At 52.0% G+C, this 115,343-nt stretch carries 100 protein-coding genes, 1 tRNA gene and 1 pseudogene (1 of these 102 only partly in view); 63 read left to right on the plus strand and 39 right to left on the minus strand.

Translation table 11 applies throughout. The features are described from left to right. Window positions 1–306 carry the 3' portion of a carboxymuconolactone decarboxylase family protein gene (locus tag EYC98_RS08660; protein ID WP_279244951.1) on the plus strand. Its footprint begins 210 nt before the window's first position, so only the last 306 of its 516 coding nucleotides appear in the window; the start codon falls outside the window, past its left edge; it ends in the stop codon at window positions 304–306. Between the two features lie 129 nt (window positions 307–435). Then, window positions 436–1,860: an ATP-dependent RNA helicase DbpA gene (gene dbpA / locus EYC98_RS08665; protein ID WP_279244952.1), complete on the plus strand. Its 1,425-nt coding sequence runs from the start codon at window positions 436–438 to the stop codon at window positions 1,858–1,860. Window positions 1,861–1,902: 42 nt separating this feature from the next. Here the strand turns inward: dbpA and EYC98_RS08670 are convergent, their stop codons facing one another. After that, window positions 1,903–2,667, minus strand: coding sequence for an SDR family oxidoreductase (locus tag EYC98_RS08670; protein ID WP_279244953.1), 765 nt, complete (start codon window positions 2,665–2,667; stop codon window positions 1,903–1,905). Window positions 2,668–2,801: 134 nt separating this feature from the next. Continuing rightward, window positions 2,802–3,569, minus strand: a complete 768-nt coding sequence (locus EYC98_RS08675; protein ID WP_279244954.1) for an SDR family NAD(P)-dependent oxidoreductase — start codon at window positions 3,567–3,569, stop codon at window positions 2,802–2,804. 130 nt (window positions 3,570–3,699) lie between these two features. Between EYC98_RS08675 and EYC98_RS08680 the strand changes: the two genes are divergently transcribed. Together EYC98_RS08680 and EYC98_RS08685 are read left to right on the plus strand one after the other, a co-directional pair. Further along, a complete protein-coding gene (locus tag EYC98_RS08680; protein ID WP_279244955.1) occupies window positions 3,700–5,094 on the plus strand; it encodes an aromatic ring-hydroxylating oxygenase subunit alpha in 1,395 nt (464 codons plus the stop codon). A 164-nt stretch (window positions 5,095–5,258) separates the two neighbouring features. After that, entirely contained in the window at window positions 5,259–6,281 is a 1,023-nt protein-coding gene (locus tag EYC98_RS08685; RefSeq protein ID WP_279244956.1) for a transglutaminase-like domain-containing protein, read from the plus strand. Between the two features lie 30 nt (window positions 6,282–6,311). Here EYC98_RS08685 and EYC98_RS08690 read toward each other — a convergent pair whose 3' ends face one another. After that, complete coding sequence (locus EYC98_RS08690; protein WP_279244957.1) at window positions 6,312–6,782, minus strand: nuclear transport factor 2 family protein; 471 nt, start codon at window positions 6,780–6,782, stop codon at window positions 6,312–6,314. A 204-nt stretch (window positions 6,783–6,986) separates the two neighbouring features. Between EYC98_RS08690 and EYC98_RS08695 the strand changes: the two genes are divergently transcribed. The 5 genes from EYC98_RS08695 to EYC98_RS08715 all read left to right on the plus strand — a co-directional run bounded on the left by EYC98_RS08695 (window position 6,987) and on the right by EYC98_RS08715 (window position 11,168). Next, a tRNA-Arg gene (locus EYC98_RS08695) sits at window positions 6,987–7,063 on the plus strand. Between the two features lie 571 nt (window positions 7,064–7,634). Beyond that, the gene (locus EYC98_RS08700; RefSeq protein ID WP_279244958.1) at window positions 7,635–8,891 is read left to right on the plus strand and encodes a methyltransferase domain-containing protein; all 1,257 of its coding nucleotides are present in this window, start codon (window positions 7,635–7,637) and stop codon (window positions 8,889–8,891) included. A gap of 20 nt (window positions 8,892–8,911) precedes the next feature. Further along, window positions 8,912–9,949, plus strand: coding sequence for an NAD-dependent epimerase/dehydratase family protein (locus EYC98_RS08705; RefSeq protein ID WP_279244959.1), 1,038 nt, complete (start codon window positions 8,912–8,914; stop codon window positions 9,947–9,949). Then, window positions 9,946–10,530, plus strand: coding sequence for a dTDP-4-dehydrorhamnose 3,5-epimerase (rfbC, locus tag EYC98_RS08710; RefSeq protein WP_279244960.1), 585 nt, complete (start codon window positions 9,946–9,948; stop codon window positions 10,528–10,530). The genes EYC98_RS08705 and rfbC overlap by 4 nt, the downstream gene beginning before the upstream one ends. After that, window positions 10,527–11,168, plus strand: a complete 642-nt coding sequence (locus EYC98_RS08715) for a PIG-L deacetylase family protein (protein ID WP_279244961.1) — start codon at window positions 10,527–10,529, stop codon at window positions 11,166–11,168. The genes rfbC and EYC98_RS08715 overlap by 4 nt, the downstream gene beginning before the upstream one ends. A 21-nt stretch (window positions 11,169–11,189) precedes the next feature. Here the strand turns inward: EYC98_RS08715 and EYC98_RS08720 are convergent, their stop codons facing one another. The 4 genes from EYC98_RS08720 to EYC98_RS08735 all read right to left on the minus strand — a co-directional run bounded on the left by EYC98_RS08720 (window position 11,190) and on the right by EYC98_RS08735 (window position 16,118). Beyond that, a complete protein-coding gene (locus EYC98_RS08720; protein WP_279244962.1) occupies window positions 11,190–11,966 on the minus strand; it encodes a sugar phosphate nucleotidyltransferase in 777 nt (258 codons plus the stop codon). Between the two features lie 856 nt (window positions 11,967–12,822). Beyond that, a complete protein-coding gene (locus EYC98_RS08725; protein ID WP_279244963.1) occupies window positions 12,823–13,785 on the minus strand; it encodes a glycosyltransferase family 2 protein in 963 nt (320 codons plus the stop codon). Window positions 13,786–14,066: 281 nt separating this feature from the next. After that, on the minus strand, window positions 14,067–14,774 hold the full coding sequence (locus tag EYC98_RS08730) for a class I SAM-dependent methyltransferase (protein ID WP_279244964.1): 708 nt from the start codon (window positions 14,772–14,774) through the stop codon (window positions 14,067–14,069). Window positions 14,775–15,113: 339 nt separating this feature from the next. Continuing rightward, window positions 15,114–16,118: a phosphotransferase gene (locus EYC98_RS08735; RefSeq protein ID WP_279244965.1), complete on the minus strand. Its 1,005-nt coding sequence runs from the start codon at window positions 16,116–16,118 to the stop codon at window positions 15,114–15,116. 306 nt (window positions 16,119–16,424) lie between these two features. Between EYC98_RS08735 and EYC98_RS08740 the strand changes: the two genes are divergently transcribed. Then, on the plus strand, window positions 16,425–17,339 hold the full coding sequence (locus EYC98_RS08740; RefSeq protein ID WP_279244966.1) for an aminotransferase class IV: 915 nt from the start codon (window positions 16,425–16,427) through the stop codon (window positions 17,337–17,339). A gap of 17 nt (window positions 17,340–17,356) precedes the next feature. Here EYC98_RS08740 and EYC98_RS08745 read toward each other — a convergent pair whose 3' ends face one another. Then, entirely contained in the window at window positions 17,357–18,550 is a 1,194-nt protein-coding gene (locus EYC98_RS08745) for a class I SAM-dependent methyltransferase (protein ID WP_279244967.1), read from the minus strand. A 1,137-nt stretch (window positions 18,551–19,687) separates the two neighbouring features. Then, window positions 19,688–20,710, minus strand: a complete 1,023-nt coding sequence (locus EYC98_RS08750; RefSeq protein ID WP_279244968.1) for a glycosyltransferase family 2 protein — start codon at window positions 20,708–20,710, stop codon at window positions 19,688–19,690. Between the two features lie 530 nt (window positions 20,711–21,240). Here EYC98_RS08750 and EYC98_RS08755 point away from each other — a divergent pair. Both EYC98_RS08755 and EYC98_RS08760 read left to right on the plus strand, forming a co-directional pair. Beyond that, window positions 21,241–21,429: a DDE-type integrase/transposase/recombinase gene (locus tag EYC98_RS08755; protein WP_279246056.1), complete on the plus strand. Its 189-nt coding sequence runs from the start codon at window positions 21,241–21,243 to the stop codon at window positions 21,427–21,429. Window positions 21,430–21,985: 556 nt separating this feature from the next. After that, a complete protein-coding gene (locus EYC98_RS08760) occupies window positions 21,986–22,795 on the plus strand; it encodes a phytanoyl-CoA dioxygenase family protein (RefSeq protein ID WP_279244969.1) in 810 nt (269 codons plus the stop codon). Between the two features lie 35 nt (window positions 22,796–22,830). Here EYC98_RS08760 and EYC98_RS08765 read toward each other — a convergent pair whose 3' ends face one another. Beyond that, window positions 22,831–24,150, minus strand: a complete 1,320-nt coding sequence (locus EYC98_RS08765; RefSeq protein WP_279244970.1) for a DUF4910 domain-containing protein — start codon at window positions 24,148–24,150, stop codon at window positions 22,831–22,833. A 245-nt stretch (window positions 24,151–24,395) separates the two neighbouring features. Here EYC98_RS08765 and EYC98_RS08770 point away from each other — a divergent pair, with 245 nt between their 5' ends. From EYC98_RS08770 to EYC98_RS08805, 8 genes are all read left to right on the plus strand, one after another. Next, entirely contained in the window at window positions 24,396–25,646 is a 1,251-nt protein-coding gene (locus EYC98_RS08770) for an ATP-binding protein (protein ID WP_279244971.1), read from the plus strand. Further along, entirely contained in the window at window positions 25,643–26,797 is a 1,155-nt protein-coding gene (locus EYC98_RS08775; RefSeq protein WP_279244972.1) for a GNAT family N-acetyltransferase, read from the plus strand. The genes EYC98_RS08770 and EYC98_RS08775 overlap by 4 nt, the downstream gene beginning before the upstream one ends. Window positions 26,798–27,119: 322 nt before the next feature. After that, entirely contained in the window at window positions 27,120–27,512 is a 393-nt protein-coding gene (locus EYC98_RS08780; RefSeq protein ID WP_279244973.1) for a hypothetical protein, read from the plus strand. 180 nt (window positions 27,513–27,692) lie between these two features. Next, a complete protein-coding gene (locus tag EYC98_RS08785) occupies window positions 27,693–27,983 on the plus strand; it encodes an HPr-rel-A system PqqD family peptide chaperone (protein WP_279244974.1) in 291 nt (96 codons plus the stop codon). Window positions 27,984–27,988: 5 nt separating this feature from the next. Beyond that, the gene (locus tag EYC98_RS08790) at window positions 27,989–28,909 is read left to right on the plus strand and encodes an HprK-related kinase A (RefSeq protein ID WP_279244975.1); all 921 of its coding nucleotides are present in this window, start codon (window positions 27,989–27,991) and stop codon (window positions 28,907–28,909) included. Beyond that, the gene (locus tag EYC98_RS08795) at window positions 28,906–30,021 is read left to right on the plus strand and encodes a nucleotidyltransferase domain-containing protein (protein WP_279244976.1); all 1,116 of its coding nucleotides are present in this window, start codon (window positions 28,906–28,908) and stop codon (window positions 30,019–30,021) included. Before EYC98_RS08790 ends, EYC98_RS08795 begins: the two co-directional genes overlap by 4 nt. A 113-nt stretch (window positions 30,022–30,134) precedes the next feature. Then, the gene (locus EYC98_RS08800; protein WP_279244977.1) at window positions 30,135–30,503 is read left to right on the plus strand and encodes a hypothetical protein; all 369 of its coding nucleotides are present in this window, start codon (window positions 30,135–30,137) and stop codon (window positions 30,501–30,503) included. Between the two features lie 69 nt (window positions 30,504–30,572). Next, window positions 30,573–31,436, plus strand: coding sequence for a TauD/TfdA dioxygenase family protein (locus EYC98_RS08805; protein ID WP_279244978.1), 864 nt, complete (start codon window positions 30,573–30,575; stop codon window positions 31,434–31,436). 8 nt (window positions 31,437–31,444) lie between these two features. Here the strand turns inward: EYC98_RS08805 and EYC98_RS08810 are convergent, their stop codons facing one another. After that, window positions 31,445–32,668 carry an MFS transporter gene (locus EYC98_RS08810; RefSeq protein WP_279244979.1) on the minus strand — a complete coding sequence of 408 codons (1,224 nt, stop codon included), beginning with the start codon at window positions 32,666–32,668 and terminating at the stop codon, window positions 31,445–31,447. A gap of 297 nt (window positions 32,669–32,965) precedes the next feature. Here EYC98_RS08810 and EYC98_RS08815 point away from each other — a divergent pair, with 297 nt between their 5' ends. Continuing rightward, entirely contained in the window at window positions 32,966–33,793 is an 828-nt protein-coding gene (locus EYC98_RS08815) for a glucosaminidase domain-containing protein (protein WP_279244980.1), read from the plus strand. A gap of 66 nt (window positions 33,794–33,859) precedes the next feature. Here the strand turns inward: EYC98_RS08815 and EYC98_RS08820 are convergent, their stop codons facing one another. The 7 genes and pseudogenes from EYC98_RS08820 to EYC98_RS08850 form a co-directional block, all read right to left on the minus strand. Further along, complete coding sequence (locus EYC98_RS08820) at window positions 33,860–34,405, minus strand: mechanosensitive ion channel family protein (protein WP_279244981.1); 546 nt, start codon at window positions 34,403–34,405, stop codon at window positions 33,860–33,862. 46 nt (window positions 34,406–34,451) lie between these two features. Beyond that, window positions 34,452–35,570 (minus strand): mechanosensitive ion channel family protein, encoded by a 1,119-nt coding sequence (locus EYC98_RS08825; RefSeq protein WP_279244982.1) that lies wholly within the window; start codon window positions 35,568–35,570, stop codon window positions 34,452–34,454. A 53-nt stretch (window positions 35,571–35,623) separates the two neighbouring features. Beyond that, on the minus strand, window positions 35,624–36,694 hold the full coding sequence (locus tag EYC98_RS08830) for a succinylglutamate desuccinylase/aspartoacylase family protein (protein ID WP_279244983.1): 1,071 nt from the start codon (window positions 36,692–36,694) through the stop codon (window positions 35,624–35,626). A gap of 11 nt (window positions 36,695–36,705) precedes the next feature. Further along, window positions 36,706–37,227, minus strand: coding sequence for an ATP-dependent zinc protease family protein (locus EYC98_RS08835; protein ID WP_279244984.1), 522 nt, complete (start codon window positions 37,225–37,227; stop codon window positions 36,706–36,708). Next, entirely contained in the window at window positions 37,220–37,543 is a 324-nt protein-coding gene (locus EYC98_RS08840; protein WP_279246057.1) for a cation:proton antiporter regulatory subunit, read from the minus strand. Before EYC98_RS08840 ends, EYC98_RS08835 begins: the two co-directional genes overlap by 8 nt. Window positions 37,544–37,552: 9 nt before the next feature. Beyond that, a pseudogene (locus EYC98_RS08845) lies at window positions 37,553–38,410 on the minus strand (ATP-grasp domain-containing protein); the annotation flags it as partial. A gap of 122 nt (window positions 38,411–38,532) precedes the next feature. Beyond that, window positions 38,533–39,501 carry a magnesium transporter CorA family protein gene (locus EYC98_RS08850; RefSeq protein ID WP_279244985.1) on the minus strand — a complete coding sequence of 323 codons (969 nt, stop codon included), beginning with the start codon at window positions 39,499–39,501 and terminating at the stop codon, window positions 38,533–38,535. A gap of 112 nt (window positions 39,502–39,613) precedes the next feature. Between EYC98_RS08850 and EYC98_RS08855 the strand changes: the two genes are divergently transcribed. Then, complete coding sequence (locus tag EYC98_RS08855) at window positions 39,614–40,465, plus strand: mechanosensitive ion channel family protein (RefSeq protein WP_279244986.1); 852 nt, start codon at window positions 39,614–39,616, stop codon at window positions 40,463–40,465. Window positions 40,466–40,510: 45 nt separating this feature from the next. On the opposite strand, the gene EYC98_RS08860 is transcribed toward EYC98_RS08855, so the two are convergent. Further along, window positions 40,511–41,983, minus strand: a complete 1,473-nt coding sequence (locus tag EYC98_RS08860) for a hypothetical protein (RefSeq protein WP_279244987.1) — start codon at window positions 41,981–41,983, stop codon at window positions 40,511–40,513. 290 nt (window positions 41,984–42,273) lie between these two features. Between EYC98_RS08860 and EYC98_RS08865 the strand changes: the two genes are divergently transcribed. Continuing rightward, entirely contained in the window at window positions 42,274–43,260 is a 987-nt protein-coding gene (locus EYC98_RS08865) for a class I SAM-dependent methyltransferase (protein WP_279244988.1), read from the plus strand. A gap of 85 nt (window positions 43,261–43,345) precedes the next feature. On the opposite strand, the gene EYC98_RS08870 is transcribed toward EYC98_RS08865, so the two are convergent. Further along, entirely contained in the window at window positions 43,346–44,881 is a 1,536-nt protein-coding gene (locus EYC98_RS08870) for a tetratricopeptide repeat-containing sulfotransferase family protein (RefSeq protein ID WP_279244989.1), read from the minus strand. A gap of 132 nt (window positions 44,882–45,013) precedes the next feature. On the opposite strand from EYC98_RS08870, the gene EYC98_RS08875 reads away from it, so the two are divergent. Further along, window positions 45,014–46,588, plus strand: coding sequence for a tetratricopeptide repeat-containing sulfotransferase family protein (locus EYC98_RS08875; protein ID WP_279244990.1), 1,575 nt, complete (start codon window positions 45,014–45,016; stop codon window positions 46,586–46,588). A gap of 156 nt (window positions 46,589–46,744) precedes the next feature. On the opposite strand, the gene EYC98_RS08880 is transcribed toward EYC98_RS08875, so the two are convergent. Together EYC98_RS08880 and EYC98_RS08885 are read right to left on the minus strand one after the other, a co-directional pair. Further along, a complete protein-coding gene (locus EYC98_RS08880) occupies window positions 46,745–48,364 on the minus strand; it encodes a tetratricopeptide repeat-containing sulfotransferase family protein (RefSeq protein WP_279244991.1) in 1,620 nt (539 codons plus the stop codon). 167 nt (window positions 48,365–48,531) lie between these two features. After that, on the minus strand, window positions 48,532–49,095 hold the full coding sequence (locus EYC98_RS08885; RefSeq protein WP_279244992.1) for a VPLPA-CTERM sorting domain-containing protein: 564 nt from the start codon (window positions 49,093–49,095) through the stop codon (window positions 48,532–48,534). A 509-nt stretch (window positions 49,096–49,604) separates the two neighbouring features. Between EYC98_RS08885 and EYC98_RS08890 the strand changes: the two genes are divergently transcribed. The 24 genes from EYC98_RS08890 (at window position 49,605) to EYC98_RS09005 (ending at window position 79,802) form a co-directional block, all read left to right on the plus strand. Then, a complete protein-coding gene (locus EYC98_RS08890; protein ID WP_279244993.1) occupies window positions 49,605–50,057 on the plus strand; it encodes an FKBP-type peptidyl-prolyl cis-trans isomerase in 453 nt (150 codons plus the stop codon). Window positions 50,058–50,231: 174 nt separating this feature from the next. Further along, entirely contained in the window at window positions 50,232–50,789 is a 558-nt protein-coding gene (locus tag EYC98_RS08895; protein ID WP_279244994.1) for a polysaccharide biosynthesis/export family protein, read from the plus strand. A 55-nt stretch (window positions 50,790–50,844) separates the two neighbouring features. Continuing rightward, entirely contained in the window at window positions 50,845–52,143 is a 1,299-nt protein-coding gene (locus EYC98_RS08900) for a hypothetical protein (RefSeq protein WP_279244995.1), read from the plus strand. Between the two features lie 60 nt (window positions 52,144–52,203). Continuing rightward, window positions 52,204–53,988, plus strand: coding sequence for a GumC family protein (locus tag EYC98_RS08905; protein ID WP_279244996.1), 1,785 nt, complete (start codon window positions 52,204–52,206; stop codon window positions 53,986–53,988). A gap of 18 nt (window positions 53,989–54,006) precedes the next feature. Beyond that, complete coding sequence (locus EYC98_RS08910; protein ID WP_279244997.1) at window positions 54,007–54,816, plus strand: CpsD/CapB family tyrosine-protein kinase; 810 nt, start codon at window positions 54,007–54,009, stop codon at window positions 54,814–54,816. 21 nt (window positions 54,817–54,837) lie between these two features. Continuing rightward, window positions 54,838–55,767, plus strand: coding sequence for an ExeA family protein (locus EYC98_RS08915; RefSeq protein ID WP_279244998.1), 930 nt, complete (start codon window positions 54,838–54,840; stop codon window positions 55,765–55,767). Between the two features lie 127 nt (window positions 55,768–55,894). Further along, window positions 55,895–57,850, plus strand: coding sequence for a heparinase II/III family protein (locus EYC98_RS08920; protein ID WP_279244999.1), 1,956 nt, complete (start codon window positions 55,895–55,897; stop codon window positions 57,848–57,850). Window positions 57,851–57,902: 52 nt separating this feature from the next. Beyond that, window positions 57,903–59,228, plus strand: coding sequence for a nucleotide sugar dehydrogenase (locus EYC98_RS08925; RefSeq protein ID WP_279245000.1), 1,326 nt, complete (start codon window positions 57,903–57,905; stop codon window positions 59,226–59,228). Next, window positions 59,209–60,414, plus strand: a complete 1,206-nt coding sequence (locus EYC98_RS08930) for a glycosyltransferase family 4 protein (RefSeq protein ID WP_279245001.1) — start codon at window positions 59,209–59,211, stop codon at window positions 60,412–60,414. The genes EYC98_RS08925 and EYC98_RS08930 overlap by 20 nt, the downstream gene beginning before the upstream one ends. Before the next feature lie 88 nt (window positions 60,415–60,502). Beyond that, window positions 60,503–61,360, plus strand: a complete 858-nt coding sequence (locus tag EYC98_RS08935) for a sulfotransferase family protein (protein ID WP_279245002.1) — start codon at window positions 60,503–60,505, stop codon at window positions 61,358–61,360. Beyond that, window positions 61,350–62,864, plus strand: a complete 1,515-nt coding sequence (locus tag EYC98_RS08940) for a hypothetical protein (protein WP_279245003.1) — start codon at window positions 61,350–61,352, stop codon at window positions 62,862–62,864. Before EYC98_RS08935 ends, EYC98_RS08940 begins: the two co-directional genes overlap by 11 nt. Window positions 62,865–62,974: 110 nt before the next feature. Then, window positions 62,975–64,333 carry an oligosaccharide flippase family protein gene (locus EYC98_RS08945; RefSeq protein WP_279245004.1) on the plus strand — a complete coding sequence of 453 codons (1,359 nt, stop codon included), beginning with the start codon at window positions 62,975–62,977 and terminating at the stop codon, window positions 64,331–64,333. A 20-nt stretch (window positions 64,334–64,353) separates the two neighbouring features. Beyond that, complete coding sequence (locus EYC98_RS08950) at window positions 64,354–65,118, plus strand: sulfotransferase family protein (RefSeq protein WP_279245005.1); 765 nt, start codon at window positions 64,354–64,356, stop codon at window positions 65,116–65,118. Between the two features lie 28 nt (window positions 65,119–65,146). Continuing rightward, a complete protein-coding gene (locus EYC98_RS08955) occupies window positions 65,147–66,442 on the plus strand; it encodes an O-antigen ligase family protein (protein ID WP_279245006.1) in 1,296 nt (431 codons plus the stop codon). A 3-nt stretch (window positions 66,443–66,445) separates the two neighbouring features. After that, window positions 66,446–67,366 (plus strand): sulfotransferase family protein, encoded by a 921-nt coding sequence (locus EYC98_RS08960; RefSeq protein ID WP_279245007.1) that lies wholly within the window; start codon window positions 66,446–66,448, stop codon window positions 67,364–67,366. A gap of 7 nt (window positions 67,367–67,373) precedes the next feature. Continuing rightward, window positions 67,374–68,624, plus strand: coding sequence for a glycosyltransferase (locus EYC98_RS08965; RefSeq protein WP_279245008.1), 1,251 nt, complete (start codon window positions 67,374–67,376; stop codon window positions 68,622–68,624). Continuing rightward, window positions 68,624–69,616, plus strand: a complete 993-nt coding sequence (locus tag EYC98_RS08970) for a sulfotransferase family protein (protein ID WP_279245009.1) — start codon at window positions 68,624–68,626, stop codon at window positions 69,614–69,616. The genes EYC98_RS08965 and EYC98_RS08970 overlap by 1 nt, the downstream gene beginning before the upstream one ends. Before the next feature lie 159 nt (window positions 69,617–69,775). Beyond that, entirely contained in the window at window positions 69,776–70,777 is a 1,002-nt protein-coding gene (locus EYC98_RS08975) for a glycosyltransferase family 4 protein (RefSeq protein ID WP_279245010.1), read from the plus strand. Between the two features lie 363 nt (window positions 70,778–71,140). Beyond that, the gene (gene gmd / locus EYC98_RS08980; RefSeq protein ID WP_279245011.1) at window positions 71,141–72,271 is read left to right on the plus strand and encodes a GDP-mannose 4,6-dehydratase; all 1,131 of its coding nucleotides are present in this window, start codon (window positions 71,141–71,143) and stop codon (window positions 72,269–72,271) included. A gap of 5 nt (window positions 72,272–72,276) precedes the next feature. Then, window positions 72,277–73,245 carry a GDP-L-fucose synthase gene (gene fcl, locus EYC98_RS08985; RefSeq protein ID WP_420887172.1) on the plus strand — a complete coding sequence of 323 codons (969 nt, stop codon included), beginning with the start codon at window positions 72,277–72,279 and terminating at the stop codon, window positions 73,243–73,245. 298 nt (window positions 73,246–73,543) lie between these two features. Next, entirely contained in the window at window positions 73,544–75,133 is a 1,590-nt protein-coding gene (gene xrtD / locus EYC98_RS08990) for a VPLPA-CTERM-specific exosortase XrtD (RefSeq protein ID WP_279245012.1), read from the plus strand. Between the two features lie 71 nt (window positions 75,134–75,204). Continuing rightward, entirely contained in the window at window positions 75,205–76,749 is a 1,545-nt protein-coding gene (locus tag EYC98_RS08995) for an MraY family glycosyltransferase (protein WP_279246059.1), read from the plus strand. Between the two features lie 26 nt (window positions 76,750–76,775). Further along, window positions 76,776–79,166, plus strand: a complete 2,391-nt coding sequence (locus EYC98_RS09000) for a tetratricopeptide repeat protein (RefSeq protein ID WP_279245013.1) — start codon at window positions 76,776–76,778, stop codon at window positions 79,164–79,166. Window positions 79,167–79,205: 39 nt separating this feature from the next. Beyond that, on the plus strand, window positions 79,206–79,802 hold the full coding sequence (locus tag EYC98_RS09005; RefSeq protein WP_279245014.1) for a tetratricopeptide repeat protein: 597 nt from the start codon (window positions 79,206–79,208) through the stop codon (window positions 79,800–79,802). Window positions 79,803–79,845: 43 nt separating this feature from the next. Here EYC98_RS09005 and EYC98_RS09010 read toward each other — a convergent pair whose 3' ends face one another. Beyond that, a complete protein-coding gene (locus tag EYC98_RS09010) occupies window positions 79,846–81,117 on the minus strand; it encodes a cytochrome P450 (protein ID WP_279245015.1) in 1,272 nt (423 codons plus the stop codon). A 172-nt stretch (window positions 81,118–81,289) separates the two neighbouring features. Here EYC98_RS09010 and hspQ point away from each other — a divergent pair, with 172 nt between their 5' ends. Continuing rightward, window positions 81,290–81,619 (plus strand): heat shock protein HspQ, encoded by a 330-nt coding sequence (gene hspQ / locus EYC98_RS09015; RefSeq protein ID WP_279245016.1) that lies wholly within the window; start codon window positions 81,290–81,292, stop codon window positions 81,617–81,619. 38 nt (window positions 81,620–81,657) lie between these two features. On the opposite strand, the gene EYC98_RS09020 is transcribed toward hspQ, so the two are convergent. Both EYC98_RS09020 and EYC98_RS09025 read right to left on the minus strand, forming a co-directional pair. Further along, window positions 81,658–82,518 (minus strand): LLM class F420-dependent oxidoreductase, encoded by an 861-nt coding sequence (locus EYC98_RS09020; RefSeq protein WP_279245017.1) that lies wholly within the window; start codon window positions 82,516–82,518, stop codon window positions 81,658–81,660. 135 nt (window positions 82,519–82,653) lie between these two features. Beyond that, window positions 82,654–83,307: an LON peptidase substrate-binding domain-containing protein gene (locus EYC98_RS09025; RefSeq protein ID WP_279245018.1), complete on the minus strand. Its 654-nt coding sequence runs from the start codon at window positions 83,305–83,307 to the stop codon at window positions 82,654–82,656. Between the two features lie 181 nt (window positions 83,308–83,488). On the opposite strand from EYC98_RS09025, the gene EYC98_RS09030 reads away from it, so the two are divergent. From EYC98_RS09030 to EYC98_RS09055, 6 genes are all read left to right on the plus strand, one after another. After that, window positions 83,489–84,757 (plus strand): sulfotransferase family protein, encoded by a 1,269-nt coding sequence (locus tag EYC98_RS09030; RefSeq protein ID WP_279245019.1) that lies wholly within the window; start codon window positions 83,489–83,491, stop codon window positions 84,755–84,757. Between the two features lie 40 nt (window positions 84,758–84,797). Further along, window positions 84,798–85,667 (plus strand): 3-keto-disaccharide hydrolase, encoded by an 870-nt coding sequence (locus tag EYC98_RS09035; RefSeq protein WP_279245020.1) that lies wholly within the window; start codon window positions 84,798–84,800, stop codon window positions 85,665–85,667. Window positions 85,668–85,805: 138 nt separating this feature from the next. Next, window positions 85,806–86,780 carry a secretion protein HlyD gene (hlyD, locus tag EYC98_RS09040; RefSeq protein ID WP_279245021.1) on the plus strand — a complete coding sequence of 325 codons (975 nt, stop codon included), beginning with the start codon at window positions 85,806–85,808 and terminating at the stop codon, window positions 86,778–86,780. 18 nt (window positions 86,781–86,798) lie between these two features. Continuing rightward, window positions 86,799–88,532: an ATP-binding cassette domain-containing protein gene (locus EYC98_RS09045; RefSeq protein ID WP_279245022.1), complete on the plus strand. Its 1,734-nt coding sequence runs from the start codon at window positions 86,799–86,801 to the stop codon at window positions 88,530–88,532. After that, window positions 88,529–89,638: an ABC transporter permease gene (locus EYC98_RS09050; RefSeq protein WP_279245023.1), complete on the plus strand. Its 1,110-nt coding sequence runs from the start codon at window positions 88,529–88,531 to the stop codon at window positions 89,636–89,638. The genes EYC98_RS09045 and EYC98_RS09050 overlap by 4 nt, the downstream gene beginning before the upstream one ends. After that, window positions 89,638–90,747, plus strand: a complete 1,110-nt coding sequence (locus tag EYC98_RS09055; protein ID WP_279245024.1) for an ABC transporter permease — start codon at window positions 89,638–89,640, stop codon at window positions 90,745–90,747. The genes EYC98_RS09050 and EYC98_RS09055 overlap by 1 nt, the downstream gene beginning before the upstream one ends. Here the strand turns inward: EYC98_RS09055 and EYC98_RS09060 are convergent. Continuing rightward, window positions 90,740–91,939: a glutathione S-transferase C-terminal domain-containing protein gene (locus EYC98_RS09060; protein ID WP_279245025.1), complete on the minus strand. Its 1,200-nt coding sequence runs from the start codon at window positions 91,937–91,939 to the stop codon at window positions 90,740–90,742. The two genes, EYC98_RS09055 and EYC98_RS09060, sit on opposite strands and share 8 nt — an antisense overlap. A gap of 92 nt (window positions 91,940–92,031) precedes the next feature. Continuing rightward, window positions 92,032–92,442: a fumarylacetoacetate hydrolase family protein gene (locus EYC98_RS09065; protein WP_279245026.1), complete on the minus strand. Its 411-nt coding sequence runs from the start codon at window positions 92,440–92,442 to the stop codon at window positions 92,032–92,034. 144 nt (window positions 92,443–92,586) lie between these two features. On the opposite strand from EYC98_RS09065, the gene EYC98_RS09070 reads away from it, so the two are divergent. The 5 genes from EYC98_RS09070 (at window position 92,587) to EYC98_RS09090 (ending at window position 96,997) form a co-directional block, all read left to right on the plus strand. Further along, window positions 92,587–93,021 (plus strand): hypothetical protein, encoded by a 435-nt coding sequence (locus EYC98_RS09070; protein WP_279245027.1) that lies wholly within the window; start codon window positions 92,587–92,589, stop codon window positions 93,019–93,021. Between the two features lie 101 nt (window positions 93,022–93,122). Continuing rightward, entirely contained in the window at window positions 93,123–94,004 is an 882-nt protein-coding gene (locus tag EYC98_RS09075) for an FAD binding domain-containing protein (RefSeq protein WP_279245028.1), read from the plus strand. A 1-nt stretch (window position 94,005) separates the two neighbouring features. Next, entirely contained in the window at window positions 94,006–94,485 is a 480-nt protein-coding gene (locus EYC98_RS09080; protein ID WP_279245029.1) for a (2Fe-2S)-binding protein, read from the plus strand. Then, complete coding sequence (locus EYC98_RS09085) at window positions 94,482–96,734, plus strand: xanthine dehydrogenase family protein molybdopterin-binding subunit (RefSeq protein ID WP_279245030.1); 2,253 nt, start codon at window positions 94,482–94,484, stop codon at window positions 96,732–96,734. Before EYC98_RS09080 ends, EYC98_RS09085 begins: the two co-directional genes overlap by 4 nt. A gap of 2 nt (window positions 96,735–96,736) precedes the next feature. Beyond that, window positions 96,737–96,997: a hypothetical protein gene (locus tag EYC98_RS09090; RefSeq protein ID WP_279245031.1), complete on the plus strand. Its 261-nt coding sequence runs from the start codon at window positions 96,737–96,739 to the stop codon at window positions 96,995–96,997. Between the two features lie 6 nt (window positions 96,998–97,003). Here the strand turns inward: EYC98_RS09090 and EYC98_RS09095 are convergent, their stop codons facing one another. Next, the gene (locus EYC98_RS09095; RefSeq protein ID WP_279245032.1) at window positions 97,004–98,740 is read right to left on the minus strand and encodes an isocitrate/isopropylmalate family dehydrogenase; all 1,737 of its coding nucleotides are present in this window, start codon (window positions 98,738–98,740) and stop codon (window positions 97,004–97,006) included. A 72-nt stretch (window positions 98,741–98,812) separates the two neighbouring features. After that, window positions 98,813–99,883 carry an SMP-30/gluconolactonase/LRE family protein gene (locus tag EYC98_RS09100; protein WP_279245033.1) on the minus strand — a complete coding sequence of 357 codons (1,071 nt, stop codon included), beginning with the start codon at window positions 99,881–99,883 and terminating at the stop codon, window positions 98,813–98,815. Window positions 99,884–100,056: 173 nt separating this feature from the next. Between EYC98_RS09100 and EYC98_RS09105 the strand changes: the two genes are divergently transcribed. Further along, window positions 100,057–101,331, plus strand: coding sequence for an MFS transporter (locus tag EYC98_RS09105; RefSeq protein WP_279245034.1), 1,275 nt, complete (start codon window positions 100,057–100,059; stop codon window positions 101,329–101,331). Here the strand turns inward: EYC98_RS09105 and EYC98_RS09110 are convergent. The 4 genes from EYC98_RS09110 to EYC98_RS09125 form a co-directional block, all read right to left on the minus strand. Further along, the gene (locus EYC98_RS09110; protein ID WP_279245035.1) at window positions 101,319–101,942 is read right to left on the minus strand and encodes a paraquat-inducible protein A; all 624 of its coding nucleotides are present in this window, start codon (window positions 101,940–101,942) and stop codon (window positions 101,319–101,321) included. The genes EYC98_RS09105 and EYC98_RS09110 overlap by 13 nt on opposite strands. Window positions 101,943–101,958: 16 nt before the next feature. Beyond that, on the minus strand, window positions 101,959–102,735 hold the full coding sequence (locus EYC98_RS09115) for an SDR family NAD(P)-dependent oxidoreductase (RefSeq protein WP_279245036.1): 777 nt from the start codon (window positions 102,733–102,735) through the stop codon (window positions 101,959–101,961). Between the two features lie 147 nt (window positions 102,736–102,882). Continuing rightward, complete coding sequence (locus tag EYC98_RS09120; RefSeq protein ID WP_279245037.1) at window positions 102,883–104,157, minus strand: O-acetylhomoserine aminocarboxypropyltransferase/cysteine synthase family protein; 1,275 nt, start codon at window positions 104,155–104,157, stop codon at window positions 102,883–102,885. A gap of 15 nt (window positions 104,158–104,172) precedes the next feature. After that, window positions 104,173–105,036: an LLM class F420-dependent oxidoreductase gene (locus EYC98_RS09125; RefSeq protein ID WP_279245038.1), complete on the minus strand. Its 864-nt coding sequence runs from the start codon at window positions 105,034–105,036 to the stop codon at window positions 104,173–104,175. A gap of 81 nt (window positions 105,037–105,117) precedes the next feature. Here EYC98_RS09125 and EYC98_RS09130 point away from each other — a divergent pair, with 81 nt between their 5' ends. Further along, entirely contained in the window at window positions 105,118–105,840 is a 723-nt protein-coding gene (locus tag EYC98_RS09130; protein ID WP_279245039.1) for a dienelactone hydrolase family protein, read from the plus strand. A gap of 20 nt (window positions 105,841–105,860) precedes the next feature. Here the strand turns inward: EYC98_RS09130 and EYC98_RS09135 are convergent, their stop codons facing one another. The 5 genes from EYC98_RS09135 to EYC98_RS09155 form a co-directional block, all read right to left on the minus strand. Beyond that, the gene (locus EYC98_RS09135; RefSeq protein ID WP_279245040.1) at window positions 105,861–106,730 is read right to left on the minus strand and encodes an SDR family NAD(P)-dependent oxidoreductase; all 870 of its coding nucleotides are present in this window, start codon (window positions 106,728–106,730) and stop codon (window positions 105,861–105,863) included. After that, window positions 106,717–107,427 carry a LutC/YkgG family protein gene (locus EYC98_RS09140; RefSeq protein WP_279245041.1) on the minus strand — a complete coding sequence of 237 codons (711 nt, stop codon included), beginning with the start codon at window positions 107,425–107,427 and terminating at the stop codon, window positions 106,717–106,719. Before EYC98_RS09140 ends, EYC98_RS09135 begins: the two co-directional genes overlap by 14 nt. Beyond that, complete coding sequence (locus tag EYC98_RS09145; RefSeq protein WP_279245042.1) at window positions 107,420–108,850, minus strand: LutB/LldF family L-lactate oxidation iron-sulfur protein; 1,431 nt, start codon at window positions 108,848–108,850, stop codon at window positions 107,420–107,422. The genes EYC98_RS09140 and EYC98_RS09145 overlap by 8 nt, the downstream gene beginning before the upstream one ends. Then, window positions 108,847–109,626 (minus strand): (Fe-S)-binding protein, encoded by a 780-nt coding sequence (locus EYC98_RS09150; RefSeq protein WP_279245043.1) that lies wholly within the window; start codon window positions 109,624–109,626, stop codon window positions 108,847–108,849. Before EYC98_RS09150 ends, EYC98_RS09145 begins: the two co-directional genes overlap by 4 nt. A gap of 65 nt (window positions 109,627–109,691) precedes the next feature. Then, window positions 109,692–111,476: a hypothetical protein gene (locus tag EYC98_RS09155; protein ID WP_279245044.1), complete on the minus strand. Its 1,785-nt coding sequence runs from the start codon at window positions 111,474–111,476 to the stop codon at window positions 109,692–109,694. 71 nt (window positions 111,477–111,547) lie between these two features. Here EYC98_RS09155 and EYC98_RS09160 point away from each other — a divergent pair, with 71 nt between their 5' ends. Further along, on the plus strand, window positions 111,548–111,817 hold the full coding sequence (locus EYC98_RS09160) for a hypothetical protein (protein ID WP_279245045.1): 270 nt from the start codon (window positions 111,548–111,550) through the stop codon (window positions 111,815–111,817). A gap of 550 nt (window positions 111,818–112,367) precedes the next feature. On the opposite strand, the gene prsT is transcribed toward EYC98_RS09160, so the two are convergent. Continuing rightward, a complete protein-coding gene (gene prsT, locus EYC98_RS09165; RefSeq protein ID WP_279245046.1) occupies window positions 112,368–115,211 on the minus strand; it encodes an XrtA/PEP-CTERM system TPR-repeat protein PrsT in 2,844 nt (947 codons plus the stop codon). Window positions 115,212–115,343 lie beyond the last annotated feature (132 nt).

Below are 115,343 nucleotides of genomic sequence, written 5' to 3' on the forward strand. Positions count from 1 at the left end.
CGCTATGACATTGCCATCGAGGCAGGCCTGGATGAGAGTAAGGTGGCCATGATCGAAGACGGCTTCATTGACAGTGCACTCAGCGATCGCGAGAAGTTGATTCTGGAATTTACGGACCAGTATCTTGGCAATCCTGCGGCTATTGGTACTGATCTGCAGCAGCGTCTGCTGGCGGAATTTACCACGGCGGAGTTGGTGCACTTATCCATGGCCATTAGCCACTTTCACGGATTTTCGCGCTGTGCAGTGTCCCTGGGCGGCATGCCCGATGATATGCCACGTATGGAAGTCTCATTGCCCGACTGACGCCAGGCGTCCCTGGGCAGTGCAATCAGTCATAGCCAGCCGTCTTTGGCTGCTGTATAACGACGCCATTCAGACCCGCGACCCGGCACGCCTGCCCGGAAACGTCGGGCTGCGGGAACCCGGGTACTTATGTCTAAGCAAGAGCAAGAATCATCAACATCAGAGCAATCAACGGCGAAGGCGAGTGACTTTGCCAGCTTGCCGCTGGACCCTGAACAGCTGCGTAATCTAGCTGATCTAGGCTACTTGCACATGACGCCGATTCAAACCCAGGCCTTACCGCCAGCCCTGGCTGGTAAGGATCTGCTGGCGCAGGCTGCAACCGGCAGTGGTAAAACGGCTGCCTTTGCGTTGCCGCTATTGAGCAGACTTAATCCGCGTGATTTTTCTACTCAGGGCTTGGTGATTTGCCCAACACGCGAACTGGCCACGCAAGTGGCGGCCGAGATTAGGCGCTTGGCGCGCTATCGTCAGAATATCAAGGTCGTGGTTTTGTGCGGTGGTCAGGGCATTGGTCCGCAGATAGGGTCGCTGCAACACGGCGCGCATGTTGTAGTGGGTACGCCGGGTCGCTTACTCGATCATCTGCGTAAGGAGACGTTGACCCTGCCACGGTTGCGCACACTTGTGTTAGACGAAGCCGACCGCATGTTAGAGATGGGGTTTGCCGAGGATGTTGCGACGATTGTGGCGGCAACTCCCACAGACCGGCAAACCCTGCTGTTCTCGGCCACTTACCCCGATAACATTCAGCAGTTGGGTTCGCAGCTGCAGCGGGATCCACAGCGCGTTACGGTGCAATCTGAGGAACCGCCCTCTACCATTGACGAAGCGCTGTATATTTGCAGCCCGGCGCAGAAGAGCGAAGTGCTGCTGCGTCTTTTACGCCACTATGCCGTGCCCACGGCTGTGGTTTTTTGTAATACCAAAGACACCGTGCGCCAGGTTACCGCCGAACTGCGCTCGGCGGGACATGCGGTAGAGGCTCTGCATGGCGATATGGAGCAGCGCGACCGTGATCAGGTTCTAATGCAGTTCCGGCAGCAGAGTATTCGTCTTTTGGTAGCCACCGATGTGGCGGCCCGGGGCCTGGATATAGATGACTTGCCGGCGGTGATTAATTACGACCTGCCGCGCAATACAGAGGTCTATGTTCATCGCATCGGCCGTACCGGGCGTGCGGGCAAGAAGGGGCTGGCGCTGACAGTGTTCAGCGACCGTGAACGTTTTCAGTTGGATCGCTTGAGCGAATACCTGGGCCGGCCGTTGGAGTTTAGTTCGGTGGCCGACCTGTCTGGTGCCGAACAAGCGATTCAGGCGCCAGACTATATAACCCTGTGTATAGCCGGTGGGCGTCGCGACAAAATGCGGCCGGGCGACATATTGGGCGCGCTCACCGGGGAGGCCGGTATACCCGGCACCGCAGTGGGAAAAATTGATGTGCTGACCATGAGTGCTTATGTGGCCGTAGAGCGCCGTTTGGCTGATACGGCGTTACAGCAATTGCGTAACGGCCGTATCAAAGGGCGTAAGTTCAAGGTGCGCAAGCTCTGAGACAGCTGCAGCTATTAGGCCGCAGGAGCAGTTTTCCTGAGCCTAGATGTGGTCTGTGCGTGAATGTGAGTCGAAGCCGCCGTCAATGAACAGCAGTGACCCGCAGACATAAGAAGCCTGTGGTCCTAGCAGGAACAGAATGCACTCGGCGATTTCCTGCGGTTTGCCCATGCGCTTTAGCGGTGTCGCATCCAATAGACTCTCAATCACTGGCGCCATAACGGGGTCCTCCAATAACGGTGCTGTCATCGGTGTTTCTACGGGGCCTGGCGCGACCGCATTCATGCGAATGCCCATTTGCGCGTATGCCATACAGTGCCGGCGCATCCAGTAATTGAGCGCGCGTTTGCCGACCATATAATGCATGCCGTCGTCTTCTTCCTTGGCGATGCGCAGTGCTTCTTCTTCGTTGCTTTCGAGCAGCGCATGAAGCAGATTTTCTTCGCCACTGGACATGGGCCCGGAGTTTGAGCACAACAACACGACGCTGCCTTTTTTCAACGCCAGCAGGTCTTTAAGACCTTCCAGAAATTCTACGGTGCCATAAAAGTTGACGGCAGTGATCAGCGTGCCAGGAGGGCCACCCCCGGGTACGCCTGCCAGTGGCACGAGCCCATCAAGACCGTCGGGGGCCATTTCACGCACGCCAGCTACTGCAGCTTGGCGACCTTCAGGGGTAGAGAGATCAGCAATAATATCGGCATCTTTGATGTCGACGTTAATGATGCGGTGACCCTGGTCAGCCAGCGCTTTAGCCAGTGCCGCGCCGATGCCTGAGGCACCACCAGTGAGTGCATAAGTGCGCATATTCGAACTCCCAACTTTTAGTGGCTGGCATTGGAGCATAGCCGCCTTGATCACACCAGCCCCTGTCTTGGCTGACGTCGCAATGGCCTAATATACTAGTCCATACTGCGGCGCCGGGCGTATCGGTGGCAGGTTTAGTGCATTGCCTTGCCGCCATCAAGCGGGAACACACAACCGGTGCAGTAACGGCTGGCATCGCTGGCGAGAAACTGCATCATATCGGCGACCTCATCAAGGCTGGCATAGCGACCCATGGGGATAGTCTCGCTGATGAGTTTTTCGTACTCGTCGGGTGTCATCCCAAAGTCCGCACCGATAGCGTCGGTCATGCTGCTCTTGACGGGTCCCGGTGCAATCAGATTCACTCGCACGGCGTCATCAGCGCCTTCCAGGGCGGTGCTGCGCATGAGGCCGGTGAGGGCGTGCTTGCTGGTTACGTAGCCCGACAGGTTGGCCAGGCCAAACAGCCCCGCGCCAGAAGAGGTTATGATCACTGAGCCGCCTTCCGGGTTGGCTTTAAGTATGGCCATGGTGTGTTTGAGTGTGATGAAGGTGCCCGTGACATTGATACGCATGATGTCTTCGAAATCGGCGGTAGCGTAGTCCTCGACGGCCGCTATGGGCCCGGAAATTCCGGCGTTGCTTAAGACAATGTCCAGCCTCTTACAGGTCTGCAGCACAAACGCCACGCAGGCACGCATTTGCTCATCGTTACTAATATCGGCGGCGTAATAATGGCAGTTTTCAGAGCCGATACTCGCGGCGGCCTGCTGCAGTCGCTCTTCGTTACGACCCACCAGTACGACGCTGGCGCCTTGCTCTATAAAGCGCTGCGCGGTGGTTCTGCCGATATCGCCGGCGCCTCCGGTAATCAGTGCTACTTTTCCTGCCAGTTGAGTCATCGATGATTTCCTTGTTTATGTCTTGTGGCATGCTACGCGCGGGGCTAATATTAAACAAGTTGGACTGTTTTTTTGACTTGTCATGCAACGCGCCCAATCCGTTTAGAGGTTGGCGCTAAGGGTAATTACTATGGGCGACTACAAGACTAAACTTCCGCGCGATCCCGAGCAGCCTCGCTCGCACGGTATTTCCTATCAAGAGATGCTGGACGAGGAGGTGGTGCCGGTTCCGGATGCGCTGCGCTCTAACACCAACACGTTTTTGGGGTCTGCTGACCTGCCGGTGGAACGCTATATCAGTCAGGAATTTCACGACCTGGAAGTGAATAAAATGTGGAACCGCACCTGGCAAATGGTGTGCCGCGAGACCGAAATACCCAACGTGGGTGATCATGTTGTCTATGATATTGCCACCTGGTCTATCTTTGTGACCCGCACCGAGACGGGCGAGGTAAAGGGCTACCATAACTCCTGCCTGCACCGTGGTCGTCAGCTGAAGGATGAAAATGGCCAGAGCGACGATATTCGCTGCCCGTTTCATGGCTTTAGTTGGAATTTAGACGGCAGTTTCAAAGGCTCGCCTTGCCCTTGGGATTTTGAGCATCTGTCCAAGGAAGACCTGCAACTGCCTGAAGTGCGTGTCGACTTTTGGGCCGGGTGGGTATTCATTAATATGGACGCGGATGCGCCTTCGCTGGAAGAGTACATGGGCCCTGAAATGCGCAGCCACTTTGAGCGCTGGAGTTTGGAAAACACTTTCAAGGCCTTGCACGTTAGCCGCATTATTGGCTGCAACTGGAAGGTCGGTTTTGAGGCCTTTATTGAGTCATGGCACTCGCTGGATACGCATCCGCAAATTGTGCCGTATACCGCTGATTCTAACTCGCAATATGACATTTATGGCGAGAACACCAGCCGTACCATTACCGCCATGGGGGTGCCTAGCCCACACACGCGTAATGTCACGGAACAGGAAGTGATGGATGCGCTGGCGGCGACTTCAGGACGCATGGCAGCGGATGAGCCTGTTCATCAGGTACCTGATGGTATGAGTGCTCGCGAGTTTATGGCAGAGATTAACTACAAAGAGTTCAGCGCGTTGGCCGGGGTAGATCTGTCTGAGTTCGCCACTCGTAGTGAGGTGCTGGATGCTATTTTGTATTCGGTCTTTCCTAACTTTGCGCCTTGGGCGGGCTTTAACCCGAATATCGTCTATCGCTTTCGACCCAATGGCGATGACCCGAATACCGCACTGATGGAAGTGATGCTGCTGATGCGCTTTCCCGAAGGTACCGAGCGTCCCGCCGACGTGCCTTGCATAGAGCTGCGTCCTGAGCAGCCATGGACAGATTGCGAAGAGCTGGGTGCTCTGGGTGATGTGTTTGAGCAGGATATGAAAAACGTTCCCTTCGTGCAAAAGGGTATGCGGCAGTCGAAGAAGGGCGCGGTTAGTCTGGGTAACTATCAGGAAGTGCGCATTCGCCACTTGCACCAGACTATCGACAAGTACGTCTACGGAGACTAATCACTGCGTCTTTATCACCGCGGGCACCTGTGCCCGCGGGCTATCTGCAAACCACGCTAAACCACTCCAAACCAAATTTATAAAAATTCTTTGCCCGTGTAGCTGGTTAGCGAGTGCTGATCTCGCTAGAATGCGGACGGAATTTTTTCAAGGGAACTGAACCAATGCTTCGACCGCTGACCGTTATCGCTGCTACTTTGCTGCTGGCTATGACTGCGACACTCAATGCTCAGGCCGCTGAGGCCGTGCGAACTTTTAGCTTTGATTACAGCGCCTCGATTGCGCTACCAGACGTGGGCACAGGTGCTGTGCATGTTTTTATTCCGTTGGCTGCGGCAACCGATCAGCAGCAGGTGGTTGCCGAGACTATTATCGCTTCGATTCCCGGTCAGGTCGAAGTAGAGGATGCCTATGGTAATCGCTACTGGCACGGCAGTTTGGAGCAGTCCGACGGTCGCCCGGTAGAAGTGACAGTTAGCACCACGGTGGAGCGCCGCGGTTCACGTCTGGCGGTACCCGACGGTGTGACGCCGGCACTGGACGCGGCAGGGCGGGAAGAGTTTGCCAAGTTCCTGGAAAGTAATGCCAGAGTGCTGGTGGGTGATCCTATTTTGCAGCCGATACTGGCGGAGGTGCGTGAGGCGGCCGGCAGTGACGACCCGGCAGTCCTGGGTCGTGCTATATACGACTGGGTAGTTGACAACGTTGAGTACAAAAAAGTGGGCATCGGCTGGGGCAATGGCGATACCTACTGGGCCTGCAACGAGCGTTACGGTAACTGCACCGATTTTCACGCGCTGTTTATTTCGCTGGCGCGCAGCGAAAGCATTCCCGCGCGCTTTGAAATTGGTTTTCCGGTGCCTACTGATCGCAGCGAGGGGACGATAGGGGGCTACCATTGCTGGGTGCAGTATTACCTGCCCGGTATAGGATGGTTTCCGATTGATGCCAGCGAGGCCTTCAAGGACCCCAGCAAGCGCGAGTTTTACTACGGTAGCCACCCGACCGATCGCATTCATTTTTCCACCGGACGTGACCTGCAGCTAGGTGCTGGCCACCGCGGAGCACCGCTAAACTACTTTATCTATCCCCACGTTGAGATAGATGGGAAGCCTTGGCAGGGCGCCATTGAGCGCAGCTTCAGCTATCGAGAACTAGGCCAAGGCGCGCTTGCAGACGCACGTTGAGGCTGGGGCCGGCGCACATGCGCCGGTGGCTTAGCTCTTTTGCTTGGCTTTTTCCGCCATGGCAGCCTTACTTTCTTCATAGGCCTGCAGCATAGTACCGAAATTGGTCGGGTTGTAGGCGTCTTCTTCATAAGAGAATAGACCGTTCCCGGCATAATGCAGAATGGTGATATTGGGCGCTTCGTGTATCTTGCGGTCGCCCAGATCCTGCATGCGGTTCATTACCTCGCAGAACACCCAGCCCTTGGCCGTATCGATGCTGTACCAGCTGATGGGGAAACCCGTCATTTCCGGTCCGGGGTAGGCGTTCATGGTGTCTGTAATCCACTGGAAAATACGCTCACGCCCCCAAAATTTACCGTGTAAATGCTCGTTGTAGGTCGCATCTTCAGTAAAGCAGTCTGCCCAGTCGCGCCAGTCCTTGGTTTGAGCGCCCTTGAGCGCGGCGACCTGGTACTTTTCAAATGCAGCTTCTATTTCTTTTCGTTTAAAGCCTGCCATTAGTCCTGTCCTCCTGCGGAATTGAAGGTCCATACTACTCCGGGTAGAGTAGCGAGTTAAGCGCTTGAATTGTGCCTTGGCCGATGAACTGCCGCCCGGTTCGCATAGTCGTACAAAGCCTTGACTATCAATAGCTTGGACACTATAGTACCGCCCCTTCGCGATGTACGGTTTATGCTATACTGCGCGGAGAGAAAAGTTTTAGCGCCCGTAGCTCAGCTGGATAGAGTACCTGGCTACGAACCAGGCGGTCGCACGTTCGAATCGTGCCGGGCGCACCAAATAAACAAAAAAGCCTCACCCTTTGGGTGGGGCTTTTTTGTTTAAGGGGTGTTCCCCGCCGAGAGAACGTGCCCGTTCGACTGCATGCGACCACAGGAGCATTCAGCACGCCCGCAGCGCAAGCGAGGACGCCCGTAGGGTCACAACGCCCCTGAGGGCGTTGTGATGTATCGTGCCGGGCGCACCAAATAAACAAAAAAGCCTCACCCTTTGGGTGGGGCTTTTTTGTTTAAGGGGTGTTCCCCGCCGAAAGAACGTACCCGTTCGACTGCATGCGACCACAGGAGCATTCAGCACGCCCGCAGCGCAAGCGAGGACGCCCGTAGGGTCACAACGCCCCTGAGGGCGTTGTGATGTATCGTGCCGGGCGCACCAAATAAACAAAAAAGCCTCACCCTTTGGGTGGGGCTTTTTTGTTTAAGGGGTGTTCCCCGCCGAAAGAACGTACCCGTTCGACTGCATGCGGCATAACGTCTCCCCATGCGGCACATCGTGGTTGGTATAGAAGAATAGGGTTGCCCATCGTCTGGGTTTTTGGCTCAATGGTTCAAACTCCAAGAAAGCGTTCAGATGGAAACCATCAATACACCGGTTGCGGCAGAGACCTCATGCCGATCTTGCTCGGCCCCGCTCAGCCGCAGTTTTGTCGACTTGGGTATGTCGCCTCTGTGCGAGTCTTTTATCGGTCCCGATCAGCTCGACAGCGCCGAAGCTTTCTTTCCGCTGCACGCGCTTATTTGCGATAGTTGTTTGCTCGTGCAGCTAAAAGAGTATGTCGCGCCGCAGAATATTTTCAGCGAATACGCCTACTTTTCTTCTTACTCTGATAGCTGGGTAGAGCATGCGCGGCGCTACTGCAATGCTATGATCGAACGATTTCAGCTGGGAGCAGATTCTCTGGTGATGGAGATCGCTAGCAATGACGGCTATCTGCTGCAGCATTTTGTCGCAGCAGGAGTGCCTTGTCTGGGCATTGAACCAGCGAAGAATGTAGCCGCTGTCGCGGTTGCAGCCGGCATACCAACACAGGTCGATTTTTTTGGTTCAGCGTTGGCAGTGCAACTCGCGCAAACGCCAGGCCAACCAGATATCATTGTTGGTAATAACGTGCTGGCGCACGTGCCGCAACTCAACGACTTTGTTCTGGGTATGAAGACGCTGCTAGCGCCGACAGGTGTTATCACGCTGGAATTTCCGCACCTGCTGCAGCTGATGCAGCACAACCAGTTCGATACAATTTATCACGAGCATTTCTCCTATCTGTCTCTGCAGGTGGTAGAGCAGTGTTTTAGCCGGCACGCTTTAACGGTTTTTGATGTGGAAGAACTGACTACGCATGGAGGCTCTTTGCGTGTTTACGTGCGTCATGCGCAGCACGACGCGCTGGCAGTTACTGCAGCAGTCAGTGCGCTGCGCGAGCGTGAACAACAGTTGGGTCTGGGCAGTCTGGCGGCTTATCAGGACTTTGCGCAGCAGGTGATCGAAACCAAGCACAAGTTACTGTCTTTCCTTATTCAGGCGAAGGCCGATGGCAAATCTGTTGTTGGTTACGGAGCGCCGGGTAAGGGTAATACACTGCTAAATTACTGTGGCATCCGCACTGATTTTCTCGACTATACGGTCGATCGGAGTCCTCACAAGCAGGGCTTGTTCACCCCAGGTACACATATTCCCATCAAGCATCCGGACGAGATACTGCGCACTCAGCCGGACTATGTGTTAATACTGCCCTGGAATCTGGCCGATGAAATTTGCGAGCAAATGGCCGTGATAAGAGAGTGGGGTGGTCAGTTTGTGATCCCTATTCCTGAAGTTCGTGTCCTGTGACCTCTGATGGAATATCTGCGATGAATGTATTGGTTACCGGCACAGAGGGTTACATAGGTATGCGGCTGGCCGCTTGGCTTACTCACCACGGCCATCGTGTCACCGGTCTCGATGCGGGTTTTTACGGCGATGGCACGCTATACCTAGATCGCGTCGGTATTCCGCAGGCACCACTGACTCTGCTCAAGGATCTGCGGACGGTTAATGTGGACGATTTCGTGGGTTACGACGCCGTAGTGCATTTGGCAGAGTTATCCAATGATCCGTTGGGTGAGCATCAGCGCGACAATACTTTTTCTATAAACCACCAAGGTTCCTTGCGCATTGCGAACGCAGCTCAAGCAGCAGGGGTTAAACGGTTTATCTATGCGTCTTCCTGCAGCGTCTACGGCGCAGCCACCGTGGATATTGTGGATGAAACCTCAGCGGTTAATCCGCAGACAGCCTATGCAGAATGTAAGACGCTGGTCGAGCGCGACCTGGGTGCAATGGCGAGTGATGATTTCAGTGTGGTGTTCCTGCGCAACGCTACCGCCTATGGCCCTTCACCGCGTATGCGCTTTGATATTGTGCTGAATGACCTCTGCGCGTTGGCCTGGACGACTGGCAAAATTTCGATGATTAGCGATGGCAGTCCCTGGCGTCCCATCGTGCATATTGAGGATATCTGTGAAGCCATGCGCTGCGCGCTCGAGGCTCCAAAGGACGCAGTGAATGGCGAGGTGTTTAATGTAGGAGCTAACAGTGAGAATTACCGTATCCGAGAAATTGCGCAGATTGTGGCTGATGTGTTCCCTGGCTGTGAAGTAAGCACCGGCCCGCCCAGCGGAGATAATCGAAGTTATCGCGTTGCGTTCGACAAGATCAGTACCCGGTTGCCCGGTTTTACCGCTCGCTGGACCGCAGCTGCTGGTGCGCGCGAGCTCAAGCAGTTGTTTGAGCGTATAGAAATGTCAGCGGACACTTATGAGTTCAGGGCGTTTACCCGACTTAAGCAGCTCAAATACCTGCAGTCGTCCGGGCAGCTCGATGCTCAGCTTTATTGGACCGCTCGATGAAATTTGTGCCAACGCAGTTGGAGGGCGCCTTTGTTGTAGAGCCGGAACCGCAGAGTGATGAACGTGGTTTTTTCGCGCGGCTTTATTGCCGCCAAGAGTTTGAGCGTCAGGGTGTGAATGAGCCTATGGTGCAGTCCAGCTTATCGCACAACGCCCTGCCGGGAACCCTGCGCGGTATGCACTTTCAGTTGCTGCCATCGCGCGAGGCTAAGTTGGTGCGCTGTCAGCAGGGCCGCATGTTTGATGTTATTGTGGATCTGCGTCCGTCTTCGTCAACTTTCATGCAGCATGTAGGCGTGGAACTGGACAGCCGTTCCCATAACGCCTTATACGTTCCTGCAGGCTTCGCTCACGGCTTTCAGACTCTGGAGTCGAACACTGATGTCTTGTACATGATGACGGAATACTATGCGCCTCAATTGAGCGCAGGGGCTCGCTTCAACGACCCCGCGTTTGGTATCGATTGGCCGTTGCCCGTCAGTGTTATAGCGACGCGAGATCGAGAGTACCCGAATTTTGATGCAACCGCTTACGCCAGTAACTATTTACACGCGCTGGGTTCAGGAGATAAAGAACAATGAAATCCCTATTGGATCTGGGCGGGATACAACGCTTGTTATGCATTGGTGCCCACCCTGATGACATCGAACTTGGTGCCGGCGGTACGGTCATGCGCCTCATCGAGCATAACCCTCAGATTCACATTCATTGGGTTGTAATGTGTGGTGCAGACCCAGTGCGGGCTGAGGAGGCTCGCCGTTCTGCGCAATTGTTTACTGCTGGTGCCGCTAACGTGGATATCGAATTGCACCAGTTCAAGGATGCGTTTCTGCCATGGCAGGGCGATCGAGTGAAGGCGATTTTTGAAGCGCTGAAAAGTGACTTTGAGCCAGATCTTATTCTGACTCATTGGGAGAGTGACCGTCATCAGGATCACCGTCTGTTGTCTGAGTTAACCTGGAATACTTGGCGTGACCACACTATATGGGAGTATGAAATTTTAAAATGGGACGGTGATCTCGGCCAACCACATGTGTTTGTATCACTCACTGCCGAGATGAGTGAGCGTAAAGCGAGTCAACTGGTCACGAGCTATGCCTCTCAGCAGTCGCGGAAGTGGTTTTCTGCAGAGACTTTTAAGGCCTTTATGCGCGTGCGCGGCGTTGAGTGCAATGCCGAGTATGCCGAGGGATTCTATGCGCGAAAGCTCGTCTGGTAGCGATTAGCGGCAGCTGGATTGCTAGTGTTCCCAAAGCCGCCAGGGCATGTCACCTCGGGACTCCATAGCGTCGAAAGCCTTCTTGTCTTTGTAGGTGTCCATACAGGCCCAAAAATCTTCGTGTGGATAGGCCAGTAACTGGCGTTCAGCAATCAGACGTTGAAAGGGTTCTTCGACCAGATCTTCGTTCTCTCCGAGGTAATCGAAAATTTCTTGTTTGAGTGCGAAGAAACCCCCGTTGACCCAGATATTTGAATCGGCGGCAGCCGCTATACTGCTAACGATATCGTCGTCTCCCACATTTAGGGTATGAAAGCTTCGATCCGGACGCACGCGCACGCAGCTAGCAATTTTGTCCTCCAACCTGACTCTGTCCAGGTATTCATTGAGCGGCAGGTTGGACAGTCCGTCGCTGTAGTTAGCAAGAAACATTTCCTCGCCCTGCAGGTGGTGACGCACAGCGCGCAGGCGCTGTCCGATACTGGCCTCGAGGCCAGTGTCAGCAAAAGTTACCTTCCAGTCGATAGTACTGTTGTCGAGCAAGCGGATTTCGCTAGCATCTTCAGTAACTGCCAGGTCATTGGGCAACTCAGCTGCATAGTCGCGGAAGTATTGTTTGACCTGATCTCCCATGTGACCCAGGCACAATATAAACTCAGTGTGGCCAAAGTGCGCGTAGTACCTCATCAGGTGCCATAGTATGGGCCTTGGACCGATGTTAACCAGCGGTTTAGGAACCTCGTCTGTATGCGCGCGTAGGCGTGTTCCGAGACCCCCGCAAAAAAGTACTACTTTCATCGACCTGTCGTCCTGATTAACGGTTTTCGCTGGCTCGTATCAATTGCAACGGTCGATCATAGGTGCGAGCTTAACGCGATTTTTAGTTCGCGCGGCATCAATGTATTACTGCCGATATATGCGAAAAGTACCATAACAGGAATAGCTTTCCAATTCCCCGTTGTCATCTACACCAAATTGGACAGGACTGGTTCACAGTTTTCATAGATTCATGAGTCGTTGGCCGTGATCAAAGCCTGGCATTTCGAATTTGGGTAGGGATACATTTAGACTATCCGTTTTCTTCGTACGCCGAGCGACGATACCGAAGTGTTAGCTCCTCTTTGAAAGTGCGGCTTTCATTGCTTCGTTCTTAGGTATTTTCTCAGCAAAGAGCTTCTTTAGTATGTGGTTATGCGCTTTAAGCTATCTCAGCCGCTTGGTTTGGTTGGCTTCAAGTCCGGCGCACTTGGTCCGCCAGTTGTAGAATGTGTCTGAAGAGATGCTGAGCTAATGATATACATCGTAAGCTTTTGCTCCCGACTCATGCATGCTACTTGATCGCACTGTTGGTCTGTTTTTCGTTGTATCGCCTCTTCATAGTAAAATCTCTATTCTGCTGTATTAGCAGCAAATATCATCGTGGTCATGGCGCTAAATACGACGGAAAAGTCACTGGATTTACGATATTTTACGCTTTTTGGAGGGCGGTCGGGCGTGCCTCAGAGGAAGCGCTAGCAGATATGCCAGCGTATAGCAGGAATATCGCTTTCTGAGGTAAGAACCTGCAGGAGTAGTATTACATTTTCTCAACAGCTGTTTTATGTGACAAGTATCACGGCGGTAATCGCCGCTATATACCTGAGTAAGGCGAGGGCTAGCGAAGCTTGCGCAAGAAATAGTACGTTATGTGCAAAGCTTTGCGTAGTAGTCGGTAGGGAATCAATGCAACACGCTTCCACAGGGCTTCCTTGCTGGTGAATAGAACGCTTATAAACCGGATAATACACAATGTCATAAGGCGAATTTTTTGTGGTTTCGTCAATTGCTGGCTTCTGGCTAAAGTGACAAGGATATCCAAAGTTTTGGGCAATACTTCTGAAACCTTTGCGCCTGCAAACTTGAAACGAATTGGCTTGTCACAATAATTTTTATCACGCCACTTTTTAAAGTCCTCCTTACGGTTAAATTTATCAAGAGACACATCTTCCGCTAGATGAAGAAACCCTAATTCTGAAATTCTGAAGAACAGCGAAAAGGAACCATCCCAGTAATATTTGCCATCTTCCCAAACGCAAGCGGCGAGGGTGTCTCTCCGAAAGATACCGAAAAAATATTGCTGAAACGCACTTGGTTGAGAATACCCTATATCAATCAGTCTTCTAAAACGGTGGTAAGCATGTTGTCCTAAAGTGGAAAAAGTGCTGTAAGTATACCAATACCGCCCTTCCATATAAGCGTTGGCTTTCGGACCAACCAAAACTATATCCTCCGAATCCGAAAATCGATCCATGCACTTTTCAATATAATTTTGCGGAATCTGGTCGTCGATATGTAGCCAAAGAAAATAATCCCCGGTCGCTTTGCGCAAGACGAACGTATGATTAGGCATCATGCCGATGTTTTCATCTTGCCGAAATAATCGAACCCTAATATCTTGAGTTGAAAAACGCTCCAGTACACACTCCACTTCGTCCATACGAGAACAGTTGTCAGACACTATGACCTCAAGGTTTCTGTAAGTCTGACCCAATACACTGTCGAGAGCGTTTTCAAGCTCTAGCGGCCGCCTGTATGAGGTCACTCCGACGCTGACCAAGGGGGTTGTTCTTGTCGTCATTGGAATTTCTCCAAAACTAATTCGTTAAATTAACAGATGTGATGAGGTCAAGCGAAGTTGGCGAATGATGTCGGTAAGCAAAAGGTGATCGTGGCACACGCTCACGCTGTAAGTCTGCATATTTTTGGCTGAGAGTTCGCCAAGCTGCAATTTCGCTCCTCCGCGCTTTTCCTGAACAGGTATCTACCTCTGTGTGGTAAAATCGCGGGTCGGCAGATAGATCTTGTGCCAGCTGCTAGGTGGTTATATTTCCAGGCTATAAAGACCTTATCGGTTACGAGTTATAGTTTTCGAAAATATCCGTGTGCATAGACTCTGAAGTTTCCAGCATAGAGAGGTGCAATATTCTCAGGTTTGTCTGCCAAAAATTTCTTAACTCCTGCCTTCAGCCCCGGCCTGTGGTGTTGTTTACCTAACGGAGTAAGTACCTCATCACTGTATTCCTGTATGACGCATATAGCGCCAGGTGACATACGCGGATAGACTTGGTCCAGCGCATACTCTATCAGTGATGTTTGATCCGGTGAAATCCTAGAACCCAGATCAATGTGCGCGAAGCAGATCTGATCTGGTAAATGCGCTGCAACCGTTTCCTGAATCCAACCTCTGTATAGGTGCGGGCGAGGTAGAGTGGCGTTGTCAAAATTCTGTATCAATCTTTTGAGAAAATCCTCGCGGACCCAGGCATCGTAGAGGTGTATCTCTCTGTCTGGATCCATCTGCTGAACGATTTTAGAGAGCAAAATCGAAGTCGATCCTGTATAGCTACCCAGTTCTACTATTTGACCGGGTACTTTATAAGCCAGTACTTGACTGCATAAGTGGAACAGATTCATGCGTTGCTCCACGTTACTCATTCGTCCGGTGCCCATTGGATCAACAAGACGTGCTGATAATCCCAATAGCGAAAGAACGCGATTGGTAAACCTGGCCTTGCGCGACACCGTAGGTGCCCAGTCCATTAGCTTAGTAATAAATAAGTTATCCATTTGTATTGTTCTCTCGAGCGTTAAAGCTACTAAAAGGGCTTAGGGAAACTGACTCTCTCTGATTTTTCAGTATCAATTTACATCGGCTTTTTTACCTCATCTCCATGACCGATACCAGCATCGAGCAGGGCAGGAGTCGCGTCTATCGGAGCTTCTTGCACGATAACCTGTGGGTTCCGGACATCGCAGGCGCTGAGAGTTGTAAATCTGTCGGCTAATTTTAATGAAAGCCCCGATATCGAGACGGCTTTATTATAAAGCAGGCCCAGCGCAAAACCAAAGCTTGTGGCGTATTGGTGTTGAGGCTACGAAGCTGCTGTCTACTTTTCGAAGGCTTGTCTAAATCTGGGATTCGAATTCCACTAAATTCAACCTACTCCTTTCCAGAAAAGCGCTCCAACGCGCGAGCCAGACGGGGTCGACACCTTTAAGATCGAGATGAGCATGGATGCACCACAGTGATCCCGTCAAAATTTTCAGCCTCATAGAAAAAATTATGGTCTCCATGTTGAGTGTTATTCCTGTAGCTTCCTGGTAGGCGTTGAGGAATGTGTGTATGTCTTCACTACTGGTTGCGCAGATAGAGGCGGCTACTCCGATTTCAAATTCCTGTGAGCCGACTCCGGCATTGTCGAAGTCAATAAAAGCGCGCAGTTCGTGATTATGGTCAAAAATGAGGTTTCCCCAGTAGATATCGCTGTACACGTAGCACAAGTCTCGGAACGTTGAGACCGGATTGGTAGATATTTGTCTGGCTTCTTGCTCTAAAGCCTGTAGGTTCTCCAGCACCCACCTGTCCATAAATGATTTCTTGGGCTTTAGCCGATTAAGGAGAAGAGTTGGAATTCTTCGCCGAGTTGATGATTTTATGTGTTTCAAATAAACTTTCGGCCAAACTAGCCTGTCGACTTTATTTCTTGGTTGGGGCGACATGCTGTAGAGCGTTTTGCTGACAGCATGCATTTCTGAGAGATGCGAGGCCAATGAGCGTATTGCGGTCTGGTTTATCCGCTCTTCTTTGTGTTGCATGGTCTGACCTTCAATCCATTCCTGTATACTGAAGATCTCTTGCCCGCTTGCGATGAACGTTTCGCCGCCATAGCCTGCTTCGATTTTAGGAACTCTAAGCCCAGCTTCATAAAGGTTTAACTGGTACCACTGGGACAAGAGCAATCTATTAGACAAGCCGTGTTTGCTGTGTCTTTTTATCACCCAAGAGCGATTTCCAATTGTGAACTTCGCGTTTGTGTTCTGATATGTCTTCGGTATTACATCAAAACTGTCAACGCGCCCGTCGTAAAAGGAGAAGTTAGGCAGTATTTCGCGGAGGAGGCCTATATTCATGATGTCGAATGTACCAAATTACCTACAGCTATAGTGATCGAGTAGCCTAACATTCATGACTCGGTAGGTTAAGCTTAGACAGATGTTGCTTTTGACTGTTCTTCAAGATTTGTCAGTTGCATATTTACGCATGAATTATTAAGACACTGTCGTGCTTGGTACATCTTAGCGCAGGGGTAAAATCAGGAGCCGACGGAGAGCAGGAGCATTACGATAGAGCCGACAGCAGCAAAGATTTAATAAGAATAGTATCGCGTAACCCACGTTGTGGCACAATGGGGTTATAGGCATTGAAGAGTGACGAGGATGAAAAAGACATCATTGCAGGCGCCAGCGTTTGCACTTGTGAATGGCGAATTAGTACCCTGGGAAGATGCGCGTCTGCACGTGAGTTGCGAGGCGGTTAACCGTGGGCTTAGCGTATTTGAGGGCATTAAGGGTTATTGGCACTTAGATGGAAGCTTTGGAATTTTGGCTTTACCGCAACACTACTACAGACTCTGCCAGTCGGCTCGTCTCTTACACATCCCATTTCCTTGGACGTTGGAAGAGTTTGAGAGCTGCGTTGTGACGCTCACGAAATCGCTTCTTACTCCTGAGAACGATCTATGGATAAGGGCGACGCTATTTGTTGTAGAAGGGCACTGGGGGGAAAACACCAGGGCCGATTTGATCATGACGGCCTATCAAAGCGGTAAGCAGCTCCAGTCATCGATTAAGCTTGGTATCAGTGCTTGGCAACGAAGCTCAGACAATGCGCTGTCTTATCGAATAAAATCAGCTGCTAATTATCAAGTTGCTCGTTTGGCAAGGATTGAGGGGAGGGCGCGCCAGTGTGAAGAAATGATTCTACTTAATCAATGGGGAAGGGTGGCCGAGGCTACTGGTGCAGCGGTGCTTATAGTTAGAAACGGAGCGCTATTGACGCCGAGCTCTGCGGAGGGCGCACTGGAGAGTATTACAATCGATATTATCGAGGTAGTCGCTAATTCGCTTGGTGTTAAATTTGTGCGCCGGCCTGTTGATCGAACTGAGCTTTTAGTGGCGGATGAGCTTTGTATCTGTGGCACGCTTGCTGAGCTAATACCGGTAGAGAAAGTTGATGAGTATATGTTTGACTCCAATCGCCCTGTTCTTGAAACGCTGAGAGACAAGTTTAATGATATCGTGCGCGGCGTATGTGAAGATGACGGTGTGCATATAACCAAGTTGGCCTTCTAGGTACGCTGGGAACGTTGCTATAAATATTCTATTTTGCTAGTTAGGCTAAGGTCCTTTATATGATTGACTATTTCCTCTTTGTAGTTTGAATTTGTTATGAGGATACGGCTTGGTTTGAAGCTTTGAAGATCTTCTGGGGCATTGACGAAATACCCAGAACCGGGCAAATAACTCCCCTGCCGATCAACGCTGATATCCACGATTTTTGGAAAAATCTTCTTGTCGCCGAAAAGGTGAAGAAAGTTGATGCCTCTCATGCCTGCACCCCAGATGACCATTTGTTCACCATTTAGCCTGAGGTTCTCAATTTTTTTGTTCCACCTGATAATTTCCCGGTTGAGGTGTTCGGAAAATTCATCCAGTATTCTTAGGAAGCTTGGCATTGATTCCTGAATATCGGTAGAGAGAGAGCCTCTAGCGTATGATCTGCGGGCGACAACGCCGAGATATTCGTCGCCAAAAAGCGTCTTCGTCAATAGAATTTGCAGTCCACAGATTTCTAACAGCGCTTCAAGTGAAGTGGGAGTGAACCACGAGCGCTTTGCATACCCGATATTCCATATTAGTTTCTTGCTAAAAGTATGGAGTGCGTTAGGCACTTCGATGTATATTAAGCCATCTTCGGCTTCACCAAGGTTCCTTGCCATCAACTGTGTTATCTCTTTAGGTGAAGGGAGTTCGTCTATAACGTGGCGGCAGCAGATCAGATCGCTTGCATATTTTGCGTGTTCGTCAGAATAGTAGGTTTTTATCAGCTTTAATCGTGGATGGATAATTGGGAATTTCTCGGTTTTAGGAAGACTTGGATCTATGCCTATTCCATAGTTATCACCTGCCTTGCACAATTCATTGAGAAAATATCCCTCGCCGCATCCAACATCGACTACATTCTTGCTCTTAATAGAATATTTATCGGTTAATATTCTGACCGTTTTCTCCACATGGCTCCTGTATTTTTGCGAGTGGTATTTTGAATATGTGTACTCGGTAAATTTAATCAGATTTGAATTGTGGGTTAAGTTCCCGACGAAACCGCATCGACTGCAGGCTGCAAGATTAATGTCGCCGAGAGGCGCGTTGAGAGCGGCTTTTTCGCTTGCATATACAACTCCATCTTGCGCCGGCATTTTTTCCAATTGAAAAAAAGGGTGGGTCCGCTCAGATTCACAAACTGGGCAGGCGGTTTCGAGTGTTTTTGTCGGCACTTTCATTTATTTATTATGGCCCTTGAAGAATATTTAAGACGCGTTAGGCCATAAGTCTGGCCTGCGTTATGCTAACACTGATTACTCTGCGCTCTAGTCGGCTGTATCTTGGATTGCCAGAAGCCATCATTATCAACAGGATCACTTGTTCATATTACTAGAATAGAACGGTCTTAGCATAGCGTAGTGATTCAGGAAAACCCCGTTGTTTGCTGAGTGATTTGCTAAGGCGAAATGCGCCTCCCTGCACGCAAGGGTCAGCTGCGAAGCTCATCAAAAAGGCAAGCGTGAACGGTTATGCTGGTACATCAGTAATTACCAAATGAATAACGGCACATGGTAAAGTCGCGCGGGCTGTGGAGTACGTAACCATGATCTCGATTCGACTGAGGAATCTTAGCTTGTCTAATAGCCGAGATGGCGACAGCTGGTACACGATTTCCGGTCAGTAAAGCGAGCGAATGAGCTGAGATATCGGTGCGGTAGCATTACAACAAGCCCAAGGCTCAAGAGCGACGCGCCAAAGAGTTGATGGCTAGCGGTATTCGTCGGCTAATTGATGCATTACTTTATGCTGGCTATAGAAATGTTGCCGCACGCTCCAACGAACGTTGGGCAACCGACATGGCCAGAGTCTCGTGTGGTTAACTGCATTGCTGGTTTGCGCTGACGCTGTGATGGATTGCTGCACGCAAGAGCAGCTCTGCTGGTGGCTCAAGCCACACCGGCAACGCGAAAGCAGCTGAGGCACTTCTAGATTAGGCTTTGATCAATCGCTACGTCATCTAGGGCAAGGTTCAGGACGACCTGACCAATAGATCTGACGAGGTACTGGTTTTTACCAGTCGAGGCTACGCCCGAATTTACTATTATTACAGCATCAAATAGAAGTGCATCCGTACCCATAAGCCGCAGCAAAAGTGCGTGGTGGAAGGGTTGATTCGATCTGTTAAGGAGCAGTGCCGTTATAATTTTGCCTTGCTTGACAAGGCCAGGCGTGAGTATGCAGTTTTAGCTGAGTCATTACACTTTCAAGACCTCAGGGTAAGAGCGTTCTCAAAGTGGATTAGAGCAGTTGCTTGAGTCGCATTTGGATAATTGCTATCGCTTCGTCGGATTAACTTGGGGAAATATCTTGGTGAACTATCTTAACCATTTGTAATTGACTAATTTTTTTAGCCGAAACACTACTTTTGCTTTGATTTGATTTAGGCTTTCGTATAATAGAAATATTTCTGGGTATTTAAACAGTAGCTCTAATTGATGCTTTTGTTTTTTGCTAAGCTGTTTTCGTATCAATAAATGATCAAGATCTATACCATATTCATCGCAACGTTTGATCAATGCTTTCAAAATTTTAAAATAGTCTCTTCGATACCTTATTACTTGCCTATATGTATTCAAAAACCCTATCTTAAAATATCTGGCACGAATAACTTGCTGGTACTCATCGAAAAAACCGCGATCCATCATACTATCAATATAAAAAGAACTAGCGATAGTTTTATCACCAAGTGTATATTTTTGATTTGCGGTAACCGCATCAGCATGTTTAACGTAGTAATATAAATGTCTTTTTACTTTAGATACTTTATTTGCATAAAGTAGGTGCATACCAGAAATGGCATCATCCTCATAAAATATATTTTCAGGGAAAAATATTCTGTTTTCCATAATTATTTTTTTTGAGTATATTTTTGACCATATAGGACCCGGGTTTAGCAGATATTCCTCAGGATCTTTTACGTCTTTTATGCTTGTTCTATTTTTGATAGAACGCCCAGATTCATATACTTCAGAATAATCACAATCGACTAGATCAGCTCCATCTTCCTCTGCTTTCGAATAAAGAAGTTGGAACATATTTTCATCTACGTAGTCGTCCGCATCAACGAAACCCACATAAGAACCTTTAGCGCAATTTAATCCGGTATTTCTCGCACCACCTTGCTTCTTATTTATTTCATGGGTACATAAAACTACTTTGCTTGCATACTTGGCGTTATAGTCCGCGAGTATATTTATAGTTTTTCTATTATTAGAAGCATCATCTACTAATATTATTTCTATACTGTCTAATTTTTGATTGACTAAAGATTCGAGACATTTGGTTAAAAGTTCTTCTCTCACGTTGTATACAGGCACGATAATGCTAACTTTGACCATCTGGCAGTTCCTTATCTAGTCTTAAAGTCGTCTCTATTGTCGCACCGATAGCTCCAAAAGCGAGACAACATAAACTAGGCCCATAATAGTCTTCTTGGAGTAGACCCTGAAGTTACTGACAAGCTAGTTGGCCGTGATTGATATGATAGCGCCATGAATGGTGCAGCAAACTTAATTCTCTGATATTTGCGGAATCGGTGCATGAATATATAACCGCGACTGATTACCAGTTGACATCACTTCTTATGCAGTCTGGCGTTGCTATAGATTCAATCTAAGTTACAGAGAGATTGCGGACTTGCTGGCAGAGATTGGTATCGCTGTATCCCGAGAAGCGTTCCGTCTGAGGAGCATCAAATTCGGGGCTATCTATACACGTAGATTGAAGCGTAAGCACCACGGCTACGGCGGGACCCTCTACTTTGCTTAGGTCTTCGCCGGTCTACCGGACCATCCAGATCAACGGCAAACATCCCTATTTGTGCGGACTATAAGATCAGGATAGTGAAGTAGTTGATGTATCTCTTCAGATCAAACGGGGTCGCACAGCTGCGGAACGCTTCTTTAGACTGCTATTGCAAACCTATGTTGGTAAGTCCAGCAAGATCATGACGGACAAACTTCGAGGCTATCCCTCAGTTTATCTAGATGTCATGTTCGACAGGATCCACAATACCCAGCAGTACAGGAATAAACGGGCCGAGAAGAGCCACGCATAAACCAGAGTGCGAGGGCGAGATATGCGTCCCCCTTATACCGGGGTTCCAGTAAATCGGTCAGGCATTTCGGTTTCTGGATGCTCATGCTACTGCTACTGTCTAAAATCTGCTCAACCTGAGTCGTCATTTGGTCAGTGCGCAACATTATCGCGATCTTAGGGTCAGTGCATTCAGCGAACGGAGTAGGGTGGTTGATTAAGAACTGGAAGCACATTTATGTTTCCGCCCGAGTTAACCTTTCAGAACCAGTTCTAGTCTTGGCTTGAGGGTAATTAGCTCACAAGAAGGGGCAGGCGCTTTGTGATGTAACTATTTTTCTGCGTGTCCTTATAATGCTTATCTTGAGCTTTTGTTATCGCGAAACGTAGTTTCGCGGATGTTTTCAAGTCTGAACCTGCACATTTCTCGAAATGGCCCAGTGTCGTTTGCTTAGGTGCTTTCCGTGTTAGTATCAAGCTAAAGCATTTAAGAGGTTGCCGCGGCAGTGGATTTTTTCTTAGATTCGACCAGCAGTGACGCTGAGCGCTGCAGGCGTCTCTATGCAGGTGATGTGTATATGTTCACCGCGGTTCCGGCGGCACAGGCACTGTGCGAGTTCGCTCGCACTATGTTGGAGGACGCTTTTGCTCCTCATGATCCGAGGACGGCCCAGCACGAGATGCCAGTAGAGGAATTTGCGTCTGCCCTTGCTGAACTTAAGCCCGCTTTTATTCACCACCCCACGGCGAAGGAAATGATTCGTAAGTTGCTTGCCGACCGGGGCTGCGATCTTGGAAAAACCTATTTTGATGTACCACGCCTGCGCTCCTCTACCAGCGACGGTTACCTGACGTCCGGCATCGCCTATGCGTTTCACCCCCACCGTGATACCTGGTACTCGGCGCCATCATGCCAAATTAACTGGTGGCTACCGGTGTATCCGGTGCCGGCCGGTGCAGGCATGGAGATATATCCTCGTTACTGGGATCGGGCCGTGGCCAATACATCGAGCAGTTACAACTATGCGCGCTGGACGAGGGAAAGTCGTTTTAATGCCAGTCAGCATTTAAAGAACGATACCCGCCAGCAACCTCGCGCCAAGGAGCCGCTGCAATTGGATGGCGGTGTTATGCTTAACGGCGAGCCAGGTGCACTGACGGTTTTTTCGGCAGCTCAGCTGCACGCGTCGGCGAAGAACGTTTCTGGCCAATGCCGCTTCAGTATTGATTTTAGAACCGTACATCTTGATGACTTGATTGCTGGGAATGGTGCGCCCAATATCGATTCAAAATGTAGCGGCACAACCCTGGGCGATTATCTTTGCGCCGATGATCTGGCGCATATCCCTGGTGATTTGATTCAGTCTTACGATATAGCGGAGACGTGATCGTCTTCCAGTCGCGCTCTGGCCATAGCCGTTTTTTATGCCTCGGTCAGTAGGCCGACTTGTGCCAATGCGTCGGCGGCGTTAGCGATTTCCGCAAACGGCAGCTCAGCGAGCTGGCAAATATCCAGCAGGCTGTGTTCGCCGTCGGATAGGCTGAGAACCCAGAGCAGCGCCAGCTGGCGGGCAGGGGAGGACGTAGAGCCGCCAGTATTACTGTATAAGCCGTATTTACCCAGCTGAGGTTCGCCGTAAGGTTTTTGGTTGAGATAGCGGCGATTGCGCTCCAGCAGCTGTAGAATATCGAAGCAGGTTAGCAGCGACTTAGCCAATTGCTCGGGTTTTACAAACTCAAGGTTGTCTGCATCCGTGTGGTACTGCGTAAATTCTCCATTGGGTGTTCGGGTAAGCCTGCCCATTGGCAAGTTAAAGCCTGGTGAACAATACTGGCGCTCATCGTAGCCATAGGGTGAAAAATCTCGAATAGCACTGTGGGGCTCATGTTTCAGTATATCAGCGGCGGCTCTGTCCACCTCGGTATTACCGCGGCGACTGCGTTTGTAGGTATGCGCTCCGGAATCTCCTAGACAGGCCAGAACCAGGCCGTGTCGAATACGGGGTATAACCTCTGGGTTGCGGGACAACCAAGCGATAGAGCCTATGGCGGCCGGTATGAACAAAAAGCGATAGGAATATCGCAATGCACCGACTTCAGACAGGGCCTGCAGGTGGCGCGCCAAGTGTACCGCAACGGCCATGCCTGAGAGATTATCGTTAGCCATTGAGGGGTGGCAAATATGACAGGAGATGAGTATCTCCTCGTCTGTCCCTCCGCTAATGAGCTGTTCGCCATAGCATAGATTCCCGGGTGCCAGTGTGGCATCGATACAGACTTCATAGTCGCCCTGCGGCAACGCTTCAAATTGCGCATGCGATAAGCAGAAGCCCCAGTTTTCGACGTAATAGCTGGTGCGATAGGGAATACGGTCTGGTTGCTCTGGCAGCGTAAATAGGTGTGGTTTTAATGCTTCCAGTGACATTGTTCGCTTGACCGGAGTGCTGTAGTTGAGCACGTGGAGATTGGATTGCCGGAAGTCGATGACACGTTGGCCGCTGGCATCCTTGATCCAGGCATCGCGAATATTCCATTCGTTGGGTATGGTCCAGTCAAGAACTTGTGCGCCACTGGGTACGTTGTGGATGTCCAGGGCCACGGTTTCACTGAGGATGCTTAGCGTTTCACGCACGCCGTCGCCAGTGATACTGCGGCAAATCGGGAACAGCCGGGTAACGCAAGCATGCAGCTGCGCAGCCAGCTCCTGCAGGTTGATTTCTAGTTCCGGAGAGCCCCGCTTCATGATTTTATTTCCGCCGCTACCTGAGGGTTTTTATGACAGATTAGTAGACCATAGATCTTTGCATGCTGTCACGAAAGGACCCTTTCTTGAGCGGTTCCGTTATGTAGCTCGCAGAATTAGCCGTAACACGTATATTCTCATCGTCACTCAAACCTCGTGATGTTAAACTTTAGTCATGAAAGCTCTATCGAAACAGCAATCTATTACTGTTAGCGCTGCGACTGGCCGCGGTAGCTGAATCATTGGTGTCCATTATCACCACTCAACCATCAGTAGCCAAACAGACAGTGTTGTTACTGGGTAACTATCGGCTGTCATTGGCGATCGCTCGGCAGTTGGGCAAAGCGGGTCACCGGGTGGTTGCAGGGGGTGCCAGAGATGGCGTGATTGCCCGCTGCATATATGTGGAGCGAGTTTGGGATCACCCCAGTATGTTCAAGAATGAAAGGGTATTTCTGGCTGCTCTGGACGAACTGCTGGCAGAGTGCCCGGACATTTCGATGATCATGCCGGTGAGCGAAGTTGCCTTGCTGAAGCTGGTCAAGATGAGGGACCAGCTGCCGCGGCCGCTGGCCGCGGTCAGCCGTGAGACCGTTGATACCTGCTGCGACAAAGGCAAGATGGCGCTGCTGGCAGCCGAACTGGATGTGCCGCAAGCGCCTTTCGCCACGGTCGACTCGATGGAGGCGTTGGTGTTGGCGGGAGAGCAAGTCGGCTACCCCTGCGTAGCCCGCCCCAATGATGGCCGCAATTACGATGTTAAAGCCTACTTCATCAATAATCGCCAGCATTTGCATCGTCTGTTTCCGGAGTGGCCCAGCTGGCACGAATCGCTGTTAGTGCAGGCTCATGCCAAAGGGCCTCGCTACAATCGATATTTTGTCGCCGACGAGGGCGTCATACTTGATAGCCTGGACGTCAAAATTGAACGCACCGACCGCGCTGACGGTAGCGGCTATGCGGTGGAAGGTGTTTCTGTGGAGCCGGTGAATGCTCTGGACGCGCCTTGCCAGCGGCTGATAGAGAAACTCGAGTATTCCGGGGTAGGCTGTATCCAGTACCTGATCGACGAGAGGCGTGGCCGGATTTCGTTCCTGGAGATCAACCCTCGAATCGGTGGCAATTATGCCTTTCCCAATGCCTGCGGGCTGGACCTGGTCACGCCGATGATGGCATTGGCGCTGGGTATTCCGCTCGCTAGCAGTGAGCCAGCGTCGGCGCATACATTTAACAAACGCTTCATCTGGCTGTACGGAGACCTTATTGGTTTGATGAGCTCTGTTTACAAACGTGAAATGGGTTTGCGCAGCGCGCTGGGCTGGTTGTTCAAGAGTGGTCGCGGCCTGCTGCGCGCGGACACCCACCTGACGTTTGAGCGCAGTGACTTGGGGCCGTCCAAGTGGTTTGCCAAGCGCATTGGTGAAGCGCTTCTGGTTATCGCCTGGGATTTAGCTCGTTACGTAAAACGAAAAATAGCCTCGGTGCTGCGCCTGTGAACTACCAAATGCAGTTTTACGAGGGGTATGCCAGGCTCCCAGATAAATATGAGGCCCTACTGGCAGTGGCGGCGGAACAAGGGCTTTATTACCGCAGAGAGTGGTTTGAGAGCTTGATGGAATACTATTACATTCGCGGCCAGCGTCTGCGTTTGTATACCGTTGAGGATGCCCAGACAGGCCAACCATTGCTGATGATGCCGCTGTATCTCACCAGGACCGATACGGCGGCCCGTGGTGCCTATACGTTGGCTGCGGTGAGCCACTATGAAAATTACACACCTATGTGCATGGTGCTGGACCCTGACGCAAGCAATCAACGGAGGGAGTTGCTAACGGCCTTGTTCACCTGGATGGGTAACGCCGGGGATAATGAATCACGCACTTCTGTTGATGTGCTTCGGCTGGCACCATTTGTCACTGATTCTGAGCTGGGCAATGATGCACTGGAGGCCATTAAGAATGCCGGTTTCGCGGCGCAGATTTATTCCAACTCCTATAATCAGTATGAGGAGGTGGCAGGCCTCAGCTACGCCGACTATTTGGCAGGACGCAGCTCCAATCAGCGCTACAATAGCCGCCGCAGGCGGCGTAATCTGGAGAAAAAGGGCAAGCTGGAGTTCTCTATGATCACCGGCGACTCTGATCCGGTGGAGCTACGCGACGCTATTGATGATTACATTCTGGTGGCTGTTCACAGTTGGAAATCTCGCGAATCAACGATATCCAAGTTTATCCTTCACTGGATGCAGGTTGCCGCCAAGCTAGGCTATCTGCGGCTGGGTATTTTACGGCTTGATGGAAAGGCCATAGCCGCCCAGTTCTGGATCTACTCCGGCGGTGTAGGTAGTCTTACCCGCACTAATTTTCGTGAGGATTTCAGGGATGTTGCACCAGGGGTTGTGCTTTCCAATATGGTTATTGAGTACTTGCTTGACGTTGAGCATGCAACGGCACTGGACCTGGGCTACGGTGATGAAAACTACAAAGGGCGCTGGGTGCAGGATGCGCGAGTCTACTCGGGGATTATGGGGTATAATCCTGGCACCCCTAGAGGCTTCTATACTGGTCACAAAAACATCCTTGGGCAGCCTCTGAAAAGAATGTTGAAGCGGGGCCGGTTGGCACTGCAGGTCCGGGGTGCAGTTTAAGCCGCGTCCCTCAAACACGCCTGGATACCCCAGCTGGGTAATTTACTTGCTGGTTTTGTGAACTGTTTCACTGTCAGAAAACTTTACAAATGCGCTTTTTCGGTTGGAATTCGACGTAAGCTATGACCCATAAACCATTGAATAATAAGCATTATTATTTTTCGGGAACGATACTTGCATTAAAGCTAGCTAATCGGTGATGTAATTGCCGCGGAAGATACATCTGAGCTAAACTACACGCGCTGGACAATCGATTGTGCAGTGTAAAGCCGGTAGGAGTGTGCTTACCAATGGTGCTTGAGCTCACATTAAGGTGAATGGGATGGATGACGGGTCAGGAAAAGATAATTCAGATGCCAAGTCGGGAGATGCCCAGGGGCAGCCAGGCGTTGAGCATATGAGCTCAACCAGGCGTACGTTTTCCCGTGCGGCGCTGACCAGCAGTGGCGTCTTGCTGACGCTGGGCAATAGTGCTGCTTGGGGTGAAACATCTAGCGGCGGTAAAAAAGATAAGGGTAAGAAAGACGAGAAGGTATGTGTGTCCGCGATGATACTTGAGTCGTTTGTGCTGTCCTCGCATTTTGAGCACCACAAGAAAGACAAGAAATTCAATCACTACATGAGCCATGTCGACCTCAACGGCGATCCTGAAGATGGCTACACCGTTTCTCTCGAAGGCCGGAACGCGTGTATGACAGGGCCCAAACACCCATAGCCTGATTGGAGCGCTGCCCCGGTGGTTGCTCCTGCACCATTTCTTAGATTGCTTCCCCTCTTTTAGTCTCCCCCACATTTAGCTGGGTTTGAGACACAGGTCACCCGTACCGCATAAAAAGACCCTCTGCCTGAATCGGCTGCGTGCTAAACTGGCTATTGGTTTCTGTGAATTCATCGCGTGGATATTCGAGACAAATCAATGCAGTGGTGTGCCAGCGCTCCCGGCAAGACTTTTGAAGATGAAGAGGGCCTGGTGGTCTATTTCAGTCAGGGTAGTGGCAGCACCCACCTGATCACTGAAGTTGCCGCCTTTATCCTTGAGGTGCTCGCGATGGGTCCGGCAACGACCGATGAGCTCTTGCACCAAATCGCCATTGGCGCTGATGATATTACCGAGCAGGAACTGCAGGAATCGGTGCATGAGTTGCTTGAAGAGTTGCAAGCCTCTGAGCTTATTGAGGCTGCGTAGCGCCCGTGGTATTGCTTAAAGACCTTAACCCCGACGAATTTCAGCATCGCCTGAAGCACCAGGGTCTCAGAATTCGGTGCGGCCCCTATGTGTACAATCTGCAGTCTGCAGAGCAAAAAATCATTGACGGACTGAGCCTGCTGTACGCCGATTTCGAGGTCATACTCGAGGAAACCTTTGCCGACTTCCATATTGCTATGCGACCTTCCGGTTGGAGCCAGCAACTGCGCGGAGTAGTGGAGTTTTATTGGGACGGGCGCTGCCCAATGAACATTATTGAAGTACGCCATTCCTACGCGTTTCTGGAATGGGGTATGAACTGGTGTGTCTCCATTGGCTCCGATGAGTATCTCAAGTTACATGCCGCGGTGTTGGAGAAGAATAATAAGGCGCTGATTATGCCAGGGCTGCCTGGCGCCGGTAAGAGCACCTTGTGTGCCGCTCTGACGCTGTCAGGGTGGCGGCTACTATCGGATGAGCATGCATTGGTGCCGCTGCATACTGGCACTGTGGTGCCTTTGTGTCGCCCGGTCAGCTTAAAGAACGAGTCTATCGACATTATTCGCGAATTTGATTCCTCTGCTGTGCTGAGTCAGGTCGCTGAAGAAACCCATAAGGGCAGGGTGGCACACATGAAGGCCGACCTGGCCCCTAACAGCCACGATGCTACGCCAGTGCCAACGGCCTTGATGATATTTCCGCAGTATGAGGCCGGGGCTGAGTTCAGCCTGCGGCGCAAGCTCAAGACTGAAGCGTTTATGTTTGCAGGGCTGCACTCGTTTAACTATAAATTACTGGGAGAGACCGGTTTCGACACCATGACTCAGCTGATGCGCTCGGTGGATTGCTTTGATCTGCGTTATTCGTCGCTGGAGGAGGCATTGGCAGCGGTTAATCATCTAGAGGCAGAGGTGTTCAAAGAGTGAATAACCTGCTGCTGCAAGTGATTGATAATCCAGCCGTGTGTGTCGATTTTACGCCGGGACAATGGGACGTTCTTATACCTCAAGCCAGAAACTCATTGTTACTGGCCACGCTCTACCGGCTGCTGGAACAGCGCGATCTGCTCGACAAAATTCCATTGCCGCCGCGCAACCATCTGTTTTCGGGTGTAGTCACTCATGACCGGCAAATGCTGTCTCTGGATTATGAGGTCAAGTGGCTGCTGCGTGCTGTGCAACAACTTGAGGTACCGCTGGTTTTGCTCAAAGGCGGTGCCTATCTGCAGGCGCAACTACCCGCTGCTGGTGGCCGGCTTATTTCAGATATCGATCTGCTGGTTCCAGAGCCGCAGATTAATGCGGTGGAAGCAGCGTTCAACGCAGCCGGATGGTTAGGCGGCCATACCGACAGTTATGACGAACGTTACTACCGCGAATGGATGCATGAAATCCCCCCCCTGAGCCATATTGAACGGGGCTCGACGCTGGATGTGCATCATACGATTATCCCACCCACCGCCAACCCTAATACCGACGCTAGCAAGTTAATTGCAGCGGCCCGTGAGTTGCGTCCCGGTCTCATGGTACTGGCCCCGATGGATATGGTTATTCACAGTGCCACGCATTTGTTTCATGAGGGAGACTTCAATCACGGTTTTCGTGATGTACTGGATCTTGACCGTTTGCTGCGCCACTTCGCTGAGACGGAGTCCGGGTTCTGGGATGAGCTGGTGCCGCGAGCCATCGAGTTGGACCTGCTGAAATCGCTTTTCTACGGCTTGCGCTACTCCCAGAAAATTTTCGGAACGCCGGTTCCGCCGCAGGTTCTAGCAGCGAGCTATGAGGGGGTTCCCACCAAGGCGCTGGTGCCACTGATGGATTTTCTCTTTATGCGAGTGCTGGCACCCAATCACTTTTCTTGCGCGCGTAGGTTCGATGGCGTAGCCAGATTTTGCCTGTACGTGCGCTCCCATTACTTGCGTATGCCGATGGGGCTGCTGGTCTTGCATTTGGGGCGTAAAGCCTGGAAACGTCGCTTCACTAAAGCGGTGGATGTTGAAGACCCTGAGTATGCAGAAGACGGCGATAGAGACTGAGGTCGGACAACTTAAACTGGTGACACTCAACAAATAGTCCTGCGTTAGTCGAACTTTTGATGTGTTTGGCCCTCCAATGCACCACGCAAGAATAATCGAGATCGGCGGCGCATATGCAAGAGAAAACCAAATCATTGCTAGAGGGGGTATTTGAATCCACGGCGGCCTGCCTGTTGGCGATGGTGCAGGGCAACTTACTCGCAGTCACCGTGGGACATCTCGTGATAGCGGCCCAAACCGGTGTTGTGGCTGGAGTGCTGGCACTGTTGCTTAGCTTGGTGGTACGCGTTAAGGCCTATTGGGTCGCCCCCTTGCTGCTTAGCCTGTGTACTGCGCTAGTTGACTATTTTGTTCACCCCGGTTCCTTTGGGTCTATTGCGACAGAGGCGATAGTGACCGGTTTGATAGCTGGATTGCTTTGTTTGCTGGTAGGGCTGCTGCTGCGTCTGCGGCGCCCTAAATTGTCTAACCCGGGCGCTTAACGTCGCAGTCGGTTGGGTCCTCAGTACAACAGTGGTATAAGTGTGTTTCGCGAACAAGGGAGCCAGTTTATGCATATTGAACCCAGTGGCCAGGCCTGTGGCGCCACCATTACCGGAGTTGATTTTTCGACAGCAGTTGATGGTCCAACTATTACTGCAGTCAGAGAGGCTTGGTTGCAGCACCATGTGCTGGCGTTCCCGGACCAGCAACTTGAAGATACCGATCTGGAACGCATCACCCGCTATTTTGGCGAGTTTGGTAGTGAACCTTATTTTGGCACTATCGATGGCAGTGATCATGTGGTGGCACTGACGCGCCGCGCCGATGAAACCGCACCGGTGTTTGCTGAATCCTGGCACTCCGACTGGAGTTTTCAGCCGAAGCCGCCGATTGGCACCTTACTTTACAGCCTTGTTATACCGCCGGTAGGGGGGGATACCAGTTTTGTGAATCAGCAACTGGCGTTGGCGAGAATGCCTGCGGCGTTGCGCGAAAAGCTCGAAGGACGCATAGCGTTGCATTCTGCAGCGGCGGGCTATGCCCCAGATGGTATGTATGGTGAGTCTGACCGCGCCGCTGGTCGCAGTATGAAAATCAGTTTCTCGGAAGATGCGCGTGATATTCATCCGCATCCGTTTATTCGTCCACATCCCGAAAGCGGCCAGGAGACGCTGCTTGGTTGCCTGGGTTATATCGTTGGTATAGAGGGCATGAGTGATGCCGAAGCGGGGGAAATTCTGCTTGAACTGTATAACTGGCAGATTCGAGACGAGTTTCAATACACTCACCGCTGGCAGGAAAACATGCTGGTGATGTGGGACAACCGCAGCCTGCTGCATCGCGCTAACGGTGGTTATGATGGCTATGACCGTGAGCTGCATCGCACCACTATTGCAGATGATCCCCAGCTACACCTCAACGCTAGCCTGTAGGGCAGAGTTCATTCTGCCAGGCCATCTGAAACTGCTTTTAGTTTACGTGCCAAATTCCACATAAAAACGGTAAGCCCGACATAGATGATAGCGGCAAACCAATACGGGTAGGTGGGGTCGTAAGAGTAGAGCAGCGTTCCAATCAGCGGACCAAAAGTAAAGCCCAGCGGTGGACAGGAGGCGGCGACCCCGGCAACGCCGCCTTGTTCATCGGCAGAAACTGCCAGTGACGCGCCAGCCATGAAACCCGGTGCGGCAAAGCCAAGCCCCAGCCCGAGCATTACCATAGCGAACGTCAGCGGCACCTGAGTCACACTAACGGCCATGGTGACAAAAGCGATGATCATTATGGGCATAGCGATCCGCAATAGGCTGACTGGGCTTACCGCCAGCCTTGGAATTACAAACATTTGGGCAAATAGCGACGCAGCAGCTGACAGCATCATACTGATGCCGGTGACCTTAGCCGTCTCCGCCGTGGTTAGCTGTAAGACGTCCTGAAAACGAAAGGCAATGGTCTGCTGTACTAATGCAAAGCCCATGAACAGGCACGTACCGACGATAACAAACGGCAGAATTCGCGGATCGCTATAGCGTAGTTTGGCCGGTTTATGGGTAATTTTGGCGGCCGCCCGCTCAGGCAGTGCAAATAGCGCCAGCACTGCCGCGCCAAGTGTCAGCAGTACTGAAAAATACAACGGGGTAAGCAGGGTGATACTGGTCAACAGTCCACCAATCGCTGGCCCCAGCATGGACCCAATATTGCCAGCTGCGCCTAATGCCGCCATGCCCCGGGTGCGAGTCGCCACGCTGGTAATGTCGGCCATATAAGCATTAGCGGCCGGCATAACAGCGGCCATAACCGTAGCGTTACCGATGCGGGCGACAGTAAGGCCGATAAAGGCCGCCAGCGGCACCAGTAGTCCCAATAGCGCCGCCTGGAACACCGCTGCAAAGATAGCAGTGCCGACCGAGTAACCAAACAGGCCGATCAGCAGGATTTTTTTGCGCCCATGAGTGTCACTGGTGCGGCCCCACCAGGGACTGGTGAGGAAAATGGTCAACGAGGACGCAGAGATAATCGCGCCGACCTGTATCTCTGCCAAGCCAATTTCACGTCCCAGCGGCGCCAGAATGGCGAACAAGACAGTCTGCGCAAAGCCTATCGCAGCTACCGCAATAAAGAGCGTGCGACTGGCTGCAGCGTAACTGGCTGGTTGGCCGTTCTCCATGGGACTCCGTAAGCAGGGAAGAGGGCGGCGGCGGAAATTGGACCAAAGATGCAGCCGTGAATCGGCGGCAAGCTTACCGGAGCCATCGGCAGTCTCAAAGGATCAATTAGGCGGATTAATACGGTTATTTGGTCTGGTTGGGCTTATCCGGTGCAGTGCAGAATTAACGCAGTGCATAAGCTAATCGTTGCCTGATTGATAAATTTTCTGAGCCAAGCGTGGCCCGTGGGTAGTTATTGCTTAAAGCGCGATGCACCATTGAAAAATACACATAACAATATGCTTGAGGACATTATTATGCAGCGGTTTTACGCAGCAATTTTTTTGACTATTTGCGCGACTGTGGCAGCCTGCAGCGGCTCGGATCCCGCCACTCTCGGGCCGGTAGTTCGCGAGCCAGCGCCCGCGAGTCCGGTTCCCAACTTCGGTGAAATCAAAGACGTTCGAGCCAAGAAGAACGCGTTCTTTGGCTACATGAGTGAGCTGCTGCGGCAAGCCAATGGAGAAGTCTGGCAGGAACGCCAGCTGGTTTTACAGTTGCAGGAGCGGGCAGCGGGTCAGCCGCTGACGGAGCATGACGCGGAATTGCTGGGACAGCTGGCGGCGTATTATCGGGTTGACGTAGCTGAGCCTTTAACGGATGAATTTTTCCACCAGTTGCTCAAACGGGTAGACGTCGTGCCTTTGTCGTTGTCGTTGGCGCAGTCTGCTAACGAGTCTGGGTGGGGTACCTCCAAGTTCGCTCGCGAGGGGCGTAATTTCTTTGGCATCTGGTGCTATACACCGGGCTGTGGGATTAAGCCGTCTAGAGCAGCTGCTGGCAGCATTCATGAGGTACAGAAGTTTGCCACAACGCTGGAAGGGGTACGTTTCTATATACAGATGATCAATACTCGCGGCAGCTACTCGCAGATACGCGAACTGCGAGCTGCAGCCAGAGAAGCACAAGAGAAACCTACCGGAAACGAACTGGCCGGCGGTTTGCTTAAATACTCGGAGCGAGGTGAAGCCTACGTTAATGAAATACGCAGCATGATTCGCCAGAATTCATTGGCCGACTATGCCGTTGATTGGCGAGCCTGGAATGGATCTCAGGAAGACTATCCGTTAACTGCTCAGCGGTGAAGGCCTCGAACTTAGAAGCCTGAAAAGTTCTGAACTCTACCCTATAAAAGGCGCAACCTGCGGGCTTTAATCATTTTTCAATGGTGGAGCTGCAAGAGGCGGAGCCCCGAGCTTTTGCGGAAACACTGCATTGCCGTGATCCAGTTTAATCACCGGCTTTTGCAGTATCAGACTGTTGGGGTAGGTAATCATATTGCCCTCGGGGCTGCGAATTAGCACATGGAATAAGCCGATTTCCTCCAATGTACCGGATAAGTCAAAATCGGCATCTGTCACTTTGATTTGATCGCCAACCCGGTACGGGAAACCAAAAAATATCACCACGCTGGCAGTGATATTACTGAGGATGGACCACTGGGCAAAAAAGGCGATGCCGATAACTGCGAAAGCGGATGACAGGAACAGCGAGACCTCACCGTAGCCCAGGCCCATTAGCAGGCATGTGGTCAGCACGGCGCCGACTAACAGCGCTATGTTTGTGGTTTTGCTGATGTACTTGATACGCACTGGCGACACTTGCTTAATGGCCCCCAGCCTTTTAATGGCTAGATTGCAGGCACGGGCGATAAACAGCCAGACTCCGATACAGACCACGATGGACAAAATTTTCACGTTAGTTTTTCCTCAAGTTCTACTGGGCGCGGTAGTAGTGGCTTTGTCACGGTCCGCTATCGACGTTGCCAGTATTCTGCGAGTTAGCGCTGCCTGGAAACTGTTTGATATAAATATCGTGCTTGGAATAAGGTATTTCAACACCGTGTTCTATGAACTGGTGGTAAATGGCGCAGTTAATGGCGTCTACCTCTCGGCCACGGAACTCGGGTTCCTCTACCCAACACAATAGTTCGAATTCCAGTGCCGAATTACCAAAACGCCGGAAACGAACACGGGGCTCGGGAAACGGGCATACCTCGTTATTTTCAGCGCCGACGTCGAGCAGAATCTTACGAACCAGGTCAATATCGCTGCCGTAGGCCACGCCCACTGGTACCCTGATTCTATATTTAATGTGAGGCCCACCGGATTCATTGATGACGCTGGAGTTGCCGATAATTGAATTGGGTACCGTTACCTCAACGTCTTCACGGGTGAGAATACGCGTAGAACGCAGTCCAATATGGGTAACCTTGCCGCGCTGGCCATTGTCGAGCACGATGTAGTCGCCAATTTTGTAAGGTGCGTCGGCGAGAATGAAAATGCCGGCGAACAGATTGGCAAGGGTGTCCTTGGCGGCGAAACCGATGGCAATGCCGACAATGCCCGCGGACGCCAGCCATGCTGTCATGTCGATACTCCAGACATGGAAGAACAGGTAACAGCCGATTGCCAGAGTCACGATCAGAGCCACGTTATTGAACAGTGGCAGCGTCTGTAGTCGGATAAAACGACGGTTGCCGCGCTCGCGCGCGAGGCTGATCAGCACGCTCCGGGTAAGCCGAACGGCAAACACCGACCAGATTACCAAGAGTACTGAATGCACCACGGCATCCAGCCGACTCTCAAGCGCCTGATCCAGCTGCAGTATTTCCAGGGCGAGCAAGATACCTATGCTGATAACGCTCCAGTACAAGGGGGAGCGCAGAAACTGGGTCACCGTATCATCGAGCCTGTTATTGGTTCTCTTAACTAACGCACCGACTACTCGGCTGAGTAAAAAAGCGGTCAGATTGGCGATCGCGAAAGCGATTAGAACCACCATTAGAGATTGCAGGTAGATGTTGTCGCCCACGAGCTGTGTGGCCGGACTGAGCCATTCCAGAAAAGATTGTTTGTTCATGATTCGTTGCCCTCGAAAGTGGTTTCTGGCAAAGCTTACTGCAATGAGATTGCTTAGGTTATTGGCGCAGTGTCCGGATCAATGTCCGCGTGTGGCGGTGCAAATTCAGGCTGCAACTCTTCCTGAAATTGTTCTACGTGTCTCTCCACGGCTCCAACCTGCTTACCATAGCGCGCTATATGGAAGGTGGCATCGCCGGCGTAGACCAGAGGTAGGTTGGTGCGGCCTATGACCATGCCGGCGTTAGGAGCGACGATGGGCGTTTCGGTGCTGCCCAATGGGTCTGCAACGATTGCCAGTGTCTGGCCTTGGGCAACCTTGGCTCCCAGTGGTGCCAGCAGGCGCATAATACCGCTGTCCGGGGAGCGAACCCAGCTGGTGCTGTCACTGATGATAGGCTCCGGGGGTAGCTTGCGGCTGCGGCTCTCAGGCAGCATGCCAATACTGCGCATGACATTGAGTATGCCCTTGACCCCGGCGCGAATGTGCATTTCTTCAAAGCGCAGCGCCTCGCCGGCCTCGTACAGAATTACCGGTATGCCAAGGTCGGCGGCACATTGACGCAGCGAACCATCACGAATTCTGGCGTCTATGGCGACTGGCACGCCAAAGGCCTGGGTCATTTGCTGGGTCACAGGGTCTGCCAGATCGGCGCGAATCTGCGGAAAATTACTGCGATGACGGGCACCTGTGTGAAGGTCGATACCGTGGCTACAGTGGCTGACAATCTGTTCGATAAACGTGGCTGCCACCCGGCCCGTCAGTGAACCTGTGGCTGAACCCGGGAAGGAACGGTTGAGGTCGCGGCCATCTGGCAGATAACGGGTGTGATTTAGAAAGCCGTAGACATTGACGATGGGTATGGCCAGCAGCGTGCCGCGCAGATTACGCAGCGCTTTGTGCTGGAGAAGACGGCGAATAATTTCAACACCATTGATCTCGTCGCCGTGAATCGCACCGCTGATAAATAGCACCGGCCCGGGACGCTTACTCCGCACCACCTGGATGCTGATTGAGAGGTTGTCATGGGTGTACATAGCCGCAACCGGAATAGCAATAGTCTCGCGGGTGCCCGGCTTGATTTCAGTGCCGGCGATCATTAAGGGCTGTTGGATTGAAGTCATGAGGTGGGACTCTATGCTGGTGTTCCAGTCGTCGTTGGTTGAGCTTTAGTGCTAGCGGCGTTCTTCTTTTTCTTGCGCTTACCCAACAGATAAGAACGGCCAGGGTCCACCAGGTATTGACCTCGCAGTGCTGTACGACCCAGCAGCGCCCTGAAACGCATGTTGTCGCGTGCGGTCAAGGTAACCTCAGCATTGAAGCTGTCGGTACCGAGAGTAACCCGTGTGCTGATGACGTAGCGCATTTCTTCGTGACCACCGGAGTCTCGCACCACACGCTGCTCCAACAATGGGGACTCGCTGCTCACGACCAGGTCGGTATTGTTTTGGCGCGGGTGCAGGTCAAATCGCACCCACGGCTGGCCATCGCGCTCAAACGGTTCGATAACAAACGCGTGCAGACAGCTGGTACGTGCCCCAGTGTCCACTTTAGCCTTGACCTGCTTGATACCAAGCTCGGGAAAGCCGACCCACTCACGCCAGCCGACAGACTGTAGCTTATCTGCTTTCTTGGTCTTGTTAACAATGTCAGTCATTAACTTGAGTATCCAGTTCCTGTACTACCGGGCGCCGCTTGCGCCGGGTCCGCGCAGGAATCATGCCTCGCATGGATTCCAGCTTACCGAAGCAGAGTAGCTTGTCACCGGGCTCAAGTACGCGGTCGCGACGAGGATTGGGAATAACCTTGGCGCCACGATAGAGCGTGAGTACATTGATATCCTTGTTTTCCAGGCCGCTATCTATAATGCTCTGGCCGACAAAGCCCGAGCCCTCGGGAACGTAAATTTCGCCTACGCCATAGCCCCAGCTGACGGTGAGTCGCTGCCGAACATCAATCTCAGGAAAGTCCACCTGTGCCGCTATATAGTCAATGACTGCACCAGCGATGTCCAACTCGGTGCAATTTTCAATGCCTTCCAAACCTGGCGAGGAATTGACTTCCATTACCTGCGGGCCATCTTTGCCTTCAAGCATATCGACGCCGGCCACCTGCAGTCCCAGAATCTGGGCGCAGCGAACAGCAGTCTCGCGATACTGCTCGTCGAGTTCAATCGGTTCAGCAATACCGCCACGGTGCACATTACTGCGAAACTCCTGACCCTGTGCCACCCTGCGCATTGCAGCCACTACCTGGTCGCCGACCACAAAGGCTCGCACATCGCGTCCCTTACTCTCGGCAACGAATTTCTGAATTAGCACGTTCTGCTTCTGGCTCTGCAGCAGTTCAATAATAGACTCAGCCTGTTTGTCTGACTCAGCCAGCAAAACGCCGATACCCTGGGTACCTTCAATTAGCTTGATGATAACGGGCGCGCCGCCCACCCGCGCGATCGAAGGCAATACGTCCTTCTTGTCGCGCACGAACGTGGTGCGCGGTATGCCAATATGATGACGGCTCAGGATCTGCAGACTGCGCAGTTTGTCACGTGAATTGGTAATGCCATGGGCGGTATTGGCGCAGAACACATCCATTTCCTGAAACTGGCGAACGACAGCAGTGCCGTAGTAGGTGATGGAAGCGCCAATACGTGGCAGTACAGCATCATAGTTACTGAGCTGTTTTTGACGGTAGTAGAGATCGGGCGTGCCGCGCTCCAGGTCGATAGCGAACTTGAGCGTATTGAGCACCTTTACGTGGTGATTCCGCTGTTCGGCAGCTTCTTTCAGGCGTCGGGTACTGTAAGCATTAGGCGAGCAAGATAGAATTCCGAGCTTCATGGTGTTTCTCCTGATGAATGCTGGCCACTAGTCCAGCGGCGCGCAGAATAGTCCCTAATTGTTCAGTAATATAGCGGCAAAAACCGGTACTAATGCACTCATTTTTGCCACTGTCCTCGGCACTATAACCAGCGTATTCGACGAAATACCATAAGCATACTTAGCGCCAGCGTGGCCATCACTGACAGAAGAATAAAGTAGGAGTACTCCCAGTGCAGCTCGGGCATATTGTCAAAGTTCATGCCGTAGAGTCCTGCCAAAAAACCCATCGGAACGAACACCGCCGTGATAATGGTCAGCACCTTCATGGTGTTATTGAGTTTGTGGGAACTGAGAGAGATATAGCCTTCGACGAGGTCGCCGCAGAGTTCATAGTACATATTACAGAGGCTGTAGAGCCGTTCGCAGCGATCATAGACGTCGCGACGCAGGTGAGTATTGTCATCCTCTCCCTCGCCCAGGTGCGGAGAGCCCGTTTGCCAGATGCTCTCTGCTAGCTGCTTGTGATAGCTGAACACCCGGCGCAATTTTCGCAGACGCGAGCGATAACTTACCAGCTCTTTCATGACATCGTCGGTAGCTGCTTCAAGCAGGTCGTCCTCCAGTTGTGCCAGCCGGTCTTCAAACTCCAGCAGCTGTTCGAGATAGCGGCCGCTGGCAAAGTGCAGTAGTTTCAATGCGAGCTGTCCCGGGTGCTGCAAATTTTCTCCAGCGGAATCCTCTTGCCACAGGCGCTCGACACTGACGGACTTACCTGCGTGCACCGATATGAGGAAATCGTCACCTACCCACAGGCCAATTTGTTGGGGTATGAGTTCGAGCTGTTCGTCTAGGTGCGAGATGCCGCGAAAAAGTATGAAGGTGCTGGCAGCGAAGGTTTCTATCTTGGGTGGATGGCGGCTACGGAAACAGTCGGCGATAGCGAGGCTTGCGCACCCCATGTCCTGCAGCAGGGCGTCTGTATCCGGGTCCATGGCGCCTTCAATATCAAGCCAAAGTTTACTGTTGGCGCTGGCTCTCCAAGCAGTAATCAGCTCGGCACCACCGTATTGAGTGGTGCCGTCCTTTGCAAGTAACCGTGACTTGATCATGGTGAATATTCCTCCAAAAATCGGCTCGTTTCGGCCGCTGGCTGGGCGCACAATAGCTTTTCTTTTCAGGCTGCATGTGTAGCGCTTGGAGCAACCCCAGATAGGCTTCTTAATGGATGAGATTACCCGAATACTGCAGTCTCCCCTAGTTATTTTTGGTGAATCGAGCATCACGCTGATGCAAATACTGGCAGTGATTTTGCTGGTCTTGGCTGGTGGGCTCTTCGTTGTCTGGAGTGCCCGCATTCTGCGCCGTCTATTGGGTGCGCGTCGTGTCAGTCCAGACTTAGTGCAAATACTGTCGCGGGCCTGGTTGATTTTGGGGCTGGTGGTACTTGCATTTATTGTGCTGGATTATCTCAATGTGCCGCTGACAGCGTTTGCGTTTATTTCTGGCGCAGTTGCTATTGGCGTCGGCTTTGGTGCGCAGAACATCATCAATAACTTCATCAGCGGTTGGATATTGATGTGGGAGCGGCCGATCAAAATTGGTGACTTTCTTGAGCTAAATGAAGTGCATGGAACGGTGGAGTCTATCGATACCCGTTCGACCCGCATACGCCGTGTTGACGGGGTGCATGTGTTGGTGCCGAACAGTTTTTTGCTAGAGAACTCAGTGACCAACTGGACGTTGGTTGATCGTTTGGTGCGCACCTCGGTTCGTGTCGGCGTAGCTTATGGGTCAGATGTGAGCAAGGTTACCGAGTTGTTACTGCTGGCGGCAGACGAGCATGCCGATGTGCTCAAAGAGCCAGTAAGAGCCGTGATTTTTGATGATTTTGGTGACAGCGCGCTGATATTCGAGCTGACTGTATGGGTAAACGCCGGCGCTGAGCGCAGCCTGCGCGTCATTCGTAGTGACTTGCGTTACAAAATAACCGCGCTATTCAATGAAAATGGGGTAGTCATTGCCTTCCCTCAGACCGACATCCATGTGGATGGCAGCCTGAAACTTGAGTCGTAGCGCACTGCTGTAGGGCAGAATTGCTTCTGCCACTATACCCGGTTGCTAGTGCGCCATATCTATCGCATCGTCGTCGTCCACTTTCTCAGTGAAGCGGCGTAGGTAGAAGCCAGCCAATGCCAACATAACCCCACACACGGACGCAATCAGAGCCAGAGAGCCAAACCAGAGCAGGGCGACTATGCCGACCATGCGGCGGTCCACTTCGCTGGCCGAGTTCTTGCCGTAAGCGTACATAGCCATACGATAAACCTGATTCTGATTGATCAGGTGGCCGATGTCAGAATTCAACATGCGCTGCTTGTTGCGCAATTTGAAAATGCTTTCGTCAATACCGAAGGAACGATTGGCTATCTCGTCCAGCTCAACCAATTTGTCCTCGGTATATTCGTCCAGGCTATCATTGCCTTGCTTACGGATTTGAGCAAAGCGCGACTTGTCTCTGGCGGCTTTGGAAACAACATTGGACTCGAGCCTTGAGTTGGCCTCAAGCCGGTCAATGATTTCCTGTTTCTTGTCGGCAATACGCTGATTAACATCGTTTACGCGACCTTCATATTTTCCATTGACGAACTCGAGCTGGTTCTTCAGCTGTCCTTCCATGGTGGACTGTTTGGTAATTGCGTCACCACCCAGATAGCCAGTAGTAATCAGTGAAAGTTGGTCTTCCTTGTTCTTGATCAGCGCCCGGTACTTGCTCTCAACCGTACTGCGCGTAAAGAAAGTCGCCTTTGACATTTCCCTGTCCATTTCGGATTTCAAGGATTCCAGCTCACCCAGCAGGCGTTGACGTTCTTCTGCACTGCCACTGATATTACCCAGCAACATCGTTGAAATACGTTCCTCTACGGATTCCTGCTCGGCAGCCCAGTTGGCATAGTATTCGTCACGAACATCCATCAGACGACCTATTTCCTCCTGCAGCTCTGCCTCAAAGTTGTAATCGATGTTGGCCAGCACTTTGCGCATATTCTCATCGATACGCTGCGTGGAGGCCTTATACTCCTGATTGAGAGTGCCGCGCGAGCTTTCTACCTCACCCAGCATTTCATCTTCGGTAAATTTCTCGATATAGTCGCGCCGCTTTTCCAGTAGGGCGATTTCAGACTCAGTATTTTCAATCTCATTGCGGCGCGTATCAATAGCGCGATTAAGGTTAGAGAAGTTGCGCTCAAAGCCGTTGAGCATGGTTTCGAAGGTAATAATGCAAAGAAATATCACGAAACCCAAAAACAGGAAGCGCCAAGCGACGTGTTGCACGCTCATAAAGGCGAACGTCAGCGGAATCTTGCACACTTCGACTACTGCGATCAGTAGGAAGGGGAGGCCCGCCACCAGCACCGCTGAGCCACCCGCCAGCAGGCCTCCGGTGGCCTCATTAGCAAAGGAGTTATAGGCAGAGACCGATACCACGATAGAAATGGTAAAACCGATCAACACCGCGATAATTTCTACGGTCCAGGCCAAGGTCACCAAAAAGCGCGAGTAATCGGACAAGTATTTTCTTGAGTACAGCATTGTGGGTCTCCGCCACTGGTTTATGCAGGCTGACTATATCAGCGGTATTGTTTATATCACAAAGTGTAAAGATAGCTGACACGCAATCGTGTGCAAGTCCCAGTGATCGGTTCTGTGATTAGTGTTCAGTTTGCAGCACAGAAGTACGTGGTTATAATAAGCATCGACAATATTTATGTCTGCAGCTGCATATTAGACCACAGCCTCCGCGCTTGGCAGTGCAGTAGGCTGGGGTACTCTCAATATTGATCACATAGCTATGCTCTTAGAGCAATCAAAGGAATTAGTTCATGGCTTTGCTAAGCCCGGAAGAATGGAAGCGGTATTGGGATCTGGGAAATGTGACCACCTTCGAGCGCAGCTTTGAAGATGGCTATGATGGCAGTATCCTGGAATTCTGGGAGCATCAGATTGACGGGCAGCACACACCGGTGATAGACCTTTGTTGCGGAAATGGCGCACTGGTCTGGGCCGCCGATAAGTTACTAAAGAGCAGGGGGGCGGATGTTCTCGTTACAGGTATTGATATCGCGAATATCAAGCCTTTCGTCAAGCTGAAGCGTAACAAGCGCGCGTATCCAAATGTTGATTTTATCGGCAATACATCGATTGAAAAACTGCCTCTGCCAGATGGGTCTGTGGGGTTGGCGATTAGTCAGTATGGGCTCGAATACGCGCGGTTCGAGAGCGTAATTCCAGAGTTGAGCAGAGTTCTCAAACAGCAAGCTCGTATTGCCTTGATAATGCATTCTGAGCAGTCTAGCATATTGCAGAACATGAGTTTATTCTTCGAGACTTTTTCAAAGTTTATGTTGCAGGATGGCTTGGCGGAGAAATTCCAGGCATTGGATGAACTTTTTAACGCTCATAGGACTATTGATAGCGTCCGTGCTGATGATGTTTACAAAAAACTGATGGGAGAGATTAATCGTATACTCTATCCGATAACCGGAAAATATATTGACGCCTTTACGGTATTCCCTGCGCAGCCTCCTGCTAACCTGATGGACCTCTACGTGAGAAATTTATTTCAGGTTTTTCAGAATCGCGGAGCTAATAATCGGGCTCGTAAAAAAGACCTGGATTTTCAGTTGCGACAGATTGATGCCACTCTTGGGCGGGTCGAAGATTTACGAACCGCAGCCGTCAGTGATCAAGAGCTAGTGCAGCTAAAGAGTCTGCTTGAGCGCCATGGTTTTACCGTCACACATTGTGAGGACTTGTTGTATGGTCCTGCGAAGGACAATTTTGGCTACAGTCTGGTCGCCGAACGCTAATATAGTATAGTCTACGTAACTGTAAGTCGTGTTTTTAACCTGATGCCCTGCTTATCTAGCTTGCAGAGAATTTGGTTGGCGCCGATTAGCCACCATTCTCCTCATTTTCAAGCTCCTCTGCCATGGCAAGAATAGGCCCGAGATAATCCGTGAACTTCTCCCATTCTGATACAGCTGAAGAATATAGCTTTTGCTTTACCTGAAAATTACTGGCGCTAGAGACGGCTCTGTCGCCTTTGTGAAATTCAAGGCAATCGTCATTCCACGGCAGTTCGCAGAACTCAAGCAGTGCTCGAGTCTGCGCTTTCTGATCGGCTACTAGTGTCTCGTAGTGCTGGGTATAGACCTTACCAGGCAGCTCCACGTTCCAAAATTCAATTATCTCTTGGGTGCCGCGATAGTGCGCTGCAAGGTGGTCTAGTCGGTAGGAAAATGGTACCAGGCCTGATCCGAATAAGACTTTATAGCACCCATAGCATGTGGCCACAGGATGGCGGGCGGAGTGGATAAACTTTGCATGGGGAAATATTGCGGCAATCAGGCCTGGATAAAGATAGTTACCTAACGTTTTATCAATAATTACCGGTGAACTATCAAGATCGCTGATTGCCCCTAGATAATTTGCCGCAATTTCAGGCATTTTCGAAAAATCGGCACTCTCAAGGGCCGCTGGGAAAGGCAGCTGATCACCGTGCTCCCAGCAAAAATTGCTGACCGCATGGTGCATATGCGGATTTTCACCTGCGCTGGCAACCTGGGGATGTGCGCACAGAATTTGTTCAATTAGGGTTGAGCCGCTGCGCGGCATGCCGATGACGAAAATGATTCTTCTTTGTTCAGCGTTCGGGTAGTTGAGCTGCCTGATTCGGTCTTGGGTAAAGAACTTCCGAGTGGCGTTTATCGTTGACCAGTGTTCGTCTGAGCTGTAGACGTGATGCAGGTCGGCAAGCTGATTGCCGCGAGTAAGGTGCTTGAACTGTTTCTCTATATCGCCTTTCTTGTCATAAGTATTGGCCAACGCAAAGTGGGCGTAGATCTGGTCTGCCTGATTAAGCTGCGCGGAGTCCAGCAGAAACTCCAATTGCCTGACTCTCGGTTTGCTTAACCCTGGTCCTGGTAAGCGAGCCATTTGCAGGGCACTGCGAGCCTCTCGCTTGTTGCAGTTTAGGGCTTGATTGTAGCAAGCTAAGGCTTGTGTGGAATCGCCAAGCGCTAGATAAGCGTCACCCATCTCACAGTGATAGCGGTGATTACCGGGATTCAGTTCCAGTAGTGCCTGAAGAAATGCGATGGTTGTAGCCCCATCGTTACCTGCCATCGCTATGCGCGATTGCATAACCAGCGCTCGCTCAGCGTCATACTTCAGATCGGTCGCCTTGCGGGCGTACTCAGCAGCTTTGCTCAGTTCTCGATTGAGCAACATTATGTCAGCAGCAAACAATTGCGCATCAAAGTCCTGCGGCGCCGCAGTAGCTAGAGCTTCAATGTAGTATGCTGCAGCTGCGTACCGCGCCGCATTAGCTTCTGACCGGGCAAGGTCGAACAGCTGCTGATAGGACATAGTTTGCTGAGACGGCGGGTTGCCCACCGGTAGGGTTAATTTTAGTTGCTCCGATTTCATCGACTAGTTAGGTATACTTTTGTGGTTGATAATTGGCGTCTGTGTCAGCATACCATGAGCGCAGTATCCCTTTGCAGTGTAATCAGAGCGGTTAGAATAAATTGGCGGAGTTAGTGGATTGGAAAACCTACCATGGCCTTGAGTAAAAAGTACGCCAAACTTGCCGCCAAAAAGACGTTGCGCTTGCGCGAGTCAGAGAGTGTTGCAGAGCGCGCACTGGGCTACGATGATGCTATAGCTCTGGTAAGACAGCTGCGCAAGTCCGGGCGCTACGGCGAGGCCAAGCGATGCCTCGAGCAAATATGTGAGCAGTTGCACACGGTGCCAGAGCCACACCTCTACTTGCTCAATGTATGTATCGACGGCATGTTTATTGATCAGGCTGGCGCGTTGGTCGATTTCTGTTTAAAGAAATTCCCCAGAAGCAACCAGGTTCTTACCAATGCCGTTCGCTTTCACCGGGTCACGGGAAACCTTGATGGTGCCATCCAGTTGCTTGATCGAGCCACTGAACTGCACCCAGCCAATGATGAAAATCATGCGCTTCGAGGCCTAGTGCTCAAATCCAATGGTGATAGAGACAATGCACTGCGCTCTTTTGAGACTGCTTTGAAACTCAACAGAAATAACATTGCTGCGATTGAAGGCAAAATTAGCATTACTGGAGCGGAAGCCGGTGCTGATACTGCGGCTACGGCGCTAGCAATGATCGAATCGGAAAAGTATGGTTCCTTCGATATTGCTTCACTGCACTTCGCCCTTGCAGAATTCTACGCCGAGTCTGATCTTGATAAACATTTTGCGCATTTAGGTGCCGGTAACGATGCAATGATTGATTGGCGTCCTTACGATGCTGCAAAGGATGAGGAAAATGTTGCCGGCATTATCGCCAAATTTGACGCGTTTGGCGTAGCCCAAGTAGCAGATGTTAGTCAGGAAGACGACGCTCCGATTTTTATTGTCGCACTGCCGCGATCGGGAACAACATTGTTGGAGAGAATGCTGGGAGGGCATTCCAGCCTGGCCAATATCGGCGAGACCGGGGCGTTCCAACTGGCGCTTACAGACGAGCTGGCGCAAGGCAATATAGGCGGGGTCTTGCGGATACCCAATATTAGCAAGGACGTTGATACAAATCGGCTGCAAGCATATTGTCACCAGGTGCGCGAAAAGTTTTATGCACACTATTTTGTGCGGCAGGGAGGTACAACCAGACTGGTGGATAAGTCTTTAGAAAACACTAATCTGGTGGGTAGCATTTTCACAGTCTTTCCGAATGCTCGCATAATCGACCTGCAGCGGCATCCGCTGGATATTATTTATTCAAGCTATCGACAGAATTTTACCGCCGGTGTTAATTTTTCGTTCAAGCTTGAGCATCTGGCGCAAAAGTATTTGCTTTATTCACGCATTATGGATCATTGGCGAAGCCTCTATTCCGACCGAATTTTGTCGGTAAGCTATGAGTCATTGGTTGGTGACGCGGAAACTGTCATGCAAAAAATTCTCGCCTACTGTGATCTGGAATGGGAAGAGGCATGCCTGGATCATCGCAGCAATATGGCCTTGGTGAATACCGCCAGTATTGATCAGGTTCGCCAGCCATTGTACCAAAGCTCTGTCTATGGCTGGCGGCGAGTCGAGAAGCACCTGAAACCGGCGATCGACCTATTGGGAGAGGCGGCAGATTACCAGCCTCTGCCCTGAGCCAGCAGAGTAATTTTCTGGTGACCGTGTATGAGACATCTCTCAGATCGCCGGTGATCATGACATCTATGCGCAGTGCCGCCCGCGCAAGGTGGGAAGGTCAACGCCGGCCATGGGTGCCCGAAATACGACATCGCCCCATCGCAACCTGAAGAGTCAGTATGAGCCGGCGGGCGAGTTCAGGGCCGCCTGAAACGTTGCAAACTGTGTTTCAAAATTCTTCCAGCCATGAACTGAACTCCCGTAGATGGGTTGGCGCACCTGTGCCGCGCTAACTGTATCAACGGCACGGCGGGTGGTATAAAAGCTCAGGCACTGTTGCTCGAAGCTAAGGTCGCAGAATTTGAGTAGTGCCCTCACCTCATCCCCAGTGTTGCTGATCAGGTCCTCGTAGGCGATATCGTAGATCCTGAATGGTAGCGCATCGTGCCAGTGGCGCATCAGTGCAAGATATTCTCTGAAGTATCGGCCCAGTGTACTCAAATTATGCGAATACGCATGCGCGCCCTCGAACACATGCTTGAAAATTGATAACGCGGTGTCTTCCGGGCAGCGCCGACAATGAATAATTTTTGCGTTGGGGAAGAGCAGGGTTATCAGCCCGATATAAAAAAAGTTGGCGGGCATTTTGTCTACTACCCTCTGGGCATTGCCTGACAGAGCCGCAGTTTTAGTCAGATAACGTTGTGCCAGCTGCCGCAGCTCTTCACGACTTACTGTGTCTATGCCGCTTGGAAACTGTTGTGCAAGACCCTGCTCCAGTCGAATCGATAGAGTGTGCATGTCATCCAGTTCGCCACCTCCAAACACCTCGGAATGACTGGCGAGAATTTGTTCAACCAGACTGGTACCTGAGCGGGGCATTCCGACAACAAATATGGGACAGTTGGATGGCGAGCCAATAGGTGTATGCTCGAGAAAAAATTCCTTGCTCAGTACCTGTTTGATATTGGCAAACTTGGCCATGGCTACATCTTCCCGATAACCCTTGCTTCCACCTTCCAGCCGGTTAGCGTCGATATAGAGTGCCATGGCTTCATCGTACCTTGCGATATCCTCATAGGCCTTGCCCAAGCCGTAAAACAGAAACATACGCGCGAGAGGCGCCAGTGCGTCGCTATTTTCCCGCAACAGAGTTTCCATTTGCACAATATCTGGGGAATCTGGCGTATGGCTGATCAATCTGGAGAGGTTAAAGTGGGCATGCATGCAGTGCGGGTCCAGTGCGGTGGCTTTGCGATAGTATTGTTCGGCGAGCTGTGCATTGCCCTTGATGCCATAAAGGACACCCAGCGTACTGTATGTTCTTGCGTCCGTAGGCTCCAGCTCTAGCATGCGTAAGAGAGCTGCTTCGGTAATATCCAGCTGCCAGGTTTTGCGTGCTTTTGTTGCCAGCTGGGCTAGCTGAATAGCATCTTTGCTCGCCTGCACTAACGGCTTCAGCAGCTGGCGAGTCTGTTGCAGCTGACCGAAGTAATGCGCTACACCTGCTAGCTTGATACTGGCTTCAAAATTACCAGGGTCCTCTCTTACAACTGTTTCCAGAAAAGGTCGGGCGCGATCCTCCCGGTTATAGATCAGGTACAGGGAGGCAATGGCGTTATTGGCTTCAAGATTGAGCGGTTCTGCCTGCAACACCTGCAGATACAGCTTCTCGGCGCCAGTATAGTCGCGTTGGGCAAAGGCGCGGCGGGCCATGCCCATTTTTACCGTGGGCAGGTTCAGGGGCTGCTTCTGAGCGCCGGTGGAGTCGGTGCTGTTAGATATTGTAGCCATGCTGGGGATGATACCTGCTGCGCCATCGGGTCGCTATGTGTCCCGGCCAGGACTGTCGTGTACCTCACACTTGCTGCCACACGTTCTGGATGGGGAGTATTACAGGCAATAAAAAAGGCGCCCGGAGGGCGCCTTTCCAGCAACGAATGCTAATTGCCCAATGGCAATTAAGACATTTTGCGCTTGCGGCTCACACCAGCCAAGCCCAGTAGGGCTGAACCGAATAGCCAGGCAGCTGCGGGCAGGGGGACAGGGGACAGGGTAGCAGTGGCGTTGATGTTAACGATGCCTGGAGTAAACGTACTCCAGCTTCCACCCGTATTGATATCAACCGAGAAGATTGGATTGGTGCCGGGCGCTGGAGCCTCGCCAACTGGTAAGGTGCTGCAGATAAGAGCCGCACCAACACATGCGCTAGTTTCGCCTAGTTGGGTGCCATCAGCGGTCCAGGTAGTACCTGTGATGCTGCCTCCATAGACGGCAGTAGCGGTTACGGTAGCTGTGGCATAAAAGGCCGGAATATTAGTGTACGTATCCTGCGAAATAGTCAGAGTACCGGAATCGTCAAATGCACCGGTACCGGTGCCTGATCCAGTACCATCTGCAGCACCAGTAATAACGAGTACGGATGAGAAGGCCATTGCGGCGCCAACAGGCGCTGCGTGGGCTTGAGCGCCCATCAGTGCGGCAACTGATGCTGCGGTTAGAGCTAAGGGTAATTTTGTGTTCATATTATATCATTCCTCAAGTTTCATTCAGGAAGGGTTGTAAGCTGGCTATCTACAGTGATGGTTTATCCACCGCCACAGACCCTTAGCCTTTCCGCCGCCACCTCGCGATGGTTTTGGCCTATGCCTTCTTACCGGTTTGTTAGTAAGAATTTACTCCTAAACTGTCTGTTCATTTAATTCAGCAGTTCCTTTTCGGCTAATACCGATGCCAAAACTTACTTTTCAGATCAGTTCCCCATAATAAAGCAATAGTTGTGCCACCTAGAATAAAACATATATAAAACAATTAGCTAAAGATAAAAGTGACTGGGAGACTAAGTACAGAATCAAGCAAATATACCAGAAGTGTAAAATTTTCTGACACTCTGAAGGGATGGCTGTGACTGTCGATATTTGAATTGGCGTACCGGCATTGTCATGAGTTGGTCTGCCGCATAGACTGTCGCGGACGCTGTGCCTGGATAAGTCAGCAGTCTATTCCCACTACATTTAGAAACAGGTGAATAAAGATGCAGAAAATTGAAGACGGGTGTGTTGTCAGCCTTGCTTTTACTCTGAGTGATGATGAAGGCAATATTCTGGATGAATCACCTGATGATGAGGCGTTGGTTTATATGCACGGCGCAGCAGGCATTGTGCCAGCTCTGGAGGAGGCACTGGAGGGAAAAGTGGCAGGTGATGCCTTTGACGTGACATTGCTGCCGGAAGACGCCTACGGGGATTACCTTGAGGAGGCTGTGGTGCAAATAGCACGTGATCAGGTGCGAGAGGGTCAGCCCCTGGAGTTGGGCATGCAAGTGGAGGACTCCAGTGGTCAACATCCCCCTCGTCTTGTAACCGGTCTAACCGAAACTACTGTGACGCTGGACAGCAACCACCCTCTGGCAGGCCTGACCTTGCGTTTTCAGGGCACGGTTGCCGAAGTTCGGCGGGCCACTGATGAGGAATTGGCGCAGGTCTAGTTGCGCCGCCACAGCCGCTCTTGCGGCGCTAAGTGCGTTGCGAGGTGCCAATAGTGTGACTTTGTTCACCGAACGCTACCAAAGTCAGATAAGTTGTTGAGTTTCGCCACTTTTTTTGCGAATGTGCCCCTTTGGCTGAGTGTCTGCAGCCGCGCCTAGGGGAGATAAGCTCAAATGTTGATGAAAGCGCTGTTAATGGTTTGTACGCTGTTAGTTGGGAACGCTGCAATTGCGGCAGAGACCGGTGACTACCCGATAAACCCCGGTGATACTCTGGAAGTGCTGGTTTGGAATGAAGAGGCGTTAACCCGGCAGGTTACAGTGCGCCCAGACGGCTTTATCAGCATTCCGCTGGCGGGAGAATTTAGGGCCGGTGGTCAAACAGCAAGCGCTCTCGCTGATGCGGTAGCAGAAGGACTCTCCAACTTCCTGAACGACAAGCCCGTGGTAACCGTTTCCACGTTGGCGATCTCAGGCAACGTAGTTTACGTGCTAGGCAAGGTTAATCGCCCCGGCGCCTTTCCTATTGCCATGCCGGTAGATGTCACTCAGGCGCTTGCCTGGGCAGGCGGGCTTAATGCCTTTGCCGATGAAAAAGATATTCAGGTACTGCGCCGCGATCAAGCGGGTACCCAGCGTGCTATTTCGTTCAACTACGCGGGTGTAAAGCGCGGGAAGGACCTGGATAGCAACATACTGCTGCGCAGCGGCGATGTGGTGGTGGTGCCGTAGTCGATCGACGAGTGGTCAGAAATCGAGACCCCGAAGAGACTGAATGGCGATGCCTATGAATAAGCAAGAAAAAATCTATAGTCCGCTTTTCCAGCTGGTGACGCGCTGTGGGTGTGGTTTAGCGCTCAGCACGGTCGCACTGATGTCGACTGCGGTATATGCGGCGGAAACGACCGTGAAGGCCGGCGCCGGCATCAATTATAAGTACGATGACAACATTCGAGTAACGCCGAGAAACGCGATTGAGCTTTCAGGTGCTGTAGCGAGTGGCTTCATAACGTCCGAATACAGCACTGAGAGATTCTCCGTTGTAGGCGACGCAAAAGTGGGCGTGGAGCGATATGGCGACATTGAGCTAGACACCGATGACCCGCTCTTAGCCGAGCCCAAAGCTTCCGACTTTGATAATGAAAGTCTGGACCTTACATTAGACTTCGCTTATGAGTGGGAGCGACACACAGTTTCTCTAGAAGGCAGATATTGGCTTGATAGCGCATTAAACACTCAGTTTACCGATACTGGACTGGGTGGTTTGAGAGAGATTGAAGGCGCTACTGAGAAAGAGACCATCTCGATAGCGCCAGCATGGAACTGGCAGATCAACCAACTCCAGCAGTTGTACACTCAAGCGAGTTGGCGTCAGGTAGAGTTTGAAAGCGACCGCTATGTTGACTATGACTACTCAAACCTATCCTCCAATTGGTCCTACTTCTGGAATGAACGTTTGCGTTTGCAGCTGCAGCCTACATTTTCGCGTTATGAGAATAAGGCAGAGTTTGCAGTAACTTCCGATACCTTTGGGTTGGAGGGTGGTGTTATTTGGAGTGTTACCGAAAAGTGGCAGTTGAACCTGCTGGTGGGTGGTACGCGCGTCTACACAGAATACGGTGGTGGTGGATTTTTTGTGGTGAATCCTGAGACCGGCCTGATTGAGTTTATCGAAATAGAAGACCAGGATGCCACGGGCTTTACGGGTAGTGCCGCGTTGGCTTTTGATGATGAGTACCAGGGCTTTAGTTTCAATATATCCTCTCGCGTTACACCCAGCGGTGACGGAGTTTTACGCCAGACAGACGAGGCCCGCGCCAAGTATTACTGGAAGCCATTTGAGAGAGCCAGGCTGGATTTTGATGCCCGCATTGGGCAAAGCGATACCACAGAAGATAGAGTAGAGAATGCACGCGATTATAGCGAAGCTGCGGTTCGATTTGGCTATCAGTTTGCCGAGCAATGGTGGCTTAGTGCCCGATACCGGTATCGGACGCAGGAAAATGAAAGGAGCGGTCTGGGCGAGGGTACAGGCAACTTGTTCAATGTGGGCATTTCTTACCGATTGCCCGAAGAGGTGCTGTAGATTGCTCAACGGCTTTCTATAGATCAATACAGTTAGGAACGTAGTTATGGTGAATCAGCAATGTCGATAAGTGAAGGGTCAACACGGCCGTCGGGTTATGCGGAAGAAGAGCAAAGCCAGAGCCTTGCAGATATACTGGCGGGTTTAAAAAGGCGCCGTAAACAAATGGCAATAGTCGGTGCGGTGGTGCTAGCTATTGCAGTCATGGCAGCGCTATTTTGGCCTCCGACTTACACTTCCAGTGCGACCATCCTCATTGAAGAGCAGGAAATTCCAGAGGACATGGTGCGCTCGACCATCACTAGCTATGCTAATCAGCAGGTGGAGGTCATTAGGCAGCGCGTGCTGACATTGGCAAACATTATGCAGTTGGTCGAGCGCTTTGAGCTCTATGATGCCGATGAGCTAGCCAGAAAGCCGCGCATGGAGATCGCCGAGGACTTTATCGACGCGGTAAACCTGGATTTGCTGAATGCAGATATTATCGATCCGCGAAGTGGCAGGCCGACGCAGGCAACGATTGCTTTCACATTGGATTTCAGCGCCGACACGCCGCGAAAATCACTGAATGTGGCGAATGAACTGGTTAACTTGTTTCTCAATGAAAACTTGAGAAGCCGCTCTGAGCAAACGTCCAGCACGTCAGATTTTCTAAGGAAAGAGTCTGATAGTCTGGAGAGCGAGGTGAGGGCGCTGGAAGAAGCGATTTCCATCTACAAGTCTCAAAATCAAAACTCCCTACCTGAGAGTTTTCAGGTGAACATGCAGAACCTGACTCGTTTCCAGTCTCAATTAATTGCGTCTGAATCTCGGTTACGCGAGCTGCAAAAGCGAGAGTTGCAGCTCAAGCAGAGGTTGGCTTCAACGTCGGAATATGCGCCCTCCATTTTGCCAACCGGTCAAGCGATTCTTGGTGATGTAGACAGGCTTAAAGCGCTCAAGTCGGAGTACTCTTCGATAAAGGCTCGGTATAGCCCCAATCACCCTGATGTACAAAGACTGTTGCGCGAAATAGAAACGCTTGAAGCACAGGTCGGTCGTCCCGACGACTTTGATGAGCTACTACGTCGCAAAGCGGCTGCTAATTCTGAATTGGAAGGTCTTCTTGCCAAGTATAGTAGCGATCACCCTGATGTTGTAGCGAAACAGAAAATGGTCGCTGTGATCGATCAGGAAATTGACAGCTTCGATGGCGAATCGGTCCAAGCTGAGCCTGACAACCCAGCCTATTTGGTATTGGATAACGAGTTGAAATCACTGCAGATGGAAAAGTCTGCTTTGACTCAACAGGTAGTGCAGCTAAGTTCGGATGTCGATGCGTTGAATTTGGCGGCAGCTAAGGCACCGAATGTAGAACGCGAGTACTCTGAATTGCAGCGTAACCTTAGCGTTGCGTCTGCCAAGTTTCTGGACTTGCGGATAAAGTTGAAAGAAGCAGAGCTTGCCGGTGAGCTTGAAGAAGGTAGAAAGGGGCAGCGTTTCACCCTTATCGACCCGCCGGCATTGCCTGAGCAGCCGGCAAGTCCTAACAGACCTTTGATCTTTTTCTTGGGTGTCGTCCTAGCGCTCGGTGCTGCATTAGGTAGCGCTCTCGTGATGGAAGCGCTTGACCCAAGCTTGCGAAGTGTACGGTCTGTATCTGAGCTAATGGGCATAGCTCCTCTAGTTACGATACCTTATATATTAACGCCAGAGGAGCAGGCGGCGAAACGGCCGCAGAGAAAGTTTTTGTTGACCATAGGCGGAGCGGCTGTAGCGTTGATAATCGTGCTGACGATGATACATATTTTCTATAAACCCCTGGACGTACTGTGGTTTGTAATTTTACAAAAAGTTGGACTATAGGGGCTCGAGGATTTCGATATGGAATATATTAAAGATGCCGTTGAAAAGGCTCGAAAAGAGCGAGATGAAAAGGCAGCTACTGAGGTGCTGCCTGAAAAAGGGTCTCGTGATGCGGAGCAAACAGAGGTTACGGAAGCGCATGGCGAGCCACGCTCGGAGCATGCTCAGTCAAGGGTGGAGCAACTCGATCCCGCTATATTGATGGAAAATCGGATCGTTGCAGCGTTCGACAATGATGAGCGAGCTGAACCCTATCGCCAGCTAAGAACACAGGTTTTGACGAAGTTTCGTCAGAATAATTGGAAGACTCTGGCGGTGACCAGTGCCCATAGCGGGGCTGGTAAGACGCTGACGGCCGTCAATTTGGCAATCACCATCGCAAAAGAGCGGAACCAGACTGTGCTATTGGTCGATATGGACTTCAAAGGTCCCAATGTTCTCGATATGCTTGGGTTATCAACCGACAAAGGCTTGCTTGACTACCTTTCTGGCGAAGCAGAGCTTAACGAGATACTGGTAAACCCCGGTCTTGAACGGCTGACATTACTACCGTCTACACCGGTAACCGGCACTACGTCAGAGTGGTTATCATCACCGCGGATGAAAGCCGTGCTGGAAGACATTGTGAACCGCTATTCAGATAGACTGGTGATTTTTGATCTGCCGCCTCTGCTTCGCGACGATGACGCGTTGGTATTTACGCCCTATACCGATGCGGCGTTGTTGGTGGTCGAAAGCGAAGTGTCGACGCCGGAAGATATGGAACGCTGCGTGCAGTTGCTTGAGGGTAGTAACATCCTCGGTACTGTATTCAATAAGGCGAGCTAAAATGGCGCCAGCGACTTAATCATGTATCTGGAACATTTTGGCCTACATTCAAAGCCGTTTAGCCTTAGCCCTGACCCGGCTTATATTTTTTTGTCATCGCAGCATAGTCTGGCTTATTACACGTTGGAGTATGGGCTGCTTTCGCAGGAGGGTATTGCTGTCATTAGTGGTGAAGTGGGCGCAGGTAAAACCACTTTGCTACGCTATTTTCTTGAGCAGCATGACGGCGACGATCTAGTCGTTGCACTTCTTGCAGACACCGACCGCGAGACCAGTAAAGATCTCTTACGGTGGGTTCTTAGTGCATTTGGTTTAGACCACACCGGAGACCAGGTAACTCTTAGGCGCAGATTTCAGGACTTTCTGATTGATAGCTACGCAGCCGGTAAAAACGCGGTTTTGATCGTTGATGAAGCACAGAACTTAAAGAAAAAGGCCTTGGAGCAGCTACGCTTACTTAACAATATCAATACCGGGCAAGATGAATTACTGAAGATCGTGCTAGTGGGGCAGCCAGAGCTCAAAGACAAATTGAGTAGTCCCAAGCTACGCCAGTTTGCGCAAAGGATTACGGTAGAGTTTCATCTTGATTCTTTGCGGGCCGAGGATGCTCTAGGCTATGTGCATCATCGAATGCAGGTAGCAGGTGCGGACCATGAAATATTTACTTCAGCCGCAATCTATACCGCCTACTATTTGGCTGGCGGAGTACCACGACTAATTAATTCGCTTTGTGATCATGCCTTGTTGCTGGCCTATTCAAAAGGTGTCGACATAGTAGATATAGAGGCTATTACCGAGTCCGCTTCCAGTAGGAAAATTGGTGGAGTTAATAGAAAAGGGGAAAGCTCTGAGCAGTTGGAGATAGCGAGAGACTACGTGAAAAGTGCTACTGGTAGAGAAATTGGTGAAGATCGCAGGTCTGCGATACTCCAGCTGTTTGATAATTAGACATTCGGTATCGGAACGAGAGGTAGTGCGGGCTTTGAGTTTTACCTATCGAATAAACTGATGCAACGGGGAAACAAATAGAGTGGGGCTTGAAAGGCTACATTGGTTCTGGAATCGGCTCAGATGCATGTCAATTCCAGAAGTTTCACATAGATTGGCGAGACTTGTAACCAGCAGGTTCCAGCGTCTAGGTGGTTTACGAGCCCTGCCCGTGATTACCGACGAGCGGATTGCCGACGCACCGGTATGGGTGCATGCCAGCCTCAATGACCATAGTGTTATCGAAGTAGCCGACAGAGTTGTCGCTGGTCGTTTAGATGTATTCGCTATCCGTGACTACGATATAGGCGCGGTGCCGCAGTGGAATCGCGATCCGAAAACCGGGGTAAATGCTCCTCTGGATTTTGGGAAAACTCTGGATTATCGCAATTCAGCAATTGTCGGCGATGTAAAGTATTTATGGGAGCCGGCGCGACATTTACACCTGGTTACATTAGCTCAAGCATTTGCGTTAACAGATGAACAAGAATATTTGAACTGCATAAGGTTACACCTTGATAGTTGGTTTGATCAGTGTCCGTATTTACAAGGCCCGCACTGGAGCAGTTCACTCGAATTGGGTATTCGTCTTATAAACTGGAGTATTACTTGGCAACTGGTTGGAGGCAGCGAGAGTCAACTGTTCATGGGCAAGGCCGGTAAAGAGTTCCGAGATCGCTGGCTCACATCAGTTTATCAGCACGCACACTTTATTCATGGGCATTATTCTCGATTTACTTCTGCAAACAATCACCTTATAGGAGAGTCAGCTGGTGTTTTTGTTGCTGCGCAAACGTGGCCGTATTGGTCGGAGATTGCCGATTGGGAAGAAAAATCGTTGTCTATCCTAGAGACTGAGGCAGTCAAACAAAATTTCTCTGATGGCGTCAATAAGGAGCAAGCAATATCTTACCAACAGTTTGTATTGGACTTCCTGCTTTTTCCATTGTTGGCGGCAAAAGCTAACTCGAAGGATTTTTCAGCCACTTACTTAGCAGTCATGGAAAGAATGCTTGAGTATATTGCATCGCTTTTGGATGTAGCTGGTAATGTGCCAATGATCGGAGATGCTGATGATGGCTATGCGGTTAGGCTTACTTATAGCAGCGACTTCTGTCCCTTTCGCTCTTTACTGGCGACTGGTGCCGTACTGTTTTCACGCCCTGAATTTAAGCTGAAATCGGGGACCTTCGATTCGAAATCTATCGCTCTTTTGGGTGCACAGGGTGCAGAAGCATATACTCGACTTAAAGCGGAAAAAGCTAGACTGCCAGTGAAAACCTCTTTTCCAGAAGGTGGATATTTCATACTCGGAGGAAGCTATGAATCTCCTGATGAGGTCAAGATGGTGGTTGATGCGGGTCCACTCGGCTATGGCGGAATAGCGGCCCATGGTCATGCAGACGCGCTAGCGGTATACCTTTCAGTTGCGGGAAGGGAAATCTTGATCGATCCTGGCACATTTGCTTATCACACAGAGCAGAAGTGGAGAGACTATTTTCGCGGGACGTCCGCGCACAATACCATTCGAATCGATGGAATGAACCAGTCTGAGATTGGCGGTAACTTTATGTGGTTGCGCAAGGCGGAAGCTACGTTGGAAAGCTTTGAGGATAATGGTGAGCAAGTGATTTTCCGAGGCTCACATCGCGGCTATGAGCAAGGTGCCAATCCTGTATCGCACAAAAGAGAGATCATTTATCACAGGACTAAAAGATGCTTCGATATTACGGATACACTTGAGATAAATAGTGGAGATTTCGTGCATCTTGTCGATCAGTTCTGGCACTTTTCTGAGAATTGCAGCGTTGAGCAAGTTGAGGGAAACGTTTTTCTTGCGATTTCTGACGACGTTGCTGTTGAGATAAAGTTAGATGAGCGGCTTAAGGTAGATGTCCATAAAGCTGATGAAGAGACGCCTCTCGGCTGGGTTTCTCGTAAATTTGATGCCAAGGTGCCAGGCATTACTCTAGACGCTTCCAGTCATTTTGAAAGAACACTCACATTGAGGACTCGTTTGAGTGTGGTGGGTGCGATTGGCTAAGACGCAGGTAAGTATCAGTTTTTCAATATTGTAAGTTAAAGAGACAATTACAATGGCAGAGAATGTGAGGGTAAGTATATTTGGCATGGGTTATGTGGGTGCTGTTTCAGCAGCCTGTCTTGCCAATGAAGGGAACTACGTGGTCGGGGTTGACCCGAATGCTACTAAGGTCGAATTGATCAACAAGGGTGTGTCTCCCATTATCGAGCTAGACCTAGATGTACTCTTGGCGAGTGGCGTGGAGCGCGGACTTATCTTCGCGACTCCAGATGTACGAGAAGCGGTTTTCTCAACAGATATATCCTTTATCTGTGTTGGTACGCCTAGTCAGCCAAATGGCAGTCTTGATTTAAAGTATGTGCGTGCAGTTTGTGAGGATATTGGGAAGGTCCTTGCTGAGAAGGATGACTTTCATGTGGTTGTTGCTCGCAGCACTATGTTGCCTGGAAGTATGGAGGACGTTGTTATTCCGGCGCTTGAAGAGGCCTCAGGGAAAAAAGTTGGGGTCGATTTTGGCGTTTGTAATAATCCCGAGTTTCTTCGGGAGGGTACAGCAATATATGATTACTATAATCCGCCCAAAACAGTTATTGGAGAAACCGACAGTCGCAGCGGTCAACTTTTGGTGAACATCTACGAGAATATGGACGCACCGCTTATCAGAACGAGTATAAATACTGCAGAGATGGTCAAATACACAGATAATGTGTGGCATGCATTAAAAGTCAGCTTCGCTAATGAAATAGGAAATATTTGTAAAGAAATTGATATAGATGGCCATGAGGTTATGGACATTTTTTGCAAGGACACCAAACTAAATCTTTCTGCATATTACATGAAGCCGGGCTTTGCTTTTGGTGGATCCTGCCTGCCAAAAGACGTTAGAGCACTCAAATATAAGGCACGGGCGCTTGATCTAGAGTTACCTGTGATAAATTCAATCATGGAGAATAATCAGATTCAGGTCGACCGCGGTTTCGATATGATTGTTTCAAAGGGGAACAAGAAAGTCTCCATATTGGGTTTTAGCTTCAAAGCAGGAACCGATGATCTTCGCGAAAGTCCAATGGTAGAAGTTATCGAGCGACTCATTGGAAAGGGCTACGACCTTAAGCTATATGATAAAAATATTAGCCTAGCTTCCCTGATTGGAGCGAATAGGGACTATATACTCAATCATATACCTCACATTTCCAAGTTAATGGTTTCCAGTATGGAGGAGGCAATCGCGCATGGAGAAACGATTGTGATCGGTAATGCGGCAGAGGAATTCAGGCAGATTTTGTCGGACACGAAAGATGAACAGGTGGTTGTCGATCTAGTCAGGGTTTCTGATCTGCGAAGTATAGAGGGTCGTTATGATGGCATTTGCTGGTAAAAAACGACGGGTTCTCTTCATCGTAGAAAATCTACCTTCTCCATTTGATAGGAGAGTTTGGCAGGAAGCTACGACACTGGAGGAGGCTGGTTACGAAGTCTCGATTATATGTCCTACTGGGAAGGGTTTTGAGCGGAAATTTGAGGTGATAGACAATATACACATTTACCGCCACAGCCTTCCTTTGGAAGCGGACGGAGCTGCGGGTTATGCCTTGGAATACAGTGCTGCGCTGTTTTGGGAGTTCTACTTAGCGTTTAAGGTATTGTTTACTAGGGGGTTTGACGCAATTCATGCATGCAATCCCCCAGACCTTATATTTATTGTTGGAGGATTTTTTAGGTTTTTCTTCGGCAAAAAGTTTCTTTTCGACCACCACGATATAAACCCTGAGCTCTACGAGGCGAAGTTCAATCGCCGTGATCTTTTTTACAAGATCATGTTGCTTTGTGAACGCCTTACGTTCAAAACCGCCAGCGTGTCTATTGCTACCAATGAATCATACAAAGAAGTTGCGATAAGGCGAGGGGGGATGCCTGCTGATCGGGTTCATGTGGTAAGAAGTGGCCCAATGCTGGACAGACTTAGGATAGTTGAACCTGTGCACGAGTTAAAGAAGGGGCGGAAATACCTAGTCGGTTATGTTGGTGTAATGGGGAAGCAAGAAGGCATCGATTACCTGCTCCGTGCGGCTAAGTTCCTCATAAAGGATAAGGGGCGTGAGGATATCCACTTTGGTCTCGTTGGAGGTGGAACCGAGTTAGAGAATCTGGAGGAATATGCAAGGAATTTGGGTGTTGCTGACTATGTGACCTTTACGGGAAGGGTGCCAGATGATGAGCTATTGGCAATGCTGAATACGGCAGACGTCTGCGTTAATCCTGATGTGGCCAATGAGATGAATGACAAATCTACTATGAATAAAATCATGGAGTATATGGCGCTTGCTAAGCCAATTGTTCAATTTGATTTGATTGAGGGCAAGTTCTCGGCCGGGGAGTCTTCGCTTTATGCGAAGAGGAATGATGAAGAAGACTTTGCTGAAAAAATACTGCAGCTTCTGGGTGATCCTGAGCTCAGGACAACTATGGGTGAATTTGGCAGAAACCGTGTCATCAGTCAGCTTGAGTGGAGCTTTGAGCAGCCCAAGTTGTTGGATGCTTACGATCAATTGTTTGCTAGCTAACTGCCGAGTCGAGGCTCAGCCTTGTAGCGCTAGTGTTCAGTTATATTATGTGTTTTTTACGATTGTACTTGCAGAAAGGTTTATATGAATGAGGCTTGAACACTTCCCAAGGATTGAGATAGCACTTCGGCAATGGCTGAAGTCTTATCGTAGGGAATCTAGGTTGGCGAAAGCTTATGCGATGCCATGGATCAAGGATACTAAACCCGATTTTCTGGGAATTGGTGCGCCCAGATCGGCATCCACTTGGCTGCATAATCGGCTGGCTACACACCCGCGAGTTTATTTGCCTCGTGAAAAAGAGCTGCACTTTTTTGACTTCATGGATAAATCTGGAATTGACTATCGTTACAGTCTTGGTAGTCCTATACATAGACGTTGGTATTCACTTTGCTTCTCCTCGGCTCATGACATGATAAGAGGCGAGGTAACGCCGGCCTACTCCATTTTACCGGAAGCTCGCATTAGAGAAATTGCAGCATATCTCCCGGAGATTAAGATAATTTACATTTTGCGTAACCCCATTGAACGAGCCTGGTCAGGACTCCGCCGCAGAACTTGGTATGGCTCAGGTGAGCGAGCTGGGGAGTCTGATTTACAGCATCTATTGGCAATGGCTAAGGCGCCCGATGTGATTGTACGGGGTGACTATCGTAGAAATATTGTTCAGTGGGAGCGTGTTATACCTCCTGATCGCATGCACTATATTTTCTATGATGATGTAAAGAGTGACGGGAGAAATGAACTTGAAAAAACGTGCAGGTTTCTTGGTGTAGATAGCCAGCTTTTGCCTGAAGAGCCGGCTGCTAGCAACCCACCCAATTTTTCGCCGCCTTCCAAGATGCCAGAGGAAGTAAGGCAACAGCTAATAAGTATTTATAGTGAAGATCGCGGTTTTCTCGAGGACAAATTTGACAGAACACTTGAGCACTGGTATGCGAACTAGACTCGAAGAGGGCTGGGAAGAAATGCGTATCCGGAATTACTCGAAGTCAATAATTCTACTTGTTCAGTACTGCCGTTATCTCATAGTATTTTTCATTTTTCTGTTTGATGCATCTTTAGTCAGTGCAGATGGGATAAGCTTTGGAGTTCGTGCGCCTACCAAACCTTTTATGTGGACCGCTGGAAAATCGATTGATGAAGCGGAGTTAAACGATGAGCAGCGAGCAAGGTGGTTGTTGCTGTCGACTAACATTGAGCAGATGTCGTCATTTGGTGCTGAGTGGAATGTTGTGTACGTTCGCCAGTGGATGGAAAGTGAAGACGAAGCTAAGCGTCTAAAGAGGGTAGTGGAGGAACACGAAAAGCGTGGTATAAAAGTAGTCTTTCGGGTATTTGAAAACCCTAGCATCTACCATGGCTTGGAAGGGGCGGCGCTTGGTGAATTCGGGTACAGTCAGAAGTATTATCATTGGATTCAAAAGCTGGCTATCGAGTTTAAGGGAAGAGTGCATTGCTATTTGATTGGAAACGAAACCGAAGTTGACCTTTCAAAGAGTTACTCATCGGCTCCCGATATGCATGAGGATTACGTAATTGATTATAATCAGTATTCCAAAGTTTTGGCTACCGCTACAAAAGCGATTAGATCGGTCGATAGCCAAACTAGAATTGCCAATGGTGGCTTCACTGATAAATCCCTTGCCTTTGCCGTGGCTAAAGATATATTCGAGAAGAAAGGCATTGCCGAAGCTCATACTTTCTATAGATCTTGGAAAGACAGAGGCGGTATAAAGGTAGAAGGTCAGATTAGTTTGTTGAGGCAGCTTAGTTCTGACCGTGTAGTTGAAAGAGTGAATTTCGTGAAGAAGGCCATTCGCGACCCCGCAGGCGGCGATACATTTCAGTTGCACTATTACGGCAACTGGCGAGCACTACAAAATATTCTCGACTGGATAAATGAAGAAATGGTCGCAGTGAATAGTACTCGTCCGATAATTGCTACCGAAGTTGGTTATGGGATGTCTTCGAAGAAGGGACAGAGCCATAAAAGTAAGCGGGCCCGTACTCTGGACTACACCTATTATTCACAGCTTGATCATGCTGCGAATACGGTAAAAGTATTTGTGACGTTGGCGGGAAATGGTATTTACGAGTCTCTCTATTGGAATATCCGGGATATAGACGATTCAGGAACCGTTGCCAGACTCTTTCGCTCAACTAATGATCCGGGAGAGTTCATATCTGCACCGGTCAATCGAGCGTTTTCCTATATGAGTGAAGCGCTTGCCGGTGCTGTTAGTGTGCCTGGTAAGCTGTCTAAACATAAGGGGGTATGGGAATATCGGTTCCATGGTGATTCGGACGTTTCTGTCGTTTGGAGTGAGGAGGTTGACCTGAGGCTTGTTATCCCTGAGCCTGCGCAAATATTTGATATGGAAGGGAATGCACAATCGTCATCAACAATAACGGGCCCTGTTAATGGGCCTATTTATGTTCGCTGGTAGTTGCGAACTGTTTGAACCCGCTCTTTTTGAGAAGATGAGACTCATGAACCAAATCACGTCACTCTGGTGCCGAAGTGGTTAAACCGCCGATTGGACAACGTAAAACGCGTATGTCACTCGGAGAGCGCCTGCTATCTGGTGGTGTTTGGATGGCTGGAAGTCGGGGTATCCAGGCGTTATGTGGCTTGTTACTTTCGATGCTGCTGGCCCGCATGCTGTCTCCTGATGAGATGGGCGTGTATTTCGTACTTGCAAGCATTGCATTGTTGGGTTCAACCCTCGCACAGTTCGGTACCCATCAGGCTATTGTAAAGCTCATTGCGGGCGGCTTGGCCTTGAAGGATGAAGTCGGGGTTGTGCGTTCCATTCGCTCCATAGTGATAATCGCTGTTATTGGATCAGCGGTCGTTGCCGGGGGATACTGGGTGGGAGCTGGTGAACTACTGGCGAAGCACGTCTTTGAATCGCAAGGCGTTGCCTTAACGGTTGGTATCACTGCAGTTTGGATCGTTTTGAGGAGTGCGCAGATGCTTATTTCAAAGGCGTTCCGCGGTTTCCAAAACCTAAAACTGGCTGCGGTGTACGAAGGTGCGCAGACGCAATTACTAAATGTCGTTGCTTTAGCATTTTTGATGATATTCGTAGGCCACGCTACGCTAACTCAGGCGGTGGGAGCGACATTGATAGCTCTTGCTATTACTGTGCTGACGGGAGTGTGGCTGATCTGGAAATATCACTGGTCTAGGTTGCCCGCTGTTTCAGGCGTGGCGCTTGGGAGAACGGTGCGCCTGAGTGCGCCATTGTTCGTTTCCAGCTTTTCACTGTTGGCTATTGGAGAAATGCACCTATGGCTCTTGGGCGGCATGTCCACAGTTGAACAGGTAGCGATTTATGGAGCGGGATTTCGTTTGATGAAACTTGTTCAGTTGCCACTGACCTTAATTAATCATGTGGTTCCTCCTTCCGTTGCCGAGCTTTTCGCGCAGGGCGAAAAAGATAAGCTGGAGAGGTTAATGCGGACAACTGCATCGCTCGTTGCCTTACCGGCATGTTTGTTGCTTATGCTCTTGCTCGTTTTTTCAGAAAATGTACTCGGCATTGTTTACGGTGAGTTTTTTCGATCCGGGGCTTTGGTGCTTTCCATTTTGGCAGCTGGTCAGGCTGTAAACGTCTTCACTGGTTCTCCGGGTGTACTGTTGCAGATGTCAGATCAGCAAAGTCTGCTTGTCTACGCGAGTGTTGGCGGCGGTGTTTTCGGACTTATTGTTAGCCTAATTTTGGTAGGAAGTCTTGGTGCTGTCGGCGCTGCTATTGGCTATGCCACTGGGCTGGCAGTCCAGAACATACTTATGGCATGGGTCGCGTGGCGAAAGCTAGACATAATCTCATTTGCAAGCGGCCAGTACTTCTTAGAGGCATTGAGGCTGCTCTATCGTCAGGTCTGCGAACGTGTAGAAAAACGACAATGAGGCTGGGTACTGCTTTGCGTATGAACGAAGATAGGATTAAGTTTGTTACCGTCTCAACTCAGCGAAGCGGGTCAACCTGGCTGACAGATCTCCTGAATAGTCATCATGACATCGTCAGTTATACAGAGCTGTTGCTACTAAAAGGGGAGGGCACTCCTGACTGGGGGAGATATAAAGACATTGTGTATTGGAAAAGCTATCAAAAGTCTTTAAGTGGCGCCGGGAAGATGCTGCGCCCCTTAGGTATATATAGTTATCTTGATCGGGTTTTCAGTGCTCACCCCGAAGTAAAGGCTCTAGGGTTGAAAGTGATGTACACTCAGATAGCGAGAATGCCAGAAACGCTGTGCTATATGAAGAGTCGTAATGTGCACGTTATTCATCTTGTCCGTTCCAATCTACTGGATATTGTTCTGTCTAGTATGGTCAAGGCCGCTCGCGGAGTAGCACATATGCGCGAGCAGCCAAAGTTGAAACAATCGAAAATTTACGTAGAGCCGTTAGCGCTTTTGACGCAGCTGAAAAAGCGACAGAGGGAGCAGCGATTATTCTCGATGCTATTGCGCGGACTTGGTTTGCCCTACTTGGAAGTATCTTATGAAAATCTGTCATTAGAAAAAAAGTATCTGGGTGAATGCGTTCAGTTTCTCGGATGCTCATACTCGTCACTGGAATCTGATATGTTAAGAATTAACCCTGGTAGCCATGATGAGTTGGTGGAAAATATTGACGAGTTAATCTCGATTTTGGGAAAAACTGAATTTTCAAGGATGCTTAGAGTATGAAATCAATGATTGAAATTTGCGTTAGTGAATGATGAAGACTCAACTATTGACATCCGGTCTTGGAACGGTAACTGATGGGCGGTCAGCGAACTATACTCAAAGGCATGGGATACTTTTTGTTTTGTTTTCAATATGGGTTTTGGCTGTACCATTTCACCGCTACTCCGTAATTGGCACCTATTCTCTCGACAACTTGCTGGCGCCGGCGCTCGTCCTCTTGGCGATCCTTCTTCCCAAGGTTCGTGACAGAACCTTGGCGTTATACCGGTATAAGACGCTTTTACTAGCGATAGGCTTGTATACCCTCGCTGGGTTGTTCGGTCTTTTAAAGTTTGTGAATCACTCTGACTTACTGAAACCACGAGCTTGGCAGATCCTTCGAGATGGACTCTACTTTGTTTTGCCTATGCTCTATCTCCGAGATCTTTGGACATTCCAAATAATGAAGCGCTTATTGGTGTGGGTTACGATGTTTGGAGCAATTTCAGTTTTCTTTGTAGCGCTGGGTATCATTGAGCTCCCGGTAGAGAGATTTGCCGAAAGCCGCATCGGAGAGGGCCTACTGCCAAAATCAGTAGGCTTATTCAGCAACTACGGTGACTTGTCTATTCTCTATGGCTTTGTGTCAGTCTTACTAATATCTCATGGCCGAAGTGAGTTGGGGTTGCTGGGAGCACCCTTGGTAAAGCTCGTATTATGGGCCGGACTGCTAGCTGGTCTTGTCGGATCCCAGTCACGAAATGTGCTTTTTGGTACGCTTATCGCTATAGCTGTCTACTGGTTATGGAAGCTCCTCTTGAACGCTAAAGGAAGCTACCGGACAGCCGTCGCTGGGCTATTTGTTTCTGCTGCGATTATTTTTCCAGGTATTATCGTAGTTTTTGGTGACTCCATTGTCGGTTGGGTAAGCGCCCTTGGTGGATCAAGAGCAGAGAACACTGCAGTTCAGCGCCTGGAGAGTTATTCACTTGCGCTAAATTTGATCGTGAATGAGCCGCTCGGATTAAGCTTCAGGTCATATGCCGAGTGGGCAACGCTGGCGAATCACATTCACAACATGTGGATTAAGTTGATGCTGAACAGTGGTTTGATGGGCACGCTTTGTATCGCAGGCCTTTTTTGGCTCTCCTACAGAGGCGGAAGCAAACCAGGCACTGCGCCTCTATTGCAAAACGAGTCTGCCCTGGTTGTTGCCAGTACAGCGGCTATATTCGTTGCTGTTCAGTTTTATCCTGGTCAAAGTGACATGATGTGGATTATGTTGGGGACACTAATAAGCTTCAATTGGATACGGCGAGAACGACCGGTTAGGACTTTTGGGTAGTTTATGAAAAATGTGACTCCGATTTTTCTGATCTCTCTACCTAGATCCGGATCCACTCTTGCGCAACGTGTACTGGCTACGCACTGTGAAATTGCGACTGCCTCGGAACCATGGGTAATGCTACCGCTCTATACTGCATTCGAATCAGGTTTATGTAAGGCAGAGTATTCGCAGGAAACCTTAGAGAGTGCTGTACATGACTTTTGTAGGGTACTTCCAGGTGGCATTAAGGGATATCACGACGCAGTGGTGAATTTTGCGAAAACCTTATACGGCAGTCTTGCTTCTGAGGTAAACGCCAGCTACTTTCTGGACAAGACACCGAGATACCATCTGATTATACATCATCTGCTTGAAGCATTCCCCGAAGCCAAATTTGTTGTGTTGTGGCGAAATCCACTCGCGACTCTTGGATCTCGGATACATAGCTACGGCGGTGCATGGAGGTTACAGAACTATCACGTAGATTTATTTAGTGGCGTTGATAGTCTCGCCAAGGCCTGCCAAAACTACCCCGAGCGAATTCACGCGGTGAGATATGAGGATATGGTTTCCTCGCCTGAGGATGTGTTTCTTAACATGTTTGACTACTTGGGGTTGGATTACGACCCTGTATGCGTGTCCTCTTTTTACAATGTTGAACTGCAGGGGCAGATGGGAGACAAGACGGGCCAAAAGAGCTATCGATCAATAGCTGCTGAGCCCCTCGAAAAATGGAAGACAACACTGGGTAGTCCGGTTCGCCGCTGGTGGTGTCGGCGATACTTAGATTGGGTGGGCGACGATAGGCTTGATTTGATGGGTTACAATAAGAAAGAGTTGCTCGATTCTTTGAACTCAGCGAAGACAAATTACGCAAATGTCCCTATTGATCTTGCCCGGGTTATTAAAGCAAGTTTGTTTAAGTCCTCACGATACAAGTAGCGTTAACATGAACGAGAGATATGTGAGTATGGGTGGCGTTTTGATGGCTCTGGGCGACTTTCCTGAGGGAAACGCCACTGCTACAAGGCTCAAGATGATCTCGAAAACAGGCCAGTCGACTGGGTTAGGCATCGCCGTTGAGATATTACAAGCGACGCTTAAGAAAAAGGTCCCAGAAAATGCCTCTGTATGTGGTGAAGTTGAAGGCATACGCTTCAGGTACCTGAGTGGGAGTGTAGTCAGGCCGGTTTCGCTTCCAATGGCTGTATTGGATACCCTGAGAGGGTTGATTGGCGGGGTTCGATTGCTAGCATTCCCTAGATCATCAGATCGCTTGGATTTTATTATTTTTTATACTCCTAGCTTTTTGAAGCATAGCTTGCCGATGCTGATCGCCGTCATGAAAGGGATACCTGTATTTGTCGAGGCCTGCGAAATTAGAAGTAAGACCACTGGCGGTATCACGCGGCATGCCATCGTGAGAATGTTTGATTTCACAGAGAAATGGATGGAGTGGATTTCACCGCGTGTGGCCAGTGGTATAATTCCGATTTCTCATACGATTTCTGATTTCTACCGCGAGAAAGGTATATCGGAGGAAAAACTTTTTCTGTTGCCTATTCTGATTGATTGCGAAGTTTACAGGAAGACATCGGCTAGCTTTGTGAAAGAGTTAGAAGGGAAGGTTTACTTCTTGAACTCTGGCTCCTTTGTGGAAAAAGATGGTGTGGGGTATATTGTCGCGGCGTTCATTGAAGTTTTGAAAAAGACGCCAGACATTTTCCTAGTGTTCACTGGAAACGTGAGCGACAGCGACAAAGATAAGGTCAGAGCTGTATTTCTGGAAAATTCCTTGCCGGAAAATGTGATTTTCCCCGGTATGCTGAGTAGAGCCGAGCTCGTGTGGGCGTATCAGAATGCAAATGCTCTGTTAAGCTGTCGGACCAATAGTAAGTACGCGAATTTCGGTTTCCCCACTAAGATAGGGGAGTACCTTGCTTCCGGCACGATAGTTATTGCTACTCGTGTTGGAGACACTGAAATCTACTTGGAGGACAAAAAGACCGCTCTTTTGGCTGAGCCGGAGAGCGTGGCTTCTATAGCCAGTTGTATGACGTACGTTATCAAAAACTTAATGAGAAGTAAGGCTATTGGATTAAGTGGGCGTAAAATCGCTCAGGAGAATTTCGACTATCGGGTTCATGCCGACCCCCTCCGCCGTTTTATTGAAGGTAGGCTCCAGTTAGCAGACCAGTGATGATGTCTAATGCCAATAATCAATCCCGTGAGTCAGCCCCGGTATTTTTGGTTGGTATGCCTAGGTCCGGAACAAAGTTACTTAGAGACCTTCTAAATAGGCATCCTAATATTCGTATTCCCGAGACGGAGTCAGTTATTTTGCCTATGTTGGTAAAAGAGTGGCCGGACTTTGGTGATTTATCCGTTGAGGCAAACTTTGATAAATTTTTTTCAAGAGTGTCGAAGCAATTATTTTTTGAATACCTAAGGCAGGATAATCGCCCTATGACGCAGGTCATGTGGAAGAGCTATATCCAGGAATATACACCAGCGGGAATTTTTGAGGCGCTTGTGCGAGCGGATACGAACAATCGGTATGGAAGCGATATAATTTGGGGAGACAAAAGTCCCTCTTACATAAATCATGTTGGACTTATCGCGGATATTTATCCGCGCGCGAGGGTAATACACATCGTGCGGGATGTTCGCGATTATTGTCTTTCCATCTCCAAAGCCTGGGGCAAAAATAAGTACAGAGCGTCCTATCGCTGGGGGCAGAGTGTAACGAAGGGGAGGGTAGAGGGGAGGGTTCTGGGTGAACGCTACCTACAAGTCAATTATGAAACTCTTATTGAGTCACCTGAGGTGGTGTTGCGCAGTATCTGCAATATGCTCGAACTTGAATTCAGCGCAGAAATGCTTACTCTGGTAAAGCCGTCAGAAAACCTAGGTGAAACCCGTGGCCAAACAGAGATAATTCCTACTAATAAGGGCAAGTTTGAAACTGAGTTGACACCCAAAGAATTGAAAAAAATTGAGGAAATGGCTTTTAATGGAATGCTGGCTGCCGGTTATGAGCCCAGACTAGCAACATCTTATCGTAGCCCGTGGAAAGTCATCTTGTTCATGAGGAAGTTGCTAGATGGTTATCATCTATCTCAGGCAGCGCGGCAAGAGCACGGTTTCTTTCGTGGTGTAAAGTTGCACTTGTACAATAGTAAAATAAGATAAAGCGAGATGGCGAAATGTTGAAATCATGTTTATTGAGTTGATGGGATTTTGAAAGTACTAATCACTGGCCCGTCTCTAGCGGATCCCGGTGGCGTCGCTGGTTACTGGAGTTCGGTACTACCGCATCTCCGCGAGGCCGAGCATCTAGGGACCGACTACATGGAAATTGGCGGTACGCATTCCTCTTTGGGTTTGCTTCATCCACTGATGGACCAAATTAGATTTTTTGGAGCTTTACGAAGGTTCAAACCAGATATCGTTCATGTTAACCCCTCCCTGGGTTTAAAGAGCGTGTTGAGAGATGGGATGTTTATTTCGCAGGCAGTTTTCTTTGGCTCACCGATAGTAGTATTTTTCCACGGTTGGGACAAAAGCTTTGAAGCAATTTTGGAAAAGAGGTGGTTATTCCTTTTTAGGCGAGTGTACTTTAAAGCTAGTACACTCGTGGTACTGGCGTCATCTTTTCAATCTAAGTTACTGCAATGGGATGTAAAGGGGCCAGTTAGATTGGCGACCACGACGGTCTCAAGCGATCTCGTTTATGGTTTTTCGATTGAAGATAAGCTGGCTGCAATGCGCGATGAATCTACGCTAAGTGTGCTATTTTTAGCCCGATTGGCCAGAGACAAAGGAGCTTTAGAGTCCATGGAAGCTATTTCTAAGCTCCGGCTTGAGGGTCATCCAATCCGAATCACCGTTGCAGGTGATGGCGAAGACATGGCGGAGGTAAAAGCATTTGCTCGGTTGCATGACCCGGGCGGCCATTACATCGATGTCGTTGGAGACGTCAGGGGGGATGAAAAGAAGCAGTTGCTTGCGTCACACCATATATATAGTTTTCCATCTACTTACGGGGAAGGCATGCCCACTTCAGTGTTAGAAGCCATGGCATTCGGGATGGCTGTCGTGACGTGTCCTGTGGGTGGGATTAAGGATTTTTTCGTTGAACCTGACATGGGTGTGATCGTGGCACACCGCAATAGTGATGATGTTGCGGCAGGTATCAAGCGACTTATTGCAGACCCGGATAGTTTGTACCGTATAGCCGAGGCGAATCATGATTATGCGAATAGAAACTTTATGGCACCTAATGCCGCGCGCTTCTTGATGAGCTGTTACGCGGAACTTGCTGACCACACTATTGGCGATTTGAGTACGTAGTCCTAAGTATATCCTAGAAAAATAGCACCTCAATGTTCCTAGTATTTCGAATTCTTGGAGGCCTTTTACTTGGACAAAACTGTGGGTTGCAGCCACTTCAGTACTATGAGAATTTATGTGAGGCCGACTGACTCGCACTTTCACAATATTTTGAGTTGATTTGTGCTTTGCTTATCTATTTAAAGCCGATTTAGTAGGGCAATATACGTGCTGACTTGAGATATTATAATTCCGAGATGAGAAGGTCGAGATCGGTTGCATATCTGATGTCGAGTATTTTTTTGTGAACAGTAGTGCTATAAGAAGGTTGTCGATGGCCTTTACTTTTAGCTTGAAGAAACTTTAAGAGAGATGGGTAATTAAATGGGCGAGCAAAAAATTGCGCTGATTACAGGGGTTACAGGCCAAGACGGTTCTTACTTGGCAGAGCTCCTTCTTGAAAAAGGCTATGAAGTACATGGCATTAAGAGGCGTGCTTCGTCATTCAATACCGAGCGAGTGGATCATATCTATCACGATAGCCACGAAACGGATGTAAACTTTTTCCTTCATTACGGCGATTTGAGTGATACCTCAAATTTAGTGCGTCTGATTCAGCAAATACAGCCCCTCGAAATATATAACTTGGGTGCAATGAGCCATGTTGCGGTTTCTTTCGAATCACCGGAATACACAGCGGATGTTGATGCCCTGGGTACCTTGCGAATTCTTGAAGCTATTCGCTTGCTCGGAATGGAGAAAACTGTCAAGTTCTATCAAGCCTCTACTTCAGAACTATATGGTTTAGTCCAAGAAGTTCCGCAGCGTGAGACGACCCCATTTTACCCGCGCTCTCCCTACGCTGCGGCAAAAATGTACGCCTATTGGATTACTGTCAATTATCGTGAGGCCTACGGTATGTATGCCTGTAATGGAATACTGTTTAACCATGAATCCCCTAGACGCGGTGAAACCTTTGTAACGAGAAAGATTACGAGAGGATTGGCAAATATTGCTATGGGTGCTCAAGACTGCCTTTACATGGGGAATATCGACGCCAAAAGAGACTGGGGGCACGCCAAAGATTATGTCGAGATGCAATGGCTGATGCTGCAGCAGGATTTGGCAGAGGACTTCGTAATTGCAACAGGCGTACAGTATTCGGTTCGCGAGTTTATTCAAGCCTCCTGTAGCGAGCTTGGACTGCAACTGGAATGGCGCGGTGAGGGTATTGAAGAGACAGCAACGGTAATAAGAGTAGAGGAGCGTGGCCTCGGTCTGACAGATGGACTTCTTGGCAAGACTATCATGCGCGTTGACCCTCGCTACTTTAGACCTACAGAGGTAGAAACACTGCTAGGTGATCCTACGAAGGCAAAGGAGAAGCTTGGCTGGACACCTCAGATAACGTTTGCAGATTTGGTTGCTGAAATGATTTCCCATGATTTGGATAACGCTAAGCGTTTCAAATTGTTGCAAGATCATGGCTACGAAGTATCTCTAATCGAGGAATAGCGGACGTGAAGCAACCAAAAATATTTGTAGCAGGACACCGCGGAATGGTTGGGAGCGCCATTGTGCGAAATCTTCGGCAGAAGGGATACGAGAATATACTCCTTGCGGATCGTGGAGTTGTTGATTTAACCATTCAAGCAGCTGTCCAGGGTTTCTTAGCGCGGGAGAAACCAGAGCAAGTGTACTTGGCGGCGGCCAAAGTGGGTGGTATTCACGCGAACAACACCTATCCTGCGGAGTTCATATACGAGAACCTTATGATAGAAGCGAATGTCATTAATGCTTCTTGGTTAAGCGGGGTGAATCGGTTGTTGTTTCTGGGAAGCTCTTGTATTTACCCAAAACTAGCACCCCAACCGATGAAGGAAAACGCTCTGTTGACCGGAGTACTAGAACCAACCAATGAGCCCTATGCGTTAGCCAAAATAGCCGGTATTAAATTGTGTGAGTCCTATAATCGTCAGTACGGTACGGATTATCGCTCGGTTATGCCTACGAATCTCTATGGTCCTGGCGATAACTACCATCTCGAGAACAGTCATGTAATCCCTGCGCTAATTCGTAAGTTTCACGAAGCGAAGGTACGGAGTGAAAAAGAAGTTGTGGTTTGGGGTACCGGCAAGGCTATGCGCGAATTTTTGCATGTGGATGATATGGCGGCGGGTAGTGTCCACGCTATGGAATTGGATAAGTCCGTTTACTGGGACAATGTTGAGTCGATGCTCTCTCATATCAACGTGGGCACAGGTGTGGATGTCACTATTGCGGAGCTGGCAAAACTGGTAGGGACCGTAGTCGGCTATAAAGGGAATATTGTCCACGACACAACTAAGCCAGACGGTGCCCCTCGGAAGCTGATGGACGTAGCTCGTCTACACTCGCTTGGGTGGCAGCCGCAGTTTGAACTGGAAGAAGGTTTGGCAAACGCATATGACTGGTTTCTCTCTAATACAGGTGAGGTAGCGGGGGTTTAGAACTTCGCTTTGTCAAGAATTGGAACCGCTTCACAGATTGCCTGCTGACATCTGGCAAATCCCCTTTTTCTATGCCATAAATATGTTTTTGAGAGGAACACTTGGTGGTAGTCAAATGGGTTCTCTAGTGGCCCTCTGCAGGTGCCTTCCGTTGTGATTCTGTGAAACTGAATTTAGTTGGCTGAAAAGATATGAAATACTTAATGATTGCCTCTTTTATTTTAGACAAGGCAGTAATGTGATTATGCCTGAATCAGCCGCTAGGCAATCCGCAACCAGGACATCTGGATCATATTTTTTGTGGTCAGCCTTGGCGGTTGCTGCAGCTTGTCTCGCCTATATCTTCTTCGATGGATTCGTCGAGATGGAGTATCGATGGGCGAATGTAGAGGAATATAGCCATGGTTATATGATTCCTTTGGTGGCCATGTTCCTGTTCTATCAGAAAATACCCGCTTTGGTCGCGCTGGATTGGCGCGCTAATTGGCTGGGTCCCTTCCTAATGGTGGGCGCAATTCTGGGTTGGTTCCTGGGTGAGATGAGTTCCCTGTTCATCATTGTCCACTACAGTTTTTTGCTCTCGTTAGTTGCTCTGGCAATTAGTGTATTCGGCTGGCGTGGTTTTCGAAAAACATGGGCCGCTTTCGTCTACTTAGTTTTTATGATTCCTCTGCCAGTGTTTCTGTATCGTGGTCTGTCTGAACGTCTGCAGCTGATCTCCACGGAGATCGGCGTGGCGGTAATCAAACTATTTGGCATTAGCGTCTACACCACCGGTAACGTAATTGATCTCGGCGTTTATCAGCTTCAGGTGGTTGAAGCGTGTAGTGGCTTGAGCTACCTATTCCCGCTGATGAGTTTCGGCTTCCTTATCGCCTATGTATACAACGGCCCTAACTGGCACAAATGGACCATTTTCCTCAGCACTATTGTTATTACCATTCTCATGAATAGTTTCCGCATTGGCGTTATTGGCGTAACGGTCGAGTATTGGGGCATTGAGATGGCCGAAGGCTTTCTCCACGACTTTGAAGGCTGGTTTGTATTTATGGCCTGTCTTGGCGTGCTGTTCTTGCTGGTGCTGTTTCTTAACTACGTAATCGGGCGCAAGGCGTCGCCTCTCGACCTGATTGACTTGTCGTATCCAACTTTGGCTGAGATAAAGGCTATTGCGCCAGGGCAGCGTAAGTTCAACGTTGCTCTTATTACCAGTACGATTTTGCTGGCACTGGCGCTGCCCACATCAATCTATATCGATGATCGTGAGGAATATACCCCTTTGAGAAACACGTTTATTAGTTTTCCTTTGTTGCGTGGCGACTGGGTAGGTAAGGAATCTGTGTTAGAGGCCAACATACTGGAAGCACTAGACTACCCCGACTATATTCAGGCGAACTACCGTAAAAGCGGCGATAGAATCCCGGTCAATTTCTATGTGGCTTACTACGAGTCGCAAAGAACCGGCTCTTCCATTCACTCCCCGCGCTCTTGCATCCCCGGCGGTGGCTGGAAGATCTCTGGTCTGACTCAGGTTGACCTGGCCGAGAAGGGCCTTGCGGGCCTCAATGTTAACCGGCTGATGATATCCAAAGGCGAGCATTCTCAATTGGTGTATTACTGGTTTGCTCAGCGCGGTCGAGTGATTACCAACGAATATTTGGCCAAGTGGTACTTATTCAGCGACGGGTTAACCATGCAGCGTTCAGATGGGGCGTTAGTGAGACTGGTAACTGTGGTTCCTCCCGGCGAGGATGTTGCAAATGCGGATGCGCGCTTACAAGAGTTCCTTAGGGATTTCTATCCGATTATGCCCAGATATCTGCCTGGCGCAGACGCTGCTTTATCGCAGGGTATTGATTCTTCTTCCTTGGCGCCTGCTGCTGATTAGTAATGGAGTATGTTTACAGCCTAACGGTTGCTCTTTTTCTGACAATTTCACTGATCCCACTCTTGATCAGAGTGTCGGCTCGTCTGGGCTTGGTCGACGACCCTTCTGCGGAGCGTAAAGTCCATGAGAAGGTCATGCCGCGCACTGGAGGCTTGGGCATTATCGTCGGGGCAGCTATTCCACTATTTTTCCTGCTGCCGTTTGATGGCTATATCGTATACCTGTTCATTGGCAGTGCCATTATCATTCTGTTTGGTCTTTTGGATGATCGCTTTGAACTAAACTACAAATGGAAGCTATTTGGACAGGGCCTGGCTGCAGTAGTTGTTATGTCCGGTGGTATCGTGGCGGAGCAGTTTCCCTTTTTTGGCCTTTCAGCGGTGCCGGTTTGGATCGCTTATCCGGTGACCTTTTTCTTTCTGATCGGTGTGGTAAACGGCGTTAACTTTTCCGACGGTCTGGATGGTTTGGCTGCCGGTACTTCGATTATGGTGCTGTTGCTGATATTCGCACTGGCGGTGCAGTCAGGAGATACGGTAGCGGCCCTGGTATCAGTAACCTTGGTGGGTGGAGTGCTGGGTTTTTTACGCTACAACACCTTTCCTGCGAATATCTTTATGGGGGATTCTGGTAGTCAGTTTCTCGGCTTTGTTATCGCTTGCTTGGCCATTGAAGTCACGCAGAGTGGTACGTCACCCTATAGTGCTTTCCTACCCATACTACTGCTGGGTATCCCCATTATGGACATCCTGCAGGTAGTGCCGGTTCGGGTGCATAAGAAGCTGCCATTGCCGGGACCCGATAAAGAGCACTTTCATCACCAGATAGGTAAGCTGGGCTTTCGTCACGCAGAAGTCGTCGCCATTATCTATGTTCTGCAGACTGTGCTTATGGTGTCAGCGTTTTGGCTGCGGTTTGAGCATGACTATGTGGTTGCAGCTTTTTATGCGGCGTTCGTTATTGTCATTCTCGGGGCCCTGTTACTTGGCAATTGGAATGAGTGGCAGTTCAGGTATAAACAGCGCCAGCATACTGGTACAGAGAGACGTAACCGATATTTACGTCGACTCGATTGGTATTTCCATAATTCGGCGATGCTGTTGGCGATCTTGCTGGGCGGTTTTTATGTGACCAGTGCAATTTTTCTCGGTGGACTTTCGGGTTGGTGGGCCGGGCTGGGCGCCATAATATTGACTTTCGCGATCACCTGCATTGTTTCTCTGCGCGAGCGGCTAAAGATTGTCTATCGCATAGGACTCTATGCGGTCAGCGTGGTGTTTGCCTATTGGGTGGTGGGGTTAGATGCCGCGGATACCTCGTTTAAGGCGCTCATCGCCTATTTGCTGGTGCTGTTGATAGCCTTGGTGCTGGCGGTTCGTATGACCCGTAAGCAGGAGTTTTCTTTGACGACCCAAGATTTGTTGCTGTTGTTGGTGCTGATCGTGCTACCACAATTGCCTTTTGAGGTATTGCAGCAGAATGAAGTGGGCTTTATTGCATTAATAGTGGCATTACTAATGTATGCCAGTGAATTTATACTGAACAGAGGCACCCGGGCGGCAGCGTTCGCGGTCGGGTGTGCGTTAGCAGGAATGCTGGCGGTCTTTTTCTCATGAAGCGGAAACAAATAGTGGAGTTGAACATGTTGCAGTTAATCAGACGGGCCCGTGGCCCTTTATTGATGGTTTGTCTGTGTGGACTTCTCGCAGCCTGTGGTGGCAGTGAAGAAAGAGAAACCAAGTATATGGAGCGGGCGCAGGAGCACTTTGACGCTGGCAATTATGAAAAGGCTACGCTAGACGTTAAAAATGTGCTGCAGATTAATTCCAAGAATAACGATGCCCGTTTCCTGTCTGCGCTCATCGCCGAAGAGCAACAGGAGTGGCGCAAAGTTTTTGGCGCACTGAATCTCGTCGTTGAGCAAGATCCCAGTCATATCGAGGCCAACATCAAGCTCGCGCAGCTCTCGCTAGCGCTTAATGACCTTGAAAAGTCCCGTGGGCATGCTGAAAAGGCGCTGGAGCTGTCTCCAGACAATGCCAAGGCACTGGGTGTGCTGGCTGGCCTGGAGGCCAAAGGTGGAGACCTGCAAAAGGCCGAAGAGTATGCGCTCCAGGCATTGCAGGTAAACCCTGCAGAGGTCAGCGCCATCGCTATTATGGTGGGTCTCAAGGCCAAGGAAGCGCCTGATGAAGCCCTTGCCTTTGTCGATGCTGGCATCGCAGCTGAACCTGAAATCGTTAGCCTGCACAAATTGCGCATGCAAATTCTGGAGTTTAAGGGTGACTCTGATGCGGTTATTGCAGAGTACAAATTGCTGATGGAGTTGGAACCAGAGAATTACACTCAGGTTGCTCAGTTTGCTGAATACTATGTGCAAAAGTTTATGCCTGATGAGGCAGAGCAATTGCTGCGCGGTGCGGTAGAGGCAAATCCGGAAGCCGACGAACTTAAAATCCATTTGGCTCGTTATTTGCTCAAGCATGTCAGCGTCGAAGCGGCTATTGCTGAGCTGGAGTCGAATGTTAAAGAGGCACCAGAGAACTTCGTGCTAAGACAAAACCTGGCAACGGCGCTGGTTTCTGCAAACGACCGCGATGGTGCCAAAAAAGTGCTACTGGAGACGTTTGATTACGATGTGAATGGTGCCAGCGCGCAATCTGCGCGTAATGCGCTGACTTTGCTGGCGCGTCAGGATAAGGATATTCCTGCGGCCAAGAAGTGGATTGCAGAAGCTTTGGAAGTAGAGCCTGAAAACAGCGGCGCACTGCTGGCCCGTGCCTCCCTGAAGCTGCAGGAAGGTGACTTTCGTGGTGCCATACCTGACTTGCGGATGGTTCTGCGTTCTACGCCCGATTCAGTGCGGGCCATGTTGATGCTGGCCGATGCACATCAAAAGGACGGCTCTACCAGTCTTGCACTGGATAATTATATGTCCGTGCTGCAACTCGCTCCGGACAACACAATTGCCCTGTTTCAGAGCGCCAGGATTATGGCCGCTCGACAAGACTATGATAGCGCGATTGAAAACCTGGAGAACGTGCTTAAGCAAGACGCGAGCAATTTGCAGTCAATCAATTTGCTGACTGGAATCTATTCACAGCAAGGCCGCTGGGACAAGGCTGAGAAGTTGCTTGAGCAGCTTGCGGGCGATGATACCAAGAAGGTGCTAGCAGACCTGCTGAGTGCAGGGGTTGAACTTAGGCGTGGTGATTTCGATAAAACCCTGGAGCTGACCAGTGCTGTGCTGAAGGCACAACCTGACTTACTGGCAGCGGTACCGTTAGCGGCACGCGCGTATGCGGGTAACGGTGACCTGGACAGCGGTATAGCGCTTGTCGACGAGTATTTGCAGAAGTTTCCTGAAGCGATTGAGCTGTACGGCATTCAGGGTCAGCTATACCTTGCCAATCAGCAGCCAAACGAGTCGGCTGCGATATTGGAGCAATCGCTTGAGGTCGCACCGCAACAAGTTCAGACCTACCTGGCTCTGGCGCGCGTTTATTTCATGCAGGGGAAACGAGCCGAACTGGAGGATCTTTATCAGCGCGGTATCGTGGCTAATCCAGATAATGTAACACTGCGGATGGAACTGGCGCTGCGCTTTCAGGAGCGGGGTGCCTATGACGATGCTTTGGCGACACTTGAAGAAGCTTATAAGTTGGATGAGAGTTCACAAGGCGTCGCCAACAATCTGGCGGCTTTGTTGATCGATCACTATCCCAGTGAGGAAAACTTCCGGCGCGCCCAGAGCTTGACCCTGGGTTTTGAGGACTCCAACAGTCCGGCTCTGATTGATACTGTCGGCTGGCTGCAATATCACCTGGGTAACGTTCCGCAGGCCATTAGTTTGCTAGAGGCTGCGCAGGCGGCCGGTGGTCGCGGTTATGACTACTTTTATCACCTGGGGTTGGCTTACGCCAAAAACGGCGATATTGAAAAAGCCAAACAACAGCTGGAATTGGTCTTGGTTGATGCTGCCAAGAACTATGCTGGCTACGCCAAGGCACAGGAAGTCTACGACAGCCTTTAAACCAATTGGCTGACTAGCTCTAGTACCGGCAGATAGATCATGCGGGCATTGATGGGCCTGAGTTTGCTGGGCGTAGTGGTGGTGATGTTCTGGCTCTGGCTAGAGCCCGCTACCGAGTCGGCTCGTATCACGGGTATGGCTGCGGCTGTCCCTGCGCTGCCTGTGGCGGATATGCCGGCCGCAGAGCAGCGTCCAGAGCTACCTGGTCCGGTGCAAGAGCCTTCGACAACTACTTACCCGATACCGGAAGTTGACTACTCGTTTGGTGTAAGCGGTGAAGATTTGCCCCCAGAGCGGCTTGAACAAGTCCAGGCAATGTATAAAGAATCTCTTTTGGGTAATTATGACCATGCTGGTCATATCGCTCTAGACCTGCTTGAGGATGTGGATCAGTACCCGCAGCACGGCCCCATGCTCTACAGCGCACTCGGTTACTGCTATGAACAACTGGGTTATACAGAGATGGCTATTGAGCAATACCGGCTGGCGCTGGCAATATTTCCTGAACATCGTTCAAGCTATAGGTCGATGCGGCGCCTGAATGCTGAGTTTGCTCGCGACAATCTACCGCTACCGCCGCTGGTTAAACCGCCCAAAAAAGCAGTGCCGCAACGCCAACGACCGCTGACTGAATAAGTCTGGAGCGCGTTACGGGGTGTAACGCGATCGTTATTGCGGCTTAAGCCGCGCTCTGAGCCTTATCCTTAACCTCTGGATCAAAGGTAATGTACATGCGCTTGATACCATTGACCAGATCAGAACGGGTGTACTCCAGCTCTTCCATCAGCTTGGGATTGCGGATGCGCGGAATAATTTCTTCCATCATCACCACCAGTTCCAGCCGTGCCAGGTGTGAGCCCAGGCAAAAATGCTGGCCGATGCCAAAGGCGCGGTGCTGGTTGTACAGGTCGGGCATGCGTTCGGCGCGTTTGACGTCAAACTTCATGGCGTCTTCGCCAAATACGCTCTCGTCATGATTCACCGTGTGGTAGTGCATGATGATCTTGTCGCCTTTTTTGATCTGCTGGCCACCCACTTCCATGTCTTCCATGGCGGTGCGGCGCATCAGAATAAAGGCGGTGTTGTAACGCAGCACCTCTTCACAGGCGTTAGGAATCTTGTCGGGGTTGTCCACCAGGTATTGCAGCTGATCGGGGTTATCCATCAACAGGCGCATGGCGTGACTGGTGACGGTGCGGGTAGACTCATTACCCGCTGATATCAGCATCAGGAAGAACCAGACGAACTCGTCCATGTCCAGGCCCGGGTCTTTGCCGTTGCCGTCGAGCAGGGCGCCGATGATATTGTCCTTTGGATTTTCTGCATGCTCTGCTGCCAGTTTCATGGCGTATTCAATAACCTTGAAGGAGGCATCCTCGGCAACGCTTTTGTCAGCCGACATCTCCGAGTCCTGGTTGAAGATCATGGCGTTGGTCCACTGAAAGAAGTCCTTGCGGTCTTCTGCCGGAATGCCGCACAGCTCCAGTATGGCCAGCAACGGCAGTTCCGCGGCGACCTCTTCAACAAATTCGCATTCACCGCGGCTGGCAACCTTGTCGACAATTTCCCGGGCAAGATCGCGGAAGCGGTCGGCATAGGAGTTAACGGCTGCCGGGGTGAAACTGGGCCGCACCACCTTGCGCGACTTCATCTGGCGCGGCGGGTCCATATTGATGGTCATATTGCTATGAATGGCATCAATATCATCCTGAGCGTATTCATCCGCCAGGGCGGTGCGCTCCTGGCTGGAGAACTCCTTCGGGTGCTTGGAGATAAAGTCGATTTCATTGCGGCCGGTTACCAGCCAGTAGGGCACGCCGCGGGTGGGGTCTTCCATCCAGTGGATGGGCCCAGAGGCGCGAATACGAGCCAGTTCGTCATAGGGCATACCGTTGGCATAGGTATCCGGGTCAATCATGTTGGTGAAGTCAGCAAAGGGACAACCGCTCATGGCGCAGCTCCTGTAATATGTGTGTCAGTAACTATAAACTACTAGTTGTTAGTCTGGCAACTTGAGTTGGGCGTAATGTGACCCCGATCAAGTCCGTAGAATAATCAAGCAATGCTGGCGTGGTGGTGGTCGCAAGCGGTATTCTTGCGCCTCGACTCACAGGATCAGAATCATGTTACAGCGCGACGCCAAATTCTCCATCGGTCAGGTAGTACGCCATCGTATTTATCCCTTTCGCGGGGTGATCTATGACGTGGACCCAACCTTCAACAATACGGACGAATGGTGGGAGTCAATTCCAGAACAGGTACGCCCACGCAAGGACCAGCCGTTTTACCATCTGCTGGCTGAAAATGACGAAAATACCTACGTGGCCTATGTCTCAGAGCAGAATCTGCTGTTAGACGACTCTGGCGAACCGGTCAGCCACCCGCAGGTCGGTGATTTCTTTGCCGATTTTCACGGTTCCTTTTACGAAGCGCGGCGCGACTTGGCGCATTAAAGCCCAACGCCGAGCGCGAGCCGCACATACCCCTGTACCTAACCCTGTACCAGTTCCAGTGCCCGTTTGGCGCGATCTGCCAGTTTGTCTTTGGTACTGGCCAGAACGGGTAGAATAATCTGATCAGCACCCAAGGCTGCCATGGCAGCAATACTGGCTTTGTCAGACGCTGAGTAAGCGGGTGAAATATGTATTTGCAGTTCCTCCCGGCTGCGTCCTGCTGTCGCTAGTGCGGCGTCCAGCACTGCCAGGTTCTGCTCCATGCCCGCTGGGGTCATGTTGAAGCCATACCAGCCTTGTCCCAACTCTGCCACGCGCCGAAAAGCACCCTCGCTTTCGCCACCGAATATCAGTGGTGGATGCGGCATTTGTACAGGTTTTGGGTTCTGATACGCCTTGTCGATATTAAAATACTTCCCCTGAAAGTGTGACACTTCGTCGCACCACAGGGTCTTCATCACCGCTACACATTCGCGTGTGCGGCCGGCGCGGTCAGGCCAGGGCACGCCCAGGGCGGCAAATTCTTCTTTGAGCCAGCCAATGCCGATGCCAAAGTCTACCCGGCCACCCGACAGGTAATCCAGATCAGACACCTGACGCGCGGTGTAAACCGGATTGCGCTGCGGCACTATGCAAATGCCTGAGCCCAGACGAATGCTGCGGGTATGAGCGGCCAGAAAGGTAAGGGCAGAGAAGGGGTCTATCAGGCTTCGGGGGTCGCCCTGTATGCGGCCATCCTCGGTGTATGGATAGCGCGACTCATACTCGGAAAAGAACAGCACGTGTTCTGGTACCCATAAGGAGTGAAAGCCCAGTTCTTCGACATAGGCTCCTGCCTCGCCAATAAAATCCGGAGCGGTGTATTCGTTAAATGCCATCTGGCAGCCAATTTTGGTCATAGCATTACAGGGCCTGTGCTGGAAATGAATGGACCGCGTGCGTGGGCGCGCGGCTCCGACTCATTCTCGCCAATGGGCTGGCCGCTGGCAACTGTATTGGCTAGTGAACCTGTGCCTGAGTTTGAATCACCGTGGTCAGTTGATCTCAGACCCCATGGCGTTAATCATGTCCAATACGGTGGTCAGGCGCTGTTGGGCATCGGTCATTTCCAGCAGGTGTTGGGAGGTATCGGCCGGCATACCCAGTAGCCCGGCGACCGCAAAGCTGAACTTTGTGGCGGGCATAGACTGCCAAAACTCACTTTGCAGCATCTCCTGTGCGTCTTCGTTGGCGTGGGTCATTGCCAGCAGGCGGGTGAGTATTTTGGCCTGTGACTGCTCCAGCTCTACCAATGCCGGGCCCTCGCAGGCGACATCAGGCAGCTCTTCGCAGGCCCAGATGCTAAACGGCAGGGTCTGCTTTTCTTCACGCAATTGCAGTCGCACGCTGGTATCTACCTGAATTAGCAGACGCCCATCATCGAGCTCTTCCAGTAATTCCACCGGCCCGGCGGAGAAAATATCCCAGGGCTTGTAGGTAGATTGATTGCTGTTCAGCGCATCGGCCACGGTCTGGTCGCTGGATTTTTCATGGACCACCTTCTCGGTATGGCACACTCCCATGAACATATTGTGCTCGATGCAGTGGGTGACCATCTGCCGGTAGCGTGGCTCGAACACGTGCAGGGGGCAGGGTACGCCAGGAAAGTTGACCGAGTTGGGGATGGGGAACAGTGCGACATCAATCATAGGGTTTCATACTAATCAGTTTTAAGGTCGGGACAGGTTTAGGCTTACGCCAGATATAGGGTAAATTACGTGTTGCGCGAGCTAATAGATTACCACTGCCTCAGGTTTCGGTGCCAATGCAAATAGCATCATAGAATGGCGCTATCGCCTGTAGGTGGTCACATATGAGAGGAAACACAGCATGAGCGATTCCAGTGGCCCTGATGGAAACAATCCACAGTGGGTAGCCCCGCCTCATCCGGACTGGTTGACGCAACTCAACCGTGAAGGCAGCTATTTTGATCTGCCGGCGGTGGTACCGCTGGACGCCGAGTCGTTGCTGTCCCGGGCTCAGGCAAGTACCGGGCTGACCGATTTTGGTGATGAACTGTGGCGCGAGCCGTTCGCGGTATTACTGAAGTCGCTGCAAGACGAGGCGCAGTTGACGCTAATGGGGCGTTTAATGGCGCGCAGCGATATTATCCTCTGGCTCAGCGGCCGCCTGCAGGTGGTAGATACCCTGAAACGCCATCCAGAAATTTTGCAGCAAGAGCTGGCCGCCCCCATGGTGATTGTCGGCTTACCGCGCTCGGGTACCTCCATTTTGTTTGAACTACTGTCCCGCGACCCGGAAGTGGGTGTGCCGCAAATGTGGGAGGCGCTGATGCCGTGCCCGCCACCGGTCGCTGCAACTTACACTACAGATCCACGCATTGAACGCGCGGACCAGTTGTTCACTCAGTGGAACCGGGTGGCGCCTGAGTTTGCCAGTATGCACGAGATGCGCGGCGATATTCCTGCCGAGTGCGGGTTGCTAATGGCAGGTACGTTTATATCCGATCATATTCAGTCGCTGCACCAGACCCCGAGCTACAGTGTCTGGTGTGCCCAGGCAGATTACGAACCGGTGTACCGCTATCATCGCGATATTCTGAAAATTCTACAGTGGAAGAATCCGCGCCAGCGCTGGTTATTGAAAGCGCCTGAGCATCAGATTCATTTGCAGACCCTGCTGGCGGTGTATCCTGATGCGCGAGTGGTGCAAACCCATCGTGACCCGCTTAAGTGTATGGCCTCCACCACAAGTCTGATGGGTACGCTTTATTCCATGCGCAGCGATCAACCGTTTAACGCCGAGATGTTTGAGCACATGATTATGGGGGAGGCGACGGCGCAGCGTTTAGAGACGGTCATAGACCAGCGTGACGCGGGTATTGTGCCCGCGGCCAACATTGCCGACTCGCGGTATCAAGACCTGATGCAGGACCCCATGGCTTGTATTGAGGGTATCTACCACCATTTTGGTATGTCATTATCCTCCGAGGCGCGCACTCGTATGCTGGACTACCTGGCCAGCAAACCCAAGGGTAAATTCGGTCAGCATCAGTATCAGGTCGATGCCGGCAGAGCCACGGAGCGCGCCTTGTTCAAACGCTACCAGGAGCTTTATCAGGTGCCCGACGAGGTCTAGTTTGTGGCTCTGGTGTAATAATAATAGTTGAGGAATCCTGATGTCGAAGAAACCCCTTTATGCAGGTGTGGCGTTACTATTGCTGGGTGCGGGCTATTACCTGTACAGCGCTTTTTTCTTTATTCCACTTTATGAGCAGATTCGTCCGGTTGAGCCCCCTTATACGGCTAGCCTGAAGGCTGATGCACAGTGGATAGCACTGTTTAATGGTGAAAATCTGGATGGCTGGACTACAAAAATTACCGGCTATGAGGCCGGGGACAATTATGCTGACACCTATCGGGTCGAAGACGGTGTTATCAGCGTCAACTACGACCGCTACACCGAGTTTGATAACACTTTCGGTAACCTGTTCTATGACACGCCTTATTCTTATTATGTGCTGCGTCTGGAATACCGTTTTCTGGGCGAGCAGGCCACCGACTCGCCCACTATGTTCTGGGCTTGGCGTAACAGCGGTGTGATGGTGCATAGCCAGAGCCCCGCCAGCATGTCTTTAAAGCAGTACTTTCCCGCCTCCATCGAAGTGCAATTACTAGGTGCGCGTGAAGACGAGCACCGCAGTACCGGCAATGTGTGTACGCCGGCCACCAATTTGGTGTGGTTTGGCAGCGAAGAGGTTTACACCACCCATTGCACTAACTCGCTTTCCAATAGCTTCGCCGGTGATCGCTGGGTGCAACTGGAGGTAGAGGTATGGGGCTCTGAGATGATCCGTCACTTCGTCGACGGTGAGCTGGTGCTGGAATACACCCGGCCCCAGCTTGACCCGACTGATGTTGACGCCAAGGCATTACTGCAAGGCCTCGACGCTGGACAGTTGCTGCTCGATAGCGGCTATATAGCGTTGCAATCCGAGAGTCATCCGGTGCAGTTTCGAAACATCATGCTGCACCCGATTCAACCCTGAGTGGGCTCCGGCGGGGACAACAAGAGCCTGCCGTAGTATTCAATGTGATCTTTGTGGGGCTGCTGTCCGCGTGCAGCTCAAACACTCTATTGCCGCGCAACTTACTCGCGGCAATAACAATAATCGAGAGGTCAATACATGAAAAAACTAATACCTGTGGTGGTAGTGGTATTGCTTGGCCTGTTGCTATTGGTCAGCTATGAACACTGGTTTGGCGAAGGTGATAGTAACGATCTTGTGCTTTATGGAAACGTTGATATTCGGCAAGTGCAGCCGGCCTTTCGGGTCTCGGGTCGCGTGCAAGCGATGTACTTTGAAGAGGGCGACGCAGTCCAAGCTGGAGATCTTTTGGCGCAGTTAGACCCGCTGCCGTTGCAGCAGGCATTGGCGGTGACAGTAGCGCGTGAGGACCAGTCCAGGGCGCAGCTGGAACGTTTGCAGCATGGTTCGCGCACGCAGGAAATTGAGCAGGCCAGAGCGTTGACCGAGAAAGCAGAGGCGGCTTTGGAAGATGCTGAGCTGGAATTGCAGCGCCAGCGCAAACTGGTGGTGCAGAAGATGAGTAGCCAGCGGACGTTGGACAGAACCTTGTCCATGCGCGATCAAAGCGCGGCGCAGTTACAGGCAAATCGCGAGGCGCTGGCTTTAGCCGTAGAGGGTTCCCGTATGGAAGATATAGCCGCTGCGCAGGCGGCACTGGCTATGGCCAGCGCACAGCGTGAACAGGCTGTCACTCAGGTTGACGATACGCGTCTGGTAGCGCCCAGCAAAGGCATTGTGATGTCACGTATTCATGAGCCCGGTGCCATGGTGATGGCGGGTACCCCCGTCTATGCGCTGTCGCTGACTGAAACGGTGTATGTGCGCGCCTATGTGGATGAACCCCGATTGGGGCTGGTAAAGCCGGGCGCGAGCGTACGCGTGACTTCTGACAGTTCAGGGGTTAAGTATCAGGGGCAGGTGGGCTTTATTTCACCGCGAGCAGAATTTACGCCCAAGAATGTAGAAACCACGGCTCTGCGTACAGATCTGGTTTATCGTCTGCGTATTGTCGTAACAGACACCGATAATGGTCTGCGTCAGGGCATGCCGGTTACCGTGTTGCTAGACTAGTCTGCGCAGCGCCTGACAATGACAGTCTCAGTTTCAGTAGCGGATCTTAGTAAGAGCTTCGCGCAGGTACCGGCGTTGAAAGCTATCAATACGCTGTTCGCTGGCGGTCAAATTACCGGCCTGGTAGGCCCTGACGGCGCTGGTAAAACTACCTTGATGCGTTTGTTGGCGGGATTAATGACGCCGGATACGGGCGCTATTACAGTGGCAGGTTTTGATACGGTCACGCAGAAAATTCAGGTGCATGAAGCTACCGGCTATATGCCGCAACGGTTTGGTCTCTACGAAGACCTCAGTGTGCAGGAGAATCTGCGGCTTTATGCGGCATTGCGCGAGTTGCCAGAGCAGCAACGCGAGGCGACGTTCACGCGCTTACTCAAGTTTACCGGCCTGACACCGTTTACCACCCGTCTTGCCAGTCGCTTATCAGGCGGCATGAAGCAAAAGCTGGGGTTGGCTTGTGCGCTAATAGCCCGCCCGCAGGTGTTGCTGCTGGACGAGCCCAGTGTTGGAGTCGATCCACTTAGTCGCCGCGAGTTATGGAAGATGGTGCGCGAACTCAGTGGTGAGGGCATGGTAGTCGTCTGGTCTACGGCCTATCTGGATGAGGCGGATAATTGTGATATCGTAGTACTGCTGGATGACGGCGCTATTGCCTATCAGGGAAGTCCGCAGAAGCTTTCACAGCGGCTGGACGGGCGCAGCTACCTGGCTAGTCACGTACGCGGTGACCGGCGCCAGTGGCTGGTGCGCGCCTTGGAAACCGAAGGGGTTCGCGACGGTGTTATTCAAGGTGATTCCCTGCGTTTGGTGCTGAGCCAGGCACAACCAACCTCAGCGCTTAAGGAGTTGGTCGCTGCCGCGGGCGGAGAGCTAAGCGCGGTTGCGCCGCGCTTTGAGGACGCTTATATCGATCTTTTGGGCGGCGGGCCCGGTGGGCACTCTGAAATTGCCGCGCGCATGGAGCCGGTGGCCGACAGTCGTTCGACCATGGTGGAGTGCAAAGGCCTGACTAAACGCTTCGGGGAGTTTGTGGCCACCGATAACGTTAGCTTCAGTGTTGCCCGTGGCGAGATACTCGGCCTGCTGGGGCCCAATGGCGCGGGCAAGTCGACCACCTTCAAAATGCTGTGTGGACTGCTCAAACCCAGCGCCGGTGAAGCCTTGGTGGCTGGCATCGATCTGCGCAGGTCTTCCAGTGCCGCCAAGCTCAAATTGGGCTATATGGCGCAAAAGTTTTCCCTCTATGGGTTACTCTCGGTGCGCCAGAATCTGGATTTTTTCTCGGGTATTTACGGCCTGCGAGGGCGCCTACGGCAGCAGCGGATTGAGGAGATGATCGAGGTGTTTGAACTGGATCCCTACTTGCAGTCCTCACCCGATGTGCTGCCTTTGGGCTTCAAACAACGCCTGGCATTGGCCTGCGCGCTCATGCATCGCCCCGACATTCTGTTTCTGGATGAGCCCACCTCGGGGGTTGATCCTATTACCCGGCGCGAGTTCTGGACGCACATTACCGGGCTGGTTAATAACGGGGTGACGGTACTGGTGACGACACATTTTATGGACGAAGCGGAATACTGTGATCGCGTAGCGCTGGTGAATCAGGGTCAGCTTATTGCGCTGGATACACCCGACGCCCTTAAGGCCAGTGTTGCCACTGCAGCACTACCCGAACCTACAATGGAGGAAGCCTTCATTGGCTTAATCGAAACGCAGAATGCCTTGCTGCAGACGGAAGCTCTAACATGAGCAGCGGGCGCAGGTTTAGGGCGCTGGTACTGAAAGAGAGTTTGCAGGTGCTGCGCGATCCCTCGGCCTTATTGATTGCCTTTGTGATGCCGCCGTTGCTGTTGTTTATGTTTGCGTTTGCCGTATCACTGGATGTGAGTCATGTCAGCATTGGGGTGGTGATGGAAAGTGATGGCCCCTATGCACAGAGTCTGGCAGCGGCCTACGCCGGATCAAGTTATCTGGACGTCACGCCAGCGCGTCATCGCAAACAGCTAGAGCTTCACTTGGTGACGGGAGAGCTTAAGGCACTGGTAGTGATTGATCAGGAGTTTGAGACCGCGATGCGCGATCCGCAGCGGGCTGCCAAAATTCAGGTACTGACGGATGGCTCATTCCCTAACTCCGCGAGCTTCACCGGTGGCTATGCGCAGGGTGTTTTCAACAATTGGTTGGTAGGGCAGGGTCTGCAGCCGGAAGGTGGGGTGATACTGCAGCAACGATTTTGGTTCAACCCTGAGATGGATAGCCGCCGCGTGTTGGTGCCTGGCGTCATAGCCATTGTGATGACGATCATCGGCACGTTGTTGACGGCACTGGTGGTGGCGCGGGAGTGGGAGCGGGGCACCATGGAGGCCATTATGTCGACGCCGGCGCGGATGCCAGAAATTATCTTCAGCAAACTGTTGCCCTATTACGTGCTGGGTATGCTGGCCACGGTCGCTTGCGCGTTTCTGGGAGTGCAGGTGCTGGGGGTGCCCCTGCGTGGTTCACTGACTGCATTGATGTTGGTATCAGCGGTGTTTCTGGTGCCGGCGCTGGGCCAAGGCTTGCTGATTTCGACAGTGTTTAAAAACCAGTTTATGGCAGCGCAGGTAGCGATTATGTCGGGGTTCTTGCCCGCACTGCTGCTGTCGGGGTTTATTTTTGAAATTCAGAGTATGCCTAAAGCTCTGCAATGGGTGACACAGGTTATTCCGGCGCGCTACTTTGTTGATGCCTTGCGCACCGTCTTTCTGGCCGGTGATATTTGGCCGGTGTTACTGGTGAACATGGCCTGGTTGCTGGCGGTAGGCGCGCTGTTTTTCGGACTGACTATGAAACGCTTTCGCGGCGGTCTCGACTGATGCTGTCACAGCTTTACCATTCAGTCATCAAGGAATTCCTGACCTTTTTCCGCGACCCAGGTACCCGCGGTGTGCTGCTGGCAGCGCCGCTTATGCAGGTGTTGGTGTTCTCGTTTGCCGCTTCTATGGAAGTGCGCAACGTGGATATCGCACTGATCAATGAAGACAGTGGGCGCTGGTCGCAAGAGTTTATCGCGCGTTTGCGCAGTGCCGAGTTTGTCGGCGCGGTTGAGACGGTGCCGACCATGCAGAGTTTCTCCAACGCTGTCGATCGCCAGCGTTACTTGGTGGGCGTGCGCTTTCCAGCAGATTTTTCGCGGCGCATAGAACGCGGACAATCAGCGTCAGTGCAACTGACCCTGGATGGTAGGCGCGCCAACGCGGGTCAGATCGCAAGCGCCTATATTGGCACTATCGCGGCACAGATGAATGTCGACATTCGGAGTAACCAGCCGCAGACGCGTTTGGCGCCTGGTGTAGAGCTGCGGCATTGGTTTAACCCTAACCTCGAGTTCTTCTGGTTTATCGTGCCCGCACTCGCGGCCAGTATGGTTCTCATCACGCCGCTGATGATGACCGCGCTGAGTATCGCGCGCGAGCGAGAGATGGGCACCTTTGATCAGTTATTGGTATCACCGGTGACGCCGGGTCAGATCATCTTGGGTAAAACGCTGCCGGCAGTGTTTGCTGGTTTCTTCAGCGGCAGTTTAATAACGCTGCTGGCGGTTTACGCTTTCAAGATACCGTTTGTCGGCAATGTAGGGCTGATGTACTGCGGCATGTTGTGCTTTGTGCTGGCCGTGACGGGTATTGGGCTCACGGTCTCTGCGGTTACCAATACTCAGCAGCAGGCAATGTTGGGTGTTTTCTTTTGTATGATACCGCTGATCACGACTTCTGGTTTTGTCACGCCGGTAGAGAATATGCCGGCCGGCTTGCAGGTTTTTGCCGAGATTAACCCCCTCAAGCACTACATTATTATTGTGCAGGGCTGTTTTCTGAAGGATTACGGCTGGCGTGAAATAGCGACGAATAGCTGGCCGTTGGTGGTTATTGCCACGGTGATGCTGACCAGCGCTACGATGATTCTGCGCTCGCGTCTCAACTAACCGGAGTAATAGTCGTCGCTGCGGGAGCGGCACTGAATAAATCATTGTTGGGTAGCCAGTCCTGCAATAGCTGCTCAATTGGTGTTGGTAGCGCCAGCCACTCCTGGCGCAAGTCTTGCCACACCCTGACTTGAAATGTTTTTGCCGCCGCCCGGAACGGGTGTTGCCGCAGCGTTCCGTCGTAGAGAGCGCGGCCCTGGTCAAAGGCGGCTTCGTTAAACAGTGTTTCGCCGCGGGAGGAATAATGTTGCCAGGCTGCCAGGTTTTGTTGCATCAGCGGGGCAAAGGTAGACATCACAAATTTCAGCAGCGGCGCCAGTGCGGGCTGCAGACTGATGGTGCCAGCGCTGCCGACGTGACTGCCATCGCGGATAGCGCACAACCAGGCGTGGGTTCGAGGCGCCAGTTCGCGTAATAGTGCATTGGCTTGCGGATCGATAAGGTTCATGCTGAGTTGGCCATAGAGGCTTGCATCGGCCAGCGTAAAACGACCACCCAATAGCCAGGGTTGTTGCTCAAGCAGGCTCTCCATTGCAGTCAGGCACTCGCGCCAGCATTGCTCCAGTAACGAGTGAGTAGGGGGAAAGCCTTGCCGCGTAGGTGGCGTCAACGCTGGTATAACGCCGGCCTGATAGTCTGCTGGCGCCACGCTAAATAGATACGGACAACGCCTTACCTGACGGCGGGGCAGGTTTCTGGCAACCAGCCGATGCAATCCCAATGGCAGCAGTCGTGACATCTCCGCCCCAGTGACCGCTCCCATAGGTGTGCTGTTGGCGGAGCCTTTCCAGCGCATGTGGTGAACCATATACAGTCCAAATTCATCAAATGCCTCATCCAACAGGCGCACAACAAAGCGCAGATCTGGCTCGGCCGGAGTCAGGGCCGGAGTGCGGGTGGCGTTCAGGTCCAGCCAGTCGGCAATGGCGCTGGAGTCATACTGAAACTGGCTGCCGTCGGGGCTAAAAAAAGGCACCGAGGGATATTCGTCTAGTTGTGAGTCCATGGCCGGAAAACGCATGACCTGGCGATTGCGAATAGCACGTTGTAGCCGCATAAAGGTGAGCAGATTCTGGCGCCTTGATCCGGCGCGAGGCAGACGCCTGAATGGCATCTGACGGAAACGCAGGCAGGCTTCCAGCTTGAGTAGATAGGGAGATGCTTCCACACCCCAGACGATAGTTTCAGACATGGCGCCATTTTTGCAGATCGTGGGGTGTTGCAAAAGGTGTAGGGCGCTTTTTCTTGCGACCTTTTTCTTTGCGACCTTTTTAGTGCAGTGGACTAGCCGGGGTGGTCCGGTTGAGCGTCTGGATGCGCCGCACAAAATATAGTCTGGTAGCTGCTATCGAGCATCTCTATCTGCACGCGATCTCCAAACGACATAAACGCAGTGGAGGGTTTGCCATCAGCAATAGTCTTCAGACAGCGTACTTCAGCCAGGCAGCAGGAACCGGCCTTGCTACCCGCGTTGGATACCGTGCCAGAACCAATCACCGTGCCGGCCATCAGTGAGCGTGATTTGGCGCAGTGGCTGATCAAGGTCGGAAAATCAAAGGTCATATCGATGCCCCAGTCTTCGGTCTCCACCATAATGTCCTTGGTGGGTCCGATAAAGGCATCGGACGCGCCCATATACACCAATGGGTCGGTCCAGAACGAAGCGGGCAGTTCGGCGCCGCGGGCTTTACGCACCAGCTCTACGTGGGTGACATAAGCGCTTCCGTCTGCCCAGTGGTAAGCGCGTGGTCAGTTGTCAGCTGCGACGACGCGGCTTATTGTGTAGACGTAGTAGAATATAGAGAGAGGCAGAGGGGAATAGACAGTGAGGGTTAGACAATGACACAAACGGCACTGGCGGCAGAGTGGACGCTGCTACAGAATCAGTACGATAGCTACGAGAAACACTCCTTGTGGATCAAGCTTGTGGCGCTGGTCCTGGTAACGCTGGTATTACTCATGACTGCACTAAACGGCATGCGCGTACCCGCCTCACTGCTGGTTATTAGCCTGTCTTTGTGGATGCAGGAGGCAATATGGAAGACTTTTCAGGCACGCATTGAGGCGCGTTTGCTCCGATTGGAAGTACTGCTTACGGAGGACGCGGAAAATGCCGTCAACGGTGACGCCTACCAGTACAATACGGCTTTTGCTGAGCAACGTCCGGGAACCGCTGGGTTGGTATTGGAATATGTACAGGCCGCGCGCCGACCAACGGTCGCTTTTCCGCATATTGTTTTGGTGGCTTTGCTGACATATGGCATTTTTTACTGAAGCCGAGACTGTCTGCGAAGACGCATAGCGGCTATTCTTTAGGTGGCGCATTATTGCTATCCTGCGACATGCCTTTTTGAATTCCACGGGGAACTCACTGTATGACTGTTAGTCGTTTTTATTCACCCCAGAGTATTGCTGAGGCAACCGCCATTTTGCGTCAGCAGAGTGGTTGCCAGGTGCTGGCCGGAGGCACTGACCTCTTGGTGCAAATGCGCAATGGGGTTAAACAGCCCGAGTATATTGTCGATATTAAGGAAATACCCGGTATCCGTGACGTTACTTTGACTAATCAGGGGCTGACCCTGGGTGCTGCGGCGCCGGCGCAAAGCGTTACCGAGCGTCCCGATATTGCCGCCGCCTACCCGGGTCTGGTCGAGGCCATCGATATGATTGGCTCCACCCAGATTCAGGGCCGTTGCTCGGTGGGTGGTAACTTGTGCAATGCCTCACCGGCGGCCGATACGGTGCCTGCTTTGATCGCTGTCGGCGCAGTCTGCCACGTGGTAGGGGGCGAAGGTGTGCGGCAGGTGCGGGTAGAAGACTTTAATACCGGCCCGGGGGAAAACTGCCTGAAGCGCGACGAACTGCTGATTTCGCTCTTTATACCGCGACCGGGCGTGGGCAGTGCGGATGCCTATTTACGATTTACGCCACGCACTGAAATGGATATTGCAGTGGTGGGCGCGGGCGTCAGTCTCAGTCTGGATCCGATGGGTACGGTCAGCGCGGCCCGGGTTGCGATTGGCGCGGCGGCTCCAACTGCTCTGTTGGTAGAGGAGGCAGCTGCAGCGATTATTGGAACCACGCTAGAGGAGTCAGCCTTGGCAGCGCTGGCGGCGGCGGCTGGCGCGGCGGCCAGTCCAATTTCTGACAAACGCGGTAGTGCCGGTTATCGTACTAAAGTGGTGGGAGTTATGGCGCGACGAGCGGCTCAGATAGCCTGTGATAGAGCGCAGCAGCGACAGCGGAGGGCACATTAGAATGGCGATTCATGTAACGACCAGCATTAACGCCGAGCCAGTGGAGTTTTTGTGCGAAGCGGATGACACGCTGGTGCACGTACTGCGCGATACTCTGAACCTCACCGGTACCAAAGAAGGGTGCAGTACTGGCGACTGTGGTGCTTGCACCATCGTGCTCGACGGTCGTCTGGCGTGCAGCTGTCTGGTGCTGGGAGTTGAAGCAGAGGGCAAGTCGATTGAGACGATTGAAGGTGTGGCCACGCCGGGCGCGCTGCACGCAGTACAGCAGAGTTTGCTGGATCACGCAGGTTTGCAATGCGGTATCTGCACGCCGGGTATCGTGGTGGCAGCACGGGCCCTATTGGAACGTAACGCCGACCCCAGCGAAGAAGAAGTGCGTTACTGGCTGGCGGGCAACCTGTGCCGCTGCACCGGCTACGATAAAATTATCCGCGCAGTATTAGCTGCTGCGCAAGACCTGCGCGAGGCAGCGTCATGAGAGATGCAGTGACCAACCGGTTCAAAGTCATCGGTACCCGCTCGGTGCGGCCGGACGGTATCGAAAAGGTAACCGGTCAAGCGAACTACGGCGCTGACTATTCACTACCGGGTATGCTCTGGGCCAAAGTTTTGCGCAGCCCCCACGCGCACGCCCGTATAACCTCAATTGATCTCAGTGCAGCGCTGGCGATGCCTGGCGTACACGCGGCCATTACCTCAGATGTTTTTCCTGACCTGAAGGCGGGTATGGAAGACTCCGGTGAAGGCGAGGTCGATTTTCACGATCTGTCCTGCAATGTGATGGCGCGCGACAAGGTGCTTTATCACGGTCATGCGGTAGCGGCGGTGGCGGCCACCAGTGAGCGCATCGCAGAGCAGGCGCTGGCTGCGATTAAAGTAGATTACGAAGTGTTGCCGCATGTGGTGGATATCGGTGTAGCCATGGCCGCAGATGCCCCCGTGTTACATCAAGACATGTTCACCGTGGGCTTGGCTGAACCTGCCGCTGCACCTTCCAATATAGCCAGCCGCTCGGAAATCAGTCAGGGTGACTTGGCCGCCGGTTTTGCTCAGGCCGATATTATTGTCGAGCGCAGCTACCGTATTCCGACCGCGCATCAGGGTTACATTGAGCCTCATGCCTGCGTAGTGAGTGTTAATCAAGACGGCCAGGTGGATATCTGGGCGAGTTCCCAGGGTCACTTTATGGTGCGTGATTACACCAGCAAAGTACTGGGGGTGGCGGTAGGTTCAATTAAAGTAACGCCAGCAGAGATCGGTGGCGGCTTTGGCGGCAAGACGACGGTGTATCTGGAACCCGTCGCGGCGGCACTGTCGGCGCGTTCAGGGCGTCCAGTCAAAATGGTGATGACTCGAGAAGAAGTATTTCGAGCGACGGGCCCCGCCGCGGCCGGAATTGTGAACGTGCGTATCGGCGCCCGCGACGATGGCAAGCTTACCGCTATGGACAGTGAAGTGATTCTGGATGCCGGCGCCTATAAAGGCTCCCCGGCAGCTACTGGCGCGCGCTGTATGTACGCGCCCTATAACTGCGACAACCGACGTACGGTTGCGTTAGACGTGGTAACTAACACGGCGAAGACCGCGGCCTACCGGGCACCGGGAGCCCCACAGGCGCATTTGGGCGTTGAGTGTGTGCTGAATGAAATAGCCGATAGCCTTGATATTGACCCAATCGACCTGCGCCTGCTTAACGCGGTCGATGAAGGCGATCGAGCGTTCTTTGGTGCGAAGTATCGCGCTATTGGTTTGAAACAGACGCTGGAGGCTGCCAAAGCTCACCCCAATTACCATCGGCCGCTGGCAAACGGTCAGGGGCGCGGTGTTGCCGTCGGTTTCTGGTTTAACTTCGGCCTGCAGTCCAGCGCTACCATTAACGTGCATGAGGGCGGTACGGTGGCGGTGATTACTGGCAACCCTGATATCGGCGGCTCACGTGCGTCGATGGCGCTGATGGCAGCGGAGGCGTTGGGCGTTCCGCTGGAAACTATCAAGCCGCACATCGCTGACACCGAATCAGTGGGTTACAACGATCTCACTGGCGGCAGCCGCACTACATTTGCCAGCGGTTGGGCGGTTATAAATGCGGCCGAAAAAATTGTGGAAAGCTGCCGCCAGCGTGCTGCAGCCCTCTGGGAAGTTGATGTGGAGACGGTCAGCTGGGCCGACGGTGCCGCCGTCTGCGCCGGTCATGATCCGTTAACGCTGGCGCAACTGGCAGCTAAAGCAGATGTTACCGGAGGCCCACTGACTGCTTCGGCTTCACTGAATGCTAAGGGGGCAGGACCTGGGTTTGCAGTCAGTTTGTGCGATGTCTCGGTTGACCGCGACACTGGCAAGGTGGACATTATTAGTTTTACCGCGTTGCAGGACGTTGGCAAGGCGATACATCCGGGCTACGTTGAAGGGCAGATGGAAGGTGGCGCAGTGCAGGGTATTGGCTGGGCACTCAACGAAGAGTATATTTTTGATAGTCAGGGTCGGCTGGAGAATCCCGGTTTCCTCGACTACCGCATGCCGGTGGCTTCTGATCTGCCGATGATTGATACGGTTATTATCGAGTGCCCTAACCCTGGACACCCCTATGGCGTGCGCGGGGTAGGCGAGCCACCTATTTGTGCACCTATGCCGGCGGTGACAACGGCAGTGAACCACGCGATTGGCGCGCATTTGACGACGCTGCCGCTGACTCCGGAGCGGGTCTTGGCGGCACTGGATTCGCTCTAGTCGTGCCCACGGTTGTGCTCACTGGAGACCTGCGCCGTTATACCGGACTGGGTGAGCAGGGCCAGATAGAGGAAGTACAGGTTCAGGCGCTTAACTATCGCGCCGTACGGCGTGAATTGCAGGCGATGTTCCCACTGCTGGAGGACGCCGTGCTGGACAAGTACGGGGTCGCGATTGACGGTGTCATGGTGCAAACGCCGTTGCTGGAGACGCTGGAACCCGACAGCGAGCTGGTGTTTATCGCCAAAATCGCGGCGGGTTGAGCCAGATTAGCTGAGGTTAGCCGCTACCGCATCCAGAAAACCCTGCATGTCGACCACCTGCTCCTGTTCCGGGCGGGTGGTTTTACCCTTGATGTCACCCGTGATAATGCCTTGATCCACGGTTTTGATAAGGGCTTCTTTGAGTACCGCAGAATACTCCGCAAGCTCTGGATTGGCGTCACGCTGGGCCAGTGTCTCAAGCGCGTTGGCGAGCGCGAAGATCAGTGCCGAAGAATTGAACACAGCTTCCTTACCATCGCTTTCAAGATATTTCAGGTAAAGGTCGTGAGCGGTGCCGTGGGGTGCTTCAAACAGCATGGTGCCATCTTTACTTTCAATGATGGAGCTGGCGGTGGCCAGGCTGCCTCCCAGTGCCGCGGCGATATCCGAGAAGATGTCGCCGTCCAGATTCTGGGCCGGGTAGAGCGCATTGCGGGGCGGGTCGGCGATCATCTTCTTGAGTTGGCTGGAGGGGCGCATAATCATGAAGGAGGGCGGTTCGGTTTGATCGTCTACCAACTCCACCCGCACTTCATTGATGACGTCGCTAAACACTTCGTCATATTCGAAGTACTCGCGCTTAAGCCCAAAGTACACTTCCTTGTCTTTCAGTGAAGCGTCGCGAAACACCTGTTTGACCCAGTCCTTAATTGCAGCACGGTCGTTAGTCATGAACAACATGGGGTCATTGGCCTGTAACTCGCGGGCGCATTTTTCTTCGCCGTCGATGATCACCTTGACGATGCCAGCTTCTGGCGCCGGCGCGTTGTAGCTGCCGTACTGATCGCCACCGCCGGCACTCATGCGAGAAATAGAGACATGAAATTTGCGATCTGGAATACCATACTCTTTGAGCGTTTTGACCAGCTTGTACAGGCGCCTGCCGGTGTTATTGTCGGGTACGCCCCAAAGCGCTCGCTCGGGTGGGTTGGAGACCAGGCGCGCGGCCTGGGCATCAATCAGTTCATAGTGGTAGTTGAGTCCTGCTTTGATGAACTGGGCGCTGAACTCCTGTTTATAGATGTCTTCTATCAGAGTGCGCATAACGCCATCGTAGCCTGGTATAACGGTATCTTTCAGGCCCACGTAGGCGTCCCGTTGTTCGTCCAGAGCCCGCTGAAAAAACTGCCGCGCCCATTCTGCGACTCCGGTATAAGCGTTTGTGGCCAGCATCCAGGGGTCACCCAGATTGATGCGCCGGCGATGCAGTTCGACGGGGTCACCGCTGCTGCCAACAAACACCAGTTTGGCGATGCCAGTGGCGTCTGATAGTCCATTGTGGCTTTCTTTATTACCACCATGGCTCATGGTATCCACATCAATATCGCGGCCAATCCACTGCGGCGGAGTGTTCTTGATGTTTCGAAACTGTATATCTTCGCGGGTAATGTTGCCGGCGATGCCTTTACGGATGGCGCCGTTGGGAGATTTGGTAGCCAGTTTATCCAGCTCTGCCTCGCGTAGCTGGGGATGCTGTTTCAATAACTCTGTGAGCTGCTCCCGGTTGACCGTCATGCCAGCATTCTTGATGCCGACGCCATGTTGCTTGAGGGCGTCGATGGCGTCGCGGACGACCTGGCCATTGCTGGCCACGCGCTGCTCGGCGGAGAGGTCTATTTCTACCAGCGGAATATCCAGCCGCTGGTTGACGAACTGATCCATGATGCGCTCGAAGGCGATCTGCGCCATTTCGTCGCCGTGTAACACCACCAGCGGCGCGTTGACCTTGATTTTCTGCGTCATGAAGTCTCCCGTAGCAAGCATTCCATTATAGCGGAAGGGTGGGCCTGCAAGTGTCCTCTTCGACTGGCCGAACTACCGCGCTGGCGCAAAATCCGGCACCGAAATCAGTCGGTCTCCGGCGAATGAGCCCATATAGATACGACCCGCCTGTGGCACGGCCACGGTGGCTGCGCCCATGGGAGCACCGCTGTGGCTGAAAACGACTCCGGTAGCCATAGTCTGAGGGTCAAGCGCCACAATCTCTAAGGCTACCGGGCAGGTCTCTGCATGAGCGTCTAAACAACCGACCATGGTTAGCAGGCTGCCGGTATGGCTGGCCACTAGCAGGCGACCGTCCGAGCCCCAGGCGCTATTGTCAGCCGCTTTAAGAGCCGCGCGGCCAATGACTTCGCCGCTGTCAGCATTGATCTTCCAGACCTCATTTTCCATGTACATATTGGCGAAGAGGAAGCGATTGTCGGCGCTGATCTCCAGCCCGTTGGGTTGGGACGCATCGGTGCCGGGTAAAATGCGTAGTCCACCGTCGTGGCTCCAGCGCCAGACGTCACCGGTGGGAATGCCTACGAGGCTTTGCAACATCTCTATATTGCCGCCATTGTGGAGCATGCGGGTGAATGCGATATCGCCGTTGTTGAAGCCCACCACATCATTAACAAAGGTCTCCTCTGCCGCGATCACGCAACCACGCCACTCTATGCTGGTAGCGGATCCTGCAGGAATCACTTCAAAAACTTCAATCGCCTCACGCTCGCCGTGATTAACGACCAGATAGCGCCAGCGACCATCTGCCATCTGGTGGAGGTGGGTGCCGTGGGGCCCAAATATTTCAGGTGGTCGGGTGCAATCAGTCTGTCCCCAGGGCGCTGTAGCGCTGCCCGCAGGCGCGTCAGTCGGGTACAGAGTACGCAGCGTTTCGGTGTTGGTATCGAACAGGGAGATGCTGCCAACGCCGCCTTCCATACCAGGAAAATGAGCGAGCAGGAGGTGGCGGTTATCCGGTAGCGCGGCAATATCTTCCGGCGCCTGCATACCGCACACCGGTCTGATATCGCCTACAGACTCGCAGCCGACAATCGGCGGGCTGGTATCACCACAGGCAGTGATTAACAGTCCTGTGGTCAGTAAAGCGAGTAATCTGAACATAGTGGGGCGCCTCTATAATGGTGAGATTGGCTAGCTGCTGCGTAATGTACTTTGGCTGAAGTTACCCTGCCTGAGGCTTGGCATCAATGCCCGCTTCCGGTGGGGCTGCTGCACGACCTCTGCTTATGCTAGGCTGACAAGCCCTCGTTTGCTTAAATTCTGGCCCTGAATTCATGAAGTTTGCCAACTTGCCACTGGGCACTGCGTTGCGCCTGATGCTGCCGTTTGGCTTCGGCTTCTACCTGTCGATGTTTACGCGGACACTTTCTAACATCGTCAAACAGCCCATCCAGGCCGAGCTGGGCATGGGTGAAGAGGCGATAGGCCTGGCGTTGGGAACTGCTTTTTTCCTGGCTTTCGCGCTGGCGCAGCTGCCGGTCGGTATTCTGATTGATCGTTATGATCCACGTCGGGTCAATGCGCTGCTGTTTGTTCTGGCAGCATTGGGCGCCGTGGTGATTGGAATGGCGCAGACACCGGAGCTGCTGGCTATCGGCAGAGTCATGATGGGGGTGGGTTTCGCCGCAGGTCTGATGGCCTCGCTCAAAGTCTATTCTCTGTGGTTTGATACGCAGCGTTTGGCGACGCTGAACAGCCTGCAGTTTATGATTGGCGTGCTCGGCGCCTGGTCGGCTACCAAGCCAGTAGAGCTGCTGTTGCGCGTGTTGGACTGGCGTGAGCTGTACTTTTTGTTCGCCGCGATCACGGTGTTGGCAGCGCTGCTAATGGTGCTGATGGCACCACGTCATGACGGTGAGGGCGGACAGGAAACACTGCAAGAGCAGTTGGGGGGACTGCGGACAATTTTTTGCGACGGTTATTTCTGGCGCGTGAGTCCGCTGATGTTTATTTCCATGGGTATATCGCAGGGTTTGGGTACGCTCTATGTTTTTTCCTGGTTAACCGGTGTCGCCCAGCAGGACACGGCTACCGCTGCCACGTCTATTTCCGTTGTCACTCTGGTTTCTGCGGCTAACTTTGCGCTTCTGGGGCCTTTAGCCGAACGCTTGATAAACCGGGGTTACAGCCCGATGTTACTGCCGTTGCTGGGGCAAATGTTGGCGATGGCTTTGTTAAGTCTATTGGCGGTACAGGTGTTGATAGGCGCTGTGCCCCAGTGGGTGTTGTACACCATGGCAGCCGGCACCACGACGTTGGTGTTTGTGGCACTGAGTCGCGCGTTCCCCGCGGCTATGATTGGTCGAGCCTACACAGCCTTCAACCTGCTGAGCTTTCTTACCGCAGCCCTGGTGCAGTGGCTGGTCGGGTTTATGCTGGACTGGTTAACACCCGCTGGCAGCAACGGTGTTGCTCCAGAGGCCTGGCGCTGGGCCTTCCTGTTACTGGTGTTGTGTCAATTGTTGGGGCTGATCTGGTATCTGATGGCGCGGAAATTGGGCATCGGCGCCACTACTATGCTTGAAAAAACCACTAATCAAGCCGCCTGATTTTTGTCGTTGAATACTCTTTTTGTGGTCAGGCTGCCGGCGACAATTGAGAACAGACAGTAGCCAAGGAAATAGTAAAACCCTGGTTCCAGCTGTGCTTCCATTATGAGTAAATCACCCATTTTCCCCGAGGCACTGCCAGCCATATAGGACACCAGTAACGCCATGACAAACACATCTGTCATTGACCATTTACTGAGTACGCTGTTTAACCACAGCAATTGGGGGCGGTTAATCAGAAGCGCCAGTGCCTGCAGCAGAAGTTTGGTCGTGGGTATGATGACACTGAACAGGACGATTAAAGCCGCCACGAATAGATTGTCGGTCTTAGCCAGTTCAGTGGCAGTGCCCCAGATGGAACGCGTGGAGTGGTACGCCTGAACCTGGCCCTCAAGCTGGTCCAGCCCCATAAACATAGAGAGGCTGTTGAGTATTTGTCGTGTCTGGCTGGTGGGGTCTTCTCCCGCCAGCATATCGATGCCCAGGTCGGCGAGTTCGGACTTCTCGATACTGCCGCTGAGCGTCAGCACGGGGAGGGTGATTCCGGGCCAGAGTAGGCCCAGGGCAATAACGATACTGCTAATGATCAGCAGCTTGCGAGCGAGTGGCATGCGGACTCCGAGAGTGCTAGAAGCCTTCTACATCGTGGCATTGTTTCCAGATCAGGCCTGGCGCCAGGCGTCGCATCAGCGGCCCCACTTTTGCGCCCTTGCCATGGAAAACCCAGAACTTGTCAGCGGCAAGGTGAGCCTCAATGGCGTTGATCATTTCTTCGGGCTTGATTGGATTGGGCCCAGCTTCAAGCATCTTCGGCCAATGGGTGCTGCGACCCTGGTCGAGCAGTGGAGTGTCTACCGGGGGCGGACAGACGCAGGCAAACTTAACTCCGCTGTCGATATTTTCGTGATAAAGAATTTCGGTGAAAAACGCCACGGCGGCTTTACTGGCAGAGTACGCGCCGGTCACCATGGTGGGAATAATACCCGCCATCGAGGCAAAGCTGATGAACTCGCCCGCACCACGGCTGACCATGCCCGGCAAAACAGCCTGGGAAAGGTTCAGTAGTCCGCCGTAGTTGATATCCATGATCTTGTGCGCGGTGGCGTTGTCTTGCTCAATTAGCTTGCCGAAGGGCATAATCGCGGCGCAATTATAGACGCGAAACACCGGTCCAAGGTCGCTCTCAATCGATGTTACGGCGCCGGACACTGCATTGAAATCGGTGATGTCTGCGCTAAAGGCATGGATATTGTCGTGCATGGCACAGGTGGCCTGCATACCGGCCTCGTTGACATCAATCAGGGCGACGACAGCCCCGGCTTCTGCGCACAGGCGTGCCGCCTGTTGACCCATACCGCTACCACCTCCGGTGATAACCACGACTTTCTGTTTAAGATGTTGCATGTTTTTGCTCCTGCTCGCGGGAGGGTGCACCTTAGCCAACCACCGCCGCCATCGCAATGGCGGCTGCGGTCAGATGTGGCTGGCGATGCAGGTCAGGGTGGCGCGAGCCACCCGGGTGCGGGTTTGCTCAGCCGCTCATTTGAGGGTTCAGGCAGCTGCCACTAGCGCCTGCTCAATGTCGGCGATGATGTCATCGATATGCTCGATACCAATCGATAAACGAATCATTTCTTCGCTGACACCGGCCGCTGCCAATTCATCAGGGTTGAGCTGGCGATGCGTGGTTGAGGCGGGGTGACAGGCCAACGACTTGGCGTCACCAATATTCACCAAACGCAGAATCATTTGCAGAGCGTCAATAAATTTTGCCCCGGAGGCGGCTCCACCCTTGATACCAAAACTCAGAATACCGGCGGCCTTGCCACCGCAGATGCGCTGACAGGATTCGTTAAACTGGCTGTCGGGCAGCGCGGCATAGTTGACCCACTCAACCTGCGGGTGTTGCTGCAAGTAACGAGCCACCGCTTCAGCGTTTTCGCAGTGGCGCTCCATACGCAGGCCCAGAGTTTCAAGCCCCTGTAAGAGCATAAAGGCGCTGTGAGGTGACAACGCGGAACCGGTATTGCGTAGCGGCACTACCCGGCAGCGACCGATAAAAGCGGCTGCGCCTAAAGCCTCGGCGTAAACCACGCCGTGGTAGGAGGGGTCTGGTTCGTTGAACATGGGAAAACGTGTGGCATTAGCGGCCCAGTCAAATTTGCCTGAATCGACAATCATGCCGCCGATAGTGGTGCCATGACCACCGATGTATTTGGTGAGAGAGTGCACCACAATATCGGCGCCGTGCTCGAAGGCTTTGCACAGATAGGGCGTGGCGACGGTATTATCGACGATCAGTGGCAGACCGTGCTTGTGCGCCAGCTTTGCCAGCGCCTCAATGTCGACCACATTACCCAGCGGGTTGCCGATGGTTTCGCAGAAAATGCCGCGCGTCTTGTCATCGATAAACGCTTCCATTGCCTCAAAATCGTCAGCAGAGGCCATGCGCACCTCAATACCCTGTTGAGGAAAGGTGTGGGCAAACAGGTTGTAAGTACCGCCATAGAGCTGGCTGGTGCTAATGATGTTGTCGCCGGCGCGGGTCAGGCATTGAATAGTATAGGTGATAGCGGCCATGCCTGAGGCGACCGCGAGTGCACCAACACCACCTTCCATAGCTGCAACACGCTCCTCCAGCACCGCATTGGTGGGATTCCCAATACGCGAATAAATATTGCCTTCCACCGCGAGGTTGAACAGGTCGGCGCCATGCTGAGTGTCGTCAAAGGTGAATGATGTAGTCTGGTAAATGGGGACGGCCGCAGCCTTGGTGGTGGCTTCAGACTCGTAGCCGTGGTGCAGCGCAAGTGACTCTAGTTTCATGGTGATACTCCTGGCTTATTCGTTTAGTTCGGGAATGATTTTTGCAAAGCGGTCTATCATGGGCATGACCTGTTCGGGTTTGTCCCACATATCCATGGCAACTCCTACAGTGGCGCGTTGAACGCCCAGGTCGCGGTAGGTCTTGAGTTTGTCCAGATCGGCGGTGTCCATGATCTGTATGTTGATTTCAACATCCTCCGGCTGGCGCCCCGCGGCTTTCACCAACTCGGCAAATTCCTTTAGCGCGGTAGGGACATCGCCCATAGCCACATCAACCGGATACCAGCCATCGGCCCAGCTGGCAGCATGCTGCTTGCCCAATGGACCCATTGCGCCCATAAAAATAGGCGGCCCACCGGGCTGCAGTGGTTTGGGGTCGACCCACACCGGATCAAAATCAATATACTTGCCGTGATACTCGGCGCTTTCTTCACTCCACAGAACACGCGTCGCCTCGACGGTTTCGCGCAGCACCGCATAGCGTTTATTGAATGGGTGAGGGTTCACGTTGACGAATTCTTCTTCGTTCCAGCCCACGCCGGTGCCGATCAGCACACGGCCATTGGAGAGCCGGTCCAGAGTTGCGATGGTCTTGGCCTGCGAAAATACATCGCGCTCCATTAACAGCGCGATGCCGGTGCCGAGACGCAGCGTTGTGGTGGCAGCGGCCGCTGCCATTAATGAGACGTAGGGGTCCATCATGGTTCTGTAGGGTGCCGGCATTTCACCTCCCGCGGGGTAGGGCGTCGTGCGAGCGCAGGGGATATGGCTGTGTTCACCGTACCAAAGCGACTCAAAACCGCGCTGCTCCAGAGCGGTAGCCAGCTCGTTTGGCGGCGGGTCATTAAGCGTGTTCATCGAACTAAAAGCGAGATGCATTTTTTGCTCCATATTCTTGCAACTGCCCAGCAAGATACGGAAGATAACAGATTGCGTAAACCCCGTGTAAAGAGGATTCACATGACTATTCAAACCCGCTTGGTGGAATATCAGCACAATGACACCGTACTGGAAGGCTGGCTAGCCTGGGACGATAGTAATACGGGCGCGCGCCCCGGTGTGCTGGTGGCACACGCTTTTCGGGGCAGGGAACGCTTCGAGTGTGAGCGCGCCGAAGACTTGGCGCGGTTAGGCTATGTTGGGTTTGCGCTGGACTTATACGGCAAGGGCGTCAGCGCCGCTGATAATGATGCCGCTTTTGCCTTGATGGCGCAGTTTACCGACGATCGTCCTATGCTGCAGGAGCGATTGAACACGGCTATTGCCGCCTTGCAGTCTCAGGCGGAAGTTGATGACAGCCAATTGGCGGCTATCGGTTACTGTTTTGGCGGTATGTGTGTACTGGATATGGTGCGCACTGGAGCACCTGTTGCGGGTGTAGCAAGCTTTCACGGCGCGCTTGCAGCACCTGGGAATACCGTCGGTAACAGACTATCAGCGCGTGTGTTGGTAGAGCATGGCTGGGATGACCCGATGGTGCCGCCCGAGCAGGTGCTGGCATTTACTGAGGAGATGAAAGTCGGGCAGGCGGACTGGCAGTTGCATGCTCACGGTAATACGGTGCACTCGTTTACCAACCCGCAGGCCAACGACGCGGATTTTGGGACAGTGTACAACGAGTCTGCTAACCGCCGCTCCTGGCAGTCGCTGCAGAATTTCCTCAACGAACTGTTTGCTACCTGATTACCGTCACAACGCTGCGTCTAGAGCTGTATCGGGAAATCTCCAGCACCACTGACGCCGGGGTGGCCGTTGTCTAGTATAGCGCGCATGCGCTTCTCGATTTGTTCGCGGCTGCCCTGCGGGTGTGACAGCAGGTAAAAATCCTTCGCCTGTATGCCCTCGAAAACCAGTTCAGCAATGCGCTCGGGGGGGATTCCAGCGTCATCGAAAAAGGCTTTGCCCAGGGCCTCCACTGCTTCGCGTTCGGCTAATGTGGCAGCGTCGGGCGGGTTGGCTGGATCTTCAGGCCGGTGGCGTTCTGAAGAGTAAATAGAGGTATTCACAAAACTCGGACAGAGTACCGAGACGCCGACGTTACCGGTGGCAGCTTTTAGTTCGCCGTGCAACATTTCCGAGAGGCTGACCACCGCATGCTTGCTAACGGTATAGGGGCCGGTACCCGGGGCTGACATTAGGCCAGCGATAGACGCAGTGTTGACAATATGAGCTTCGTCCTGCTCTAGTAATAGCGGTGTGAAACTGCGGATGCCGTGGACCACCCCCCACAGATTGACGTTGATCACCCAGTGCCAATAATCGAGGTCCATTTCCCACAGGCAACCACCGCCGCCTACACCGGCGTTGTTGCAGAGCAGGTGCACAGCACCGTACTCAGCCATAGCGGCATCGGCCAGGGCCTGTACTTGCTCGGGTTCGCTGACATCGGTTGGCATTGCCAGTACTTGTGAGCCGTCGGTGCGCAGTGCATCGGCGGCGCGGTCGAGGGCGGCTTTATCTACATCAGCCAGTACCAGCTTCATGCCGCGCGCGGCGGCTGCATTAGCCAGAGCCAATCCGATGCCAGAGGCGGCTCCGGTAATAACCGCAACACGTTGGTCAAACTGTTTCATGGTCACTGTCCTTTTTGGGTTCGTCTTCTGGGGGCAGGTCTTCCGGCGCTCCTATAATAATGACATGCAGGCGCTGCGGTCCGTGTGCACCAAACACCATTTGAAAACCGATATCGGCGGTGGCCGAAGGGCCTGAGATAAAGTGTATACCGCGCGGTGCGCCTAGTTTGGACTGGTGCTGGCGCAACTCGCGCCAAGCGTGCTCGTAGTCGGCGACGATATCACTGGCGTCGCACAGCACAATATGGTCCTGTGGCAACCAATTATTAGAGCCTGGATTGTGACGACTGCTGAATACTGCCAGTGATCCGCTTTCGACCACGCCTAGCAATGCATAAGTGATGGCCAGTCTATCCTGGGGTGCAGCAGCCCCGAAACGCACCAGCACTCCGCCATCGCGCCACGGCATGGCGGCCAGACGAGCATCATTGCCAGCAACTACACGATAGTTACGGTAACTCTGGTAGACATAGCGCGCTATAGATTGCACGGCGCTGGCACGATTGCTGGCGTGCTCTACGCTGATGTGATTCTCCTGCAGCTGCCGTTCCAGCGCTTGTATCGGGCAGCCTTCAGTTTCCGGTGCCGGCGGCGCCATACCCAATTCGGCCAACGCTTCATTGATTTCGTGTTGCGGCGGGGTAGCGCCACGCCGGCGTCGAATGCGGTTGAGAATATCGCTGCGCGCCTCAGTCATCGTCTGTCGCCTTATTTTTGCTAGCGCTGCGATACTGCTGCATAAATGTTTTGCCTTGTGGGCGCGGCAGGTCACGCACTTCAGTCCAGCCGTTATCAAAGACTATCGACTGCAGCTGACCACGACCGCGGGCCAACAGGCGTAGCAGGCCAATACCGATTGCAGTGACCTGTCGGTACAATCCTGGCGAGCGTGCCAACAGACTGTGTAGTTTGAGTCCGCTGCGCCAACTCAGTGGCGATAACCCCCGTTGATGCTCTTCAGCCCGCAAGTCCCGCAACAGATCGGGCAGGGGAATTGCCGCTGGACATACTTCAGCGCAGCGACCGCAGGCGGTACAAGCATTGGGTAAGCTATTGGCTTGTTCCAATCCGGTCAGTAGCGGGGTTAACACCGAGCCCATAGGGCCGGGGTAGACCCAGCCATAGGCATGGCCGCCAGCCGCCATATAGATGGGGCAGTGATTGAGACAGGCCCCACAGCGCATACAGCCCAGCATTTCTTCGTAGTTGGTGTCGAGCATGTCAGTGCGCTGGTTGTCTAGCAAAATGACATGGTATTCATCCGGGCCGTCGAGGTCGTCGTCGTGTCTGGGCCCGGTATAGAAGCTTGCGTACGCGGAGGTCACGGTACCCACTGCGGAGCGTGACAGCAGACGCAGCATGGCGGTGGCATCCTCTGGTCGCGGCAGCAGTTTATCGATCGTTGCGCAGACAATTTGTACTTTTGGCAAGGTTGAAGCGAGGTCGCCGTTGCCCTCGTTGGTGACCAGCATGCTGCGCCCGTCTTCTGCAATCAGTGCGTTGGCTCCGGTAATACCAACGTCGGCATTCAGGAACCGCTGACGCAAAACTTCGCGCGCTTCCTGCACCAGAGCCTCAACATCTTCAAGCTCGCGCTCTCCCAGCGAATGCTCCTGCAGGAATAGTTCGCGAATCTCAGCCTGTGATTTGTGTAGCGCCGGGCCGACGATGTGGCTGGGGTACTCGCCGGCCAGTTGAATAATGTATTCGCCAAGATCAGTTTCGGTAACTTCCAGTCCGGCGGCCTGCAGCTGCGCCGTGAGGTCGGTTTCCTCAGTGACCATAGATTTGCCCTTGACGACATGACGGGCGTCTCGCTGTCGGCAAATATCCAGCACGATACTGTTGAGTTCCTCGGCACCGCGGGCCCAGTGTACGTGACCTCCGCGTTGGTGCACTTGTTCCTCATAGCGCACCAGATAGTGCTCCAGGTGAGTCAGGGTGTGTTGCTTGACTGCTTTGAGGTGTTGACGCAATTCTTCAAAATTGCCTAGCTGCTCCATGGCTGCGCTGCGCAGAGCCGGTAAACCAGTGCCCAGGGCTTGCATAGTCTCGCGCAGTTGAGGCTGTGCCATGGCGGCATCGGCGCTGGCAAGAAAACTCTGACTGGTTTGTTTCATGACGACGGTTCGCCGATCGCAGGGTCACCGAGCTGATCAGCGAGTACTTCAGTCACATGGCGTACCTCTAATGACTGGCCCCTACGTGAGGCGCGCCCGCTGATATTGAGCAGGCAGCCAAGGTCGCCTCCGACCAGTAAGTCAGCCCCTGAATTGAGCGCGTCGTCGAGTTTGTCGTTTACCATCTGCTCTGAAATGTGTGGCATTTTGGCGCAGAAAGTACCACCAAAGCCACAACACACTTCTGGCTGTTCCAGCTCCACCAGAGTGGCGCCGCAGGTGTCGCGTAGCAGTTGTCGCGGCTGCTGTTTGATGCCCAGCTCGCGCAGGCCAGCGCAACTGTCGTGATAGGTGAGCGTTTTGTCCTGCAGCGCATTGTGGGCTGCGTCTGGTTGGTAGTGGAGAACATCGACCAGAAAGCTGGTGATTTCCCAGCTGCGTTGCGCCAGTTCCTCCGCTCGAGCTTGCCACTCAGGTGCATCTTCGAACAACCTTGGATAGTGATGGCGGATCATGCCCACGCAGGAGCCTGAAGGCGCGACCAGGTAGTCATAATCGGCGAAGGCAGTTATCACCTGTCGGGCCAGGGGAAGGGTGTCGGCATAGGCACCGCTGTTATAGCCGGGCTGGCCGCAGCAGGTTTGCTGGCGTGGCACTTCCACCTCACAGCCTGCGTCTTCCAGCAATTTGATGCTGGCAAAAGCCACTGAAGGACGGAATAAGTCTGCCAGGCAGGTGACAAAAAGGCCAACCTTGGCTGTGGGTGATTCACTCATGGTGGCAGCATACCCTAAAGCGCCATTGTGACCTATAACTGCGGTGGGCAATGCGAGAAAACTGTCTAACCCAGCAGCATAATAGTCACCGCGGCAACTCCGCAAACGACGAATCCGCCCAGCCCAAGTACCAGAGGATGCCGCTGCTGCAGCAGTTTTACGTGCAGCGTAGCCTGATCCACCTTGATGCCGGTGGCGATCAGCGGTTGGAAAATCTGCTGCAAGGGCGCCATGCTAAACGGTGCCAACAGCCGATTGCCGAGGTAGACAAGGACGTCATCGACCATAACAAAATTGCCCAGATACTGGATGCGCGGACCACTGCCTACACGATAGGTGTTGTGATGATCTACTAAAATAAGATGATCGCGGACCATGCCTAGGTGGCAGCGGGTCGAACGTATTAGAGCATGGTAAAGCCCAGCGCTGCCTATCAATAATAGAAACAGGGACAGAATGCCAGCGCTGCTGATATCGGTGATGATGCCCAGCAGCAGGCAGAGCACGGCAATAGCTGCCAGCAGAGAGCCCAGTCGAATCGCACGCTGGCGCAGCTCGGCGGCAGGCTCCAGCCAAGTGATAAACTCGCTGTGAATATCGAGTCGGGCTTCGCTGGGCTGCTCCGGAGGTGTAAATACCCTGATGCGAAGTGATTGCAGTCCAGCCAGGATCAACAAACCGACAATAAGTAACACCAAACTCACCAGTACCAATACCTGGAGCCAGTGCGTCAGAGTGCGTTCACGGTCACCTGCGCTCAAACCCTCGCTCAATGCCTCAGAGGTGAATGCCTTTAGCGCTGCGCCAGTGTTGTCAAAGCGCAGGATAATGCCGCCGTGGCTGTCGCGCACCAGCACTTTGTCATTCCAGACTACCAGCGCGTCGGGCCGTGCCGATGGGGGTAGCTCAATGCGGCGATCGAGACGAAAGCGCAGGTTGAACAGGTATAGCCCGGCGCTACTGAAGTCTTCGTTACTGAGTAGGGCCCACCACCGCTCGTTCAGGTACACCAAATCGCGCGGGTAGCGGTGCTCCGTTGCAAGGGCATCGCCGCTATCCAGCGCGACACTATCGAGTACCGTACCAAAACCTTGATCGTCAGGTTTTATAATGGTGAGCACTTGGCTGCCGTTCTGGACCAGGTACAGTATCCCTTCCTGCAGCAGCAGCCGTTTAGGCGCGGTCAATGCTAGTGGCGCGGTCGCAATTTCACTGCCGTCTATCTTCAGTTTATGCAGTTTGTCACGATCACCATCGGCTATGAATATTTGCTCATTCGCTACCGCGAAACTGCTACGTCCGACAGATCGTAGTAAAGGTTCACACTGTCTGGTATTAAGCTGACAGCGCAGCAAGGGGCTACTGAGTAAGGTATCTGCGGCGGCAGGTGTTTGGGACTGCGACAATATTGTTTCCTGGTCCAGATAGACGACTGTTGCATTCTCGGAAATGCCCAGGTCACTGCTGGCAATCTGCCTGGTGGGCAGTCCCGCCCTGTTATGCAGGAGTATCTGGTCTTCTAGTATTACAAGCAATTGCTGACTCGGCGATACGGCGATTTGGCCAATACTCGCGCCCTGGGGTTGGGTAACTGCCATCTGCTCAAAGCGCATCGCGGCGAGTATAAAGGCGAGCAGAATCATGCCTGCGGCTATTAACGGAACGCGCGCGGTATTAATCGTGCCGTCCGCGGATGTAGCGGATTTTCTGGTTCCCGAGGAACGCCGCAAGCCAAATAAGTTGGGTGCACCTGACTGGCGTTTTGGGGGCGGCGGTGGATTGCGCTTGGGAGCAGGCGCGAGCGCCGGTTGCCCGGCTTTGTTGCGCAGCGCGGGTTTTAGCGCTCGCACGCTTCGGTCCTCGGTCGGCTTGGCTCGTTGAGCTGCCGCTGCAGCACTGGCCAAGGAAAGGGCCTTGGGTCTTGCCTTGGCTGGTTCTGGCTCTGGTTCTGGTTCTGGCTCTGGCTCTGGTTCTGGCTCTGGTTCTGGCTCTGGCTCTGGCTCTGGCTCTGGTTCTGGCTCTGGCTCTGGTTCTGGCTCTGGTTCTGGCTCTGGTTCTGGCTCTGGGTCTGGCTCTGGCTCTGGCTCTGGTTCTGGCTCTGGTTCTGGCTCTGGCTCTGGCTCTGGTTCTGGCTCTGGTTCTGGCTCTGGCTCTGGTTCTGGTTCTGGCTCTGGTTTGGACAAAGCTTTAGTCGCGCGAGCTGCCGTTGGCGCAGTGGCCTCGCTAGGAGGAGTGGAAACCGGCAGTATATGCGTGATCATGCCTATCTGGCGTAACGCGGCAAAAGCTTTTGCTACCTCTGGCTTTGACAGGTTACGACGCAGTATGACTTCGCGGCCGCTGAACAATACCTCTGTACGGGCAAGGTCGGTGATACCAAAAGCCCTGGCAAAACGGCGTCGCACCCGCGCCGGCTCAAAGTCGGGCAGAATCTCTCCGTTGAATATCAGGTTAAAGGTTTCCAGCGTGCCGCCTCCCGCGGTATACCTGTTCTAGTACTCCTACCAACATACCGCTGCGGTGCTGCTGATAGCCAGCACCGGTGCTGTGACATAATTGCCCTGGAGCAGTGTGCTGCTATTGTGGTGCTTATGTGTTGCCGGTTTGGCGTTGCATCAGCATACCGTTAATTCGATGACGCGGCAGCACCTAACCTCAGTGTCTTGAGCGCTTGTGCCTCAGCCAGTGAGGTACTTACGCGCAGGTCCTTGATCGATCCTGCACGTAGTGGATGGCAATCTTCAGCGCCACTCTGACAGTAGTTTTTCTGCGTCTGATTTGGCGGGAAAACTAACCGGGCTGGTAACCGATTCGCGCAAGAATGTCAGCGCTTCGTTACGCCGGCCCAGCAGGTCCAGAGTCACTGCCAGGTGGTACTTGATCTCCGGACTGTCGTTGTCGAGTATCATTGCCCTGCGCAGCAATTGCAGTGCCTCTTCCAGATTATCTTTCTTTACTTCAATCCAGGCCAGTGTATCGATGACCGTGGCATTATTGGGTGCCAAATCCCTCGCTCTGGCCGCGTAAATTGAGGCATTGTCATAATCCCCCTTGTCCCTAAACAGGTTGGCAGCATTATTTAGAATAACGACCGACTCCGGGTGCTTTTCAATGAGTTGCAGGTAATAGCGTTCAGCTTGCTCATAGTTGCCTAAAGCTCGGTAGGCGGCGGCAGTTGCCAGGGACACGCGGACATCGGATGGATACTTACGCAGCCAGGCTTCTAGTTCAGGAATGATCAACGCATAGCGACCGGTGCGGCTGTAGACACTGTACAAGCCCATGATTGCCGGGACCGTATCACCAAATTCAAGCGCCCGTCGATAAGCTGCCTCCGCATCGGCAAAATCCCTTAGTCGGTTGTATAAGTCACCGCTAAGAATAGCGGCGGCGGGTTTATCGGGCGCTATGGCCTCGATTTCCCTGATCAATTGCCGCGCGGTTTTGGTCTCACCGAGCGTAATTGCGATTCGGCTTAACTCCACTCGTGCCGGCAGATACTCGGCGTCCAGTGCGATGGCCCGATTCAGGCTGTACTGTGCTCCCGGTACATCATTGAATGACAGCTGCGCCTTAGCCTTGGTCAACAGCGCCTCGGGCGGATACTTGGAATACTTTACGGCCGAGCTATAGTGCTTCAGTGCCTCTTCATTGAGCTGATCTTTGAGGTACAAACCGGCGAGTAGTTGGTGAATGTTAGTAGAGTCCGTTACGCGCCGCAGGAACGCGACACAGAGCCGAATAGCCTCGTCGCGGTTATCGCCGGCGTCCTGTAGTTTGACCAGTTTCTCAAGTGCCAGCTCAGAGCTTGCATTGTTATCCAACGCTTTGGTCAGCCAGTAAATAGCCTCTTCTGGTTGTTTGGTAAACGTATAGGTATCAGCAATCTCTATCAGCAGTGGTTGGCTGTCACCGTATTTTTCGCGAAACTGCAGCAGTCGATTAATAGCTTCATCGTGGCGACCGAGGCCCAGATCGATACGGCTAAGAAATACCGTCGTCACCCGGTTGGACGGTGATTGCCGCAGCGAAGCCTCAAAAAGTTCGACTGCTTCTTCAATACGTCCGGCCAGCCCCAGGGACTCGGCATACACTTGCATAAAGAGTGAACTTTCAGGGTTGCGTTCCAGCAATGCCGCAGCCTTGGTAATGGCCGAATCGATCTGCCGTGATTGTTGGTAGCCTTCTATCAACAGCAGCTGAATCTCTATGGAATCCGGGGCAAGGGTCTCGGCCTTAAGCAAGTAATCGATGGCGCTCAAATAGTTCTTCTGCGCGAGCTTAACGCGCGCCAGATTGACCAGATTATTGATCGACCCTGGAAACATTGTCTCAACCCGCTCGAAGGCGCGGTAGGCCTGCTGAAACTCGCCGAGTCCCAGGTAGGCTGAGCCAAGTAGTGCCAGAACCTCCGTATTATTGGGTGACAGTCTATTAGCTTTGAGTGCGGCATTGCGGGCCGCGAGTGGGGCACCGCTTTGCAGTTCGATAATGGCCAACAGGCGCAAGGCGCGCACATCATCACTGACAATCTGCCCGTAGCGGTTGACATAATCTCTGGCCAAATCCTGGTTGCCAAGCTGGTTGTTGGTTACGGCTGCGAGAAAGTAGTAGTCAGGGTTGGCGTCCATGACTCCCGAGTCGAGCGCTTGCAGGGTTTTGGCAATCTCATCCATAGCCTCGCTGCTGGCCGCGGTATCTCCCCGCGCGCTAACGATTATCGCCTTGAGATATTTCGAGCGAGGCTCCAGTGGGTATTTTTCCAGAATGTGATCGACATCAGCCTCGGCGTCAGCATAGCGTCCAATATCAATATAAAATGAGGCGCGCGCCAGTCGGGCGGCATCGTTGTCCGGGGCTAGCACAATGGCTTTAGTCACAGCCAGCAAGGCCTGTTCATTATCATCGCGGATGCTGTGCAACTTGGCCCTGGTGACCCACACGGCGTCGAGACTTGAATCCAGTGCCAACAGCTCGTCAGCATAGCCGCTGGCTGCCGGGAATTGCCTACGTAACATCGCTAGCTGCAACCGTGCTTGCAGTGCGTTGATACTGGTGGGGTTTTTCTGCAGCGCATACTCAATGCTGAGACCAGCATCTGTCAGCCTATCCAGCCCTATATAGGCTTGTCCCCTGATCACGGCCAGCTCCGACTCCAGCTGCGCGGGCCTGCGGGAGGGGCGGGTAATCTCCAGAGTGTCCTCAAAGCGACGCATCATATTGTAGCCGCGAGCCAGTAGAGGTGACAGGCGGTCAAGGTCGGCGCCGGCTCGGCGGGCGTAGTTGAGCTCTGATTCTGCTAACAGCGGTTGACGTTGCTCCAGATAGACTTCTGCCATTAGTACGCGCGAGGGCAGGTGTGCGGGTTGCTGCTGGAGCATATTCTTCAGATGTATGATGGTTGCCGAGTAGTCGCGCTCGTTAAAACTCACCAATGCCTGCTCGTAGTCACCGTAATCGATACTGCCCTGTGTATTGGCCAGTGCTGGAGAGGCAGCTAGTGCTGTTGCCAGGCAGCAGAGCGTGGCTAAATAGGCGAGCTTTTGTTGAAGTTTAATGAGCATCTGCGGAACTGGATCTAACATGGCGGTCCCCTGGCAATTGGAGGCGATATCAAGCGTCGTGATGGGTCATTCCAGCCGCAACTGATATGAGCCAATGGCGATTGCTATTGCTGCCGGCTATTAAATCAGACACCACGAAAAAGGGCGAACCGA

The sequence above is a fragment of the Candidatus Litorirhabdus singularis genome, assembly GCF_026262625.1.
In the GTDB taxonomy this organism is placed as follows: Bacteria; Pseudomonadota; Gammaproteobacteria; order Pseudomonadales; family Halieaceae; genus Litorirhabdus; species Litorirhabdus singularis.

What these genes read in the sequence shown, in the direction of transcription:
- EYC98_RS08720 (WP_279244962.1), bottom strand. Translation starts at nt 11,966, where the DNA reads ATGAAAGTAGTACTTTTTTGCGGGGGTCTCGGAACACGCCTACGCGCG.
- EYC98_RS09100 (WP_279245033.1), bottom strand. Translation starts at nt 99,883, where the DNA reads ATGTTCAGATTACTCGCTTTACTGACCACAGGACTGTTAATCACTGCC.
- EYC98_RS08855 (WP_279244986.1), top strand. Translation starts at nt 39,614, where the DNA reads ATGGATGAGATTACCCGAATACTGCAGTCTCCCCTAGTTATTTTTGGT.
- EYC98_RS08670 (WP_279244953.1), bottom strand. Translation starts at nt 2,667, where the DNA reads ATGCGCACTTATGCACTCACTGGTGGTGCCTCAGGCATCGGCGCGGCA.
- dbpA (WP_279244952.1), top strand. Translation starts at nt 436, where the DNA reads ATGTCTAAGCAAGAGCAAGAATCATCAACATCAGAGCAATCAACGGCG.
- EYC98_RS09005 (WP_279245014.1), top strand. Translation starts at nt 79,206, where the DNA reads ATGCGGGCATTGATGGGCCTGAGTTTGCTGGGCGTAGTGGTGGTGATG.
- EYC98_RS08850 (WP_279244985.1), bottom strand. Translation starts at nt 39,501, where the DNA reads ATGATCAAGTCACGGTTACTTGCAAAGGACGGCACCACTCAATACGGT.
- EYC98_RS09010 (WP_279245015.1), bottom strand. Translation starts at nt 81,117, where the DNA reads ATGAGCGGTTGTCCCTTTGCTGACTTCACCAACATGATTGACCCGGAT.
- EYC98_RS08830 (WP_279244983.1), bottom strand. Translation starts at nt 36,694, where the DNA reads ATGACTTCAATCCAACAGCCCTTAATGATCGCCGGCACTGAAATCAAG.
- EYC98_RS08960 (WP_279245007.1), top strand. Translation starts at nt 66,446, where the DNA reads ATGAAAAATGTGACTCCGATTTTTCTGATCTCTCTACCTAGATCCGGA.
- EYC98_RS08815 (WP_279244980.1), top strand. Translation starts at nt 32,966, where the DNA reads ATGCAGCGGTTTTACGCAGCAATTTTTTTGACTATTTGCGCGACTGTG.
- EYC98_RS09105 (WP_279245034.1), top strand. Translation starts at nt 100,057, where the DNA reads ATGAAGTTTGCCAACTTGCCACTGGGCACTGCGTTGCGCCTGATGCTG.
- EYC98_RS08735 (WP_279244965.1), bottom strand. Translation starts at nt 16,118, where the DNA reads ATGAATATAGGCCTCCTCCGCGAAATACTGCCTAACTTCTCCTTTTAC.
- EYC98_RS09130 (WP_279245039.1), top strand. Translation starts at nt 105,118, where the DNA reads ATGACTATTCAAACCCGCTTGGTGGAATATCAGCACAATGACACCGTA.
- prsT (WP_279245046.1), bottom strand. Translation starts at nt 115,211, where the DNA reads ATGTTAGATCCAGTTCCGCAGATGCTCATTAAACTTCAACAAAAGCTC.
- EYC98_RS09060 (WP_279245025.1), bottom strand. Translation starts at nt 91,939, where the DNA reads ATGTCTGAAACTATCGTCTGGGGTGTGGAAGCATCTCCCTATCTACTC.
- EYC98_RS08865 (WP_279244988.1), top strand. Translation starts at nt 42,274, where the DNA reads ATGGCTTTGCTAAGCCCGGAAGAATGGAAGCGGTATTGGGATCTGGGA.
- EYC98_RS08930 (WP_279245001.1), top strand. Translation starts at nt 59,209, where the DNA reads ATGATGGCATTTGCTGGTAAAAAACGACGGGTTCTCTTCATCGTAGAA.
- EYC98_RS09150 (WP_279245043.1), bottom strand. Translation starts at nt 109,626, where the DNA reads ATGAGTGAATCACCCACAGCCAAGGTTGGCCTTTTTGTCACCTGCCTG.
- hspQ (WP_279245016.1), top strand. Translation starts at nt 81,290, where the DNA reads ATGTTACAGCGCGACGCCAAATTCTCCATCGGTCAGGTAGTACGCCAT.
- EYC98_RS09115 (WP_279245036.1), bottom strand. Translation starts at nt 102,735, where the DNA reads ATGCAACATCTTAAACAGAAAGTCGTGGTTATCACCGGAGGTGGTAGC.
- gmd (WP_279245011.1), top strand. Translation starts at nt 71,141, where the DNA reads ATGGGCGAGCAAAAAATTGCGCTGATTACAGGGGTTACAGGCCAAGAC.
- EYC98_RS08885 (WP_279244992.1), bottom strand. Translation starts at nt 49,095, where the DNA reads ATGAACACAAAATTACCCTTAGCTCTAACCGCAGCATCAGTTGCCGCA.
- EYC98_RS08730 (WP_279244964.1), bottom strand. Translation starts at nt 14,774, where the DNA reads ATGGATAACTTATTTATTACTAAGCTAATGGACTGGGCACCTACGGTG.
- EYC98_RS08895 (WP_279244994.1), top strand. Translation starts at nt 50,232, where the DNA reads ATGTTGATGAAAGCGCTGTTAATGGTTTGTACGCTGTTAGTTGGGAAC.
- EYC98_RS08935 (WP_279245002.1), top strand. Translation starts at nt 60,503, where the DNA reads ATGAGGCTTGAACACTTCCCAAGGATTGAGATAGCACTTCGGCAATGG.
- EYC98_RS08925 (WP_279245000.1), top strand. Translation starts at nt 57,903, where the DNA reads ATGGCAGAGAATGTGAGGGTAAGTATATTTGGCATGGGTTATGTGGGT.
- EYC98_RS08955 (WP_279245006.1), top strand. Translation starts at nt 65,147, where the DNA reads ATGATGAAGACTCAACTATTGACATCCGGTCTTGGAACGGTAACTGAT.
- EYC98_RS09025 (WP_279245018.1), bottom strand. Translation starts at nt 83,307, where the DNA reads ATGATTGATGTCGCACTGTTCCCCATCCCCAACTCGGTCAACTTTCCT.
- EYC98_RS09110 (WP_279245035.1), bottom strand. Translation starts at nt 101,942, where the DNA reads ATGCCACTCGCTCGCAAGCTGCTGATCATTAGCAGTATCGTTATTGCC.
- EYC98_RS08880 (WP_279244991.1), bottom strand. Translation starts at nt 48,364, where the DNA reads ATGGCTACAATATCTAACAGCACCGACTCCACCGGCGCTCAGAAGCAG.
- EYC98_RS08945 (WP_279245004.1), top strand. Translation starts at nt 62,975, where the DNA reads ATGTCACTCGGAGAGCGCCTGCTATCTGGTGGTGTTTGGATGGCTGGA.
- EYC98_RS08910 (WP_279244997.1), top strand. Translation starts at nt 54,007, where the DNA reads ATGGAATATATTAAAGATGCCGTTGAAAAGGCTCGAAAAGAGCGAGAT.
- EYC98_RS09120 (WP_279245037.1), bottom strand. Translation starts at nt 104,157, where the DNA reads ATGAAACTAGAGTCACTTGCGCTGCACCACGGCTACGAGTCTGAAGCC.
- EYC98_RS09125 (WP_279245038.1), bottom strand. Translation starts at nt 105,036, where the DNA reads ATGCATCTCGCTTTTAGTTCGATGAACACGCTTAATGACCCGCCGCCA.
- EYC98_RS08715 (WP_279244961.1), top strand. Translation starts at nt 10,527, where the DNA reads ATGAAATCCCTATTGGATCTGGGCGGGATACAACGCTTGTTATGCATT.
- EYC98_RS08920 (WP_279244999.1), top strand. Translation starts at nt 55,895, where the DNA reads ATGTCAATTCCAGAAGTTTCACATAGATTGGCGAGACTTGTAACCAGC.
- EYC98_RS08900 (WP_279244995.1), top strand. Translation starts at nt 50,845, where the DNA reads ATGAATAAGCAAGAAAAAATCTATAGTCCGCTTTTCCAGCTGGTGACG.
- EYC98_RS08680 (WP_279244955.1), top strand. Translation starts at nt 3,700, where the DNA reads ATGGGCGACTACAAGACTAAACTTCCGCGCGATCCCGAGCAGCCTCGC.
- EYC98_RS08970 (WP_279245009.1), top strand. Translation starts at nt 68,624, where the DNA reads ATGATGTCTAATGCCAATAATCAATCCCGTGAGTCAGCCCCGGTATTT.
- EYC98_RS08860 (WP_279244987.1), bottom strand. Translation starts at nt 41,983, where the DNA reads ATGCTGTACTCAAGAAAATACTTGTCCGATTACTCGCGCTTTTTGGTG.
- EYC98_RS08805 (WP_279244978.1), top strand. Translation starts at nt 30,573, where the DNA reads ATGCATATTGAACCCAGTGGCCAGGCCTGTGGCGCCACCATTACCGGA.
- EYC98_RS09075 (WP_279245028.1), top strand. Translation starts at nt 93,123, where the DNA reads ATGACTGTTAGTCGTTTTTATTCACCCCAGAGTATTGCTGAGGCAACC.
- rfbC (WP_279244960.1), top strand. Translation starts at nt 9,946, where the DNA reads ATGAAATTTGTGCCAACGCAGTTGGAGGGCGCCTTTGTTGTAGAGCCG.
- EYC98_RS09035 (WP_279245020.1), top strand. Translation starts at nt 84,798, where the DNA reads ATGTCGAAGAAACCCCTTTATGCAGGTGTGGCGTTACTATTGCTGGGT.
- EYC98_RS08690 (WP_279244957.1), bottom strand. Translation starts at nt 6,782, where the DNA reads ATGGCAGGCTTTAAACGAAAAGAAATAGAAGCTGCATTTGAAAAGTAC.
- EYC98_RS08870 (WP_279244989.1), bottom strand. Translation starts at nt 44,881, where the DNA reads ATGAAATCGGAGCAACTAAAATTAACCCTACCGGTGGGCAACCCGCCG.
- EYC98_RS09140 (WP_279245041.1), bottom strand. Translation starts at nt 107,427, where the DNA reads ATGACTGAGGCGCGCAGCGATATTCTCAACCGCATTCGACGCCGGCGT.
- EYC98_RS08675 (WP_279244954.1), bottom strand. Translation starts at nt 3,569, where the DNA reads ATGACTCAACTGGCAGGAAAAGTAGCACTGATTACCGGAGGCGCCGGC.
- EYC98_RS08965 (WP_279245008.1), top strand. Translation starts at nt 67,374, where the DNA reads ATGAACGAGAGATATGTGAGTATGGGTGGCGTTTTGATGGCTCTGGGC.
- EYC98_RS09085 (WP_279245030.1), top strand. Translation starts at nt 94,482, where the DNA reads ATGAGAGATGCAGTGACCAACCGGTTCAAAGTCATCGGTACCCGCTCG.
- EYC98_RS08700 (WP_279244958.1), top strand. Translation starts at nt 7,635, where the DNA reads ATGGAAACCATCAATACACCGGTTGCGGCAGAGACCTCATGCCGATCT.
- EYC98_RS08905 (WP_279244996.1), top strand. Translation starts at nt 52,204, where the DNA reads ATGTCGATAAGTGAAGGGTCAACACGGCCGTCGGGTTATGCGGAAGAA.
- hlyD (WP_279245021.1), top strand. Translation starts at nt 85,806, where the DNA reads ATGAAAAAACTAATACCTGTGGTGGTAGTGGTATTGCTTGGCCTGTTG.
- EYC98_RS08975 (WP_279245010.1), top strand. Translation starts at nt 69,776, where the DNA reads ATGGAAATTGGCGGTACGCATTCCTCTTTGGGTTTGCTTCATCCACTG.
- EYC98_RS08725 (WP_279244963.1), bottom strand. Translation starts at nt 13,785, where the DNA reads ATGACGACAAGAACAACCCCCTTGGTCAGCGTCGGAGTGACCTCATAC.
- EYC98_RS08810 (WP_279244979.1), bottom strand. Translation starts at nt 32,668, where the DNA reads ATGGAGAACGGCCAACCAGCCAGTTACGCTGCAGCCAGTCGCACGCTC.
- EYC98_RS08915 (WP_279244998.1), top strand. Translation starts at nt 54,838, where the DNA reads ATGTATCTGGAACATTTTGGCCTACATTCAAAGCCGTTTAGCCTTAGC.
- EYC98_RS08740 (WP_279244966.1), top strand. Translation starts at nt 16,425, where the DNA reads ATGAAAAAGACATCATTGCAGGCGCCAGCGTTTGCACTTGTGAATGGC.
- EYC98_RS08825 (WP_279244982.1), bottom strand. Translation starts at nt 35,570, where the DNA reads ATGAACAAACAATCTTTTCTGGAATGGCTCAGTCCGGCCACACAGCTC.
- EYC98_RS09050 (WP_279245023.1), top strand. Translation starts at nt 88,529, where the DNA reads ATGAGCAGCGGGCGCAGGTTTAGGGCGCTGGTACTGAAAGAGAGTTTG.
- EYC98_RS09095 (WP_279245032.1), bottom strand. Translation starts at nt 98,740, where the DNA reads ATGACGCAGAAAATCAAGGTCAACGCGCCGCTGGTGGTGTTACACGGC.
- EYC98_RS08750 (WP_279244968.1), bottom strand. Translation starts at nt 20,710, where the DNA reads ATGGTCAAAGTTAGCATTATCGTGCCTGTATACAACGTGAGAGAAGAA.
- EYC98_RS08800 (WP_279244977.1), top strand. Translation starts at nt 30,135, where the DNA reads ATGCAAGAGAAAACCAAATCATTGCTAGAGGGGGTATTTGAATCCACG.
- EYC98_RS09145 (WP_279245042.1), bottom strand. Translation starts at nt 108,850, where the DNA reads ATGAAACAAACCAGTCAGAGTTTTCTTGCCAGCGCCGATGCCGCCATG.
- EYC98_RS09030 (WP_279245019.1), top strand. Translation starts at nt 83,489, where the DNA reads ATGAGCGATTCCAGTGGCCCTGATGGAAACAATCCACAGTGGGTAGCC.
- EYC98_RS08835 (WP_279244984.1), bottom strand. Translation starts at nt 37,227, where the DNA reads ATGACTGACATTGTTAACAAGACCAAGAAAGCAGATAAGCTACAGTCT.
- EYC98_RS08950 (WP_279245005.1), top strand. Translation starts at nt 64,354, where the DNA reads ATGAACGAAGATAGGATTAAGTTTGTTACCGTCTCAACTCAGCGAAGC.
- EYC98_RS09000 (WP_279245013.1), top strand. Translation starts at nt 76,776, where the DNA reads ATGTTGCAGTTAATCAGACGGGCCCGTGGCCCTTTATTGATGGTTTGT.
- EYC98_RS09055 (WP_279245024.1), top strand. Translation starts at nt 89,638, where the DNA reads ATGCTGTCACAGCTTTACCATTCAGTCATCAAGGAATTCCTGACCTTT.
- EYC98_RS09080 (WP_279245029.1), top strand. Translation starts at nt 94,006, where the DNA reads ATGGCGATTCATGTAACGACCAGCATTAACGCCGAGCCAGTGGAGTTT.
- EYC98_RS09070 (WP_279245027.1), top strand. Translation starts at nt 92,587, where the DNA reads ATGACACAAACGGCACTGGCGGCAGAGTGGACGCTGCTACAGAATCAG.
- EYC98_RS08745 (WP_279244967.1), bottom strand. Translation starts at nt 18,550, where the DNA reads ATGAAAGTGCCGACAAAAACACTCGAAACCGCCTGCCCAGTTTGTGAA.
- EYC98_RS08760 (WP_279244969.1), top strand. Translation starts at nt 21,986, where the DNA reads ATGTTCACCGCGGTTCCGGCGGCACAGGCACTGTGCGAGTTCGCTCGC.
- EYC98_RS09020 (WP_279245017.1), bottom strand. Translation starts at nt 82,518, where the DNA reads ATGACCAAAATTGGCTGCCAGATGGCATTTAACGAATACACCGCTCCG.
- EYC98_RS09135 (WP_279245040.1), bottom strand. Translation starts at nt 106,730, where the DNA reads ATGAAACAGTTTGACCAACGTGTTGCGGTTATTACCGGAGCCGCCTCT.
- EYC98_RS08765 (WP_279244970.1), bottom strand. Translation starts at nt 24,150, where the DNA reads ATGAAGCGGGGCTCTCCGGAACTAGAAATCAACCTGCAGGAGCTGGCT.
- EYC98_RS08875 (WP_279244990.1), top strand. Translation starts at nt 45,014, where the DNA reads ATGGCCTTGAGTAAAAAGTACGCCAAACTTGCCGCCAAAAAGACGTTG.
- EYC98_RS09045 (WP_279245022.1), top strand. Translation starts at nt 86,799, where the DNA reads ATGACAGTCTCAGTTTCAGTAGCGGATCTTAGTAAGAGCTTCGCGCAG.
- EYC98_RS08890 (WP_279244993.1), top strand. Translation starts at nt 49,605, where the DNA reads ATGCAGAAAATTGAAGACGGGTGTGTTGTCAGCCTTGCTTTTACTCTG.
- EYC98_RS08940 (WP_279245003.1), top strand. Translation starts at nt 61,350, where the DNA reads ATGCGAACTAGACTCGAAGAGGGCTGGGAAGAAATGCGTATCCGGAAT.
- EYC98_RS08705 (WP_279244959.1), top strand. Translation starts at nt 8,912, where the DNA reads ATGAATGTATTGGTTACCGGCACAGAGGGTTACATAGGTATGCGGCTG.
- EYC98_RS08780 (WP_279244973.1), top strand. Translation starts at nt 27,120, where the DNA reads ATGGATGACGGGTCAGGAAAAGATAATTCAGATGCCAAGTCGGGAGAT.
- EYC98_RS08685 (WP_279244956.1), top strand. Translation starts at nt 5,259, where the DNA reads ATGCTTCGACCGCTGACCGTTATCGCTGCTACTTTGCTGCTGGCTATG.